This is a genomic window from Falsiroseomonas frigidaquae, assembly GCF_012163145.1.
GTDB classification, from domain to species: Bacteria; Pseudomonadota; Alphaproteobacteria; order Acetobacterales; family Acetobacteraceae; genus Falsiroseomonas; species Falsiroseomonas frigidaquae.
The window spans coordinates 167,807-277,291 of the sequence record NZ_JAAVTX010000005.1; the positions used below are offsets into that span (position 1 = coordinate 167,807).

General features: G+C 71.1%; 113 protein-coding genes, 1 tRNA gene and 1 riboswitch (2 of these 115 only partly in view). Of the genes, 56 read left to right on the forward strand and 58 right to left on the reverse strand.

What is annotated here, in order from left to right:
- The 3 genes from aroC to HB662_RS17035 all read left to right on the forward strand — a co-directional run.
- Positions 1-95: the 3' end of a chorismate synthase gene (aroC, locus tag HB662_RS17025; RefSeq protein ID WP_168051025.1), read on the forward strand. Its footprint begins 1,009 nt before the window's first position; the window shows 95 of its 1,104 coding nt (coding positions 1,010-1,104); the start codon falls outside the window, past its left edge; its stop codon occupies positions 93-95.
- A gap of 111 nt (positions 96-206) precedes the next feature.
- Complete coding sequence (locus HB662_RS17030; RefSeq protein ID WP_168051026.1) at positions 207-1,409, forward strand: hypothetical protein; 1,203 nt, start codon at positions 207-209, stop codon at positions 1,407-1,409.
- Between the two features lie 216 nt (positions 1,410-1,625).
- Positions 1,626-2,312 (forward strand): GntR family transcriptional regulator, encoded by a 687-nt coding sequence (locus tag HB662_RS17035; RefSeq protein ID WP_168051027.1) that lies wholly within the window; start codon positions 1,626-1,628, stop codon positions 2,310-2,312.
- A gap of 67 nt (positions 2,313-2,379) precedes the next feature.
- On the opposite strand, the gene HB662_RS17040 is transcribed toward HB662_RS17035, so the two are convergent.
- The 4 genes from HB662_RS17040 to HB662_RS17055 form a co-directional block, all read right to left on the reverse strand.
- Positions 2,380-3,828 (reverse strand): FAD-binding oxidoreductase, encoded by a 1,449-nt coding sequence (locus tag HB662_RS17040; protein WP_168051028.1) that lies wholly within the window; start codon positions 3,826-3,828, stop codon positions 2,380-2,382.
- A gap of 232 nt (positions 3,829-4,060) precedes the next feature.
- On the reverse strand, positions 4,061-4,702 hold the full coding sequence (locus HB662_RS17045; protein WP_168051029.1) for an NrsF family protein: 642 nt from the start codon (positions 4,700-4,702) through the stop codon (positions 4,061-4,063).
- Positions 4,689-5,354, reverse strand: coding sequence for an RNA polymerase sigma factor (locus HB662_RS17050; RefSeq protein ID WP_245185704.1), 666 nt, complete (start codon positions 5,352-5,354; stop codon positions 4,689-4,691). The genes HB662_RS17045 and HB662_RS17050 overlap by 14 nt, the downstream gene beginning before the upstream one ends.
- A gap of 1 nt (position 5,355) precedes the next feature.
- On the reverse strand, positions 5,356-5,802 hold the full coding sequence (locus tag HB662_RS17055; protein ID WP_168051030.1) for a YHS domain-containing (seleno)protein: 447 nt from the start codon (positions 5,800-5,802) through the stop codon (positions 5,356-5,358).
- 178 nt (positions 5,803-5,980) lie between these two features.
- On the opposite strand from HB662_RS17055, the gene HB662_RS17060 reads away from it, so the two are divergent.
- The 10 genes from HB662_RS17060 to HB662_RS17105 all read left to right on the forward strand — a co-directional run bounded on the left by HB662_RS17060 (position 5,981) and on the right by HB662_RS17105 (position 16,266).
- Positions 5,981-6,556, forward strand: a complete 576-nt coding sequence (locus tag HB662_RS17060; RefSeq protein WP_168051031.1) for an NUDIX hydrolase — start codon at positions 5,981-5,983, stop codon at positions 6,554-6,556.
- Complete coding sequence (locus tag HB662_RS17065; protein WP_168051032.1) at positions 6,553-7,005, forward strand: GNAT family N-acetyltransferase; 453 nt, start codon at positions 6,553-6,555, stop codon at positions 7,003-7,005. Before HB662_RS17060 ends, HB662_RS17065 begins: the two co-directional genes overlap by 4 nt.
- Before the next feature lie 259 nt (positions 7,006-7,264).
- A complete protein-coding gene (fliF, locus tag HB662_RS17070; protein ID WP_168051033.1) occupies positions 7,265-8,968 on the forward strand; it encodes a flagellar basal-body MS-ring/collar protein FliF in 1,704 nt (567 codons plus the stop codon).
- Positions 8,965-9,963 carry a flagellar motor switch protein FliG gene (gene fliG / locus HB662_RS17075; protein ID WP_342449529.1) on the forward strand — a complete coding sequence of 333 codons (999 nt, stop codon included), beginning with the start codon at positions 8,965-8,967 and terminating at the stop codon, positions 9,961-9,963. The genes fliF and fliG overlap by 4 nt, the downstream gene beginning before the upstream one ends.
- Positions 9,960-10,574 carry a FliH/SctL family protein gene (locus HB662_RS17080; protein ID WP_168051034.1) on the forward strand — a complete coding sequence of 205 codons (615 nt, stop codon included), beginning with the start codon at positions 9,960-9,962 and terminating at the stop codon, positions 10,572-10,574. Before fliG ends, HB662_RS17080 begins: the two co-directional genes overlap by 4 nt.
- Positions 10,571-10,894 carry a flagellar motor switch protein FliN gene (fliN, locus tag HB662_RS17085; protein WP_245185705.1) on the forward strand — a complete coding sequence of 108 codons (324 nt, stop codon included), beginning with the start codon at positions 10,571-10,573 and terminating at the stop codon, positions 10,892-10,894. Before HB662_RS17080 ends, fliN begins: the two co-directional genes overlap by 4 nt.
- Before the next feature lie 4 nt (positions 10,895-10,898).
- Positions 10,899-12,317, forward strand: a complete 1,419-nt coding sequence (locus tag HB662_RS17090; RefSeq protein WP_168051035.1) for a sigma-54-dependent transcriptional regulator — start codon at positions 10,899-10,901, stop codon at positions 12,315-12,317.
- Between the two features lie 4 nt (positions 12,318-12,321).
- Positions 12,322-14,385 carry a flagellar biosynthesis protein FlhA gene (gene flhA, locus HB662_RS17095; protein WP_168051036.1) on the forward strand — a complete coding sequence of 688 codons (2,064 nt, stop codon included), beginning with the start codon at positions 12,322-12,324 and terminating at the stop codon, positions 14,383-14,385.
- A gap of 13 nt (positions 14,386-14,398) precedes the next feature.
- Positions 14,399-15,523, forward strand: coding sequence for a hypothetical protein (locus tag HB662_RS17100; RefSeq protein WP_168051037.1), 1,125 nt, complete (start codon positions 14,399-14,401; stop codon positions 15,521-15,523).
- Complete coding sequence (locus tag HB662_RS17105; RefSeq protein WP_168051038.1) at positions 15,520-16,266, forward strand: nucleotide-binding protein; 747 nt, start codon at positions 15,520-15,522, stop codon at positions 16,264-16,266. The genes HB662_RS17100 and HB662_RS17105 overlap by 4 nt, the downstream gene beginning before the upstream one ends.
- Here HB662_RS17105 and HB662_RS17110 read toward each other — a convergent pair.
- Positions 16,252-17,469: a methyltransferase gene (locus tag HB662_RS17110; RefSeq protein WP_245185706.1), complete on the reverse strand. Its 1,218-nt coding sequence runs from the start codon at positions 17,467-17,469 to the stop codon at positions 16,252-16,254. The genes HB662_RS17105 and HB662_RS17110 overlap by 15 nt on opposite strands.
- Before the next feature lie 29 nt (positions 17,470-17,498).
- On the opposite strand from HB662_RS17110, the gene HB662_RS17115 reads away from it, so the two are divergent.
- From HB662_RS17115 to HB662_RS17125, 3 genes are all read left to right on the forward strand, one after another.
- Positions 17,499-18,665, forward strand: coding sequence for an OpgC family protein (locus HB662_RS17115; protein WP_168051039.1), 1,167 nt, complete (start codon positions 17,499-17,501; stop codon positions 18,663-18,665).
- Between the two features lie 5 nt (positions 18,666-18,670).
- Complete coding sequence (locus HB662_RS17120) at positions 18,671-19,438, forward strand: SGNH/GDSL hydrolase family protein (RefSeq protein WP_168051040.1); 768 nt, start codon at positions 18,671-18,673, stop codon at positions 19,436-19,438.
- 174 nt (positions 19,439-19,612) lie between these two features.
- Positions 19,613-19,780, forward strand: coding sequence for a hypothetical protein (locus HB662_RS17125; protein ID WP_168050892.1), 168 nt, complete (start codon positions 19,613-19,615; stop codon positions 19,778-19,780).
- Positions 19,781-19,784: 4 nt separating this feature from the next.
- Here HB662_RS17125 and HB662_RS17130 read toward each other — a convergent pair whose 3' ends face one another.
- A complete protein-coding gene (locus tag HB662_RS17130; RefSeq protein ID WP_168051041.1) occupies positions 19,785-21,455 on the reverse strand; it encodes a formate--tetrahydrofolate ligase in 1,671 nt (556 codons plus the stop codon).
- Between the two features lie 208 nt (positions 21,456-21,663).
- The gene (locus HB662_RS17135) at positions 21,664-22,986 is read right to left on the reverse strand and encodes a ferredoxin reductase family protein (RefSeq protein ID WP_168051042.1); all 1,323 of its coding nucleotides are present in this window, start codon (positions 22,984-22,986) and stop codon (positions 21,664-21,666) included.
- 142 nt (positions 22,987-23,128) lie between these two features.
- Here HB662_RS17135 and HB662_RS17140 point away from each other — a divergent pair, with 142 nt between their 5' ends.
- From HB662_RS17140 to HB662_RS17155, 4 genes are all read left to right on the forward strand, one after another.
- Complete coding sequence (locus tag HB662_RS17140; protein ID WP_168051043.1) at positions 23,129-24,106, forward strand: Bug family tripartite tricarboxylate transporter substrate binding protein; 978 nt, start codon at positions 23,129-23,131, stop codon at positions 24,104-24,106.
- A gap of 99 nt (positions 24,107-24,205) precedes the next feature.
- Positions 24,206-24,844, forward strand: a complete 639-nt coding sequence (locus HB662_RS17145; RefSeq protein ID WP_168051044.1) for an OmpW/AlkL family protein — start codon at positions 24,206-24,208, stop codon at positions 24,842-24,844.
- A gap of 64 nt (positions 24,845-24,908) precedes the next feature.
- Positions 24,909-25,121 (forward strand): DUF1289 domain-containing protein, encoded by a 213-nt coding sequence (locus HB662_RS17150; protein ID WP_168051045.1) that lies wholly within the window; start codon positions 24,909-24,911, stop codon positions 25,119-25,121.
- 123 nt (positions 25,122-25,244) lie between these two features.
- Entirely contained in the window at positions 25,245-26,222 is a 978-nt protein-coding gene (locus HB662_RS17155; RefSeq protein ID WP_168051046.1) for a Bug family tripartite tricarboxylate transporter substrate binding protein, read from the forward strand.
- Positions 26,223-26,276: 54 nt separating this feature from the next.
- Here HB662_RS17155 and HB662_RS17160 read toward each other — a convergent pair whose 3' ends face one another.
- On the reverse strand, positions 26,277-27,395 hold the full coding sequence (locus HB662_RS17160; protein ID WP_168051047.1) for a 2-aminoethylphosphonate--pyruvate transaminase: 1,119 nt from the start codon (positions 27,393-27,395) through the stop codon (positions 26,277-26,279).
- Positions 27,396-27,424: 29 nt separating this feature from the next.
- Complete coding sequence (locus HB662_RS17165) at positions 27,425-28,048, reverse strand: DUF1194 domain-containing protein (protein WP_168051048.1); 624 nt, start codon at positions 28,046-28,048, stop codon at positions 27,425-27,427.
- An 88-nt stretch (positions 28,049-28,136) separates the two neighbouring features.
- Here HB662_RS17165 and HB662_RS17170 point away from each other — a divergent pair, with 88 nt between their 5' ends.
- The 4 genes from HB662_RS17170 (at position 28,137) to HB662_RS17185 (ending at position 33,166) form a co-directional block, all read left to right on the forward strand.
- Positions 28,137-29,114, forward strand: a complete 978-nt coding sequence (locus tag HB662_RS17170; RefSeq protein WP_168051049.1) for a Bug family tripartite tricarboxylate transporter substrate binding protein — start codon at positions 28,137-28,139, stop codon at positions 29,112-29,114.
- A gap of 338 nt (positions 29,115-29,452) precedes the next feature.
- On the forward strand, positions 29,453-30,121 hold the full coding sequence (locus HB662_RS17175) for an exopolysaccharide biosynthesis protein (RefSeq protein WP_168051050.1): 669 nt from the start codon (positions 29,453-29,455) through the stop codon (positions 30,119-30,121).
- 22 nt (positions 30,122-30,143) lie between these two features.
- Entirely contained in the window at positions 30,144-30,764 is a 621-nt protein-coding gene (locus HB662_RS17180) for an exopolysaccharide biosynthesis protein (protein ID WP_245185708.1), read from the forward strand.
- 59 nt (positions 30,765-30,823) lie between these two features.
- A riboswitch (cobalamin riboswitch) is annotated at positions 30,824-31,055 on the forward strand.
- Between the two features lie 164 nt (positions 31,056-31,219).
- On the forward strand, positions 31,220-33,166 hold the full coding sequence (locus tag HB662_RS17185) for a TonB-dependent receptor plug domain-containing protein (RefSeq protein ID WP_168051052.1): 1,947 nt from the start codon (positions 31,220-31,222) through the stop codon (positions 33,164-33,166).
- 99 nt (positions 33,167-33,265) lie between these two features.
- Here HB662_RS17185 and HB662_RS17190 read toward each other — a convergent pair whose 3' ends face one another.
- Both HB662_RS17190 and otsB read right to left on the reverse strand, forming a co-directional pair.
- Positions 33,266-34,687: an alpha,alpha-trehalose-phosphate synthase (UDP-forming) gene (locus tag HB662_RS17190; RefSeq protein ID WP_168051053.1), complete on the reverse strand. Its 1,422-nt coding sequence runs from the start codon at positions 34,685-34,687 to the stop codon at positions 33,266-33,268.
- Complete coding sequence (gene otsB / locus HB662_RS17195) at positions 34,684-35,412, reverse strand: trehalose-phosphatase (protein WP_168051054.1); 729 nt, start codon at positions 35,410-35,412, stop codon at positions 34,684-34,686. Before otsB ends, HB662_RS17190 begins: the two co-directional genes overlap by 4 nt.
- 128 nt (positions 35,413-35,540) lie before the next feature.
- Between otsB and HB662_RS17200 the strand changes: the two genes are divergently transcribed.
- Complete coding sequence (locus tag HB662_RS17200) at positions 35,541-35,936, forward strand: cupin domain-containing protein (protein WP_168051055.1); 396 nt, start codon at positions 35,541-35,543, stop codon at positions 35,934-35,936.
- A 28-nt stretch (positions 35,937-35,964) separates the two neighbouring features.
- A tRNA-Leu gene (locus HB662_RS17205) sits at positions 35,965-36,049 on the forward strand.
- Positions 36,050-36,181: 132 nt separating this feature from the next.
- Here the strand turns inward: HB662_RS17205 and HB662_RS17210 are convergent.
- The gene (locus HB662_RS17210; RefSeq protein ID WP_168051056.1) at positions 36,182-37,627 is read right to left on the reverse strand and encodes a CoA transferase; all 1,446 of its coding nucleotides are present in this window, start codon (positions 37,625-37,627) and stop codon (positions 36,182-36,184) included.
- Positions 37,627-38,604, reverse strand: a complete 978-nt coding sequence (locus HB662_RS17215; protein ID WP_168051057.1) for a Bug family tripartite tricarboxylate transporter substrate binding protein — start codon at positions 38,602-38,604, stop codon at positions 37,627-37,629. Before HB662_RS17215 ends, HB662_RS17210 begins: the two co-directional genes overlap by 1 nt.
- 93 nt (positions 38,605-38,697) lie before the next feature.
- On the opposite strand from HB662_RS17215, the gene HB662_RS17220 reads away from it, so the two are divergent.
- The 10 genes from HB662_RS17220 (at position 38,698) to HB662_RS17265 (ending at position 46,789) form a co-directional block, all read left to right on the forward strand.
- Positions 38,698-39,576: a LysR family transcriptional regulator gene (locus tag HB662_RS17220; RefSeq protein ID WP_168051058.1), complete on the forward strand. Its 879-nt coding sequence runs from the start codon at positions 38,698-38,700 to the stop codon at positions 39,574-39,576.
- A 101-nt stretch (positions 39,577-39,677) separates the two neighbouring features.
- Positions 39,678-40,097 carry a CBS domain-containing protein gene (locus HB662_RS17225; RefSeq protein ID WP_168051059.1) on the forward strand — a complete coding sequence of 140 codons (420 nt, stop codon included), beginning with the start codon at positions 39,678-39,680 and terminating at the stop codon, positions 40,095-40,097.
- Positions 40,098-40,295: 198 nt separating this feature from the next.
- Positions 40,296-40,697 (forward strand): CBS domain-containing protein, encoded by a 402-nt coding sequence (locus tag HB662_RS17230; RefSeq protein ID WP_168051060.1) that lies wholly within the window; start codon positions 40,296-40,298, stop codon positions 40,695-40,697.
- Between the two features lie 98 nt (positions 40,698-40,795).
- Entirely contained in the window at positions 40,796-41,473 is a 678-nt protein-coding gene (gene mtgA / locus HB662_RS17235) for a monofunctional biosynthetic peptidoglycan transglycosylase (RefSeq protein ID WP_168051061.1), read from the forward strand.
- A gap of 114 nt (positions 41,474-41,587) precedes the next feature.
- Positions 41,588-41,878, forward strand: coding sequence for an acyl carrier protein (locus HB662_RS17240; protein ID WP_168051062.1), 291 nt, complete (start codon positions 41,588-41,590; stop codon positions 41,876-41,878).
- 36 nt (positions 41,879-41,914) lie between these two features.
- The gene (locus HB662_RS17245; RefSeq protein WP_168051063.1) at positions 41,915-42,385 is read left to right on the forward strand and encodes a 3-hydroxyacyl-ACP dehydratase FabZ family protein; all 471 of its coding nucleotides are present in this window, start codon (positions 41,915-41,917) and stop codon (positions 42,383-42,385) included.
- A gap of 1 nt (position 42,386) precedes the next feature.
- Positions 42,387-43,583: a beta-ketoacyl-ACP synthase gene (locus HB662_RS17250; protein WP_168051064.1), complete on the forward strand. Its 1,197-nt coding sequence runs from the start codon at positions 42,387-42,389 to the stop codon at positions 43,581-43,583.
- A complete protein-coding gene (locus HB662_RS17255) occupies positions 43,580-44,848 on the forward strand; it encodes a beta-ketoacyl-ACP synthase (protein WP_168051065.1) in 1,269 nt (422 codons plus the stop codon). Before HB662_RS17250 ends, HB662_RS17255 begins: the two co-directional genes overlap by 4 nt.
- Complete coding sequence (locus tag HB662_RS17260) at positions 44,848-45,870, forward strand: zinc-binding dehydrogenase (RefSeq protein ID WP_168051066.1); 1,023 nt, start codon at positions 44,848-44,850, stop codon at positions 45,868-45,870. Before HB662_RS17255 ends, HB662_RS17260 begins: the two co-directional genes overlap by 1 nt.
- Before the next feature lie 16 nt (positions 45,871-45,886).
- Complete coding sequence (locus HB662_RS17265) at positions 45,887-46,789, forward strand: lipid A biosynthesis lauroyl acyltransferase (RefSeq protein ID WP_168051067.1); 903 nt, start codon at positions 45,887-45,889, stop codon at positions 46,787-46,789.
- An 11-nt stretch (positions 46,790-46,800) separates the two neighbouring features.
- On the opposite strand, the gene HB662_RS17270 is transcribed toward HB662_RS17265, so the two are convergent.
- The 19 genes from HB662_RS17270 to argH all read right to left on the reverse strand — a co-directional run bounded on the left by HB662_RS17270 (position 46,801) and on the right by argH (position 69,827).
- On the reverse strand, positions 46,801-47,907 hold the full coding sequence (locus HB662_RS17270; RefSeq protein WP_168051068.1) for a THUMP domain-containing class I SAM-dependent RNA methyltransferase: 1,107 nt from the start codon (positions 47,905-47,907) through the stop codon (positions 46,801-46,803).
- Between the two features lie 124 nt (positions 47,908-48,031).
- On the reverse strand, positions 48,032-49,126 hold the full coding sequence (gene ychF, locus HB662_RS17275; protein ID WP_168051069.1) for a redox-regulated ATPase YchF: 1,095 nt from the start codon (positions 49,124-49,126) through the stop codon (positions 48,032-48,034).
- Between the two features lie 93 nt (positions 49,127-49,219).
- Positions 49,220-49,717, reverse strand: a complete 498-nt coding sequence (locus HB662_RS17280; RefSeq protein WP_168051070.1) for a hypothetical protein — start codon at positions 49,715-49,717, stop codon at positions 49,220-49,222.
- 3 nt (positions 49,718-49,720) lie between these two features.
- Positions 49,721-50,290, reverse strand: coding sequence for an aminoacyl-tRNA hydrolase (pth, locus tag HB662_RS17285; RefSeq protein WP_168051806.1), 570 nt, complete (start codon positions 50,288-50,290; stop codon positions 49,721-49,723).
- A gap of 99 nt (positions 50,291-50,389) precedes the next feature.
- Complete coding sequence (locus HB662_RS17290) at positions 50,390-51,088, reverse strand: 50S ribosomal protein L25/general stress protein Ctc (protein WP_168051071.1); 699 nt, start codon at positions 51,086-51,088, stop codon at positions 50,390-50,392.
- Between the two features lie 173 nt (positions 51,089-51,261).
- A complete protein-coding gene (locus HB662_RS17295; protein ID WP_168051072.1) occupies positions 51,262-52,239 on the reverse strand; it encodes a Tim44 domain-containing protein in 978 nt (325 codons plus the stop codon).
- 100 nt (positions 52,240-52,339) lie between these two features.
- A complete protein-coding gene (locus tag HB662_RS29750; RefSeq protein WP_168051073.1) occupies positions 52,340-53,503 on the reverse strand; it encodes a sensor histidine kinase in 1,164 nt (387 codons plus the stop codon).
- Entirely contained in the window at positions 53,491-54,312 is an 822-nt protein-coding gene (locus HB662_RS17305) for an alpha/beta fold hydrolase (RefSeq protein ID WP_209443346.1), read from the reverse strand. Before HB662_RS17305 ends, HB662_RS29750 begins: the two co-directional genes overlap by 13 nt.
- Before the next feature lie 171 nt (positions 54,313-54,483).
- Complete coding sequence (locus tag HB662_RS17310; protein WP_168051075.1) at positions 54,484-55,815, reverse strand: TldD/PmbA family protein; 1,332 nt, start codon at positions 55,813-55,815, stop codon at positions 54,484-54,486.
- 143 nt (positions 55,816-55,958) lie between these two features.
- The gene (locus HB662_RS17315) at positions 55,959-59,000 is read right to left on the reverse strand and encodes a non-ribosomal peptide synthetase (protein ID WP_168051076.1); all 3,042 of its coding nucleotides are present in this window, start codon (positions 58,998-59,000) and stop codon (positions 55,959-55,961) included.
- Complete coding sequence (locus HB662_RS29755; protein WP_168051077.1) at positions 58,997-60,079, reverse strand: hypothetical protein; 1,083 nt, start codon at positions 60,077-60,079, stop codon at positions 58,997-58,999. The genes HB662_RS17315 and HB662_RS29755 overlap by 4 nt, the downstream gene beginning before the upstream one ends.
- A 59-nt stretch (positions 60,080-60,138) precedes the next feature.
- Positions 60,139-61,404, reverse strand: coding sequence for a M16 family metallopeptidase (locus HB662_RS17325; RefSeq protein WP_168051078.1), 1,266 nt, complete (start codon positions 61,402-61,404; stop codon positions 60,139-60,141).
- A gap of 18 nt (positions 61,405-61,422) precedes the next feature.
- A complete protein-coding gene (gene thrC, locus HB662_RS17330) occupies positions 61,423-62,826 on the reverse strand; it encodes a threonine synthase (protein ID WP_168051079.1) in 1,404 nt (467 codons plus the stop codon).
- A 44-nt stretch (positions 62,827-62,870) separates the two neighbouring features.
- Complete coding sequence (locus tag HB662_RS17335; RefSeq protein ID WP_168051080.1) at positions 62,871-63,716, reverse strand: alpha/beta fold hydrolase; 846 nt, start codon at positions 63,714-63,716, stop codon at positions 62,871-62,873.
- A gap of 26 nt (positions 63,717-63,742) precedes the next feature.
- Complete coding sequence (locus HB662_RS17340; protein WP_168051081.1) at positions 63,743-64,246, reverse strand: GNAT family N-acetyltransferase; 504 nt, start codon at positions 64,244-64,246, stop codon at positions 63,743-63,745.
- A 4-nt stretch (positions 64,247-64,250) separates the two neighbouring features.
- On the reverse strand, positions 64,251-66,932 hold the full coding sequence (locus tag HB662_RS17345) for a DUF4175 domain-containing protein (protein WP_168051082.1): 2,682 nt from the start codon (positions 66,930-66,932) through the stop codon (positions 64,251-64,253).
- The gene (lysA, locus tag HB662_RS17350) at positions 66,929-68,272 is read right to left on the reverse strand and encodes a diaminopimelate decarboxylase (protein WP_168051083.1); all 1,344 of its coding nucleotides are present in this window, start codon (positions 68,270-68,272) and stop codon (positions 66,929-66,931) included. The genes HB662_RS17345 and lysA overlap by 4 nt, the downstream gene beginning before the upstream one ends.
- 38 nt (positions 68,273-68,310) lie before the next feature.
- Positions 68,311-68,436 (reverse strand): hypothetical protein, encoded by a 126-nt coding sequence (locus tag HB662_RS29760; RefSeq protein WP_280864807.1) that lies wholly within the window; start codon positions 68,434-68,436, stop codon positions 68,311-68,313.
- Complete coding sequence (gene argH, locus HB662_RS17355) at positions 68,433-69,827, reverse strand: argininosuccinate lyase (protein WP_342449531.1); 1,395 nt, start codon at positions 69,825-69,827, stop codon at positions 68,433-68,435. Before argH ends, HB662_RS29760 begins: the two co-directional genes overlap by 4 nt.
- 17 nt (positions 69,828-69,844) lie before the next feature.
- On the opposite strand from argH, the gene HB662_RS17360 reads away from it, so the two are divergent.
- Together HB662_RS17360 and HB662_RS17365 are read left to right on the forward strand one after the other, a co-directional pair.
- Complete coding sequence (locus tag HB662_RS17360; RefSeq protein ID WP_342449532.1) at positions 69,845-70,432, forward strand: TlpA disulfide reductase family protein; 588 nt, start codon at positions 69,845-69,847, stop codon at positions 70,430-70,432.
- A 16-nt stretch (positions 70,433-70,448) separates the two neighbouring features.
- Positions 70,449-71,711, forward strand: coding sequence for an aminopeptidase (locus tag HB662_RS17365; protein ID WP_168051084.1), 1,263 nt, complete (start codon positions 70,449-70,451; stop codon positions 71,709-71,711).
- A 126-nt stretch (positions 71,712-71,837) separates the two neighbouring features.
- On the opposite strand, the gene HB662_RS17370 is transcribed toward HB662_RS17365, so the two are convergent.
- Both HB662_RS17370 and HB662_RS17375 read right to left on the reverse strand, forming a co-directional pair.
- Complete coding sequence (locus HB662_RS17370; protein ID WP_168051085.1) at positions 71,838-72,578, reverse strand: SDR family NAD(P)-dependent oxidoreductase; 741 nt, start codon at positions 72,576-72,578, stop codon at positions 71,838-71,840.
- Between the two features lie 13 nt (positions 72,579-72,591).
- A complete protein-coding gene (locus HB662_RS17375) occupies positions 72,592-74,184 on the reverse strand; it encodes a GMC family oxidoreductase (RefSeq protein ID WP_168051086.1) in 1,593 nt (530 codons plus the stop codon).
- Between the two features lie 171 nt (positions 74,185-74,355).
- Between HB662_RS17375 and HB662_RS17380 the strand changes: the two genes are divergently transcribed.
- Positions 74,356-75,222, forward strand: a complete 867-nt coding sequence (locus tag HB662_RS17380; protein ID WP_168051087.1) for a calcium-binding protein — start codon at positions 74,356-74,358, stop codon at positions 75,220-75,222.
- 44 nt (positions 75,223-75,266) lie between these two features.
- Here HB662_RS17380 and HB662_RS17385 read toward each other — a convergent pair whose 3' ends face one another.
- Positions 75,267-76,265 carry a Bug family tripartite tricarboxylate transporter substrate binding protein gene (locus HB662_RS17385; protein ID WP_168051088.1) on the reverse strand — a complete coding sequence of 333 codons (999 nt, stop codon included), beginning with the start codon at positions 76,263-76,265 and terminating at the stop codon, positions 75,267-75,269.
- A 156-nt stretch (positions 76,266-76,421) separates the two neighbouring features.
- Here HB662_RS17385 and HB662_RS17390 point away from each other — a divergent pair, with 156 nt between their 5' ends.
- Entirely contained in the window at positions 76,422-76,886 is a 465-nt protein-coding gene (locus tag HB662_RS17390) for a cytochrome c (RefSeq protein ID WP_168051089.1), read from the forward strand.
- A gap of 71 nt (positions 76,887-76,957) precedes the next feature.
- On the opposite strand, the gene HB662_RS17395 is transcribed toward HB662_RS17390, so the two are convergent.
- A complete protein-coding gene (locus HB662_RS17395) occupies positions 76,958-77,674 on the reverse strand; it encodes a cytochrome b/b6 domain-containing protein (protein WP_168051090.1) in 717 nt (238 codons plus the stop codon).
- A 139-nt stretch (positions 77,675-77,813) separates the two neighbouring features.
- Between HB662_RS17395 and HB662_RS17400 the strand changes: the two genes are divergently transcribed.
- Positions 77,814-78,467: a hypothetical protein gene (locus tag HB662_RS17400; RefSeq protein WP_168051091.1), complete on the forward strand. Its 654-nt coding sequence runs from the start codon at positions 77,814-77,816 to the stop codon at positions 78,465-78,467.
- A 132-nt stretch (positions 78,468-78,599) separates the two neighbouring features.
- The gene (locus tag HB662_RS17405; protein ID WP_168051092.1) at positions 78,600-80,231 is read left to right on the forward strand and encodes an ankyrin repeat domain-containing protein; all 1,632 of its coding nucleotides are present in this window, start codon (positions 78,600-78,602) and stop codon (positions 80,229-80,231) included.
- 2 nt (positions 80,232-80,233) lie between these two features.
- On the opposite strand, the gene HB662_RS17410 is transcribed toward HB662_RS17405, so the two are convergent.
- Entirely contained in the window at positions 80,234-81,031 is a 798-nt protein-coding gene (locus tag HB662_RS17410; RefSeq protein WP_168051093.1) for an alpha/beta fold hydrolase, read from the reverse strand.
- Positions 81,032-81,042: 11 nt separating this feature from the next.
- Entirely contained in the window at positions 81,043-81,831 is a 789-nt protein-coding gene (locus HB662_RS17415; protein WP_168051094.1) for an SDR family NAD(P)-dependent oxidoreductase, read from the reverse strand.
- Positions 81,832-81,940: 109 nt separating this feature from the next.
- On the opposite strand from HB662_RS17415, the gene HB662_RS17420 reads away from it, so the two are divergent.
- The 7 genes from HB662_RS17420 (at position 81,941) to HB662_RS17450 (ending at position 86,092) form a co-directional block, all read left to right on the forward strand.
- Positions 81,941-82,711 carry a DUF3750 domain-containing protein gene (locus tag HB662_RS17420; protein WP_209443348.1) on the forward strand — a complete coding sequence of 257 codons (771 nt, stop codon included), beginning with the start codon at positions 81,941-81,943 and terminating at the stop codon, positions 82,709-82,711.
- Between the two features lie 189 nt (positions 82,712-82,900).
- On the forward strand, positions 82,901-83,347 hold the full coding sequence (locus tag HB662_RS17425; protein ID WP_168051096.1) for a hypothetical protein: 447 nt from the start codon (positions 82,901-82,903) through the stop codon (positions 83,345-83,347).
- Between the two features lie 17 nt (positions 83,348-83,364).
- A complete protein-coding gene (locus tag HB662_RS17430) occupies positions 83,365-83,658 on the forward strand; it encodes a glycine zipper domain-containing protein (protein ID WP_168051097.1) in 294 nt (97 codons plus the stop codon).
- 65 nt (positions 83,659-83,723) lie between these two features.
- On the forward strand, positions 83,724-84,203 hold the full coding sequence (locus HB662_RS17435; protein ID WP_168051098.1) for a peptidoglycan DD-metalloendopeptidase family protein: 480 nt from the start codon (positions 83,724-83,726) through the stop codon (positions 84,201-84,203).
- Positions 84,204-84,332: 129 nt separating this feature from the next.
- The gene (locus HB662_RS17440; protein WP_168051099.1) at positions 84,333-85,256 is read left to right on the forward strand and encodes a LysR family transcriptional regulator; all 924 of its coding nucleotides are present in this window, start codon (positions 84,333-84,335) and stop codon (positions 85,254-85,256) included.
- 94 nt (positions 85,257-85,350) lie between these two features.
- Complete coding sequence (locus tag HB662_RS17445) at positions 85,351-85,719, forward strand: hypothetical protein (RefSeq protein ID WP_168051100.1); 369 nt, start codon at positions 85,351-85,353, stop codon at positions 85,717-85,719.
- 163 nt (positions 85,720-85,882) lie between these two features.
- Positions 85,883-86,092 (forward strand): DUF4170 domain-containing protein, encoded by a 210-nt coding sequence (locus HB662_RS17450; RefSeq protein ID WP_168051101.1) that lies wholly within the window; start codon positions 85,883-85,885, stop codon positions 86,090-86,092.
- A gap of 10 nt (positions 86,093-86,102) precedes the next feature.
- Here HB662_RS17450 and HB662_RS17455 read toward each other — a convergent pair whose 3' ends face one another.
- The 6 genes from HB662_RS17455 to HB662_RS17480 form a co-directional block, all read right to left on the reverse strand.
- Positions 86,103-87,062: a sterol desaturase family protein gene (locus HB662_RS17455; protein WP_168051102.1), complete on the reverse strand. Its 960-nt coding sequence runs from the start codon at positions 87,060-87,062 to the stop codon at positions 86,103-86,105.
- Positions 87,059-87,553, reverse strand: coding sequence for a manganese-binding transcriptional regulator MntR (gene mntR, locus HB662_RS17460; RefSeq protein WP_168051103.1), 495 nt, complete (start codon positions 87,551-87,553; stop codon positions 87,059-87,061). The genes HB662_RS17455 and mntR overlap by 4 nt, the downstream gene beginning before the upstream one ends.
- Positions 87,554-87,636: 83 nt before the next feature.
- Positions 87,637-88,476 (reverse strand): metal ABC transporter permease, encoded by an 840-nt coding sequence (locus tag HB662_RS17465; RefSeq protein ID WP_168051104.1) that lies wholly within the window; start codon positions 88,474-88,476, stop codon positions 87,637-87,639.
- Positions 88,473-89,330 (reverse strand): metal ABC transporter permease, encoded by an 858-nt coding sequence (locus HB662_RS17470; protein WP_168051105.1) that lies wholly within the window; start codon positions 89,328-89,330, stop codon positions 88,473-88,475. Before HB662_RS17470 ends, HB662_RS17465 begins: the two co-directional genes overlap by 4 nt.
- Before the next feature lie 157 nt (positions 89,331-89,487).
- Complete coding sequence (locus HB662_RS17475) at positions 89,488-90,378, reverse strand: ATP-binding cassette domain-containing protein (protein WP_168051106.1); 891 nt, start codon at positions 90,376-90,378, stop codon at positions 89,488-89,490.
- Positions 90,378-91,301 carry a metal ABC transporter substrate-binding protein gene (locus tag HB662_RS17480; RefSeq protein WP_168051107.1) on the reverse strand — a complete coding sequence of 308 codons (924 nt, stop codon included), beginning with the start codon at positions 91,299-91,301 and terminating at the stop codon, positions 90,378-90,380. The genes HB662_RS17475 and HB662_RS17480 overlap by 1 nt, the downstream gene beginning before the upstream one ends.
- Before the next feature lie 345 nt (positions 91,302-91,646).
- Between HB662_RS17480 and HB662_RS17485 the strand changes: the two genes are divergently transcribed.
- Positions 91,647-91,853 (forward strand): cold-shock protein, encoded by a 207-nt coding sequence (locus HB662_RS17485; protein WP_168051108.1) that lies wholly within the window; start codon positions 91,647-91,649, stop codon positions 91,851-91,853.
- A gap of 165 nt (positions 91,854-92,018) precedes the next feature.
- Here HB662_RS17485 and HB662_RS17490 read toward each other — a convergent pair whose 3' ends face one another.
- The 5 genes from HB662_RS17490 to HB662_RS17510 are packed head-to-tail and all read right to left on the reverse strand — an operon-like array spanning position 92,019 to position 97,650.
- Positions 92,019-93,059, reverse strand: coding sequence for an ABC transporter ATP-binding protein (locus HB662_RS17490; RefSeq protein ID WP_168051812.1), 1,041 nt, complete (start codon positions 93,057-93,059; stop codon positions 92,019-92,021).
- A gap of 11 nt (positions 93,060-93,070) precedes the next feature.
- On the reverse strand, positions 93,071-94,102 hold the full coding sequence (locus tag HB662_RS17495; RefSeq protein ID WP_168051109.1) for an ABC transporter ATP-binding protein: 1,032 nt from the start codon (positions 94,100-94,102) through the stop codon (positions 93,071-93,073).
- Positions 94,103-94,110: 8 nt separating this feature from the next.
- Complete coding sequence (locus HB662_RS17500) at positions 94,111-95,040, reverse strand: ABC transporter permease (protein ID WP_168051110.1); 930 nt, start codon at positions 95,038-95,040, stop codon at positions 94,111-94,113.
- 13 nt (positions 95,041-95,053) lie between these two features.
- Entirely contained in the window at positions 95,054-96,025 is a 972-nt protein-coding gene (locus HB662_RS17505) for an ABC transporter permease (RefSeq protein WP_168051111.1), read from the reverse strand.
- A gap of 35 nt (positions 96,026-96,060) precedes the next feature.
- The gene (locus HB662_RS17510; protein ID WP_168051112.1) at positions 96,061-97,650 is read right to left on the reverse strand and encodes an ABC transporter substrate-binding protein; all 1,590 of its coding nucleotides are present in this window, start codon (positions 97,648-97,650) and stop codon (positions 96,061-96,063) included.
- A gap of 103 nt (positions 97,651-97,753) precedes the next feature.
- On the opposite strand from HB662_RS17510, the gene HB662_RS17515 reads away from it, so the two are divergent.
- On the forward strand, positions 97,754-99,346 hold the full coding sequence (locus HB662_RS17515; RefSeq protein WP_168051113.1) for an ABC transporter substrate-binding protein: 1,593 nt from the start codon (positions 97,754-97,756) through the stop codon (positions 99,344-99,346).
- A 28-nt stretch (positions 99,347-99,374) separates the two neighbouring features.
- Here HB662_RS17515 and HB662_RS17520 read toward each other — a convergent pair whose 3' ends face one another.
- The 5 genes from HB662_RS17520 to thiS all read right to left on the reverse strand — a co-directional run bounded on the left by HB662_RS17520 (position 99,375) and on the right by thiS (position 103,010).
- Positions 99,375-99,839, reverse strand: coding sequence for an Lrp/AsnC family transcriptional regulator (locus HB662_RS17520; RefSeq protein ID WP_168051114.1), 465 nt, complete (start codon positions 99,837-99,839; stop codon positions 99,375-99,377).
- A gap of 87 nt (positions 99,840-99,926) precedes the next feature.
- Positions 99,927-101,057 (reverse strand): type III PLP-dependent enzyme, encoded by a 1,131-nt coding sequence (locus HB662_RS17525; protein WP_168051115.1) that lies wholly within the window; start codon positions 101,055-101,057, stop codon positions 99,927-99,929.
- A gap of 408 nt (positions 101,058-101,465) precedes the next feature.
- Complete coding sequence (locus tag HB662_RS17530) at positions 101,466-101,834, reverse strand: hypothetical protein (RefSeq protein WP_168051116.1); 369 nt, start codon at positions 101,832-101,834, stop codon at positions 101,466-101,468.
- Between the two features lie 101 nt (positions 101,835-101,935).
- A complete protein-coding gene (locus HB662_RS17535; RefSeq protein ID WP_280864849.1) occupies positions 101,936-102,757 on the reverse strand; it encodes a thiazole synthase in 822 nt (273 codons plus the stop codon).
- A 1-nt stretch (position 102,758) separates the two neighbouring features.
- Positions 102,759-103,010, reverse strand: coding sequence for a sulfur carrier protein ThiS (thiS, locus tag HB662_RS17540; RefSeq protein WP_168051117.1), 252 nt, complete (start codon positions 103,008-103,010; stop codon positions 102,759-102,761).
- Positions 103,011-103,210: 200 nt separating this feature from the next.
- On the opposite strand from thiS, the gene aroQ reads away from it, so the two are divergent.
- The 4 genes from aroQ to aat all read left to right on the forward strand — a co-directional run bounded on the left by aroQ (position 103,211) and on the right by aat (position 106,319).
- Positions 103,211-103,666 (forward strand): type II 3-dehydroquinate dehydratase, encoded by a 456-nt coding sequence (aroQ, locus tag HB662_RS17545; RefSeq protein ID WP_168051118.1) that lies wholly within the window; start codon positions 103,211-103,213, stop codon positions 103,664-103,666.
- Positions 103,666-104,127: an acetyl-CoA carboxylase biotin carboxyl carrier protein gene (accB, locus tag HB662_RS17550; protein WP_168051119.1), complete on the forward strand. Its 462-nt coding sequence runs from the start codon at positions 103,666-103,668 to the stop codon at positions 104,125-104,127. The genes aroQ and accB overlap by 1 nt, the downstream gene beginning before the upstream one ends.
- Before the next feature lie 100 nt (positions 104,128-104,227).
- Complete coding sequence (gene accC / locus HB662_RS17555; protein WP_168051816.1) at positions 104,228-105,571, forward strand: acetyl-CoA carboxylase biotin carboxylase subunit; 1,344 nt, start codon at positions 104,228-104,230, stop codon at positions 105,569-105,571.
- A 115-nt stretch (positions 105,572-105,686) separates the two neighbouring features.
- Entirely contained in the window at positions 105,687-106,319 is a 633-nt protein-coding gene (aat, locus tag HB662_RS17560) for a leucyl/phenylalanyl-tRNA--protein transferase (RefSeq protein WP_209443379.1), read from the forward strand.
- Positions 106,320-106,332: 13 nt separating this feature from the next.
- Here aat and HB662_RS17565 read toward each other — a convergent pair whose 3' ends face one another.
- From HB662_RS17565 to HB662_RS17580, 4 genes are read right to left on the reverse strand one after another with little or no spacing between them, the layout of a single operon-like run.
- Entirely contained in the window at positions 106,333-106,698 is a 366-nt protein-coding gene (locus HB662_RS17565) for a DUF2155 domain-containing protein (RefSeq protein ID WP_168051121.1), read from the reverse strand.
- Positions 106,695-106,910 (reverse strand): hypothetical protein, encoded by a 216-nt coding sequence (locus tag HB662_RS17570; RefSeq protein WP_168051122.1) that lies wholly within the window; start codon positions 106,908-106,910, stop codon positions 106,695-106,697. The genes HB662_RS17565 and HB662_RS17570 overlap by 4 nt, the downstream gene beginning before the upstream one ends.
- 10 nt (positions 106,911-106,920) lie before the next feature.
- Complete coding sequence (gene mlaD, locus HB662_RS17575) at positions 106,921-107,436, reverse strand: outer membrane lipid asymmetry maintenance protein MlaD (protein WP_168051123.1); 516 nt, start codon at positions 107,434-107,436, stop codon at positions 106,921-106,923.
- A gap of 28 nt (positions 107,437-107,464) precedes the next feature.
- Positions 107,465-107,821, reverse strand: a complete 357-nt coding sequence (locus HB662_RS17580; RefSeq protein WP_168051124.1) for an NADH:ubiquinone oxidoreductase subunit NDUFA12 — start codon at positions 107,819-107,821, stop codon at positions 107,465-107,467.
- A 181-nt stretch (positions 107,822-108,002) separates the two neighbouring features.
- Here HB662_RS17580 and HB662_RS17585 point away from each other — a divergent pair, with 181 nt between their 5' ends.
- A protein-coding gene (locus HB662_RS17585; protein ID WP_168051125.1) for a TSCPD domain-containing protein crosses the window boundary here: on the forward strand, positions 108,003-109,485 show its 5' portion. 50 nt of this gene lie beyond the right edge of the window; the window shows 1,483 of its 1,533 coding nt (coding positions 1-1,483); its start codon is at positions 108,003-108,005; its stop codon lies off the right edge, out of view.

A 109,485-nucleotide genomic window follows, 5' to 3' on the forward strand; every position in this document is an offset into this window, starting at 1 on the left:
AGGCGATGCTGGCCCTGGTGCTGGCCGATGCCCTGCTGCGCCACCGCGCGCAGAACCCGGATGCGCCGGAACGGGCCCGCCTGCCGCGCAACTGAGGCCAAGAAACGTATATCCGACGAATTTACTCGCCTATCACGCATCCGGAACTTGACGTTACCCCCTCGTAAGGCGTTAGGGATGACGGTCAACGTGATCGGGCCGCCGTCATGCCATTCGCCGACCATCGGCCGGACCCGGCCGATCTCGATCGTTTTCGCACCCTCTGCGGCGCCCGGCTCTGGGCGAAGCGGCTGGGCGACATCGCCCAGCGCGCCGCCGCCCCTTCCCTCTCCGGCCGTGCCATGCAGCAGCGCCATGCGCTGGAGCTGGTGCTGGCGCGCCTAGCCGATCCGAAGGCGCTGGCCCGCGCCACCCCCGCCGAGCGCCACGCCACCGCCTTCGCGCGGGAGGCGGTGAAGCTCGCCGCGCGGCTGCCGGTGCCGCAGCGCGCCCGGCTGCGCGCCGAGATCGCCGCCGGCCTGACCGGCGAGGCCACGCTGATGCCGCTGTTCCACCTGCTGCGGACCGCCGCCCTGCACCGCAGCCGTGGCTTCGAGGTGGAATTCAGCGGCCTGGCCGAGGAAGCCCCCTTCGACCTGCTGATCCGGCGCGACGGCGTCGAGGCCGAGGTGGTCTGCGAAACCGTCTCCGCCGAGGATGGGCGGGAGGTGCATCGCGGCGACTGGTGCGCCCTGGTCGACAAGGTCAACCCCGAACTGCAGACATGGCTGGCCTCGCACCCCGGCCGCTACCTGCTGAAGATGACCCTGCCCGGCGGCATGGCGACCGATGCCCAGGTGGCGGAGCTGCATGGCCGCATCGCGGCCCTGCTGGCGGCGCAGAAGCGCCAGGATGCCAGCGCCGATGCCGTGCTGAAGCTGGACCCGCTGGTATTGGCCGGCGCCCAGGCCAGCGTGCAGGGCCTGCCGGCGCAGCTTCGCGCCCAGTTCGGCGAGGAAGCGCACCTGGCCGTCACTGCCGGCCCCGGCGGCGGGTCCGTCTTCGTCATGGCGGCGCGGGCAGGACGAGAGAATTCCATCGCCACCGCGGTGACCCGGCGCTGCGCCCTGGTGGCGGAAAGCCGCCTCAGCGGCAGCCGACCCGGGCTGCTGGCGATGTTCGTGGAGGATGTGGACCGCGCCGAATGGCGCGGTTTGCGTGAGCGGCTGGAGCTGGAAGGCGCCGCCCGCCGCTGGATGACGGAACCGGCCGCGCGCCGCGTCGTCGCCGTGGCCTGCACCAGCCGGATGGAGCTGTTCGGCGTGGCCCCGCCCGATGGCGCCGCGGATGGCGAGCTGCGCTTCCGCAACCCGGGCCACCCGGCCGCGAAGAACCCGGCTTTGGCCCCCGCCATCGCCTCCTCGCTCTGATCCGGGTGCCGATCCGGGTGCCGATCCGGGTGCCGGTCTGGGTGCCGGTCTGGGCGGCGAGGACGCAGTGACATTTGCGCCAGCGGGAACGCCCGCTGCGCGGCAGGCGCCCGATCCTTCGTCCTCTCAGTTTGCCCAGGCCCGGGGGCCGGTATACATCCTGTGCAGCCGGATACGCCGCGCGCGAAGCCGGATGCACAGGAACCAGACGCGCCGATGACACCGGACAAGACCGACCCGCCCCGCAGCCTGCGGGAGCAGGCCTATGAGGCGATCAAGCGCGGCATCCTGGATTCGCGCTACGCCCCGGGTGCCCTGCTGTCCGAGAACCAGCTCGCGGAGGAGCTGCAGATCAGCCGCACCCCGATCCGGGAAGCGCTGCGCGAGCTCGCCGGCGGCGGGCTGGTGCGGATCCTGCCGCAGCGCGGCATCGTGGTGTCCGAGCTTTCGGTGCACGACATCGTCGAGGTCTACCAGCTTCGCGAACAGCTCGAGGGCTTCGCGGTGCGCGTCGCGGCGGAACGGCTGGGACCCGCGGATGCCGAGGGGCTGCTGGCGGACCATCGGGACGCGGTGGCGCATATGCAGGCCGGCGCGCTGCGCGCCGCCTATGACAGCTCCGTCCTGATGCACAGCCGCATCCTGGCGCTTGCCGGCAATTCGCGGCTGAAGCAGTTCATGGCGCAGCTCGGCGACCAGGTGCACCGCTTCGGCCTGCTGACCCTGCGGCACGGCCGGGTCGAGCGGGCGCTGGCCGAGCACGGCCAGATCATCGAGGCGCTGATCGCCAACCGGCCGGAGGACGCGGAAACCCTGATGCGCCTGCACCTGCGCGCCGATCGCGACCTTGCGCTGCGCGTGGTGCTGCCCGCCGGGGTGATGCAGCCCGAACTGACGGCCTGAGGGCGCGTCGCGGGTTCCGCAAGGCCGGGCGGGACGTCCTGGACCCCCTCAGCCAAGCTTTCGCGCCTCAGGCCTGCACACCCTCCAGCGCACCGGGGTTCATCCGGCCGCGCGGGTCCAGCATGGCCTTCACGCTGTGCAGCAACTGCGCCGCCCCCGGCTCCATGCGAGAGCCGAGCCGGTAGAAGCGGCCGAGCTGGGCGTGCACCGCGCCATGCTGGTCCATGATGCCGGACAGCACCTCCCTCGCGCGGCGCACCAGGTCGCGGGCCGCGGGGTTGGCCGGATGGTTGCCGAAGCGGGCGCGGTTGGACTCCGACAGGTGCTGCAGGTGCAGCGGGTCCAGCGCATCGCGCCAGTAGAACATCGGCTCGATCGCCACATAGGCGCCGAGCGAGGAGATGACATGGCTGGTGCTGACACCGACCGCCGCCATCTCCGCCGCCATTGCCGCGTGCTGTGCCTCCACCGCCGCCAGGCAGGCGCGGGCATTGCCCAGCGGCAGCATGCCATGCACCGGCACCCAGCGCTCGCCTTCCGGCCCGACCAGCCCGCGGATGGAATAGGGCCGGGCGCGCAGCGCCTTGGGGATGGTGGCCGCAACCTCCTGCCCGCCATGCCCGGTGGCGAGGGCGCGCGCCGCCTGCACCCCCGCCTCGGCCGCTTCCGGGGTCACGCCCTCGGCGGTCAGGTGCAGGGTCCAGGCGAATTCGGGCCGCGCCTCGCGCCGGCGGGCGGGCGCCGTTGTCGGCGTTGCACTGCGGACCGGGTCCAGCGCAAAGGCCCGGCCGACGGTGCCGGCCTGCGCCACCGCCACCATCGCCGCCATCATCGCGTCGCCGCTATCGAAGGCGAAGGACCCGAAGGCGCCGGGGCGGTCCGGCGCCAGGCGCAGCGCGACCTCCGTCTTCACCCCGAAGGCGCCGCAATCGCCGAGGAACAGGCCGGTGAGGTCCGGCCCCATGTGCCGCCAGAAGGGTGGCGCGCCGCGCAGCGCCAGCGCCCCGGTGCAGACCGCATTGCCATCCGCCAGCACCACCGTCAGGCCGAGGATGCCATCCATGCCGCCCGGCAGGTTCTGCGCCACCGTGCCGCCCACCGTGCTGACCGAGCCCGAGACCGGCGACGCCTGCGCCGCACGTAGCCCATGCGGTGCCAGCGCCGCCGCCAGCGCCTGCCAGGTGGTGCCTGCGCCGACCACCGCCGTCAGGTTCTCCGCGTCGATCGAGATGCTGTCGAGCCGCGTGGTGTCCACCACCACCGCCGGCGCCCGTGGCACCACGCCCGCGCTGTAGGACATGCCGGCCCCGCGCGGCACGATGGTACGGCCGAATTCCGCCAGCAGGCGCAGCGCCGTGGCGGTATCGGCGGTGCTGCCGGGGCGGATGACGATCTCGGCCGGGGCGGCGCCGGGCCAGTCGAACAGGTCGGAGGTAGCCAGCGCGCAGCTTGCCGCGTCGGTGGCGACATGGGCGGCGCCGATTCGTTGCGCCAATGCGGCGGCGAGGCTGCTCATCGCGGTGCGCCCGCGCGGTCAGGCATCCAGTCCATCGCAGCCTCCAGGGTGATCCTGGCCCGATTCACCAAGCCGGAAATGGATCGCACCTGGCACAGGCATCGGGCGCGGACCCGGGGCGCAGAGCGGTGCGGAGCGTGCTTATGCGCTCCGCCGCGACCGGCGGCGAACACATTCCGGTGTGGTTTGCAACCAACTGCTTCATGGCCTGCCCCGCATGGCCGGCCCCCACTCAGGCGTCCATCGCCCGCATCGCCCGCTTGCCCCAGATTCGCGAAAACAGCATCACCAGCAGCACCGACCCGCCATGCCAGATCAGCACCATGGCCGCGGCCTCCAGGTGATGCACCAGCGACAGGCCGACGGAAGCCAGCGCCGCCGCCGCCAGCCCGGCCAGCGCCGCCACCGGGCCGGGACGGATGCGGGCCGCGTGGCGGGTCATCCACAGCATGCCGAGCGTCAGCGGCACGCCGAAGCCGATGATGAAGCTCATGCAGCCGAAACTGACGCGCAGTGCCGGCCAGCCGCGCTCGATGAATTCCGCGATGCAGCCCCAGCCGAGGCCGGAGACCCAGAAGGCGGCGAAGGGCAGCGGCAGCAGTGCCCAGCGGTCGGACCGGTCGGGCAGCGCCAGGTGGAAGGCGGCCACCGCCGCGGCGGCCCCGGTGGCCAGCGCCGCCAGCAGGTTCACCTGCTCATGCATCAGCATCAGCCGCTGTTCCAGATCATGCCGGAAGCCGGACAGCAGCACGACGGCCGCCACCACGCCCAGGGCCATCGCCAGCCAACGCAGCGCGGCCTGCATCGGCGGCGTCACCCGGCGCACCGGCGGCACGTCCTGCGACAGGCGGCTGATCAGCTCATCGGTCTGCACGATCTTCTCCTTCCCCCCCAACGCCGAAGCGGCGGCGCAGGGAACGCATGGCGCGATGGGTCGCCACCTTCAGCGCACCGACGCTGAGGCCGGAGCGGGCGGAGGCCTCGGCCAGCGACAGATCCTCCAGCTTCGCCAGGCGCAGCGCCGTGCGCTGGCTTTCCGGCAGTTCCGCCACCGCATCGCGCAGGTTGCGCGCGACGATCCGGTCCTCCGCCACCGGCGCGACGGAGGCGGCGGATTCCGGCAGGTCGTCCAGGTTGGATTCGCGCCCGGCGCCACGGCCGCGGCGGCGCAGCCGGTCGATGGCGCGGCGGGTGGCGATGGTGGTCACCCAGGGGCCGAAGGGGCGCATCGGGTCGTAGGTGTGGCGCAGCGCGTGGATCGTCATCAGCGCGTCCTGCACCGCATCCTCCACCTCCGCCGCATCGCGGATGCGGGCGCGGGCCAACTGGCGCAGCCGCGGCGTCACCTCCCGCAGCAGGGTGTCGTAGGCGCGGGCATCGCCTGTCTGGGCCGCGGCCAGCAGGCCACCCCAGCGCTGCTCCTGCGCCAGGCGCGGGTCGGCCACATGCCCATCCAGCGTCATGCCGGCCGGCCGGGCCGGGCCGGCCGGTAAGGATCCGGCCCGCAGCAGCGCGGCGCAGGACATCTCAGCTGTCCGCAAGCCGCGGCCAATTGGCCTCGGCGCGGGCGATGTTGCCGGGAATGTCCCGTTGCCACTGCCTTTGCACTCCCCGATCGTAGTTCAGGTACAGCACGCCGTTGCGGATGTGCCACGCCTCGGGGTCGATATCCACCTTGTAGCCGCGCGCCACGCCAAAGGCGCAGAAGCCGCCATAGCGCGGCACATGCGCGGCCGGGTCCGCCTGGAACCGGGCCAGGTGGTCGGCGGAGGCGAAATGCCAGGCAACGCCCGCATGCTCCGCGCGGAAGGCCGCGCTGCCCCGGCGCGGCCGGCCCTCGGTGAACCAGGCGACCGTGTCCCAGCCATCCAGCGCGACACCGGCCTTGTGGTTGACGGAGCGCGGGAAGGCTTCGGCGCGGACGGAGCCGGCAAGCAGCGCCGGCGCCAGGGCCAGCAGGGTGCGGCGATGCATGGGTGCAGGGCCTTTTCGGTTGCGATGCCCAGGCTTCGCCGCCGGCCCCGCCGCGGTTACGCGGCCCTGTCACAGTCCACGGTTACGCGGCCCTGACGCAACCCCGCCGCGGTTACGCGGCCTAGTCACAGTCCGCCCCGGCTTGCCTGCCGCCACCCTGCCGCGCAAGGGTGACCGCATGGACACCGAAACCCCCCCCTGGACCACCACCCATTCCGAGATCCTGGTCGAGGATCGCTGGATCCGCCTGCGCGCCGACCGCCTGCGCACCCAGTCGGGCGCCGAGATCGCGCCCTGGTACGTGCTGGACTACCCCGACTGGTGCGCCGTGGTGGCGCTGACCGAAGATCACCGCCTGGTGCTGGTGCGGCAGTGGCGGCACGGCGCGCAGAGCTGGTCGCTGGAGCTGCCCGGCGGCGTGATGGACCGGGAGGATGCCGACCCGATCGCCGCCGCGCAGCGGGAATTGCTGGAGGAGACCGGCCATGGCGGCGGCGAATGGAGCTACCTGTATGCCGGCCACGCCAACCCCTCGATCCAGAACAACCGCCTGCACATCGTGCTGGCCACCGGCATCCGCCGCATCGCCGCCGCGACTCCGGAGCCCGGCGAGGTGATCAGCGTGGAATGTCCAACCGTAGCGGAGGTAATGGACGGGCTGCGGCGCGGGCTGATCGGCCAGGCCATGCATGTCGGCGCCATCTGCGTAGGCCTCGCCGCGGCGGGGTGCATCAAGCTGGAGGCCAAGGCATGAGCGGCTTCACCATCACCCCCCTCGCCGCCCGCCACCGTGCGGATTGGGAGCGGCTCTATGCCGCCTATGCGGCGTTCTACAAGGTCGAGCAGACGGCGGAGATGCGCGAGCGCGTCTGGGGCTGGATCATGGACCCGGCGCATGAGGTGAAGGCGCTGGTGGCGGAGGATGCGGATGGACGGGCGATCGGCCTGGCGCATTATCGCCCCTTCGCCCGCCCGCTGGCCGCCGGCACCGGCGGCTTCCTGGACGATCTGTTCGTGGACCCGGCCCAGCGCGGCCGGCGAATCGCCGATGCGCTGATCGAGGCCGTGGCCGAGATCGGCCGGCAGCGCGGCTGGGGCGTGATCCGCTGGATCACCGCGGATGACAACTACCGCGGCCGCGGCGTGTATGACCGGCTGGCGACCCGGACCATGTGGATCACTTACGACCGCAAGCTGGGATAGAATTCTTCCTGAGCCCAAGGCGCCAGCGAGGCCTGCAGCCCTTTGGCTGCGCGTCCCTGGGCGCGGCGGCAAGGTTTGATCGCCGCATTCCTGAAGGTCTCGCCACCCACCCGCACGACAAATCCGGCCGGCATTAACCGCACCGTTACCCCGCACCCGGCAGAACCTGCCGGGCCGGCTTGGTCCGGCCTGGGGATGGCAGGATGCGATCGGCGGGGCATGGCGCAATCGGCGCGGATGGGCAGTGCGGAGGCAGCGCATGGGTACGCTGACCGCGCAGCTCCGCGCCCTCGGGTCGCTGCGGCTGGCAGCGCTGCTGGGCGTCGGCCTGGCGGTGCTCGGGCTGGTCGCGATGCTGGCGATGCGCGCCTCCGACCCGCCCATGGCGCTGCTGTATGGCGACCTGGACCCGCGTGACGCCGGGCAGATGGTGGCGGTCCTGGAACGCGCACGAATCCCGCATCGCCTGGCCGCCGGCGGCGCGCAGATCATGGTGCCGGAATCGGAAGTGCCGCGCGTCCGGCTGATGCTGGCGCGCGACGGCCTGCCGAGTGGCGGCTCGGTCGGCTACGAGATATTCGACCGCGGCGAAAGCCTGACAACGACGCCCTTCCAGCAGGATGTGAACCGGCTGCGCGCGCTGGAAGGCGAATTGTCCCGCACCATCCGCGGCCTGTCCGGCGTGCGCCAGGCCCGCGTGCACTTGGTGCTGCCGCGGCGCGAGCCCTTCTCCCGCGAACGCGGCGAGGCGCAGGCCAGCGTGGTGCTGACCATGCAGGGTTCGCAGCGGCTGGACCGGGAAGGCGTGCAGGCGGTGCTGCACCTGGTCGCCGCCGCCGTGCCGGGCCTGCGCCCGCAGCAGGTCTCCATCGTCGACAGCCGGGGCGAGCTGATGGCGCGCGGCGGCCAGGCACTCAGCGGCCCCGCCGCCGCGCAGACGGCGGAGGAGCTGCGCCGTGCGGCGGAGCGGCGCCTGGCCCGCGCGGTGGAGGAATTGCTGGAACGCACGCTGGGCCCGGGACGGGTGCGCGCGGAAGCCTCGGTCGAGATGGATTTCGATCGTGTGCAGACCATGGAGGAACGCTTCGACCCGGAAAACCAGGTGCCGCGCAGCACCCAATCCGCCACCGAGAGCAACCGCAGCGGCGAAGCCGGCAACGTCTCCGTCGCCAACCAGCTGCCGGGCGCGGATGCGGCGGCCGGCGGCAGCCGCAGCGAACAGCAGCGATCCGAGGAGACGACGAATTTCGAGATCGGCCGCACCACGCGCAACGTGCTGCGCGAACAGCCGGCGCTGAAGCGCCTGTCGTTGGCCGTGCTGGTCGATGGCATCTGGGAACCGCAGCCGGATGGTGCGCCGCCGCGCTTCCGCGAACGCAACGCGGATGAGATCCAGCGCATCATGTCGCTCGCGCGGTCCGCCGTCGGCTTCAACGAGGAACGTGGCGACAAGGTGGAGGTGGTGAGCCTGCGCTTCGCCGAGCCGCCGATGGCGGATGCCACATCGGATGGCTTCTCCATCCTCGGCCAGGCGGTGCCGCCGGCGCTGATCGGGCGGTTGATCGAAAGCAGCATCCTGGCGCTGGTGGCGCTGGCGGCGATCCTGCTGATCGGCAAGCCGGTGACCAACCGCCTGCTGCTGGCGATGGCGCCGCAGCCGGTGCTGGTCGGCATCGGGCCGGATGGCACCGCCATCACCTTCACCAGCGCGGCGGAAGCGGCGGCGGCGCAGGCGAATGGCCTGATCACCGGTGCAGCCCAGGTGGCCGGGCCGGACGGCACGCCGCTGATCCAGCAGGGCGAGGCCGTGGCGGAGGAGGAGGACGCGATGGTCAAGCTCGCCCGCGTCGAGGGCCAGATGCGCGCCTCCGCCCTCGCGGCGCTGGCGGAGATGGTCGACAGCAACCCCGATGCCGCGGTGACGGTGATCCGCCGCTGGCTCGCACCGCCGGAGACATTGTGAGCAACACCCTGACTGGCCCGCAGAAGGCCGCCACGCTGATGCTCGCGCTGGGCGACGAGCACGCCGCGAAAATCTTCACCCGGCTGCATGAGGACGAGATCCGCGACCTGTCGCTGGCGATGGCCGCGCTGGGCTCCGTCGGCGCCAGCACGGTCGAGGCGGTGGTGGAGGAATTCGCCAGCCAGATCGGCCAGGCAGGGCATCTGGTGGGCTCCTATGAGAGCACGGAGCGGATGCTGCTGAAGACGCTGCCGAAGGAGCGCGTCGCCCAGATCATGGAGGAAATCCGCGGCCCAGCCGGCCGCACCATGTGGGACAAGCTGGGCAATGTGAATGAGGCGGTGCTGGCGAACTACCTGAAGAACGAATACCCGCAGACCGTCTCCGTGGTGCTTTCCAAGGTGCGGCCGGACCATGCCGCGCGCGTGCTGTCCCTGCTGCCCGAAGGCTTCGCCATGGAAGTGGTGATGCGCATGCTGCGGATGGAGACGGTGCAGAAGGAAGCGCTGGAGGGCGTGGAGCGCACGCTGCGGATGGAGTTCATGTCGAACCTCGCCCGCGGCTCGCGCCGCGATGCGCATGAGGTGATGGCGGAAATCTTCAACAACCTGGACCGCGCCGCGGAAGGCCGCATCCTGTCCGCGCTGGAGGAACGTTCGCGCGAGAGTGCGGAGAAGATCCGCGCGCTGATGTTCACCTTCGACGACCTGCAGCGGCTGGACCAGGCGGGCGTGCAGGCGCTGCTGCGCGCGGTGCCGAAGGACAAGCTCACCCTGGCGCTGAAGGGCGCGTCGGAGGCGCTGCGCGACATCTTCTTCCGCAACCTGTCCGACCGCGCGTCGAAGCTGCTGAAGGACGATCTGGCCGGCATGGGCCCGGTTAAGCTGCGCGACGTGGACGACGCACAGGCGCAGATCGTCGGCATCGCCAAGGACCTGGCGGCGCAGGGCCAGATCCAGATCGCCGACGGGCGCGACGACGAGATGCTGGCATGATGAATGCGCTGCGACTGCCCGATCTCGGCGCCCCGCCGCCCGCGCCGCCGCCACCACCGCCGGACCCGGAGGTGCTGCTGGCCGAGGCCCGCGCCGCCGGCTTCGCCGAGGGCCGCGCTGCCGGCCACGCGGCCGGGCTGAAGGAAGGCCGCGCCGATCAGGCCCGCGCGCAGGAGGCCGCGATCCAGCGCGCGCTGGAACGCATGGCCGCGCTGCTGGCCGATGCCGCGGAAGCGGGCCGCGCGGTCGCCACCGAATCCGCCCAGGCGCTGGCCGAGCTGGTGATGGAGGCGGTGGATTTCGGCCTGCCTGGCGCCGCCGAAAGGCTCGGCGCGGATCTGGTGCCGCGGCTGGTCGTGCCGCTGCTGCCGGCCATCGCCGACAGGCCGGAGGCGGTGCTGCATGTGGCGCCCGAGCTGGCGGCGGCGACGGCCGCGCGGATGCCGCATGGCGGGCCGGAAGTGCGCGGCGATGCGGCGGTCAAGCCGGGTGACGCGCGGCTTGAATGGCGCGACGGCGCGCTGGTGATCTCGCTCGATGCGCGCCGCCAGGCCCTGGCGGAGGTGCTGCGGAATGCTGGGCTCGGAACGGACAAGGAAATCACGGCATGAGCGCGCAGGATGGCTTCGAGGCGGTTCCGGCGACGGAGGCGCAGCACAGTTCCGGCGGCGCCAGCGGGCCGCGCGACCTCGATGCGGTCTACGACATCCCGGTGCAGGTCAGCGCCGTGCTCGGCCGCGCCACCATGCAGGTCTCGCAGCTTCTCAAGCTGGGCCGCGGCGCGGTGGTGGAGCTGGATCGCAAGCTGGGCGAGGCGGTGGACATCTACGTCAACAACCGCCTGGTGGCGCGCGGCGAGGTGGTGATGGTGGATGACAACCGGCTCGGCGTGACGATGACGGAAATCGTCAAGTCCGACCGGGGCGGCTGAGGCCATGGCGCGGCTGCTGATCATCGGTTCCCTGGAAGGGGAGCTGGGCGCCGCCGCCCGCGTCGCCATCGCGCGCGGTGCCAGGCTGGGCCATGCGGAAGGCGTCGGCGCCGGACTGGAACGGCTGCGCGTGGAAGGCGCCGACCTCGCGCTGGTCGATCTGCGGCATGATGTGGTGTGGCTGGTGCAGGCGCTGGCGGCCGAGCGCATTGCCTGCCCCGTGGTCGCCTGCGGCCGCGCCGAGGATGCCGAGGCGGCGGTGCGCGCGATCGAGGGTGGGGCGCGGGATTTCCTGCCGCTGCCGCCGGATGCCGACCTCATCATCGCCATGCTGGAGGCCGCCGGTGCCGCGCCACGCGCCGATGCGCCGCTGGCGCGCGACCCGGCGATGGCGACGCTGCTGGCGCGCGTGGCGCAGGTGGCGCGGGCCGAGGCCTCCGTCCTGCTTACCGGCGAAAGCGGCACCGGCAAGGAAGTGATGGCGCGCCACCTGCACGCGCTGTCGAAGCGCGCGCGCGGCCCCTTCGTCGCGCTGAACTGCGCGGCGCTGCCGGAGACGCTGCTGGAATCGGAATTGTTCGGCCACGAGAAAGGCGCCTTCTCCGGCGCCGTCGCCGCGCGCAAGGGCAAGTTCGAGCAGGCCGATGGCGGCACGCTGCTGCTGGATGAGATCGGCGAGATGGACCCGCGGCTGCAGGCAAAGATTCTCCGGGTTCTCCAGGAACGGGAAGTGGACCGGCTGGGTGGCGGCGCGCCCTGCAAGGTGGATGTGCGCATCATCGCCGCGACGCATCGCGACCTGCTGACGGAAGTCGGCGCGGGACGGTTCCGGGAGGATCTGTACTTCCGGCTCAACGTGGTGGCGCTGCGGATTCCGCCGCTGCGCGAACGCCCCTCGGACATCCTGCCGCTGGCCGACCATTTCGCCGCCCGCTACGCGCAGGTGAACGGCCTGCCGGAACGCGCGCTTGCGCCGCTGGCGCGCCACCGGCTGATGGCGCATCCCTGGCCGGGCAATGTGCGGGAGCTGGAGAACGCCATCCACCGCGCCGTGCTGCTGGCGGAAGGCCATGAGATCGGGCCGGATGCGATCGAGCTGTCGCAGCCCGCCACGCCGCGCGCCACGATGACGACCGCCCCCGCCGCACCTGCCGCCGTACCGCCCTCATCCCCGCCGGGCCAGGTCGCCGCCCTGGTCGGCCGCAAGGTGGAGGAGGTGGAGCGGGAGCTGATCCTGGAGACGCTGTCGCATTGCCTCGGCAACCGCACGCGCGCGGCCGAGATCCTCGGCATCTCGATCCGCACGCTGCGCAACAAGCTCGGCGAATACCGCACCGCCGGCATCGTCGTGACCCCGGCACCGGGCCAGCCACCATCACCGCCACAATCATCCCCGCAATCGACGCTGCAGATCGCCGTCTGATCGCATGGGAAGCCTGGTGATTCCGGCCTGGCTGATCCGCGCCCGGCCAACGGGCGACGTGGCGCTTGGTCTCGGCGTGGTGATGCTGGTGGCGGTGCTGGTGGTGCCGCTGCCATCCTGGCTGATGGATGCCGGGCTGGCGCTGTCCATCACCGCATCCGTGCTGGTGCTGATGGTGTCGCTGTTCATGCGGCGGCCGCTGGATTTCACATCCTTCCCCACGGTGCTGCTGCTGACCACGCTGCTGCGCCTGGCGCTGAACGTTGCCACCACGCGCGCCATCCTGACCAATGGGCATGAGGGGCCGAACGCCGCTGGGCATGTGATCTCTGCCTTCGGCGGCTTCCTGATGGGTGGCGATGTCCTTGTCGGCATCATCGTCTTCGCCATCTTGCTGCTGGTGAATTTCGTCGTCGTCTCCAAGGGCTCCGGCCGCATCGCGGAAGTGGCGGCGCGGTTCAGCCTGGATGCGATGCCGGGCAAGCAGATGGCAATCGATGCCGACCTGTCCGCCGGCCTGCTGACGGAAGACCAGGCACGGTTGCGGCGGCGGGAGCTGGAGGAAGAAAGCGGCTTCTACGGTGCCATGGACGGTGCCGCGAAGTTCGTCCGCGGCGATGCGATCGCCGGCCTCGTCACCACGCTGATCAACCTGCTGGCCGGCATCGCCATCGGCACCATCCGCCAGGGCCTGCCCTTCGGCGAGGCGGTCACCACCTATTCGATGCTGACGGTGGGCGATGGGCTGGTCGGGCAGATCCCGGCGCTGCTGGTCTCGCTCGCCGCCGGCATCGTGGTGACCAAGGGCGGCGTCGAGGGTCGGGCGGACCAGGCGCTGGTGCTGCAGCTCGGCGGTGCTAAGCCGCTGCGGCTGGCCGCAGGTGCGGCGGTGGTGATGGGGCTGCTGCCGGGCATGCCGATCATCCCCTTCCTGGCGCTGGCCGGCGCCGCCGCCTATGGCGCGCATCTGCAGGACCTGGCCGCCCGCACCCGCCGCGCGGTGGCGGAGGCGCCGCCGCCACCACCCGGCGAACCGCCGGCCAGCGATTCGCTGAAGATGGACCTGCTGCGGCTGGAACTCGGCTATGGCCTTCTCAGCCTGGCCGCCGGCGATGCGCCTCGCCTGTCCGAGCAGATCCGCACATTGCGGAAAACCACGGCGCAGGAGCTGGGCTTCGTGCTGCCCAGCGTGCGCATCCAGGACAATCTGCAGCTGCCGGCCGATACCTATGTGATCCGGGTGAAGGAGATCGAGGCCGGGCGCGGATCGCTGAAGCCGCCGCTGCACCTGGCGATCGACCCTTCCGGCAACCCGCCCGCCTTGCCGGGGGAGCGCGTGCAGGAACCCACCTTCGGCCTGCCCGCCGCCTGGATCGAGGAATTCCGGCGGGAGGAGGCGCTGGCGCTGGGCTGCACCGTGGTGGACGCCGCCGGCGTGCTGGCGACCCACCTGACGGAGGTCACCCGGGAAAACATGCCGGAGATGCTGTCTTTCGCGGAAACACAGAAGCTGCTGGATGAGATGACGCCGGAGCACAAGCGCCTGGTCTCCGACCTCGTCCCGGCGCAGGCCAGCATCGGCACGGTGCAGCGGCTGTTGCAGGCGCTGCTGGCGGAGCGTGTCTCCATCCGCGACCTGCCGACCATCCTGGAAGGCATGCAGGAGGCGGCGGCCAGCGGCGCGCGCTCGCTCAGTCCGATCCTGGCGATGGTGCGGATGCGGCTCGCCCGGCAGATCAGCGACGCGGCGCGCGGGCCGCAGGGCTATGTGCCCATCATCGCGCTGTCCGGCGAATGGGAGCAGGCCTTCGCCGAGGCGCTGGTCGGCCCCGGGGAGGAAAAGCAGCTCGCCATGGCGCCGTCGAAGCTGTCTTCCTTCATGACGGCGCTGCGCGCCGCCTTCGATGCGGCGAGCAGCCAGGGGGAGCCTGCGGTTCTCGTCTGTTCCGGCAGCATCCGCGCGCATGTGCGCGCCGTGGTCGAACGTTTCCGGCCGGCGACCAGCGTGCTGGCGCATAACGAGATCCATGCGCGCGCGCGCATCCGTACGATCGGCACGGTGCTATGAAAGCATCGGGGCAGTGAAACTACGCGTCATCCGCGCGGCGAAGATGTCGGACGCCATGGCGCAGCTGCGCGCCGAGCTGGGCGAGGATGCGGTGCTGCTCTCCACCCGCCGCATCGCCGGCGGCGTGGAGGTGACGGCGGCGCAGGACCAGGACGACGAGCCGCTGATGATCGCGCCGGATGCGGTGCCGAACCATCGCGCCATCCCGCCCGACCTGGCGCGCCACAACGTACCGGCGGCGCTGGCGCACCGGCTGGCGGAGGGCCGGCTGGCGGCGGCGCTGGACAACGTGCTCGGCTTCGCCCGCCTGCCGCTCGGCCCGGCGCCGCTGCTGCTGGCCGGGCCGCCGGGTGCGGGCAAGACACTGACGGCGGCCAAGCTCGCCACGAGGCTGGTGCTGGCCGGCAAGCCGCCGCTGCTGATCAGCGCCGATGGCCGCAAGGCGGGCGCGGCCGAACAGCTCGCCGCCTTCGCCCGGGTGTTGGATCTGCCGCTGGCGATCGCGGGTGGGCCCGCCGCGCTGGGCAAGGCGCTGGCGCGGCGTGGCGCGGGGCAGCCGGTGCTGGTGGACCTGCCGGGCTGCGATCCCTTCGACCCGGCGGGCGCCCGCACCCTCGCCGCGATGCTGGAAGTGGCGAAGGGCGCCTGCGTGCTGGTGCTGCCGGCGGGGCTGGACCCGGAGGAAGCGGCGGAGACGGCGGGCGCCTTCCGCCTGCTCGGCTGCCGGCACCTGCTGCCGACGCGGCTGGATTGCGCGCGGCGGCTCGGCAGCGTGCTGGCGGCCGCCGCGGTCGGCCTGCCGCTGACCGAGGCCGGCACCGGGCCGGATGCCTCGGGCGGGCTGGAACCCTTGACGCCGGAAGGCCTGGCGCGGCGCCTCGCCGCGCCGGCCGCGCACGCATCCGGCGCATCGGGCTCGGCGCGGGCGGGGCCATCGGGCACCGCACGGGCCGAGCCACCAGGCGCCGTTCGAGCTGGCGCATCGGGCGCCCTTCGGGATGCTGTATCGGGCGCCCTTCGGGATGCTGCATCGGGCGCCCTTCGGGCTGAACCATCGGGCGCCCTTCGGGCTGAGCCACCGGGCGCCCTTCGGGCTGAACCATCGGGCGCCCTTCGGGCGACGCAGGAGAAAGCATGACGGGACGGATCATCGCCGTCGCATCCGGCAAGGGCGGCGTCGGCAAGACCTGGCTGTCCATCACCCTGGCGCATGCGCTGGCCGAACAGGGTCGCCGCGTGGTGCTGATGGACGCGGATCTCGGGCTGGCCAATGCGGATGTGCAACTCGGCCTGAATCCCGGCCGGGACCTTGGCGCGGTGCTGGGTGGCGCGGCGGTGGAGGACGCGGCGCAGGCACTGCCTGCCGGCTTTCATCTGCTGGCCGGGCGGTCGGGCAGCGGGGCGCTGGCGGGCCTGGCAGGCGCCGGGCTGGAGGCGGCGCTGGACCTGCCGCGGCGCCTGGCCGCGCGGTTCCAGGATGTGGTGGTGGATCTCGGCGCGGGGGTGGAGGCGCCGCAGCGCCGTCTCGCCGCGCTGGCCGACCTGCTGCTGGTGCTGGCGACGGAGGAACCGACCAGCCTGACGGACGCCTATGCCGTTCTGAAGCTGCATGCGCGGGATGCTCCGCAGGGCGATGCGCGGCTGGTGGTGAACCTGGCCGGCACCGCCGCCACCGGCCAGCGCACCCATGCGACGCTGGCCGCCGCGGTGCGCCGCTTCCTGGCGCGCGGGCTGCCCCTGGCCGGCGTGGTGCGTCGCGATGCCAAGGTGCCGGATGCCATCCGCCACCAGACCCCGCTGCTGACCCGGCACCCGGGCTGCGTTGCCGCGCAGGATGTCCGCGCGCTGGCGCGCGGGCTGCTGGCTTCAGCCGCGGCGTAGCACCAGCAGGACGCCGGCGACGGGGGCGCCCTTTTCCTCCCGCAACGGCGCATCCTGCCGGGCCAGCAGGGCCAGGCCCGCCTCGGCGGCCAGCGCCAGCACATGCGCGGGATCGTGGCGGTAGCGCAGACCCTCCCCCAGTGCGAAGGGCGCGCCCTCGCCGGCCTCGATGCTGAAGGCCGCCACCCCGCCCGGCGCCAGCGCGCCGGCGATGCCCGCCAGTGCGGGGGCGAGGTCGCCCAGGTAGTTCAGCACATCCACCGCTGCCACCAGGTCGAAGCCGGCCCGCCGCGTGGCGAGGAAATCCACCAGCTCGGCCTCATGCAGCGCATCGTACAGCCCGCGGCGGCGCGCTTCGGCCAGCATCCGCGGCGACAGGTCCAGCCCCTCCAGCCGCTGCGCCCAGGGCTTCAGCGCCAGGCCGGAAAGCCCGGTGCCGCAGCCGAGGTCCAGCACCCGGCGCCCGCCATCCGCCGCGATGCCCGCCTGCGCCAGCAGCGCCGCCAGCAATTCGGGGGTGCGGTAGTGCAGCCGGTCCTGCAGATCGGCGTCGAAGCGTGGCGCGTACTGGTCGAACAGGTCGCGCACATAGGCGGCCGGGGCGCGATCCGGCGCTGCCTCCGCACCCAGCGCCGCCAGCAGGAAGCGCGCCTGGGCGGCGAGGTCGGCCGCCAGCCCCGGCAGCGCCAGCACGCGCCGCGCCGCGGCTTCCGCCGCCTCCCGCGCCCCGGGCTGCCCGGCCTCCCGCAGCGCATGGGCCAAGGCGAGCCAGGGCTCGGGCGCCTGCGGGGCGATCTGCGCCGCCTGGCGCAGCGGCGCCAGCGCGGCCGCCGCCTGGCCCAGCGCACACAGCGCCTGGCCGAGGTTGCGCAGCGCCGTCGCATCGCCCGGGCGGCGGGCCAGCGCGGCGCGCAGGGCGCCCACGGCCGGCTCAAGCTGGCCAGCCTCCGCCAGCGTGGCGCCGCGATTGGCCAGGAAGATCGCGCTGTCCGGCTGGGCGGCCAGCGCCTGCGCGGACAGCGCCAGCGCCGCCTCCAGGTCACCGCGCTGGCGGGCGGCGACGCCCAGCAGGTTCAGCGCATTGCCATCCCCCGGGCGCAGCTTCAGTACGCGGTGGTACAGCCGCTCCGCCATTGCCAGGTCGCCACGGCCGTGCCGGGACGCGGCCTCGCGCAGCAGGTCGTCAGCCGATGGTTGCGCCAAGCCCTGCCCTTCCGCGATGCTGTACGTGCATGAAATCCCCCTCCGTCGCCGCCGGCCCCTCCACGCGTGACATCCGGGTGGATTTCCTGCGTGGCCTGGCGCTGTGGTTCATCTTCATCACCCACACGCCGGGCAATCTGCTGGCTCACGCCACCTTGCGCAACGTGGCGCTCTGCGATGCGACGGAGGTGTTCGTGCTGCTGGCGGGCTATGCCGCAGGCATCGCCTATGGCCGCATGCTGGAACGCGATGGCTGGCTGACGGCGGCGGCGCGGATCGTTGGCCGGATGGGCACGCTTTATGTGGCGCACATCTTCCTGTTCGTGGTGTTCGCCGCGCAGGTGGGCTTCTCCGCCGCCGCGCTGAACCAGGCGGCCTATCTGGACGAGTTGCACCTGGACCCCTTCGGGCAGGAGCCCTACCGCGCGCTGCTGGAGGCGCTGCTGCTGCGCTACCAGCCGCATTTCCTGGACATCCTGCCGTTATATATCGTGGTGCTCGGGTTGTTCGCGCTGGCGCTGCCGCTGATCCGGCGGCCGGCTTGGCTGCTCGGCATGTCGGTCGCGCTCTATGCGCTGACGCGGGCGCTGGGCATCGGCCTGCCGTCCTGGACCGGCGGCGGCTGGTTCTTCAATCCCTTCGCCTGGCAGCTTCTGTTCGCCATCGGCGTGGTGCTGGGCCGCGCCGATCCGGCGATGCTGGCGCGGCGGCTGCCCTGGAACCGGGGCCTGGCAGTGCTGGCGGGGCTGCTGCTGCTGGCGATCGCGCTGGCGCTGAACCTGGTTTGGCACGGGCCGGTCCTCGGCACCTATGCGCCGGAATGGATGGCGGCGGCCATCGCCACGGTGGACAAGGCCGGGCTGCACCCGGCGCGGCTGGCTTCCGTGCTGCTGCTGGGCTGGCTGGTGGCGCATCTGATCCCGCGTGACGCGGCCTGGCTTTCGCATCCCCTGCCGGCGGTATTCGTGATGATGGGGCAGCAGGGGCTGGCGGTGTTCTGCGCCGGCATCTTCCTGTCCTTCCTCGGCAGGCTGGCGCTGGAAATGGCCTATGGCCCGGCAGCGCAGGCGCTGGTGAACCTGGTGGGGCTGCTGGCGCTGATCGGCGTGGCGGTGGTTTCCGCCTGGTATGGCGGCGAGGGAAAGCGGGCGCGGAAACCATCCTTGCCGGCCGCACCGGGGACCGTTACGCCATGAAAGCCATGTCCCTCGCGCCCGCATCCTGGCTGCCCCTGCTCGTCCTGGCCGGCGCCCTCGCCTGGACCCCGGCGCGGGCCACCGATGTGGCCTGCGGCGCGCCGGTGGAGGCGATGGAGGCGGCGCCGATGGCGGGCGTCTTCGCCGCCCTGTCGCATACCGATCTCCGCATCCTGGTGGTCGGCAGCGCCTCCACCCAGGGCGGCGGCACCTCCGGCCGCGCCGCGACCTGGCCGGAGCGGCTGCAATCCGTGCTGGCGGAACGGGTCGCCCCGGTGACGGTGGCGGTGGAGGTGTTCGGCCGGCGCGGTACCACCGCTTCCGACCATGCCCGTATCCTGGCCGAGCAGGCGCCCCGCCTGCGGCCGCACCTCATCATCTGGCAGCTCGGCACGGTGGAGGCCGCGCGCGGCCTGCCGGTGGAGGAGATGGCGGAGACTGTGCAGGAAGCCGTGGCGCGGCTGCACGCGGTGCGCGGCGAACGCACCGACGTGGTGCTGATGGACCCGCAATTCTCCCGCTTCCTGCGCGGCAATGCGGATGTCGACAGCTACCGCGACTGGCTGCGGATTGCCGCCGCCGCGAGTGGCGCGCAGCTTTTCAGCCGCTGGGCGATCATGCGCCATTGGGTGGAGACGGACCGGCTGGACCTGGAGCGGGCGCCGACAGCGCAGCGGGTGGCGGTGGCCGACCGGCTGCATGATTGCCTGGCGCAGGCGATGGCCGAATTCATCATGAGCGGCGCCCAGCGCGGGCGCCTGCCGCGAAACTAGAACATTTCAGCCCGGGCGGAATCGCCCGGCAGCCCCCCAATAATGCGGCGGAACGGCAGGCGGGAGGCGATTCGCCGTGCCAGGGCACGGGAAATCCTCTCCAAGCGCAACATGCCGAAACCAGCCGCAACGCAACATGCGGGAACCGTCGGGGCTGCCAAGCGCTTTGTCGGCATGAACTGTCACCTGCAACCCCTTGCCAAGCCTGCCCCGCCGCCGCCAGGCCCGACGCCGCGCGCTTTCGACCGCTGGCTGCAGGATGAATTGGCGCGCCGCTACGACAGCGCGCTGGCCGAGCCGGTGCCGGAGGAATTGCTGCGCCTGCTGCGCGAGACGCACTGAAGGGTCAGAACAGCCCCTCGATCAGCCCCTCCGCATCCAGCCCGATCGTCTCCGCCGCCGGCCGTCGCGGCAGGCCGGGCATGGTCATGATCTCGCCGCACATCGCCACCACGAAGCCGGCGCCCGCCGAAAGCCGTACGTCCCGCACCGGCAGGATGTGATCCACCGGCGCGCCGAGCGCGGTGGGATCGGCGCTGAAGGAATACTGCGTCTTGGCGACGCAGACCGGCAGGTGGCCGAAGCCCTCCGCCTCCCACCGCGCCAGCTTCTGCGCGGCCGGTGCCGGAATCGCCACGTCACGGGCGCGGTAGACCTGCTGCGCGATGGTCCGCAGCTTCTCGGCCAGCGGCATCGCATCCGGATATAGCGGCTGGAAGCGCGCGGCGCCGGCGGCGATACGGGCCTGCACCGCCTGGGCCAGTTCGGTGGCCCCCGCTGCACCGTCAGACCAATGGGTGCAGAGGATCGCCTGCGTATCCAGCCGCGCCATCGCCTGCTGCACGGCGGTGATCTCGGCCGGGGTGTCGCTGTTGAAGCGGTTCAGCGCGACCACCACCGGCAGGCCGAATTTGTGCATGTTCTCGACATGGCGGGCGAGGTTGGCCACGCCGCGCTCCACCGCCGCCACATCCTCCCGCCCCAGATCCGCCTTGGCGACGCCGCCATGCATCTTCAGCGCGCGCACCGTGGCGACGATGACGCAGGCGGCCGGGTTCAGCCCGGCCAGCCGGCACTTGATATCGAGGAACTTCTCGGCGCCGAGGTCCGCACCGAAGCCGGCCTCCGTCACCACCACATCGGCCAGCCCCAGGCCGAGCCGCGTGGCGACCACGCTGTTGCAGCCATGCGCGATGTTGGCGAAGGGCCCGCCATGCACCAGGGCCGGGCTGCCGGCGATCGACTGCACCAGGTTGGGCGACAGCGCGTCCCGCAGCAGCGCCGCCATGGCGCCATCCGCCTTGATGTCCCGGGCCGTCACCGCCGTGCCGTCGCGCCGGCGGCCGACGATCATGCGGCCGAGGCGGTCCTGCAGATCGGCCAGATCCTTCGCCAGGCAGAACACCGCCATGACCTCGCTGGCCACCGTGATGTCGAAGCCATCCTCCCGCACCACGCCCTGCGAGGCACCGCCGAGGCCCACCACGCAGTCGCGCAGGTTGCGGTCGTTCATGTCCATGGCGCGGCGCCAGGAGATGCGGCGCGGGTCCAGGTTCAGCTCGTTGCCCCAGTACAGGTGGTTGTCCACCATGGAGGAGAGCAGGTTGTTGGCGCTGGTGATGGCGTGGAAATCGCCGGTGAAGTGGAGGTTGATGTCCTCCATCGGCAGCACCTGGACATAGCCGCCGCCCGTAGCTCCGCCCTTCACGCCGAAGCAGGGGCCGAGCGAGGGCTCGCGCAGGCAGATCATGGTCTTGGTGCCGAGCGCGTTCAGCGCATCGCCGAGGCCGATGGTCGTGGTGGTCTTGCCCTCCCCGGCCGGGGTCGGGCTGATGCCGGTGACCAGGACCAGGGCTCCCGGCGGACGGGCGGAGGCTTCCGCAACGAAGGCGGTGCCGATCTTCGCCTTGTACTTGCCGTAGGGCTCCAGCGCAGCGTCGGGGATGCCGGCGCGCGTCGCGATATCCGCGATCGGGCGCAGCGTCGCCGCGCGGGCGATGTCGAGGTCGGTGGCCATGCTGGTGATTGCTCCCTGCGATGCCCCGCGCTTATCGGGACATGAAGTTGGGGGCAAGCCATGCCGGCCACCGGCCCGGCTGCCTCCAATCCATTTCGGGCCGCCGGCCTTAGCGCAGCAGGGCGAAGCCGAGCGCCATCAGCAGCACCAGCAGCCCGGTCAGCAGGGCGAGGAGAAGGGCGATCCTGCGGCGCATCGGTACCTCCCCTCAGGCCAGCTCGAAGATTTCGGTCTGGATGCTCCGTGTCGGCACGCCCATCCCGCGCAGCGCCCGTTCCGCCGCGGCGGTCATCGGTGTCGGCCCACACAGGAAGCAGTGCAGCCGCGGGCGCGGCGCCGGCGGCAGGTGCCGCTCCAGCAATTCCTGCGTCACGAAGCCGGTTTCGCCGGTCCAGCCCTCCGGCGGCTCCTCCAGTATGTGCACCAGCCGCAGGTCGAGCCGCCCCTGCAGCGCCTCCAGCTCCTCCCGGTAGGCGACGTCGTCCCAGCCCTTGTTGCCATAGAACAACCAGACCGGCCGCCGGTCGCCGCGCGCGGCCAGGCTGCGGAGCATGCTCATCACCGGCGTGATGCCGACGCCGCCGACGATCGCGACCAGCCCCTCCGCCTCCGGCTGCCGGTCGATGGAGAAGACGCCGTAGGGCGCATCGATCCAGGCCGGGTCGCCCGGGCGCACCTCGCCGATGCGGCTGGTGAAGTCGCCGAGCTCCTTGATGCCGAATTCCAACCGCGGCAGCGCCTCCGGCGCCGAGGCGATGGAGAAGGGATGCTCGCGCAGGCCGAAGGGGGAATTGCGCAGCGTCAGCCAGGCGAATTGGCCAGGCAGGAAGCGGCGCAGGCCGGCATGGCCATCGGGCTCGATGGCGATGGTCCAGACATCGTTGCGGCCGGGCCGCACCTCCACCACCCGCCACGGCTCGCGGGTCTGCTTCAGCGGCTTCAGCAGGCGGACCCAGACCAGCAGCAGCAGCCAGGACAGCGTCGCCAGCAGCCACAGCGTCCGGTTCAACGGCGAGGCGGTGAAGTAGCCGATGCCGATGATATGCGCGACCGCGGCGCCGAAGCCGAAGATCGCGAGCACGACATGGGCGTAGCGCCACAGCCCGTATTCCAGCCGCAGCAGCTTGCGCCATTCGGCGGTGACGACGGCCAGCCCGAACAGCACCAGCGCGGCACGTCCCGCCGTCAGTTCCCAATCCGCCTCGAAGGGATTGATGGTCGGACCCAGGCGGTCCTCGTACCACAGCCACAGGATGCCGAAATGCGCCGCCACGATGGCGAGCGCGATCCAGGCGAGGTAGCGGTGGAACAGGTAGATGATGTCGACGCCGAACGGCGCGGTCATCGGGCGGATGCGTGCGGTCAGCGCGAATTGCACGCCGATCATCGCCATGCCGGCGAATCCGAGGGCCATGGAGAAGTTCCACCAGAAATCGCGCCCCGGCGGCACCTCGCCTAGGAACAGCAGCGCCTGGGGCGTCAGCACCAGAACCAGATACAGCGTCACCCAGGCCACCTGTCGCAGCGCCATCCCCTTCCCCCCGTCACCTGCCCTTCGAACGCCGCGCTGCCGCGAACGTTCGCATGGCGGCTACCTCGCCGGCTGCCGGCGACCTTCCCCGGCACCGCAACGCACGGCATCCTCCCGCAAAACACCACCCGGAGGGACATCCATGCTGCGCCGAACCCTGCTTTCCACGCTTGCCGCCACGCCGCTGCTGCCGGGCCTCGCCCGCGCGCAGGAGGCCGCTTGGCCGACGCGGCCCGTCACCGTCATGGTGCCCTTCGTCGCCGGCGGCCCGTCCGACATCATCGCCCGCACCATCGCCAACCGGATGAGCCAGACACTCGGCCAGCCGGTGGTGGCGGAGAACCGCGCCGGCGCGAATGGCGAGGTCGCGGCGCGGCTGGTGATGCGGGCGCCGGCGGACGGGCACATGCTGTTCGTCGGCTCGATCGGCGTCTTCGCCATCAACGCCGCGCTGCGGCCCAATCTCGGCTACGATCCGATTCGCGACTTCGCGCCGATCACCATGGCCGTCACCACGCCCAATGTGCTGGTGGTGAATGCGGAGAAGGTGCCGGCGCGCACGCTGGATGAAGTGGTGGCCTGGCTGAAGGCGCAGGGCGGTCGCGCCAGCTACTCCACCTCCGGCGTCGGATCCTCGGACCATCTGACGATGGAGTTGTTCAAGCAGCGCACGGGCACGGATGTGACGCATGTGCCCTACCAGGGCGGCGCCGCGGCGGCGACGGATCTGATCGCCGGCAACGTGCAGCTTTCCTTCCAGAACCTCGGCACCGTCGCCGCGCATATCCAGGGCGGGCGGCTGCGCGCCATCATGCTGACCAGCGCGACCCGCAGCCCCGTATTGCCGGATGTGCCGACGGCGGCGGAAGCGGGCCTCGACAATTTCGTCGTGACGTCCTGGCAGGCAGTGATGGCGCCCGCCGGCCTGCCGCAGCCGGTACTGACGAAGGTGCATGCGGCGACGGTGGCGGCGCTGCGGCATCCCGAATCGGTGCAGCGGCTGAACGCGATCGGCTTCGATGTCGTGGCCAATTCGCCGGACGACTACCGCAGCTTCCAACAGGCGGAGATCGCGCGCTGGCGCGAGGTGGTGCGCAGCGCCAACATCCGCGCCGAATAACGTTCCACGCATGACCTGCATCAAGGATCGGTGACGAGGTCGGGACCAGAACGTCTCCGCGGCCGCGCACAGGGCGCGCCGCGGAGAAAGGCTTTGGCTATGAATCGGAAGATCTGCGCAGCGGCCCTGGCGGGTGTGGTCGCGGCGATGCCGGCGATGGCGCAGGATGTGCGCGGCAAGCTTGCGGGCGACATCGTGCTCGGCGTCGGGCTGATCGGCGTGCTGCCCTCCAACGGTGGCAACACCACCATCGGCGGCGAACCGCATGCGAGCGCGACGGCAACCCCGCAGCTCGACCTCACCTACTTCATGACGCCGAACTTCGCGGTGAACGTGATCGCCGCGACCTCGCGCCATGATGTTTCCGTGCGCGGCCTGGCAGGCGGCAACATCGATCTCGGCCGCGTCTGGGCGCTGCCGCCGACGGTGACGCTGCAATACCACCCGCTGCCGGCCAGCCACTTCAGCCCCTATCTCGGCGTCGGGCTGAACTACACGGTGTTCTACGGCGAAGGCGGCGGCCGCAGCGCCGGCATCACCAGCGTGGATGTCGAGAATGCCTGGGGCGTCGCGGTGAATGCCGGCGTGGACTACGAATTGTCGCCGAACCTGCTGGCGAATTTCGACGTGAAGCGGCTGTGGCTGCGCCCGGATGTCAGCGTGAACCAGGGCGCCGTGCGGGCCGAGGCGAATCTCGACCCGTGGATCATCGGCACCAGCATCCGCTACCGCTTCTGACCCGTGCCTGGGGAGGGGCAGCCATGCCCTTCCCCCTTTCCCTGGCGCGCCCCATCTGCGCGCCATGGCCAGTCCCTGCATCGATATCTGCCGCTATGACGAAGACACCGGATGGTGCTTCGGCTGCGGCATGCTGAAGCCCGAGAAGAAGCGCTGGAAGAAGGACAGGGAGGAGCGCCCTGCGATCCGCGCCGCGCTGCCGCAGCGCCTGTCGGAACTCGCCACTGCGGGACATGCGATCGGCGAGGCAGCCGCGAAGAAAAAGAAGAAGCACTAGGCATCTGTGGCACGCCGGCCCGGCCGAGGATGCGCCCGGAAAGCTGAAGCGGGGCGGGGTGGTTTCACCATCAAGGTGAATCATGGCATAATGGCCACAATCACTCAGCCTGGGAAGAAACGCATGACCACAACCCCCTTCAGTCGCCGTGCCCTGCTGGGCGCCGCCGCGCTGCCACTCGCCGCGCCCGCCCTGGCGCAGGAGGGTTTTCCAAACCGTCCGCTGCGCCTGGTCGTCGGCTACACGCCGGGCGGCGCGACCGACACCTCTGCCCGCGCCATCGCGCCCAAGCTGGGCGAGGTGCTGGGCCAGCCCGTGATCGTCGAGAACCGTCCCGGCGCGGGCAGTAATATCGCATCCGAGGTGGTGGCCCGCAGCCCGGCCGATGGCCACACGCTGCTGCTGGCGACGCTGGGTGCCCTCGTGGTCAGCCCGATGGTGATGCGCCTGCCGGTGGATCCGGCGCGCGACCTGGTTCCGGTCTCCGTCGCGGTCGATCTGTTCAACATCCTGGTGCTGCCGACCGACCGGCCCTGGCGTAGCGTGGCGGAGCTGGTTGCCGCGGCAAAGGCCGCGCCCGGCACCCTTTCCTATGGCACCAGCGGCATCGCCGGCGGGCCGCATCTCGCGGGGCTGCTGTTCGACCGCATCGCCGGGACCGAAACCACGGCGGTGCACTACCGCGGCGGCGGACTGGTGGTGAACGACCTGCTGGCCGGACGGGTCGACTTCTCCTTCGCCACCGCCGCCTCGGTGCTGACGCAGGTGCGGGCCGACAAGCTGCGCGCGCTGGCTGTGCCGCATCTCGAACGCTCGCGCCTGATGCCGGACATCCCGACGGTCGCCGAATCCGGCCTGCCGGGCTTCGATGTGCCGTCCTGGTATGCCGTGGTGGCGCCGCGTGGCACGCCGGAAACCGCGATCGCCAAGCTGAACGCCGCGATGCGCGTGGCGCTGACCGACCCGGAGACGACCGCGGTGCTGAACCGCAACGGGCTGGAGCCGCGCTGGACGACGCCGGAGCAGATGAGCCAGGCGCTTGAGGCGGAGCGGACGAAGTGGACGCCGATCATCCGCGCCAGCGGGCTCCGCATCGAATAGGCCGGAAGCGCCCGGAATCGCCGCCGCGCGAGGCGCGGCGGCACGCGATCCGATTCAGGCGGCGACGGCGCGCTGGCCGACGCCCATCTCCTGCAGCACCGCCTCCGCCTGCTTCAGCGCGAAGCGGATATCCTCCTCCCCGATCGCGCCGATGCAGCCGAAGCGCATCGAAGGCTTCTTCGTCGAGGAGAAGTCGGACAGGATCACGCCGCGTGCCTTCATCATCCGTTGGAATGTCTCGAGATTCCAGTTCGGGTCCACCGGCTGGTAGACGTTGACGATGATCGGGCCCTGGTGTTCCGGCGCGACATAGGGCGTGAAGCCCAAAGCCTGCAGCCCGGCATACATCACGTCCCGGTTGCGGCTGTAGCGCGCGAAGCGGGCCGGCTGCCCGCCCTCCGCCTCATAGATCTCCATGGCCTTGCCGAAGGCCCGCAAGGCCTGCACGGCCGGCGTGAAGCGGAAACTGCCCCAGCCGTTCTTCAGCGCGTGGTCGTAGACATCGACCAAATCCATCACCCAGGACCCGGCCTGGCCGCGGCAGGCCTCCAGCCGCGCGATCGGTGCCACCGCGAAGCCGAAGCCCGGCAGCCCCTCCAGGCATTTGTTGGAGGTGAAGACCACCACGTCGCATTCCGGATGCGCGTCGATGCTGAAGGGCAGCGCGCCGAAGCCGGAGACCGCGTCGCAGATCATCCGCCGCCCCGCGGCCGCGATCACCGGGCCCAGGATGTTCGGGTCGTTGACGATGCCGGTGCCGGTCTCGCTGACCACCAGCGCGACATGGCCGCAATCGGGGTTCTCCGCCAGCGCGCGCGCCAGGCGTTCCGGCGCCATCGGCTCATGGTCCGGCCCGTCGAGGGCCACCACCACCCGCCCGGCGGTCTCCGCCAGCCGTGCCAGGCGCTCGGCATAACCGCCATTGCGCACCACCAGCAGCTTCGCCCCGGCGGGCACGAAGGTGCGGATGGCGGATTCGATGATCATGTGGCCGCAGCCGGGCAGCGGCAGGGACACATGCCTGCCCTCCACGCCACCCGCGATCTTCACGATGCGCGGCCGCATGGCGGCGTATTCGGCGCGGAAATCCTCGTCCCAGGGGGCGATGTCCTCGGCCATGCAGGCACGGACCTCGGGGCGGGTCTGCACGGGGCCGGGAATCAGCAGCAGCATGGGTTTCACCGTCTGGGTTGCACCCCTGGCTATACCACCAGCATGTTGCCCAGCAATTCCCGCCGCAGCTTGCGCAGGATGGCATCGCCGAAATCGACATAGTCGGCGCAGGGCATGGCGAAGGAACCGGGGCCGCCGACCACCTCGGCCAGGTAATGCTCCAGCAGGTCCGGCTCTTCGTTCAGCAGGGCCAGGCCGTTCACCGTCAGCCCCGCCGCCACCGCCAGGTCCCGCACCGGCCCCGGCGCCCGACCGGCATTGTGGCGGCCATCGCCCGAGACATCGAGCACCAGCCGGTTGGGATCGCCCGGCGCGCGGGCCAGCACGGCCAGCCCCGCCGCCATCCCCTCCCCCAGCGCCGTCGCGCCGGCCGCCGGCAGCCGCGGGGTGTTCTCGATGGCATCGGCCAGTGCGGCGGCGGAGGCCGCATCGGCAATGCGTGTCCAGCCCACCGCCAGATCCTGTGCGCCGGGGCCGGACCACAGCAGCAGCGCCACCGCCGCCGCGCCGCGTGGCCCGGCCGTGGCGGCGGCCAGGATCTCAGGGTCGCGGAAGGCCGCGGCGGTGCCACCCGCCATCAGGCCGAACTCCGCGTAGTCGACGCTGGCGGAGACATCCATGGCCAGGCAGAGGGCTATATCCACATTCTCCATTCGTATAATTTTCCCTATTCACGAACAGGATTGCGTCCAACCCGGACCAATGCCAGCATGCCGGAACGACAGGCGACAGGAGCGCAGGATGATCGGCAGGCGTGGCATTCTGGCGGCAGGCGGCGGGCTGCTGGCCGCACCGCTCGCGGCCCCTTCGGTCCTGGCGCAGGCCTGGCCGGCGCGGCCGATCCGCATGATCGTGCCCTACACCCCTGGCGCCGCCACCGACGCCATGGCCCGGCTTTCCGCGCAGAAGCTGCAGGAGAAGCTGGGCGTCACCGTGGTGGTGGAAAACCGCGCCGGCGCCAATGGCGCCATCGGCAGCCAGGCGGTTCTGCAGGCGGCGCCGGATGGCTACACCATCCTGGCCTCGGCCTCGATCCACCCGATGGCGCGCCACGTGATGAAGGCCGCGCCCTATGATCCCGTCGCGGATTTCATCCCGCTGGCCCGCACCGCGCGCGGCCCGCTGGTGCTGGTGATGAGCCCCGCCCTGCCGCAGCGTACGATCCCGGAGGTGGTGGCCGCCGCCAAGGCCGATCCGCGGAAATGGACCTTCGCCACCAGCAGCCTCGGCGCCGCCGGCCACCTGGCGACCATCGAGTTCAACCGGCTGACTGGCGCCAATATCGAGATCGTCGGCTATCGCGGCAGCGCCCCGGCGCTGACCGATGTGGCGGCCGGCAATGCGCAGCTGATGTTCGACCCGGTGCTGTCCACCCTGCCCATGGTGCGTGGCGGGCAGCTGCGCGGCCTGGCAATTGCCACCACCGCGCGCACGCCGCTGGCGCCGGAGCTGCCGACCGCGGCGGAAGCCGGGCTGCCGAATTTCGAGTTCTATTCCTGGTACGGCGTCTGGGGACCCCGTGCCATGCCGCGGGAGATCGCGGACCGCATCAACGCCGCCCTGGTCGAGGGGCTGCGGGAGCCGGAGGTGGTGCAGCGGCTGACCGGGCTGGGCTTCGAGCCGGTGGCCGAGACGGTGGCGGAGGCCGAGGCCTTCATCGCCGCCGATGTCGCGCGCAACGCCGAATTGTTGCGGATCGCGAATTTTCAGCCGCAATAGAACCCACGCGTAGCTGTCACGGCGCGGCGGCTGGCATCCGGCCCGTCGCGGCCCTATCTCTGGCCTGCGCCGGGCGGTTCAGCCCGAGGCGCGCGGAGACGGCTGCATGGATGGGTTGAAGCGTCACGGGGTCTCGGCACAGCGCAAGCCCTGCTTCACCCCGCCGGCCGCCGGCAGCCCGGGTCAGCACCGGCCCGCATGAGGCGCATCGCCGCGCGCGGCACCGCAATCGTTCTCACGGCGGCGTGACATGCCCCCTGTGAAGTGCCCCGCGCACGTGCTACCGCTTGCGCCAGGGAATGGCTGCCTGGCCAGAATGGCCGGTCCGGGAAGGGAGAATGCGCGTCATCGACGGGCTTCAGCACATGTCGCATGCCGATGCGCCCGCCGCGCATCCGGTACCTGTCTCGGAACTGGTCACCGGCATTGCGCGCGACTGGCCGACGGAGCGGCTGACCCTCGGCGACTTGATGGAAGCTCTCGGCGCGCGCGGCTACGGCGTTCTGATCGTGCTGTTCGCCCTGCCCAACCTGCTGCCGGTCTACATCCCCGGTCTCAGCCCGATCTTCGGCGTGCCGCTGATGATCATCTGCGCACAGCTCGCCTGCGGCCTGCCGACACCGAAGCTGCCGGCGCTGCTCACCCGCCGCTCGATGCGCCGTGCAGACCTGCGGCTCATCGCCTTGAAGGCGTTGCCCTGGCTGCAGCGGGTCGAACGCTACGTGAAGCCGCGCCCCTCCTGGCTCACCACCCGGACCGGGGAGCGGATGATGGGCGCCTATGGCGTGGTGCTCGCCGCCATCGTCTGCGTGCCGCTGCCCTTCACCAATGGTCCGCCCTCCCTGGCCTGCCTGATCATGGCAATCGGGCTGATGGAGGAGGATACCCGCACCATCCTGGGCGGTGCATTATTCGGCGTTTTCAGCATCTTCGTCGGGCTGTCGATCATCGGCAGCGTTGGCTGGATGCTGGCGGCCGGCTTCGCCTGGCTCTTCGGCCTCGGGTGACCTTATACCGCAAATGCACGCCATGAGCCCGGAACACATGCCGGGCGAGGACAGCGCCCCGATCTCCCGCATCGTGGCGGAGGTGGCGGCTGCCTTCCCGGGCGAACGCATCAGCCTGGGCGAGATGGCGGAGGCCTTCGGCGACCGCGCCTTCGGCCTGCTGCTGCTGCTGTTGCTGCTGCCCGGCCTGCTGCCCGGCATGGCCAGCGTCTTCGGCACGCCACTGCTGATCCTCGGCGTGCAGATGGGGCTCGGCCTGCGCGTGCCGAAGCTGCCCGGCATCCTGGCGCGGCAGACCATCAAGCGGTCCGACCTGCTGCGCCTCGCTTCCGCCTCCTCCAAGGGCCTGGGGCGGATCGAACGCTATGTGAGGCCGCGGCCGGGCTTCTTCACCTCGCCCCTCGGCGAACGGATCATTGGCTGGCTGACGGCCTACGTCGCGTTGATGCTGATCCTGCCGGGGCCGGGCACCAACGGGCCGCCGGCCTTCGGCAACATCGTCATGGCGCTCGGCCTGATCGAGCATGACAGCACCGTCACCTTCTGGGGCGTGGTGCTGACCATCGCGGGCTGCATCTTCGCCACCGTCGTGCTGTGCGTGCTCGGCTGGCTGGGCATGCAGGCGCTGGGCTGGATGTTCTAGAAGGCCCGATTGTGCGGCTCCGCCGCGGGCCCGATTGTGCGGCTCCGCCGCGGGGTGGTAACACATCTTCATGCGCCGGTGGCCCGCAAGGGCTGAAACGGGAACGCGCGAAGGCCAGGCGGCGCAATCCGCCGGGCCACGTCCGCGGCTGCCCCCGCAACTGTAGGTGGAGAGACTGTCTCCCTGACGCCATTGGGTCCATCGGGCCCGAGAAGGCGGGGACAGGATTTCGGGAGGCTTCCTCCCGGACCCTCCACGAGCCAGGAGACCGGCCGGCGCAGAGACGTCACGCGCGTGCCGGGCGGGGTGCACCGGCGCAACGGAACGACAGGCCACCGGCGGGCATGCCCCGCCGGCGTCCGCTCGTCTCCGCCTGCGGCGACGACGCCAGCCGCCGCGCTGCCTGCAAGGGTGGCGTGGCTTGTCGTCTGATCGCACGGAGGAAACCGATGCGAATGAATTCCACCTTCCGGGCTGCGCCCCTCGCGCTCGCCCTGCCCCTGCTGCTGTCCACCACGGCCCTGGCCCAGCCGACCCTGCCCGAGACCATCGTCACCGCGACGCGAATCCCGACGGAGGCGGAGCGCGTGCCCGCCGCCATCACCGTGCTGACCCGCGCGGATATCGAGGAACGCGGCTACCAGTCCCTCGCCGAAGCCCTGGCCACGGTGCCGGGCATGAACATGGTGCAGGGCGGCGGCCTCGGCCAGCAGGCCAGCGTCTTCATCCGCGGCACCGCCTCCCGCCACGTTCTGGTGCTGCTGGATGGCGTGCCGGTGAACGATGCCTCCGAACCGAACGGCGCCTTCAACTTCGGCAATGAACTGCTCGCCGATATCGAGCGGATCGAGGTGGTGCGCGGGCCGGGGTCTTCGTTGTATGGCTCCGGCGCCATCGGCGGCGTCATCAACCTGGTGACGCGCCGCGCGCCGGCCGGCGTGCCGGTGCAGGTCTTCGGCGACCTCGCCGGCGGCAGCCAGGGCACCGCCCGCGGCGCGCTCGGCGCGGCCGGCAGCCTGGGCGGCTGGAACTACCTGGTGGTCGGCCAGGGCCTGACCACCCAGGGCAGCGACGCCACCCCGCGCCGCATCACCGGCGACACGAAGGAAACCGAGTCGCTGCGCGCCGGCGCCGGGACCGCCCGCTTCGGCTGGGCCGGCGGCACCACCAGCATCGAGGGTATGCTGCGCTGGCGCGAGAACCGGCTGGAACTGGACAACGTCCCGAATGACGACCCGAACTACGACGGCAATGACCGCCGCTGGTTCGGCCAGCTCCGCGCCGAGACGGGCCTGTTCGACGGCGCCTGGACCACGGGGCTCCGCGCCGCCGTCACCGAGGACCGGCGCCGCTACCTGAACCTGCCGGATGGTCGCAGCAGCGGCTCGACGGACGACCTGTATCGCGGCACGCGGCAGACGCTGGACTGGGGCAATCGCGTGCGGCTCGGCGATGCCGGCCCCTTCTCCGCCGTCGGCCTCGCCTTCGGCATGACGCATGAGCATGAGAGCGTGGAGGCCAATTCCGGCTCCCCCGGCTTCCGCACCACCACCGATGCCTCCGCCAGCACCACGGCGGTACATGCCGGCATCCAGGGCCGGCTCGGGCCGCGCCTCGATCTGTCCGCCGGGCTGCGGCAGGATGTGGCGGATGACTATGACGGCTTCCTGTCCTGGCGCGCCGGAGCGGTGCTGGCGCTGCCGGAGGTTTCCTCCCGCGTTCGGGCCTCGGCCGGCACCGCCTTCAAGGCACCGTCGCTGTACCAGCGCTTCGGCCGCATCGGCAGCTTCTTCCAGGGCAATCCGAATCTGGAAGCGGAGGACAGCTTCGCCTGGGAAGTCGGCGCCGAAACCGACCTGCCGTTGTTCGGCCGCAGCGATGGCGTGACGGCCAGCGCCACCTACTTCAACACGCGCACCAACAACCTGATCAACTTCAACCGCAGCTTCTCCAGCCTCGAGAACATCGAGGAAGCCAGCAGCCAGGGTGTCGAGCTCGGCCTGGTGGTGCGGCCGGTGCGCTGGCTGGATGCGCGGCTGGGCTGGACCATCACGGAAGCGCGGGACGAGGTGGCGGATGCGCCGCTGGCCCGCCGCCCACGCAACGTGATCAGCGCCGGCGCCCGCATCGCGCCGACGGACCGGCTGGTGATCAGCCCGGAGGTGCTGTTCACCGGCCCCTCCCCGGACACCGCCAGCTATGCCGACAGCGGCGCCTTCGTCTCGGGCGTGAACTACAACAAGTCGGGTACGGTGCTGAACCTGACGGCGTCCTACCGCGTGACCAGCGCCATCACCGCCTATGCCGAGGGCCGCAACCTGGGCAACAGCCGCTGGGAACCGGCGAACGGCTTCGTCACGCCGGGCCGCAGTCTGCTGGTGGGGACGCGCTTCGTGTTCTGAGGGGTTCGGCTTCGCGACCTGCGGCTGGCTTAGCCAGCCGAGGCCGCGAATGCGGCCCGCCGCCGATGCGGCGCGCCAGGCTGAGCGCGTGCGGCAGGGTTACGCCGCGCGTTTGCGGCGTGGCTTCTTCTCCGGCTGATCCGATGCCGGCTGGGCCTCCGCCTGGCCAGCATCGGCGACGTCCGTCGTGCCTTCCAGCGCCGACAGGAAGCGGCGGCACCAGATGCTCGCGGAACCGGCACGCACGCTGGTCCACATGCGGTTCCAGCGGTCCAGCCGCTCATCCGCCGGCATGTCCATCGCCGCATCCAGCGCCTCGGCGATGTCGTCCGGATCGAGCGGATTGACGATCAAGGCGCCATCCAGCTCCACCGCCGCGCCGGCGAAGCGCGACAGCACCAGCACGCCGGGGTCGGCCGGGTCCTGTGCCGCGACGAATTCCTTCGCCACCAGGTTCATGCCATCCCGCAGCGGCGTCACCAGGCCGATGCGCGCCATCCGCATGAAGCCGGCCAGCGTCGGCCGGGCCACGGCGCGGGTGATGTAGCGGATCGGCGCCCAGTCCGGCTCCGCCATCTGGCCGTTGATGCGGCCGACGCCCTCATCCAGTTCGCGCCGCAGCGCGCGGTACATCGCGACATCGCCGCGGCTGACAGGCGCCACCTGCAGGAAGGTGATCTTGCCGCGATGCCGCGGGAAGCGCTCCAGCATGGCGCCGAAGCCGGCGATGCGCTGCGGCAGGCCCTTGGTATAGTCCAGGCGATCAACACCGATGGCCAGCGAGCGGCCGCCGAGCGAATCGCGCAGCCGCACCACCTCCTTCGCATTGGCGCGCTGCGCCGCCAGCTTGGCGAAGCCGGTGGCATCGATGCCGATGGCGAAGGCGCCGACGCGCATCGCGACGTCGCCCTTGCCGATGGCGATCAGCGCGGCGCGCAGGTTCTCGGCATCGTCCTCGGTCTGCGTGCCGATGGTGTCCACCGCCTCCAGCGCCTCCAGCAGCTTCTCGGCATGCGGCAGGCCGTTGAAGACGGAGCGTGGCGGGAAGGGCACGTGCAGGAAGAAGCCGATGCGCTGCTTGCAGCCCAGCGCCCGCAGATCCGCCGCCATCAGGAACAGGTGGAAATCGTGGATCCAGACCGTGTCATCCGGCTGCAGCAGCGGCGCCAGCGCCTGGGCGAAGGCCAGGTTCGTGCGCTGGTAGCCGGCGAAGTCGCGCCGGTCGAAGCGCGCGATGCCCAGGCGGTAATGCAGTACCGGCCACAGCGCGGCGTTGGAGAAGCCCTGGTAGAAATGCTTGTAGTCGTCATGGCCGAGATCGAGCGTCGCGAAGGTGGTGCGGCCATGCCTGGCCAGCGCCGCCTCGGTGCCCGTCTCCGCCGCGGTCTTGCCGGACCAGCCGAACCAGACCGCCTCGCGGTTGGCCAGCGCGTCCTTCATGGCGACCGCGAGGCCACCCGCCGTGGCGCCACCCTCCTTCGGGTCGGGCACGCGGTTGGCGACGATGACAAGCCGGCTCATGCCGCCGCACCGCGCGCGTAATGCCGGTCCATCTCCGCCAGCCAGTCGCGGAACACCGGCGGCGTGCCGAACACGTCCTGCAGCCGCAGCCCCATGCCGCCGGCGGCGCGCGCTACCGCCATGCCGGCCTCGTCCGTCACGTCGTCGCCGACGAAGACCGGCAGGCGCCCGGCGAAGGGGCGCCGCGCCATCAGGCTGGTCACCGCCGTGCCCTTGGAGACGCCGCGCGGCGTCACCTCCCACGCCATGCGGGCGGGCAGCAGCGCGAAGGCGTCCGGCGCCTCCGCCACCAGCGATTCGAGCAGCGTGCGGGCGACCGGGCCGGCCTCGGGGGACTGGCGGTAATGCAGCACGAAGCCATGCGCCTTGTCCTCGATGAAGGCGCCCGGGAAGCTCTCGACCAGCGTGGCGAGCCTTACGCGCCAGGCGGCGGGCGGCGAGGGTAGCGCGGGTTCCTCGAGCGGCCCCTGCGGCTGCGGGCGCAGCACGGCGCCGTGGCTGCCGACCTTCGCGATGGCGACCGGAAGGAAATGGTCCAGTTCCGCCAGCGGACGGCCGGAGATGACGGCGAGCGCGCCATCCAGGCGGCCGGACAGCCGCTCCAGCAATTCCGGCAGATCCGGGGGAACGATGATGGCGTCAGGCCGCTCCGCGATCTCCACGAGGGTGCCGTCGAAGTCGAGGAAAAGCGCCGCGCGTTCGGGCGGGTTGGGTAAATCCTGCATGCCTCAGCTTAACACGATGAAGGCGTATCGGTTGCCACCGCGTCACGCGATCGTGAGCCCAATCTCGGGGGGCTGCGTCATGGTGTTGCCATGTTAGCCTCGATGCGGAAAACGACAGGAACCGCCAGATGCCGGACGCACCGCGCACCACCATCAGCCGGGCGGAGGATGCCAGCTTCGAAACCGGGCTGCGCAGCTTCTTCGCCTATCGCGACCTCGGTGTGCGGGCGGCGACGGGCGGGGCCTTCGGCGCGCATGTGATCCGCGCCGTGCCCGGCAGCGGCGCCGCGCCGCAGTGGCACACACATGAAGTGGGCTTTCAGCTTGTCTATGTGCTGCGCGGCTGGGTGACCTTCACCTATGAGGATATCGGCGAGGTCACCTTCCGCCCCGGCGATAGCGTGCTGCAGCCGCCCCTGGTGCGGCATGTGGAGGTGGCGCATTCCGAGGATCTGGAGCTGCTGGAGATCACCAGCCCGGCCGAATTCCCGACCCGCACGGTCGAGGCCCCCAGTTCCCCCTGATCCGGTTCTGCGCTATCCTGCGCGCCGCGCGGGCGTGGTGGAACTGGTAGACGCGCCGGACTCAAAATCCGGTTCCGAGAGGAGTGTCGGTTCGATTCCGACCGCCCGCACCACTTTTTCCGGCGCGATGGCGCCCGCCCACCCATCGCGGGTGCGTTTCCGCCCCGCGCCAGCGCGCCACTTTTCCCGGACGCGACGCCGTCCGCCGATCCACCACTTGGCCGTGCTCGCCCGATCCCGGACGATCAGGCCTGGCGCGGCAGCCAGCTCGGCGCGTCGCCGCCCAGCAGCGGGGTCGGCCGGTCCCAGCGAGGCTGCGTCCCGGACATCCGCAGCACGGGGCCGAGCGTCAGCAGATCCCCATGCACCCCCTCCTCCCGCACCTGCAACGGCGCCAGCTCGGCTTCGCTGAGGGCTTCCGGCGCTGCGGCGAAGTCCTGCAGCTGGCCCTGGCGCTGCACCAGCATGGCCGATTGGCAGAGCGAGACATGCACCTGCCAGCTGCCGCCCTGCCGCGCCCGCCGCGCCAGGGCCAGCAGCGCGCCATAGGTGGCGAGGTAGCCGGTGGTGTAGTCGCAGACCGGCGCGAAGACGAGCTTCGGCTGCCCGGCGCCGATCGCCGCGCCCTGCGTCGCGCAGATGCCGGTCACCGCCTGTGCCACCTGTTCCCACCCTGCCCGGTCGGCGAAGGGGCCGCCGGCGCCGAAGCAGCTGACCGAGACCTGGATGATGCCGGGTCGCAGCCGCGCCAGCTCCTCCATCCCGAAGCCAAGCCGCGCGAGCGCACCGGGCCGGTAGCCATTGACCACCACATCCGCCTCGCGCACCAGCTTGGCGAAGCGCGCCGCGCCCGCCGCGGTCTTCAGGTCGAGGAAGCAGCTCCGCTTGCCATGGCTGGTGTCGCGCACATGCTCAGGGGTCTGCGGCAGCTCGCGCGTCGTCACCATCAGCACGTCGGCGCCGTGCTCGGCCAGGCCGCGGCTGCCAACCGGGCCGGCGAGGATGCGCGTGAGGTCCAGCACACGCACGCCGGACAGCGGCCGGTCGCCCGGGTGGAAATCCTCCGGCGGCGCCGGGCCGACCTGGGCCAGCTCCACCACCGGCCGCCCGGCCAGCCAGGCCCCCTGCGGATGGGCCAGCCATTCCTCGCGCGTCCGGATCACGCCGCCGCAGGCCTGGGCGGCGGCGATCGCATCCTCCAGTTCCTCGGCATCCCGGGCGGCCACGGCGGCGCTGACCGCCTCGGGCGTGCTCGCGCAGCCGAGCACGCCGAGCACCCGGGCGGAAAGCTCCGGCAGGTTGAGATGCGGCAGGAACCAGCGGCCATCCCGCGTGCGCCAGGGCTGCGTCACCTGCAGCATGTGCGACATCGCCTGCGGGATCGGCACGTGGCGGTACTGGCCGTCGGCCCCGCGGGCACGGGTGTAGTCAACCGTACGCAGCGTGGCGGCGGCTTCCGGCAGGTGCACGGAAATGGCCTGCCGCGCATGGCCGCGCATCTGCCAGATGTCGTTCGCCGCGACGCCGGTCGCCGCCAGCGCCCCGGAAACCGCCTGGCCGATCCGGAAGGGGGTGCGGAAGAAGGGATCCGCCCCGGTGATGCAGACCTCGCCCGCCGCCGGCTCCGGGGCATCGCGAAGGGCGAGGAGTTCCTGCAAGGCCGGGACCTTGGCGCCGGGCGAGCCGTCCATCAATCCACCTGCATGCCGGCTTCCCGGACCACCGGTGCCCACATCGCGATCTCCTGCCGGATGAAGTCCGCAAGGTAGCCAGGGCTGGTATCGGGCGGCACCAGGATGCCGAGGTCGCGGTAGCGCGCCTTCAGCTCCGGCTTGGCGAGCCAGGCGGTGGCCATCGCGGAAAGCCGCTGCACGACCGCGGGCGGCAGGTTGGCCGGGCCGGCCATGCCGTTCCAGGAATTCACCAGGTAGCCCGGCAGGGTGCGCGCGATCGGCGCGACATCGGGCAGCACCTCCAGCTTCTCGGCGGAGGAAATGCCCAGGATCCGCACGCGGCCACCGGCATGGTGCGGCAGGCCGGCCTGGACATTGTCGATCACCGCATCCACCCGGCCGCCGAGCACATCGGCCCAGGCCGGGCCGCTGCCGCGATAGGGCACGTGCAGCATCTTCATGCCGGCCTTCATGCGCAGCAATTCCCCCGCCATGTGGCCGGAGGTGCCGTTGCCGGCGGAGGCATAGGTCAGGTCGTCACCCTTGCGCGCGACGAACTCCTCCATGGTGCGGATCGGGCTTTCGGTCCGCACGGCGACCACCACGGGCTGCAGCGACAGCAGCGCGATGGGGGTGAAGTCGGCCAGCGGGTCGAAGGGCAGCCGGCGATACAGCGTGGGGTTCACGCCATGCGTGCTGATCGCGATGGTGCCGATGGTGTGGCCATCCGGCGTGGCGCGAGCCAGGGTCTGCGCGCCGATATTGCCGCCCGCGCCGGGGCGGTTCTCGATCACGAAGCCCGGGCCGTCCTCGCTGCCCGCCTGCGCGAAGACGATGCGGGCCACCACGTCGGCGCCGCCACTCGGCGCGAAGGGCACGATCACCGAGACAGGACGGGACGGGTAGCTGCTCTGGGCGCCCGCCGGCGCCGCGCGCCCGATGGCAAGCCCGGCCATGGGCAGGAGCAGCGCGCTGCGCCGCGAAAGCTGGACCATGGTTTCTCTCCCTCATCTTCCTGCCGCCGATCTTCCCCCGGGCGGCTTCATGTCTTCAAATACCGATTGAGACTGACATCATGAGGTAGGATTATGATCCTGACGCCGCGGGAGATGGACCTGTTCCGCCACGTGATGGAGCTGGGCACGGTCACGGCAGCGGCGGAGACTGCCCATGTCAGCCAGCCCGCCGTCAGCAAGACGCTGCAGCAGGCGGAGGCCCGGCTCGGCTTCCGGCTGTTCCTGCGGCAGCGCAAGCGCCTGCTGCCGACGGCGGAGGCGCAGGCACTGTTCCCCGAGGTCATGGGCGCGCTGGCCGCCATCGACCTGGTGCAGCGCCTGGGCCGGGACCTGCGGGAGGGCCGCTCCGGCCTGCTGACCCTCGCCGTCACGCCGACCCTGGCGCATGGCCTGGTCCCGGCCAGCATCCACCGCTTCCGGCAGGCGCATCCCCAGGTTTCCGTCTCGATGCGCGCGGGCACGGCGACGGAGGTGATCCGGCTGGTGGTGGACCACCGTGTCGATCTTGGCCTGGTGATGGGGCCGGTGGGCGATTCCCGCGTGCTGGTGCGCGACCTGCAGCAGGCGGAGCTCGGCTGCGTGCTGCCGCCGGGCCATCCGCTGGCCGCCAAGGCGGCGCTGACGGCGGCGGATCTGGCGGAGCAGACGCTGATCTCGGTGGCGCCGCACCAGCCCGTGCGGGTGTTGCTGCAGCGCGCCTTCGAGGAGGCGGGCATGCCGCTGACGGTGGCGCTGGAGGCCTCCCAATCCTCCATCGCCTGCGCCCTGGCCCAGGCGGGCGCCGGCATCGCCGTGCTGGACGGCTTCGCGCTGATGGGTGCCCGCGAGCAGGGGCTGGAGACGCGGCCGTTCCGGCCTGCGGTGCCCATGCAGGCCCGGCTGCTGCAATCCCGCCGCCGCGCGCTTTCGCGCCAGGCGCAATCCTATGCGCGCATGCTGTCGGCGGGCTGAGCCGGCAGGCGGCCGTGACTTGACCTGCAGCAAGGCGGCGCGGCGCCCAAGGCACCATATTTCCCGGCTTTCAGGACCAAGGCCGAAGGGAGGAACAGGCCATGCTCGACCGTCCGATCGCCGAGATCATCCAGGACCAGCAACCCCTGACCCTGCCGCCGGATGCCAGCCTGGCGGATGCCTGCCGGGCGATGCACCGGCGCCGGGTCGGTGCCGTGCTGGTGGTGCGGGACCAGGACCTGCTGGAGGGCATCTTCACCGGCCGCGATGCCGTGCGCTGCCTGGCGGAGGGGCGTGACCCCGCAACCAGGCTGGCGGCGGTGATGACCCGCGGGCCGGCGACGCTGACGCCCGAACACAGCGCCAGCGACGCGCTGCGGCTGATGCATGATGGCGGCTTCCGACATGTTCCGGTGTGCGAGAACGGGCATCTGCGCGGGATCCTCGCCCGCTCCGATTTCCGCGCCAAGGAATATGCGCGGCAGGAGGAGGAGGACCGCTTCTTCGAGAGTCTGCGCTGAAAGACCTGTCTGGCAAGACCGGTGGATGAGGGTTTGCGAGGGACTCTTCGCCCTCGCAACGCCCCGAACCGACCTGCCGGCCTTCTCAAACGGTCTCCGACGCGAGCCGCGATCACGAGCGCGTCACCACCTGCGCCATATCAAGGCTCGCGCCCGCCCGCTGCGACCATATGTCGTGCAGCAGATGGAGGATGCGCCATGATCGACGCGATAGCCTTGCGTCAGGCGGAGCCCGTGCGCCAGGCGGAACCGGTTCGCCAGCTGGAGCCTGTGACGCTCGCCCCGCATGATAGTGTTGCGGAGGCCTGCCGCGTCATGCAGCGCAGCAACGCCACCGCGGTCCTGATCGTCGGCGCAGGGGAACGCCTGCTCGGCATCTTCACCGGGCGCGACGCGGTACGCTGCATGGCCGAGGGCTGCGATCCGCAACAGACCCGGCTGGAGTGGGAGATGACGCGGGGCCCCGTCACCGTGCCGCCCGGCCTGCCGATGCCGGAGGTGCTCCGGATCTTCCAGCAGGCCGGAATCCGCCACCTTCCGGTCTGCACGGACGGCCAGCTGCGCGGGGTTCTGCGGCGGGAGGATGACGCCGCGGGCTGACCCGGAGGGGCGATTTCGCCCCGGCGGGAAAGGCACTAGCCTGGGCGCATGATCAGGATCGCCCCGCGCGGCTGCCCGTCCGCCACCCCCCGCAGCGCATGAGACGCCTCGGCCGGTGGTTGCGCCAGGGTCTGCTGCTCGCGCTGCTGGCGCCGCCGCTGCTGATCCTGGCCTACCGCTTCATCCCGCCACCGGTGACGCCGCTGATGCTGATCCGCGCCGTGCAGGGCCACGCGATGCAGCGCGACTGGGTACCCTATGCGGCGATGGCGCCCGCCCTGGCGCGATCCGTGATCGCATCCGAGGACAACCTGTTCTGCCGCCAGGCGCTGGGCTTCGATTTCGGCGCGCTGCGCGAACAGGCGCAGGCCTGGTGGGACGGCGACCGGCCGCGCGGCGCCAGCACCATCACCATGCAGACGGCGAAGAACCTGCTGCTGTGGCCGGGGCGCGATCCGCTGCGCAAGGCGGTTGAGGCCTGGCTGACACCGCAGGTCGCGCTGCTGTGGCCGCGGCAGCGGGTGCTGGAAGTCTACCTCAACATCGTCGAATTCGGCCCCGGCGTTTATGGCGCCGAAGCTGCGGCACAGGCCTTCTTCGACAAGCCGGCGGCGCGGCTGACGCAGCGCGAGGCGGCGCTGCTCGCGGCCGTGCTGCCAAGCCCGCTGAACTGGTCCGCCGCGGCGCCGACGGCGAATTTGCGCCAGCGCGCAGCCAACATCGAACGCCGCGTGGCGCAGCTTGGTCCGCTGCTGGATTGCGCGGCCCCTAGTTGAGAATCGATCGCAATTCCAACACGCTGTCGCGACCGCCGCGCTGGACAAGCAGGCCGGTTCGGGCGATGAGGCGCGCTTGCCTGATCGCCCCCCTCCGCCCGGAGCCTGTTCCTCATGACGTCCCCGGTTTTCGACCGAATCGCCGAGATCATCGCCGAGAATAGCGAAGTGGCGCATGAAGACATCACGCCGGGCGCGCATGTCATCAACGATCTGGGAATCGACAGCCTGGATTTCCTCGACATCGTCTTCGCCATCGACAAGGCCTTTGGCATCAAGGTGCCGGTCGAGACCTGGACGCAGGAAGTCAACGCCGGCACCGCCCCGGCCGAGCAGTACTTCGTCATGGGCAATCTGGCCCAGCGGATCGAGGAACTGGTGGCGGCCAAGCAGGCCAAGGGCTGAACCGGGGTTCACGGGCAGGGTCGCGGGACAGACGCCATGCGGCTGGAATATTTCCAGATGGTCGATCGCGTGGTGACGCTGGGCGCCGACCACATCTCGGTTGAAAGCCAGGTGCCGGAGACCAGCCCGGTCTTCGAAGGGCATTTCCCCGGCTATCCCATCGTCCCCGGCGTGCTGCTGGTGGAGACCATGGCGCAGACCGCCGGCTGGCTGCTGCTGGCGCTGGAACGGATGGAACGGATGCCCTTCCTGCTGAAGGTCAACGGCGCCAATTTCCGCGGCTTCGTCGGCCCCGGCGCAAAGCTGGTGGTGGAGGCGAAACGTACCCATGACGGCTCCGGCTACGCGGTGGCCGAAGCCCGCATCCTGTCCGAGGGCAAGCGCGTGGCCGATGCCGAGATCACCTTCCGCATCATGCCCTTCCCCGCCGAGGCGCTGCGCGAGGCGATGACCGCCACCGCCAGCCGTATCGGCCTCCCGGGTCATTCCGGCGCGGGTCAGGCCTGAGATGAGCGGCGCCGACATCTGGATCACCGGCATCGGCCTGGTCTCCGCCCATGGCGAGGGCCGCGCGGCACATCTGGCGGCGCTGGCGGGCGACACCCCCACACCGCTGGATGCGGACAGCCACGCCCCCTTCCCGCTGCACCCCGCGCCCGCGCTGGAGCTCGACCGGCAGATCCCGAAGAAGGGCGACCAGCGGCAGATGGAGCCCTGGCAGCGCCTCGGCACCTATGCCGCCGGGCTGGCGCTGGACGATGCCGGGGCGCGGTCCCTGGTGGCCGAGATGGACCTGATCGTCGCCGCCGGCGGCGGTGAACGCGACCTGGCGCTGGATGAAAGCGTGCTGGCGGCACTCGCCGGGCTGCCGCCGGCGGAGGCCGCGACGCAGTTGAACGCGCTGCTGGCCGGCGGGCTGCGGCCGACGCTGTTCCTGGCGCAGCTTTCGAACCTGCTGGCCGGCAACATCTCCATCGTCCACGGCGTCACCGGCGCCTCCCGCACCTTCATGGGCGAGGAACAGGCCGGCGCGGATGCGGTGCGGATCGCCACCGCCCGGCTCGCGGAAGGCCGCGGCCAGGCGGCGCTGGTCGGCGGCGGCTTCGTCGCCGCACGCTGGGACCTGATGGTGCTGTACCATTCGGCCGGGCTGCTGCGGCAGGGCGGCTTTGCGCCGGTCTTCACCCGCGATGATGCGCCGGGTGCCATTCCCGGCACGCTCGCCGCCTTCCTGGTGCTGGAGAATGCCGCCAGCGCCCGCGCCCGCGGCGCCCGTGGCCTGGCGCGCATCACGGGCGTAGCTTGTGAGCAGGCGCGGCGCGATGGGCAGGATGGCAGCGCCGCCGCCGCGGCGCGCGCCTTCGCCCGCCTGGCACTGCCGGACGGGCCGCTGACGGTGCTGTCGGGCGCCACCGGCGTCGCCGGCCCCACCGCGGTGGAACGCGACTTTCTCGCCGGCCTCGGCCGCGACATCACGCTGCGCTCTGCCGGCAGCCGCCTCGGCTGGGGGGTGGAAGCGACCTTCCCGGCGAGCCTGGCGCTCGGCGCGCTGATGCTGGCGGAGGGCGTGCAGCCGCCGTCGCTGGAGCCCGCCGAAGCGCCGATGGCCGCGCCGGCGCAGGATCTTCTGGTGACCGGCTTCGGCGCCTGGCGCGGCGAGGCGCTGGCCCATCTGCGCGCGATCCCGGCGGAGGAGCAGCCGTGAAGCACGTTGATTCCCGCGGCCGCCCGATCGTCGCCGTCACCGGTATCGGCCTGGTCACGCCGCTCGGCTTCGGCGTCGCGGCAAACTGGGCGGCGCTGCTGGCCGGCACCTCCGGCATCCGCCGCATCACCCGCTTCCCGACCGACCACCTGCGCACCACCATCGCCGGCACCGTGGACCTGCCGGAGGAGGCAGAGGGCCAGGTGCTGACCGCCACGCCCCGCGTCGCCCGCATGGCGGCAATGGCGGCGGAGGAGGCGCTGTCGGAAGCCGGCCTCGGCGGCGGCGCCTTCCCCGGCCCGCTGATGCTCGGCATGCCGCCGGTCGAGCTGGAATGGCCGCACCGTTTCGAACTCGCCCGCCGCGCGGCGCCGGAGCCCGCCACCTACAAGGCGCTGACGCTGGCGGCCACCGGCTGGCCGGAGCTTTATGAAACGGCCGCCTTCCAGACGGTCGGCGAGACGCTGGCCGCCCGCTTCGGCACGCGCGGATCGCCCGTCGCCGTCACCACCGCCTGCGCCACCGGCGCGTCGGCCATCCAGCTCGGCGTCGAGGCGATCCAGCGCGGGGAGACGGAGGCCGCACTCGCCATCGGCGCCGATGGCACGGTGCAGCCGGAAGCGCTGATCCGCTTCTCCCTGCTCTCCGCGCTGTCCACCCGCAACGACGACCCGACCGGCGCCTCCCGCCCCTTCGAGAAGAACCGCGGCGGCTTCGTGATGAGCGAGGGCGCCGCCTGCCTGGTGCTGGAAAGCCTGGCCCATGCGCGCGCCCGCGGCGCCCGCATCCTCGGCGTGGTGCGCGGCGCCGGCGAGAAATCGGACAGTTTCCACCGCACCCGCTCCAACCCGAATGGCAGCGCGGTGATCCAGGCCATGCGCAACGCCATCGAGGATGCGGGGCTGGTGCCGGGCGACATCTCCTACGTCAACGCCCATGGCACCGGCACGCCGGAGAACGACAAGATGGAGAACCTGGCGATGCGCGCCGTGTTCGGAGAGGATGCGCCGCCGATTTCCTCCAACAAGTCGATGATCGGCCACACGCTTTCGGCCTCCGGCGCCATCGAGGCGGCGTTCAGCCTGCTGGCGATCCGCGACCAGATGCTGCCGCCCACCATCAACCATGTGGAGCCGGACCCGGCGATCACGCTGGATGTGGTGCCGAATACCTGCCGGGCGGCGAAGGTCGAGCATGTGCTGTCGAACAGCTTCGGCTTCGGCGGCCAGAATGTGTGTCTCGTGCTGAGTGGGGAGCCTTCCTGATGCGCGCGCTGCGCCTGCATGGCGACCGCGACCTGCGGCTTGAAGACATCGACGCGCCACCGCCGCCGGCGGAGGGCGAGGTGCAGCTGCGCATCCGCGCCATCTCGCTCAACCATATCGATGTCTGGGGCTGGCGCGGCATGGCCTTCGCGCAGCGCACGCTGCCGCTGGCCGTGGGCGCGGAGGCCTCGGGTGAGGTCGTGGCCGTCGGCGCCGGCGTCGAGGGTTGGAAGCCCGGCGATCGCGCGGTTCCCTATGGCGCCCGCACCTGCGGCCATTGCGCCGCCTGCCGCGAGGGCCGCGACAATTTCTGCGAGAACGTCTCGGGCGTCGCCGGCTTCCATGTGGACGGGTTCGCCCGGGAGCTCGCCAATGTGCACGCGCGGCTGCTGGTGCGCGTGCCGGATAAGGTGCCCTTCGAGGAAGCCGCCTGCGCCACCGTCACCTTCGGCACGGTCGAGCACATGCTGTTCGACAACGCGCAGCTCAAGCCGGGCGAGACCATCCTGATCCAGGCCGCGGGCTCGGGCATCGGCTCCATCGCCATCCGCGTCGCCAAAGCCCTGGGCTGCACCGTGATCGCGACGGCGGGCGATGACGAGAAATGCGCCAAGGCGCAGGCGCTCGGCGCCGATCATGTGGTGAACTACACGGACAAGAACTTCTCCACGGTTGCCCGCCGCGTGACGGGCAAGCGCGGCGTGGATGTGGTGTTCGAGCATGTCGGCGCCAGCACCTGGGCCGGTTCGCTGCTGTCGCTGCGCACGGGCGGGCGGCTGGTGACCTGCGGCAGCACCTCCGGCGTCTCGGCCGAGACCAACCTGATGATGATCTTCCAGCGCCAGCTCCGCATCTTCGGCAGCTTCGGCTGCGCCATCCGCAATGTGGGCGACGCGCTGGGCAAGATGTCGCAGGGCATCCTGCCGGTGCTGGATACGGTGGTGCCGCTGGAGCGTTTTACCGAGGGGCTGGAACGGCTGGAATCGCGCCGGGTCTTCGGCAAGATCGTGGTGAAGTTCTGAGTTTTCCCGAAAGGCGATGAAGGCAGCCCTGAAACGCGCCGGGGATGAAACGCTGGCCGCCCTGATCCGCGGTGGCTTCGCCATGGTGCGCGCGCTGGGGCCGGACCGCGCCGGGCGCATCGGCGCCGCGGTAGCGCGGACCCTGGGCCCACTGACTTCCGCCAACCGCATCGCGCGCGAGAACATCGACGCGGCCTTCCCGGAAAAGCCCGCCGCCGAACGCGCCGCGATCCTGCGCGAAAGCTGGGAAAACCTCGGCCGCACCGCCAGCGAATACGTCCATCTTGGCGATCTCTGGGATTTCGATCCGGAGAACCCGAACACCGGCCGCATCCTGCTTGATGCCGAAAGCATGGCGCGCTTCGAACGGCTGCGGGATGACGGCAAGCCCGCCATCATCTTCGCCGCGCATCTGGCGAATTGGGAACTGCCCGCCGTCGCCGCGCTACGCCACGGCCTGCCGGCCGCCGCCCTGTACCGCACGCCGAACAACGCCGCCGTGGCGCGCGACATCCTGGCGCTGCGGAAGGGGGTGATGGGCTCGCTGATCCCCGCCGGCCCCGCCGCGCCGATCCGCATGATGGAGGCGCTGGATGAGGGCCTGCATCTCGGCATGCTGGTGGACCAGCGCTTCGGCCGCGGCCCGAAGATCCGCTTCTTCGGGCGGGAGGCGACGGCCATCCCGATCCTGGCCCGCCTCGCGCGGCGCTTCGACTGCCCGATCCATGGCGCGCGCGCCATCCGCCTGCCCGGCGGTCGCTTCCGGCTGGAACTGACGGAGGCGGTGGACCTCGTGCGGGATGCCAAGGGCCAGATCGACATCCAGGCCGCGACGCAGCAGGTCAACGACATCGTCGAGGGCTGGGTGCGGGAGCATCCCGGCCAGTGGCTGTGGCAGCACCGCCGCTGGCGGATGTAGCCTGCGGCTGATCAAGCCAGCGGCAGCGTCCGGTACAGCGCGACCCGCAGCCCGCCATGCGGCACCGGCGCGGTGTTCGGCAGGAAGGGCAGCCGCGTCGCCTGCGCCAGCTTCGGCTCGCTGGTCACCATCCCCACCCGCCAGCCCGCGAAACGCCGCAGCATCGCCTGGCCGAAGGCGGCATAGAGCGGTGCGAGGTCCGTCCCCTCCCCCATCCGGCTGCCATAGGGCGGGTTGACGATGACCAGGCCCGGCGGGCCTTCCGGCGGTGTCAGCTCGCTGATCGGCGCCTGGGCGAAATCCGTGATCTCCGCGACGCCGGCACGTTCCGCATTGGCGCGGCTCATCGCGATGGCGCCCGCATCCCGGTCCCGGCCGTAGCAGCGCGCCGCGGGCACGCGCTGGCTGCGCACCGCGCGCATTGCCGCCCAGGCCTCCGCATCGAAGCTGGCGAGGTGTTCGAAGGCGAAGGTGCGGGACCGGCCGGGGTTCAGCCTCGCGGCGATCTCGGCCGCCTCGATGACGAAGGTGCCGGCGCCGCACATCGGGTCGACCACCGGCTCCGTGCCCTCATAGCCGCATTGGCGCAGGAACAGCGCGGCCATCGTCTCCCGCAACGGGGCCGGGTTCAGCGCCTGCTTGTAGCCGCGCTTGTGCAACGGCTCGCCGGAAGTATCGACGCTGATGGTGCACTGGTCGTTTTCCAGCCGCACCATCACCAGCACGCCGTCCTCGGCCTGCTTCGCTCCCAGCGTCTCCCGGATCGCGGTCTCGATTCGCTGCGCCGCGGCGCCGGAGTGATAGATGCGCGACCCGGCGCAGCTTGCCTCCACCCGGAACGGCACATCGGCGCGCAGCACCCCGGCCCAGTCCACGCGCCGCGCCTTGGCGTCCAGCTGCGCCAGGTGCACCGCCCGGAAGCTGTCGATGCGCGCCAGCACCCGGCCCGCGCCGCGCACCCACAGATTGGCGCGCCACACCTCGGGCCAGCCGCCCTCGATCGTCACGCCGCCCGGCACCGCCTTAGGGCGGCGGAAACCCTTGGTGCGCACCTCCTCGAACAGCAGGGGCTCCAGCCCCGGCGCGGTGGCGAGGAAGATCTCGAAGGCCTCGGTCATGCCATATCCCAGGGGTCGCGACCCGCGCCCGAACGGGCGTCGCGCCATCTGGCGCGGCGCCAAGCGCGCGCCGGCCTGTGCCGGCGCGTAGTGGCGGATCGGTCACGATCCGCGGGATCTCAATTCAGACGTTGAAGCGGAACAGCAGCACGTCGCCGTCCTTCACCACGTATTCCTTGCCCTCGACCCGCATCTTGCCGGCCTCCTTGGCACCCTGCTCGCCGCCGAGCGCCACGTAGTCGTCGAAGGCGGTGGTCTCGCAGGCAATGAAGCCGCGCTCGAAATCGCCATGGATCACGCCGGCGGCCGCCGGCGCCTTGGTGCCGCGGGTGATCGTCCAGGCCCGCGTTTCCTTCGGACCCACGGTGAAATAGGTGATCAGGCCGAGCAATTCGTAGCCGGCGCGGATGATGCGATCCAACCCGCTATCGGCCAGGCCCAGGCTCTCCAGGAAATCGGCCCGGTCGGCTTCCGGCATCTGGCTGATCTCGGCCTCGATGGCGGCGGAGACGATCACCGCCTTGGCGCCCTGCGCCTTCGCCATGGCGAAGACCTTCTCCGCATGCGCGTTGCCGGTTGCGGCGGAGCCTTCCTCCACGTTGCAGACGTACAGCACCGGCTTGCTGGTCATCAGCTGCAGCCGGCGCACCGCCTCCTCCTCCCCCTTCGGGATGGCGGTGCGGGCGGCGCGGCCCTCGGTCAGCGCGGCCAGGATCGGCTCGATCAGGCTGAGCTGCGCGCTGGCTTCCTTGTCGCCGCCGCGGGCGCGCTTGTTCAGGCCGTAGGCGCGCTTCTCCAGGCTGTCGAGGTCGGCGAGCATCAGCTCCGTCTCGACCGTCTCGGCGTCCCGCACCGGGTCCACGTTGCCCTCGACATGGGTGACGTCGTCATCCTCGAAGCAGCGCAGGACATGGACGATGGCGTCCACCTCCCGGATATTCGCCAGGAACTGGTTGCCCAGCCCCTCCCCCTTCGAGGCGCCGCGCACCAGGCCGGCGATGTCGACGAATTCCAGGCCGGTCGGCATGATCTTCTGGGATTTGCCAATCTTCGCCAGCACGCCGAGGCGCGGGTCAGGCACGGCGACCCGGCCGACATTCGGCTCGATCGTGCAGAACGGGTAATTCGCCGCCTGGGCCGCCGCGGTCTGCGTCAGCGCGTTGAACAGGGTGGATTTGCCGACATTGGGCAGGCCGACGATGCCGCAGTTGAAACCCATGGGGAGTATCCGTTCAGGAGGAGGCGGCGTCTGGCGCAATATTCGGTCTGACCAGGTTCGTCAGACCGGATTTCCTGCGCCAGTTTTTCTTTTCTAGGCAGGATTCGTCCGTCCGGACGAATCCTGGGCGAGCAGTGCGCAGAGATCGGTAGCGAGGGTGGAGGCGGCAATCCGCGCGGCCGCGTCATCCGTGCGGAAATCGAGCGCCGCGCTGCGCAGGAAGGGCGCCAGGGTGGCGGGCGGCAGGCCGACCTTCCTGGCCGCTTCCGCGATGCGCGCCGCCTGTTCCGCGGGTGCGCGGGATTCGGCCAGCAGGGCGGCGGCATCCAGCGCCAGCGCGGCGCGCAGCGCGGCCTCGCCCGCCGTGTGCAGCACCATGCGCTGGCGTCGGATGTCAGAGACCGGCTCGCCACCCGCCACGCCGGGCGGGTTGGGCGCGGCGGTGGCGCGCAGCGCGGCGGCGGCCTGCGCCAGGCCCTGCGCTTCGCGGATCAGCCCGGCAGCGAGGGCAGCGGCGCCATTGGCGAAATCCTCGGGACCCGGGCCGCCGAAACCGCCATCGAACACGCTGTCATCTTCCATGCCGCTCATCGGTCATCCTTCCTGCGTCAGCAGCGCCACGCGCGTCATGAAGGCCTCGTGCTGGCCCTCCGCCAGCAGCGGCGCGGCATCCGCCACCGCGTCCAGCAGCGGCTCCACCCAGGTGTCCACCTTGGCGAAATTGCCCAGCACATGGCCGGTGACCCGGTCCTTGTGGCCGGGATGGCCGATGCCGAGACGCACCCGCCAGAAATCCGCGTTGCCGAAGGCGCGCTGCATATCCCGCAGCCCGTTGTGGCCGGCGGTGCCGCCGCCCTTCTTCACCCGCAGCTTGCCGGGCGCCAGGTCCAGCTCGTCGTGGAAGGCGCAGATATCGGCGGTGCCGAGCTTCAGGAAGGCGGCGGCCTGCTGCACGGATTCGCCGCTGGCATTCATGTAGGTCTCTGGCTTGAGGGCCAGGATCTTCTGGCCGCCGAGGTTGCCCTCCGCGACCAGGCCCTTGAAGCGCTTGCGCCAGGCGGTGAAGCCGTGGCGCCGGGCGATGGCATCCATCGCCATGAAGCCGATGTTGTGGCGCTGCCGCGCATGTTCCTGCCCCGGATTCCCAAGGCCGACCCAAAGCAGCGCCACCGCAGCGGACCCCTTTCAGATTGCGCGACTGATCGTCGCGCCCCCCCAACCAACCCTCTCCCCCGTCGGGGGAGAGGGCTTTGTCCCGGAAGACTACTTCTTCTTGGCGGGCGCGGCCGGGGCGGCGGCGGCGGCCGGCTTGGCAGCAGCCTTGGCCGGCGCCTTGCCCTTGCCCTTGACCGGCTCCGGCGCGGCAACCACGACCGGTGCCAGTTCCTCATCCACCGTCGGCGCGGCGATGGAGGCGATCATGAAGTCGCGGCCGGCGATGCCGGGGCGCGCACCCTGATGATCCTTGATGGAGGACCAGCGCAGGCCGTCACCGATCTTGGCCTCGGCCAGGTCGATCTCGAAGTGGTCCGGCACCTTGTCGGTCTCGGCCAGCACTTCAACCTCGCGGCGGACCACGTTCAGCACGCCACCGGCCTTGATGCCGACCGAGGTTTCCTCGTTCTGGAACACCACCGGCACGCGGACGCGGATACGCGCACCGGGGGCCACGCGCTGGAAGTCGATGTGGATGGGGCGATCCGTCACCGGGTGGAACTGCACCTCGCGCATGATGGTGCGCTCGGTCGGGCCGTCCTTCACGACGACCTCGTACAGGTGCGACTGCCAGCCGCCCTTGGTGAGTTCCTTCATGATGTCGCGCGGGTCGAAGGCCACCAGCGTCGCCGCCTGCTTCGCACCATACACCACACCGGGGACCAGCCCCTCCCGCCGGGTCGCACGCGCTGCCCCCTTACCTGCATCTGCGCGCGCCACGGCTTCGATCCGCACTGTCTGGACCATTGCCAGGCTCCTTCAAGAATGATGCGCCCACTTCCCTTGCCGAACGAACCGGCGGGGCGGGCGCAAAGAAAATGCGCCGGCCTCCAGGGGTGCCGACGCAGCAGGGACGCCTAGCCGATGCGGGGGGGCGAAGCAAGGGCGAAGGGGGTTTTCGCCCCCTCCGCCCGCGAGCCTCAACCGGTCTGCTGGATCGCCGACAGGCGCCAGGACTCACCCGGGAAGCGGGTATAGGTGAGGATCTCGGTGACCACCTGCGGCTCCGTCGGATGGCCCTCGACCACCTTGCCGGAGGCGTCGGTGGTGACGTCCACGATGGAGTAGCGCATCGCCACCGTCGCGTAGTGCTGGCCGTTCTCCTGCCAGGCCTCGGACAGGTCGCCGGCTTCAAGCTTCGTGCCGCTGGTGGTGTTGGTCCAGCCGCGGGCGCGCAGGTCCTTGAGGTCCTGGGCGAAGTAGTTGGTCATCTCCGAGGTGGACAGGCGGCGCAGCGCCTCCAGGTCCTGGCGCGACCAGGCATCGTTCACCGCCTGCAGGTTCTGCTCGAATTCCTGATAGTCGGATTCGACGATCTGCAGCGGCGCGGTGGCCACCTCCGGCGCGGCCGGCGCCGGCATCGGGCCAGCCGCGGCGGCCCTGCCGCCCATCATCGGCCGCGGGTTCGCATCACCCTGCATGTCACGCGCATGGACATTGGGCGGGCCACCGGCCGTGGCTTCCCGGCGGCTGCGGAACATCCGCATCACCAGCCAGATCACGCCGCCGATCAGCGCCACCTGCAGCAGCAGGCCGAGGATGGAGGCGAAGCCGCCCAGGCCGCCGAACAGGCCGGCGCCGAGGAACATGCCGATCAGCCCGGCGCCCAGAAGGCCGCCCATCAGGCCGGAGCGCATGCCGCCGCGCGCCGCCGTGGCGCCGGCCGCGGCCGTGCCAGCGGTGGCCGCGCCGGTGGTGGCGGCAGCCGGACCGGTCTGGGTGCGCTGGAACTGCGTCGCCCCGCCCGGGGAGGTGCTGGTCGAAGGCGGCGCCTGGTAGGTGCGGGTGCCACGGCTGCCGGAGGAGAAGCCCCCGCCGCGGCGCGCTTCGGCCAGGGCTGGGGCGAGCGCCAGGGCCACGACGGCGATGGCGGCCATGAAGGATGCTTTGCGGCGCATTGGGGCTCCGTGACTCCGGTCTGGGTTTCCTCGCTGTAATATAGGGCTTCGCCGGCGAATTGCGATGCCCCCCGCTTGAGCCACCTCCTGGTCCGGCCGATCAGGCTTCCAGGGGCAGTTCCAGCGCCAGCAGCAACCCGCCCTGCGGCGCCGTCTCGATGCGCAGCCGGCCGCAATGCAGCTCCGCGATGCGCTGCGCGGCGGCGATGCCCAGCCCCGAGCCCTCCAGCCCCCGGCCGAGCCAGGCGGTCGGCGCCAGGGGCGCACGCAGGTCGGCCAGCGCCGCCTCGGTCATCTCGAGCCCCGGGCAGATGAGGCGGATGCTGTACAGCCCGTCCTCCGCCACGCATTCGATCTGGATGCTCATGCCGGGCGTGGCGCGGCGAGCGATCTCCCGCAATCCGCAGGCCAGCGCCTCCGCCACCAGCGCCGGATCGGCGCGCAGGCTGGGCGCATGGTCCACCTCCGGCGCGAAGGCCCGGACCCGCTGCCGCTCCATCACCGGCCCGGCCAGGGCGATGGCCGCCTGTGCCATGCGGCCCAGCGCCATCGGCCGTACCGGCAGGCTATGGGTGCCGCCATCCAGCCGGGCGAACAGCGTCGCATCCTCCAGCAAGGAGAGCAGATGCTCCGCCGCCTCATCCATGTCGCGCAGCCAGTCGAGCCTGGCGGACCCTCCGCCGCCGGCTTCCGCATCACGCCGCAGCAGGCCGGCGAAGCCGGAGACGATGCCGATCGGCGTGCGGAACTCATGGTTCATCGCCGCCAGGAACCCGGCCTTGGCCTGCGCCGCCGCCTCGGCCCGCGCCTGGGCCCGGCGGGCCTCGGCCTCGGCCTGCTCCGCCCGCTGCCGCGCCGTCACCAACCCCTGCTCGTAGCGGCGATAGACGGTGGCATCGAACAGCGAGGTCCGCACCAGGGCGTCGCCGCCTTCCGCCAGAAGCTGCGAATGGGCCAGCACGGGCAGACGCTGGCCGGCGGCGCAGGCCAGTTCCAGCGCCACCGCCTCCACCGCCCCGCCGGCCCGCAGCCGCGGCGCGTGCCGCGTCTCGTGCATGATCCGGCCGGGCGGGGTCAGCAGGTCACGGAAGCGCCCGGCGAGCAGGCCGGTACGGGGCTTGCCGATCCAGCGTTGCAGGGTGCGGTTGGCGCGGACCATGGCGCCGTCCTGGATGCGCCAGGAGACGTAGCCGCAGGGTGCGTCCTCGTAGAAATCCTCGATGCTCTCGGCCAGGGCCGCCTGCGGCATGTTCAGATCAGGCATGGCTGGCCCGGATCGGCCAGGAAGCTGCGGATCGCTGCCACGGTTTCCTCCGGCGCCGAAAGATGCGGGCAATGGCCCGAGACCTCCAGCGTCACCAGCACCGCATCGGGCAGTTGCGCGCTGACGAAGGCGCCGACGCTGGGCGGGGCGATGGAATCATCCCGGCATTGCAGCACCAGGGTCCGCGTCGGTACCCGCGCCAGATCGGCGCGATTGTCGGAGGTGAAGGTGGTGCGGGCGAAGCCGACCGCCACAGCGGGGTCCATCCGGCAGAACCGCCCGGCCATCTCCTCGGCCAGTTCCGGCCGGTCCGGATTGCCCGCGACGGCCGGTGCCATGGCGGCCGCCCAGCCATCCTGGTCCGCCTGCAGCAGGCCGAGCAGGGCCTCGATGTCCTCCGCCGAGAAGCCGCCGACATAGTCGCCATCGTCGATGTAGCGGGGGGACGGGTTCAGCAGCACCAGCTTCGCGAAATGCGCCGGCGCCTTGGCCGCGGCCAGCACGCCGATGCTGGCGCTGACGGAATGGCCGACATAAACCAGTTGCTCCGGCCCCAGCGCCTGGCAGATCCCGAGGACATCCTCGGCATAGCCGTCCAGCCTGCCATGGCGGCGCGCATCATAGGGCGCGGTGGCATCGCCGGCGCCGACATGGTCGAACAGGATCACCTCATGGTCCCGCGCCAGCAGCGGCGCGACCAGTCGCCAGATCGTCTGGTCGCAGCCGAAGCCGTGCGCAAAAAGCAGGCGCGTGGGTCCGCCACCCAGGCGTCGAACATTGTGCAGCGTGAGGGTGTCAGGGTTGGGCAAGAAGCAGGCTCCGGTAGAGACGGCCACCCGGCCGCCTCGGCGCGTTTCCATCAATCATGTTGTGGAAAGCTTAATGATGGGCCCGTCGCCACTGCACGAAGGCTTGTGCTCGGCCACCGCCGCGTCTGCCTCGCCTTCGCCGCGACCTCCGGCCCCATCAGTTCCGCCGCTTCAAGCCCCCGCCAGGGTCAACCCCTCGATCCGGATGGTCGGCGCATCCATGCCGCGGCGGAAGGTCAGGTCATTCGCCGCCGTCAGGTTCAGGAAGATGTCGCGCAGGTTGCCGGCGATGGTGATCTCGCTCACCGCCTCCGCCAGCGCGCCGTTGCGGATCATGAAGCCGGCGGCGCCGCGGCTGTAGTCGCCGGTCACGCCATTCACCCCCATGCCGATCAGGTCGGTCACATAGAGGCCTTCCCGGATATCCGCCATCAGCTCGGTGGGCGTCATGCTGCCCGGCTCCAGCCACAGGTTGGAGGCCGCCGGGCCGGGCGGGCCGCCGGTGCCGCGGCTGGCATGGCCGGTGCTGGCCAGGCCGAGCTGCCGGGCACTGCGCCAATCCAGGATCCAGCTCATCAGCACCCCATCCTCCACGATGGCGCGCGGCTGGCCGGCCATGCCCTCGCCATCGAAGGGGCGGGACCGCAGGCCGCGCGGGCGGGTCGGGTCGTCGCGCACCGTCAGGCCCTTGGCCAGCACCTGCGTGCCGATCCGGTCCGCCAGGAAGGAGGTGCCACGCGCGACGGAAGCGCCGTTGATCGCCCCCAGCAGATGCCCGAGCAGGGAGGAGGCGACCCGCGGATCGAACACCACGGGAATCCGCGCCGTCTTCGCCCGCACCGGGTTCAGCCGGGCGATCGCCTTCTCCGCCGCCCGCCGCCCGATCGCGGCCGGGTCCTCGAGGTCGGCCCGATGGACGACGGAGGACCATTCATAATCCCGCTCCATCCCCGTGCCCTGCCCGGCCAGCGCGGTGCAGGACAGGCTGTGCGAGGTGCGGACATACTGCCCCGCGAAGCCGGCGGAGGTGGCGAGCGCGATGCGGATGCGGCCCCAGCTGGCATCGGCGCCCTCGCTGTTGGTCACGCCGGCCACCGCCAGCGCCGCATCCTCCGCCGCCGCGGCGCGGGCGATCAGGTGCTCCGCCGTGGGTTCGGTGGCATCCGCCAGGTCCAGCGGCCCGGCGTCGCGCGGCGCGTCGAAATGGTCCGCCAGCCCGCCGAACGGGTCCTCCGGCACCACCTTCGCCATCGCCACCGCGCGTTCCGCCAGCGCGGCGAAGCCGGCGGGGTCGGCGACGGTGGTGGAGACGATGGCCTGGCGCTGGCCGAGGAACACGCGCAGCCCGATGTCGAAGCCTTCGGACCGCTCCAGCTGCTCGACCCGGCCGAGGCGGCGCGAGACGGAGAGGGATTCATTGCTCACCTGCAGCGCATCCGCCGCATCCGCACCGGCCCGGCGGGCGGCGGCGACGAGGTCGGAAAGGTGGTTCAGGTCGCTCATGCTCGCTCCGCATCCTGGTCATTCGGGGCCGCTTCGGGGCGTGTCGAGGTCGTTTCGCGGCTGGCCGGCCGTGCCCGTTGCCGCGCAGGCTCAACAACCACGATCCGCGCGGGCAAGCCAGCCCGGCCCGGGTGATTGCCGGATCAGCCCGGCGCCACACCCTCCCGCGCCGCCATCCAGTCCAGCGCCAGGTCGAACAGCGCGGCGCCGCCGATCCGGTGGCGGGCCAGCGCCGCCCAGGGCTGCGGCGGCCGCCAGTGGGGCGGGACGCGCCGGCGCATCACCGCATCCTCGCCGCGCTCCCGGCACCAGGCTTCCGCCACCGCGGCAGCCTCCGCCGCCCGGCCCTTCAGCCCGAGCAGCCCGACCAGCGCATAGGTGGTACCCCGCCGATAGGACCGGCCGCCGGCCAATTGCCGCGCCAGGTCCAGCGCCGGCTGATACTCGCCCACCGCGATGGCCAGGAACAGCAGCGCCAATTGGCAATGCGGGTCGGTGGGCGGATCCGAGGGCGGGTTCGCGGGTGAGTCCGGGGGTGAGTCCGGGGGCAGGCCGAAATCCGCCATCACCTGCCGCAGCTCCGCGGCCGTGGGCGGCGCGCCGGCCGCCAGCAGGCGGTACAGCCGGCCGCCGGGCGTCGCGAAATCCTGCGCGCCGGCCAGCGTCATGACGGGGGCTGCGCCGGTTTCGGCGAAGGCGGCCAGGGCCGGCGCCGCCATGCGGATCGCCTCCGCCCGGTTCAGGTCGGCATGGTCCAGCGTCGGCAGCCCCAGCGCCTCGAAGGGCACGCCGAGGGCCTGCCAGCGCTCCGCCGAATCATTCAGCACGGCGAAGGGAAGCGGCGGCCGGCGGCAGACCAGCAGCATCCGCCCGGGCCGGCCCGCGCTGCCGGCGATCAGCGCCTGCATCTCGGCCTCCGCCGCCCCCTGCCCCGGATGCACCGGATAGGCGTCGAGCGCGATCACCCGGCCGGGCCGCCAGGGGCCATCGGCCAGGATGCGGTCCACCAGCCAGGCCAGGTAGCCGGCGACGGAATAGCCGACCAGGATGTCGGGCCGCAGCCAGTCCATCGCCGCCACCTGCCGGGCGATCTCCTGCGCGCAGCCCAGCCAGGCCGCATCATCCAGCAGGGTGCGCCCGTCCAGCTCCGCGCTGAAGCCCCAGACCTCGTGGTCCGGCAGGGCATTGGCGGCGAACATGGCGACGGGCGCCAGGTGCCCGAGGAAGCTCGGCATGCCGAGCACCATGCCCTTCGACAGGCCCCGCGCATGGCGCAGCCGCTGCAACGTGATCCGGCTGCGGAAATCGAAGCGGCCCAACGGGGTGGGGCCCAACGGGGTGGGGCCCAGCGGGGTGGGCGGCGCCGTCGCCTGCTGTCGCGCCAGCAGCCGGGCCAGGCCCCGCGGCGTGGGATCGCCGAGGAAGGCGGCCGGGCTCAGCGGCCGGCCGGTGTGGCGCTCCACCGCCAGCGTCAGCTCCAGCAGCTTCAGCGAATCGCCGCCGAGCGCGAAGAAATCCCCCGCCGGGTCCACCGCCGGAAGGCCCAGCACCCGCGCCCAGGCCGCCCGCAGGGCGCCCGGCAGGCCATCCGCCCCCTCCCCCGGCATCCCGGCCGGTTCAGGCTGCGGCAGCAGCAGCGCCAGCAGCGCCCGGCCATCCACCTTGCCGCCGGGCAGCAGGGGCAGTTCCGCGACGCGCCGGAAGCGGGCCGGCACCATGTAGCGGGGCAGCCGGGCCGCCAGCCAGGCGCCAGGGTCGGCCGGCAGGTCGTGATCCGCCACCAGGAAGGCGATCAGCTGCGTCGCGCCATCCTGGTCACGCGGCTGCACGGAAACCTGCGCGCAGCCGGGCATGGCGCGCAGCGTCGCCTCGATCTCCAGCAGGGAGACACGCTGGCCGTTCACCTTCAGCAGCCGGTCCCGCCGCCCCTGCACCACCATGCAGCCATCCGGCAGCAGCCGGACAACGTCGCCGGTATGATACAGCCGGCGCCCACCGCCACGCGGGTCCGGCGGGAACCGCGCAGGGTCCACCCGCCCCTCCACCCAATCGCCCAGCGCATGCAGGCAGGAGCTGATGACCAGCTCCCCCGCCTCGCCTTCCGCCGCCGGCCGGCCGGCCTCGTCCAGCAGCAGGAACTCCGCCACCGGGTAGATCCGGCCATTCGGCACCAGGGCGCCGGGGGGCAGCGCCTCGGTCCGGTCGGACCAGAAGAAGATCATGCTCTCCGTGCTGCCATACAGGTTCTGCACCTCGCAGCCCGGCGGCAGATGGGCGCGGGCCAGGGCGATGTCGTCGCGCAGCAGCGGTTCGCCGGCGAAGCGTATACAAGCCGCCTGGCGCAGTGCCGCCGCCGCCTCCGGCATCGCCGCGATGGTGCGGAACAGGGAGGGGGTGAACCGCAGGTGGTTCACGCCGAAACGGGTGATGGCGCCGAACATGCCGGACAGCCCATCCCCCCGCATGTCGTGCAGGCACAGCGTGCCGCCGCGGAACAGGAAGACCAGCGCATGGTGCAGCACGCCGAAATTGGCATGCGAGCCGGCGATCATCACCGTGTCGCCCGGCCCCACCCCCATCACCATGGCGGAGCATTGCACCTTCGCCTGCACCGTCTCCTGCGCATAGACCACCAGCTTCGGCTGGCCGGAGGAGCCGGAGGTGGCGAAGAGGAAGGCCGGCACCGCCGCATCCAGCCCGCCCGGCACCAGTGGCTGGGGCGCCAGCGGAAAGGACAGGCGCAGGGCCGGCCGGTCGCCCGCGGCCTGCACCGCCGCCGCATCGCCATCATGCAGCACCAGCGCCGCCCCCGCCGCCTCCAGCAGCGCGGCGTTGCGGGCGGGCGGGTTGGCGAGTTCCACCATCAGCATCGGCCGGCCCGCCGCGGCGCAGGCGAACCAGGCGGCGATGTAGCCCATGCCGGCGGGCAGCAGCAGCGCCACCGGCCCCGGCGGCGCCGCGGCCGCCCGGATCGCCGCCGCCAGCGCGCCGACCTGGCCGAGCAGCTCCGCGAAGCTCACCCGCCCGGCGGCGGAGACGATGGCCGGCCGGTCCGCATGGCGCGCGGCGACCTCGGCCAGGCTCTCGCAGAGCGTCATCGCCAGCGCCCCGGCCGGCGGCGACGGCAGGGTGGACCGGCGCCAGGGGGCGTCAGACGCCAGCGGATCGGCCCCCGCCACGCTCATCCCGCCGCGGCCTCCGGCAGCGCGAGCCCCGCGGGCCAGCGTACCGGCACCGGCACCACCGCCGCCCGGGCGAAGCTGGCGGTGGTGATCAGCACCGGCACCGGCCGGCCGCCCTGCAGGCGGAAGCCCACCTGCCCGGTCTGCGCCCGGGTCGCGGCGCCCGGGAAGGGGCGGAAGGACAGGAAATCCTGGCTCGCCACCTGCAGCAGCCGGATGCCCCCGGCCGCATCGACCAGGCCGCGCAGCTCCTGCCACCAGGCGGCCTCGGCCGGGGCGTAGCGGGCGAGGCGCAGCCCGGCCTCCGCCGCCGAGCAGGGACGGCCGAGGAAGCGCTCGATGTTGTGGTGGGTGGCGGCATCGACCGCCGCAGCCGGCGGGGCCGGCACCTCGCGCATGCGGGCGGCGAAATCGCCGAGATGCGACTGCACCAGCAGGCGCACCTGCCCTGCCGCCCCCAGCGCCGCCGCCATCGCCTCCAGCGCCCGCGCATAGGCCTCGGTGCGGGCCGTGGGAATGTCGTTCACCCACTGCGCCACGCCGTTGTTCAGGACGATGTGATAGACCATGCCGGGCGGGTAGACCGCGCCCAGCCGCCGCTTCAGCCGCGCGATCATGTGCAGGAACAGCAGCTCCGCGATCCCTGCCTCGAAGCCCAGCGGGCGAGAGAAATCGGGCCGCGTGGTGGCGTGGTAGCCGCCATTGTAGCTCATGAAGAAGGGGATCGGCGCGGCGCGGGCGACATGTGCCGCCAGGCGCTGGCGCAGGCCGGGCCGCAGATGCGCGAGGCGGCCCTTGGACTGGTGGTTGAACTCGTGCCCCAGCAGCACGCCGAGGATCGCCTCCACCGGGTCCGATGTGCCACCGGTCGCCGCGACGGGCGCCTCGGCGAAGGCGGCGCGGGCGAAATCGGTGCAATCCGCCAGATAGGCCGCGATGCGGGCGCCCGCCTCGGCAGATTCCATATCGCCGGGCGGGCCGGTCCCATCCTGCGGGATCGGCTCGTAGACGGTGTCCGGGACAGGCGGCACGACCTTGGCGTCGGGCGGCCTGTCGCCCGCAATCTGTGGCGCACCGGTCATGTCTTCAAACTACCGAGCGGGTTGCGCCTGCGTCAAATCCGCCGGCGCACCCGAGATGGTCAAGCGGCCAGGCGCTCGATGATCGAAGGCAGCCCCGGCACCTTGCCCGCCGGACCCAGCGCCGCCAGCGTCGGCGCGCCCCGGAAGGCCATCGCGGCGGCTTCCTGCACCTCGGCCACCGTCACCGCGGCGATCTTCGCCTTGGTTTCCTCGGTCGGGATGATGCGGCCATGCACCTGCAGCTGGCGGGCGAGCTGCTCGCAGCGGCTGCCGGTGGATTCCAGGCTCATCAGCAGGCTGGCGCGCAGCTGCGCCTTGGCGCGGGCCAGCTCATCCTCCGAGACGTCGTGCTGCACGCGGCGCAGCTCCTCCAGCGTCACCGGGACCAGCTCCTCCGCCTGGTCCTCGCCGGTACCGGCATACACGGCGAAAAGCCCGCCATCGGCGAAGGGGGAGGCGAAGGAATAGATGGAATAGACCAGCCCGCGCTTCTCCCGGATCTCCTGGAACAGGCGGGAGGACATGCCGCCGCCGAGCAGGGTGGAGAGCAGCTGCGTCGCCATGTGCAGCTTGTGGTTGGCGGCGACGGAGGGGAAGCCCAGGCACAGATGCACCTGGTCCAGATCCCGCTCCTCGCGGAACTCGCCGCCGGTGTAGCGCGCCGGTTCCGGCACCGCGGCGATGGCGGCCGGCAGCTCGCCAAAATGGCGCTGCGCGAGGTCGAGCAGATCCTCATGCTCCAGCGCGCCGGCGGCCGCGACCACCATGCGCGACGGGCCGTAATGGCGGCGCATATAGCCGGTCAGCGCCTCCCGGCTCATCGCCTTGATGGTGTCCTCGGTGCCGAGCACCGGGCGGCCCATCGCCTGGGATCCGTAGGCGGTGGCCTGGAAATGGTCGAAGACGATGTCGTCCGGCGTGTCGTTCGCCTGGCCAATCTCCTGCAGGATCACGCCGCGCTCACGCTCCAGCTCCTCCGGCACGAAGGTGCTGTGGGACAGGATGTCGCCCAGGATGTCGGCGGCAAGGCCCACATCCTCCTTCAGGATCTTGGCGTAGAAGGCGGTGTTTTCGCGGGAGGTATAGGCGTTCAGGTGGCCGCCGACATTCTCAATCTCGCGCGCGATGGCCGCCGCGTCGCGGCGCTCCGTGCCCTTGAAGGCCATGTGTTCCAGGAAGTGGGAGACGCCATTTTCTGGCGCATCCTCATGCCGCGTGCCAGCATCGACATAGGCGCCGATCGAGACGGTCTCGACCCGCGGCATCTTCTCGGACACGACCGTCAGGCCGCTCGGCAGCCGGGTCAGGCGAATGGCGTCGTTCATGTGTGTCCTTCGCCGCGGTCAGGCGACGTTGCGGAGGGTATGGCGCCGCACGAAGGCCTCGATGGCGCCGAGGTCGGCGGGCAGGCGGGAAAAGCGCTCAGGACGTTCATATAGGTCGGCCAGGCGCGAAGGCAGGGGGGCCTCGATGCCGGTGGCCTGGCGCACCGCATCCGGGAATTTCGCGGGATGCGCGGTGGCGGCCACCACGATCGGGATGGCGGGGTCCGATGGCGGGCTGGCCATGGCGGCGGCGGTGCCGATGGCGGTGTGCGGATCGGCCAGATACCCCTGCCCATGCAGCCGGCGGATTTCCGCCAGTGTCCCGGCATCGTCCAGCGCGAAACCGCGGAACACCTGGGTGGCGCTGCGCCAGGCGGCGTCCGGCACCGGCATGCGGCCCTCCGCCCGGAAGCGCCGCATGGTGTCCGCGGTCGCGGTGGCATCGCGACCCAGCAATTCGAACAGCAGGCGCTCGAAGTTCGAGGAAACCTGGATGTCCATGGAAGGCGAGAAGGAAGGCTCCACCGCCCGCATGGTCATGTCGTTGCCCGACAGGAAGCGGGTCAGGATGTCGTTGCGGTTGGAGCCGATGAGAAGCTGCGCGATCGGCAGCCCCATCCGCCGCGCCGCCCAGGCGGCCAGCACATTGCCGAAATTGCCGGTGGGCACGGAGAACGCCACTTCCCGATCCGGCGCGCCGAGTGCCAGGGCGGAGGCGACGTAGTACGGGATCTGCAGGGCGATCCGCGCCCAGTTGATGGAGTTCACCGCGGATAGCCGCATCTCGTCGCGGAACGGCGCATCGGCGAACATCGCCTTCACCAGGTCCTGGCAGTCGTCGAAGGACCCCTCGATGGCGAGGTTGGCGACATTCGGCGCCAGCACCGTGGTCATCTGCCGGCGCTGCACCAGGCTGGTGCGGCCCTCCGGATGCAGGATGACGATGTCGATGGCCGCGCGGTCGCGGCAGGCCTCGATGGCGGCGGAGCCGGTGTCGCCGGAGGTGGCGCCGACGATGGTCAGCCTTTCGCCACGCCGCGCCAGCACATGGTCGAAGAGCGGGCCGAGGGCCTGCATCGCCATGTCCTTGAAGGCCAGCGTCGGGCCGTGGAACAGTTCCAGCGCGAACATCCGCGTATCCAGCTGCACCAGCGGCGCCACGGCGGGGTGGCCGAAGCCGGCATAGGCCTGGCGCAGCATCGGCAGCAGCGCGGCGTGGTCCGGCTGCCCGCCGGTGAACAGCGCCAGGATATGCGCGGCCAGGTCCGGATAGGGCAGGCCGCGCAGCTTGCGCCACTCGGCGCTGGTCAGCACCGGCCAGGTCTCGGGTACGAACAACCCGCCATCCTCGGCCAGCCCGGCCAGCAGGACGCCTTCGAAGTCGCGCGACGGGGCTTCGCCGCGGGTGGAGATGTAGCGCATCCGCGTTGAATAGCCCGGCCTGCGCCGGGCCGCGAGGGGGTGGCCTATGCGGGCGCGAAACCGACCTCCGACAGGAACGCCTCCACCAGCGCATTGAAGGCGGCGGGGTGCTCGAAATAGGCGGAATGGGCGGCATCCGGCACCGGCGCCACGCGCGCGCCCGGAATCTCCGGCGCCATGGCGTGCAGGGCGAAGGGCGGGATCACCTGGTCCTGGCCGCCGGGCATGAACAGCACCGGGCAGTTGCCGGCCGCAAGATCGGCGGGCGGGCGGCGGCGCATCTCGCCCATGCGGGCGCGCAGCGCTTCCTTGTCCAGCCCGGCGCTCAGCTTGTCCAACTGGCCGTACAAATGGTGCATGGCCGGCTGGCTTGCCGCCATGGCGGGGCCGGCGGCGGGGTGGATGCCTCGGGCCGCCATCGCGGCGCGCGCCTCGGCCGACTCCTTCAGCCAGCCCTCCAGCCGCCCCCGCGCCGGTTCCGCCATCTGCCGCGGGTCGAGTGAGCCGGTGGTGGCCGCCAGCACCAGGGCGCGCAGCCGCCCCGGCCTGGCCAGCGCGTATTCCACGCCGGTCCAGCCGCCCATGGATTGGCAGACCAGCGCAATGTCGCCGAGGCCCAGATGATCCACCAGCGCCGCCAGGTCACCGGCATATTCGCGCGGGTCCGGCCCGGATTCCGGCGCGGTGGAGGGGTAGAAGCCGCGGTGGGAGAAGCTGACGCAAGCATAGCGCGGCGCGAAATGCGCCACCTGCTGGAACCAGGACAGGTAGCAACCGCCCAGCCCATGCGCGAAGACGATCGGCGGGCCGCTGCCCGTCACCTCATAGGCGATGCGGCAATCAGGCCGGTCGAGCGTGCCGAGGCGGCGGGCGGGGGCGGTGAAGGTCATGGCAGGGCTGCCTCTACAGGGACGCCTCAGCCTACAGGGCGATGCGTGCCGGGAAAGGGGCGTTCGAAGCGCTGGCCCAGGACCTGCACGCCCCAACCGGTCTCGGGCGCTTCCTCCACCAGCCGGAAGCCGGCTGATTCATAAAGCCGCCGGGCAGCGTCGAGGCCGGCGAAGGTGGTCAGCCAAACCGCTTCGAAGCCGCGCTGGTCCGCGAAATCCAGTGCCGCGCCCAGCAGCCGCCGGCCGAGGCCGCCGCGCGCTTCCTCCGCCAGGATGAACCAGCGGATGCGGGCGCGCGCGCCCTCCCGCCCATCCAGCGCGATGCCGCCCAGCACCTCCCCGGCCTCGCCGAGCGCCAAGAACAGCCGGGAATCGTCGCGCGGCAGGCTGCAGGCGAAGGCGCCGAGCTCGGCGGCGACCTTGGCCTCGAAGGGCAGGCCGAAGCCCCAGTGGCGGGCATACCACGCCGCATGCAGGCCGATGATCCGCCCCAGGCTGCCGGGGTCGGGTGCGTCCGTGATGCGCGGCACGCCCTCAGAACCGCTTCAGCAGCCGGTCGATGTAGTCCAATTCCTCCTGCGGCCGCGTCCGCTCGGCACCGCGCTTGCGCAGTTCCTCCTGGATGCGGCGGGTGCGGAGCAGCTCGGCCTCATCCGGCACGCGGGTGTCGCTGCCATTGTCCTGCGCGCCCGGTGCCTCCCGGCTCCGGCGGCCGAGCGGGTCGCGGCCGGGGCCCTGGCCCTGCGCGTTCTCCTGGCCGCCATCCTGGCCGTTCTCACCCTGGCCCTGGCCGAACATCTCGCCCTCGCCCTCGCCCTCCCCTTCCTCGCCCGGCTGGCCCTGGCCGAACTGGCGCTGCATCTGCTGCGCCATCTGGCGGCCGCCTTCCTGCAATTCGCGGATCGCGGTCTGCTGCGGGGTGCGGGCATCGCCACCCTGGGCCAGCGCCTCCTGCGCCTCCCGCATCGCCTGGTCGGCGCGGCCGAGGGGGGCCGGGATTTCGCCGGTCAGGTCGCCGAATTGCTGCATCACCTCACCCAGCGCCCGGCGCAGCGCGCGTTGGGTCAGCGCCTCCCGCGCCGCTTCGGCACGGGCTTCCGAACCGGCCGGATCGGGGACGGCGGATGGCGGCTCGGGTTGCGGCGGGCGGGACCAGGGGGCGCGGTTCTGCAGCATCCGGGCGCGGCGCTCGGCTTCCTGGCGCTGCGCCTCGGCCTCGGCGCGGCGATGGCCGCTGTCGAGCATGCCGGTCTGGCGGCGCACCATGTCCTGCACCACGCCCATCTGCTGCTGGCCGCGCTGGCGCTGCTGGCGGTTGCGCTCCGCCGCCTCGTTCTGCGGGGTGCGGCCTTCCTCCAGCGCGCGCAGCATCTCCTCCAGCTCCGCCAGCTCGCGCTCGGCATCCTGCGGGCGCTGCTCCCGGTTGGCGTCGCGCATGCGGTCGGTGCGACGGTCCAGGTCGCGGCGGTCCATCAGGCGGTTCTGCGGGTCGGTGGTCATCGACTCCGCATTCTCCTGCTGCAGCCGCTCGGCCAGCGCCTCCAGATGGCGGCGGATGGCGTCGCGCAGTTCCTGGATGCGGCGATCCGTCTCGGCGCGCTGTTCATCCGCCTCGCGCTGCTGTTCCGGTGTCTGTTCCTGGGCCTGGTCCTGGGCCTGGTTCTGGCGCTCCGCCTCCTCGCGCTGCTGCTGTTCGCGAAGCTGCTGTTCCAGCGCCTCCCGCAGCTCGGCGCGGGCCTGTTCCAGGGCGCGGGCGGTGCGGTCGGCGCGGCCTTCCTCCAGTGCCAGGGCGGTTTCCCAAATCAGCTCCTGCGCCTCATCCACCGCCTGCGGCCGATGGTCGCGGACCAGGCGGTGGCGGGCGCTGCGCAGCGCCAGGAAGGTGGTGGTGTCGTGCTCGAAGGCCTCGGGCGCGGCGGAAAGCCGGTCCAGCTCGGCACGCGCCTGCAGCCGCGCCGTCGGGTCCAGCGACAGCGCCTTGCGGAGCGCGATCAGCGCCACCGCCACCGGATGGGTGAAGCCGCGTTCGGGCAGGGTGATCCGGGCGGTTTCGGAACGGCCTTCCTGCGCCGCGCCGTCGCGCGCCAGAAGCTGCACCTCCACCTCCAGCCCGGCCCAGGGATGCGCGGAGAGGTCCGGCCCGGCGATGCCATCGGCCTCGCGCGGCTGTACGCCGGGCAGGTTGATGTCCAGCACATGCGCCGGCGCCTGCGGCCGCGCCACCAGGCGGAACTCCGCCACCAGCGAGGCCAGGCCCCAATCATCCGAAGCCTGCCAGGGCAGGCGCACCGCCAGGCCGCGCTGGGCGCGGGCGGGCGGCTCGGCGAAATCGGCGCTGGGCGGCTGGTCCGCCTGCACGGTCAGGGTCCAGCCGGCGACCTCGAACCCGTCGCGCCGGATCACCAGCCGGGCGCCCTGGTCCAGCAGCGCCTCCGCCGCCCAGGATTGCGCATCGAGCGCGCGGAACGGCGTCGCCTCCGCGCCGAGCTGCAATTCCGGGGCGCCGCCGCTGCCGCCCGAGAGCGCCACCTGAAGCCGGCTGCCCTGCGGCACCGTCACGGCGCCACCGGCTGAGTCCAGAAAGATCGGCGCGGCGCCGGTATAGGCCGGCGGCGTCACCCAGGCTTCCAGCCGCAGCGCCGGCGCCGCCACCGCCAGGCCGAATTCCGGCAGCAAGGCGCGGCGCAGCCGTTCGGGGGCCTCGCCCCCCGCCACCACCAGCGCGGCGCCGAGGGCCAGGCCGAGCCCGGCCCGCAACGCGATCGGGTCCCGCCGCGCCAGGCCGGGCCGCGGCAGGCCGACGCGCAGGTTGCCGATGGAGGTGGCGGCGCGGCGGCGGTGCGCTTCCCACACCGCCAGGGCGACCGGGTCGTTCCCCGCCGGCCGGTCTGCCAATGCGGCGAGCGGCCGGTGGGCGAGGCCGGAGGCCGTTTCCAGCCGCCGGTCGGCCTCCGCCGGCTTCGGCACGGAAAGGCCACGGAAGCCGCGCAGGGCGGCGTAGCCGATGCCGAGGGCGAAGGCGAAGGTCAGGAAGGGCCGCAGCCATGGCGGCAGCAGCAGCGGCAGGCCGAGCAGCGCCACCAGCAGGAAGGCGCCGAGCACGCCGAGCGGCGGCCACAGCGCCGGCCAGAGCCGTTCCCAGCCGAGCGCCAGCCGCGCCAGCCGCCGGCGCCGCGGCAAGGCGCGAAGCGGGGAGGCCTCGCGCCGGCCGATCATGCGGCGAACCAATCCGGCAGTCGCTGGCCTGCCAGCAGGGCGTCCTGGGTCTGGCGTTCCCGCACCACGGCGAAACGGTCGCCATCGACCAGCACTTCGGCGGCCAGGGGACGGTTGTTGTAGGTGCTGCTCATCGCCGCGCCGTAGGCTCCCGCATCCAGGAAGGCCACGAGGCTACCCGGTTCGAGGGGCGGAAGGCCACGATTTCGCGCGAAGGTGTCCCCGCTTTCGCAGATCGGCCCGACCACGTCGGCGGGTGCCACCGCCGCCACGAAATCGGCCGGGGTGACCGGAACGATGCCGTGCCAGGCCTCATACATGGCCGGCCGCACCAGGTCGTTCATCGCCGCGTCCAGCACCACGAAGCGCCGTTCCGCGCCCTGCTTCTGCAGGATGACGGAGGCCAGCAGCACGCCGGCCGGCCCCGCGATCCAGCGGCCGGGCTCCACCATCAGCTCGACGCCGAGATTGCCCAGCGTCGCCTGGATGGCACCGGCCAGCGCGGCGGGGTGCGGCGCCGGCTCGTCCCGGTAGGGGATGCCGAGGCCGCCGCCACAATCGACGCGCTCCACCGGCAGGCCCTGGGCGCGCAGCGCGCGGACCAGATCCGCCAGATGGCCATAGGCGGTGCGATAGGCGGAGACGCCGGCGGTGATCTGGCTGCCGATATGCACGGCGACGCCGATCGGCTGGATGCCGGGGAGCGTCGCCATGCGGGCGTACAGCGCCGGCGCGTCGCCGATGGCGATGCCGAACTTGTTCTCCGACTTGCCGGTGGTGATCTTGGCGTGGGTCTTGGCGTCCACATCCGGGTTCACCCGCAGCGCAACCCGGGCGGTACGGCCCATGGCGGTGGCGACGGCGGAGATCATCTCCACCTCCTCCGCGCTTTCGGCGTTGATCTGCTGGATGTCCTCGGCCAGCGCCAGGCGGATCTCCGCCAGGGTCTTGCCGACGCCGGAGAAAACGATGTGGCTGGCCGGGATGCCGGCGGCGCGGGCGGCGCGCAGTTCACCTTCCGACACCACATCGGCCCCGGCCCCGGCCTCGCCCAGCGTCCGCAGCACGGCCAGGTTCGGGTTGGCCTTGACCGCGAAATGCACCTGCGCGCCCAGCCGCGCGTCATCCAGCGCAGATTGCAGCGTGGCCAGGCGGCGCCGCAGCGTGTTGGCGGAATAGACCCAGGTCGGCGTGCCGACGGCGGCGGCGATGCGCGCCAGCGGCACCTCCTCCATCATCAGCCCGGCCAGCGGGTCCATGCGGAGTTGCGGGCGGAGGGCGAGCAGCTCGGCGAAGCTGGGGTCGGAATCCGGGTGGAGCAGGGGAGCGGGTGCGGCCATGTCCCTATTCTGGGGGCGCGGGCGCGGCGCGCCAAGCGTCAGCGGCTGGGATAGGCCCTCGGATAGGTCACCTGGTCCGGCGGGCCCGGCGGGCGGATGCCGCCGGCGCGGCCGCAGGCGGCCAGGGTCCCGGCCACCAGCAACAGGGCGATGAACAGCCTCATCCGAGCTTCTCCTGCCATTCCGCCGCCATCCGCGCCACATTCGCCGGCGCCGTGCCGCCGAAGGAGGTGCGGGACCGGACCGAGGCATCGACCGTCAGCACGTCGAAGACGCCCTGGCTGATGCGCGGTTCCACCTGCTGCATCTGGGCGAGGCTCAGCCCTGCCAGATCCACCCCCGCCGCCTCCGCCATCGCAACCAGACGGCCGGTGACATGGTGGGCGTCGCGGAAGGGGAATTTCAGCTCCCGCACCAGCCAGTCGGCCAGGTCGGTCGCGGTTGAGAAGCCGGCGCCGGCCGCCACCTGCATCCGCTCCGGCTGCGGCTGCATGTCCCGGATCATCCCGCCAGTCGCCGCCAGGCAGAGGGCGAGGGTTTCGGCACTGTCAAAAATGCCCTCCTTGTCCTCCTGCATGTCCTTGCCATAGGTCAGCGCCAGGCCCTTCAGCACGGTCAGCATGCCCACCAGCGCGCCGAACACGCGGCCGGTCTTGCCGCGCACCAGCTCCGCCGCATCCGGATTGCGCTTCTGCGGCATGATGGAGCTGCCGGTGGTGAAGGCATCCGACAGTTTCACGAAGCCGAAATAGGGGTTGGTCCAGATCACCACCTCCTCCGCCAGGCGGGACAGGTGGGTGACGCACATGGCGCAGGCGAACAGGAACTCGGCGGCGAAATCGCGGGAAGCGACGGCATCCAGGCTGTTGCGCATCGGCCCGTCGAAGCCCAGCGCCGCGGCGGTCATGTGCCGGTCGATCGGGAAGCCGGTGCCGCAGAGCGCGGCGGAACCGAGCGGGCTTTCGTTCAGGCGCTTGCGGCAGTCGGCGAGCCTGCCGCGATCGCGCGAAAGCATCTCTACATAGGCCAGCAGGTGGTGGCCGAAGGTGGTGGGCTGGGCTGGCTGCAGGTGGGTGAAGCCGGGCATCACCGTGCCGGCATGTTCCGCGGCGCGCGCCACCAGGGCGCGCATGACGTCCGCGATCTGCCGGTCCAGCCCATCGATCGCGTCCCGCGTCCACAGCCGCACATCCAGCGCCACCTGGTCGTTGCGGCTGCGCGCGGTGTGCAGGCGCTTGCCGGCCTCCCCGATGCGTTCCGTCAGCCGCGCCTCGATGTTCATGTGGATGTCTTCCAGCGCATCGCTGAAGACAAACCTTCCCGAATCAATCTCCTCGGCGATATCCGCGAGGCCCTGGCGGATCGAAGCCTCGTCCTCGGCGCTGATGATCCCTACATGCTTCAGCATCGCCGCATGGGCGAGACTGCCAGAGATGTCCTGGCGCCACATCTTGCGGTCGAAGCCGATGCTGGCATTGATCTCCCGCATGATGGCGGAGGGGCCTTCGGCATAGCGCCCGCCCCAGAGGTCATGGCTCGCACGCGGTTCGGTCACGGAGGAGGTCTTTCGAGGTGATTTGGAAATCCGGCAGTCGCCGCGCCCTTCTGGGGGCCGCGACCGGCGCGACCCTACTCGCCGGGATGGGGGGCCGCCAAGCCGCGGCGGCGAATGGCCTGCAAAGGCTGGTGGAACACCCGGAGCCGCGCCCGCTGCCCGAGGGGCTGTCCTTCACCGATGCCGAGGGTCGGCCCTTCATGTTCGAGGCCTTTCGCGGCAAGGCGCTGGTGGTGAATTTCTGGGCCACCTGGTGCCCACCCTGCGTGGCCGAAATGCCGTCGCTGGACCGGCTGCACGCCCAGGTCGCCCGCGACGGGATCGAGGTGCTGGCGCTGTCGAACGACCGTGGCGGCCGCGCCCAGGTGGAGCCCTTCTACCAGCGCACCAACCTGCGCCACCTGGGCATCTGGCTGGACCCCCGCGGCGCCACCGGCCGCGCCCTGGCCGTGCGCGTGCTGCCCACGACCATCCTGATCGACCGGCGCGGCCTGGAAGTGGCGCGCCTGACCGGCGACGCCGAGTGGGACGAGCCGCAGGTGGTGGCCGCCATCCGCCGGTTGACCCGCACCCCGGCCGCCGCCGAAACCACCACCCGTACCTGAAGACAGGATGGATCCCATGCCCGATGACGCAACGGCCGCCGCGGCGACTGCCTTTGAGACGCGGCTCGACAAGCTGGCGGCGCTCGCCGTGCGGGTGGGGCTGAACTTGCAGAAGGGCCAGGAGCTGGTGATGACCAGCCCGGTCGAGGCGCTGCCCCTGGTCCGCCGCATCGCGGTACATGCCTACCAGGCCGGTGCGACGCTGGTGACACCGCTGATCGGCGATGATGAGGTGGCGCTGGCCCGCTACCGCCACGCGGCGCCGGAGGCTTTCGATGTCGCCCCCGGCTGGCTGTTCGAGGGCATGGCCCAGGCCTTCCGGGGCAATGCCGCCCGCCTGGCGGTTGTCGGCGACAGCCCCACCCTGCTGGCCGGGCAGGACCCGGAGAAGGTGGCGCGGTCCAACCGCGCGCGTTCCATCGCCTATCGCCCGGCGCTGGAACTGATCACCAGCTTCGCCATCAACTGGAACCTGGTCCCCGCCTCCACCCCCGGCTGGGCGCGGGAGGTGTTTCCGGGGCTGCCGGAGGATGAGGCGGTGGCGAAGCTGTGGGACGCCATCTTCGCCGCCTGCCGGGTGGATGTGGCGGATCCGGTGGCCGAATGGGCGGCCCACAATGCCCGGCTGCACGCGCGTACCAGCTACCTCAACGAAAAGGACTATTTCGAGCTGCGTTACCGTGGCCCCGGCACCGACCTGACGCTCGGCCTGGCCGATGGTCACCTCTGGGCCGGCGGGGCGGAGCCCGCCAAGAACGGCATCACCTGCAACCCGAACATCCCGACGGAGGAGGTGTTCACCACGCCGCACCGCCTGCGCGTGCATGGCACCGTCCGCTCCACCAAGCCGCTGGCCTATGCCGGCACGCTGATCGAGGACATCGTGGTGCGCTTCGAGGAAGGCCGCATCGTCGAGGCCCATGCCTCCAAGGGCGAGGAAGTGCTGAGCAAAGTGCTGGAGACGGATGAGGGCGCGGCGCGGCTGGGCGAGGTGGCGCTGGTGCCGCATTCCTCCCCGATCAGCGCCAGCGGGCTACTGTTCCGCAACACGCTGTTCGACGAGAACGCCGCCAGCCACATCGCCCTCGGCCAGGCCTATACCACCTGCCTGCGGGATGCCGCCGACGTGCCGATGGAGCGGCTGGCGGAACGCGGCGCCAATGCCTCCCTCATCCACATCGACTGGATGATCGGCAGCGGGCAGTTGGATGTGGATGGCGTGACGAAGGATGGCGCGGTGGAGCCGCTGATGCGGGCGGGGGAATTCGTGGCTGTCTGAGCGGGGGTGGTGATGCAGTCGGCGGCCCGGTCCACCGCTCCGGGCTGCCGCTCCATCACCTCATCAGGGCCGCCGCGCGCCGGATCCGGCGCGCGGCGGCGTTGATTCAGGTTGTCGGCGCTCGGCTCAGGTCTCCGCCCCGCCATTCACCTGCAGCATCTGCCCGTTGATGAAGCCACCATCCGCCGAGACCAGCAGCCGCACCGCCGCCGCCACTTCCCGCGGCTGCCCCATGCGGCCCACCGGCACGCGGGCGACCATCTTCTGGCGGTATTCGGTCGGGTTCTCATCCTCGTCATCCGCCTTGATCGGCCCCGGCGAGATGGCGTTCACGGTGATGCCCTTCGGCCCGAACTCCTTGCCCAGCGACTTGGTCAGGCCCCACAGCCCGTGCTTGGAAACGGAGACCGGCGCGCGGCCGGCATAGCCATGGATGGCGTTCATCCCGGTGAAGTTGACGATCCGCCCCCAGCCGCGCTCCAGCATGCCCGGCAGGCAGGCCTGGGACAGCCAGATCGCCGCTTCCAGATCCACCGACATCACCCGCCGCCAATCCTCGGCGGTGGTTTCCAGGAAGGCCTTGGCCGGGCGAAGGGCCGCGTTGTTCACCAGCACATCCACCGCGCCGAATTCACCCAGCGCCGCGGCGGCGATGCGGCCGCAGGCGGCGGGGTCGCCGACATCGCCCATCGCAACCAGGGACTTCACGCCCAGCGCCTTCGCCTCGGCCGCCACGCTCTCCGCCGCCGCCTTGTCGGAGGAGCCGTTGATGATGACGTTGAAGCCATCCCCGGCCAGGGCGAGCGCCACGGCGCGGCCGATATTGCGGCCGGCGCCGGTGATCAGGGCGGTCTTGCGGTCAGTCATGCGTCTCGTTTCCTTAAGCGGCCCGCCGGATGAAATCGGCGCAGCGTTCGCCCACCATCAAGGCGGCGGGCTGAATATTGGGGGACGGGATCAGCGGGAACACGCTGGCATCGGCCACGCGCAGCCCCGTGACGCCGCGCACCCTGAGTTCCGGGTCGAGCACGGCGCGGCTGTCCGTGCCCATGCGCGCGGTGCCGCAGGGGTGGAACACGGTGCCGGCGGTGGCGCGGATATTCGCCTCAAGCGCCGCATCGCTATCGCCTTGCGGGCCCGGACGAAGTTCCTCCTCGATCAGTCCGGCGAAGGGCGGGCTCGCGGCGATGCGCTGGGACAGGCGGGCGGCGCCGAGCATGATCCGCAGGTCGTTCGGATGATCCAGGTAGTTCGGCCGGATCACCGGGCGGTCCGCCGGGTCGGGCGAGGCCAGGGTCAGCCAGCCGCGGCTGTCCGGCCGGCAGGGGCCGTAGTTCCACATCACGCCCGGGAAGGGATGCAGCCCCTTGCTGTAGTCGAAGGTGGAGAAGTTGACGAACAGAAGCTGCGCCTCCGCCTCCTCCGCCCCCGGGGTGATGCGGGCGAAGGCCGTTGCCTCCCCGGCGCCGATCGCCAGCGGCCCGGCGCGGCGCAGCAGCCACTCCAGCCCCATGGCGCCCTTGCGGAAGGGGCTGCCCAGGACCTCGTTCAGCGTGCCGCAGGGCTTGGTGCGGTAGATGAATTTCGAGATCAGATGGTCCTGCAGGTTGCGGCCGACATCCGGGCTGTGCGCCACGCTGGCGATGCCGAATTCGGCCAGCGCAGCCGCATCGCCGATGCCCGACAGCATCAGCAGTTTCGGCGATTCGATCGCACCGGCACTGAGCACGATTTCCCGTGCTGCCCGGAACACGCCCTGCCCGGTCTGCACGCCCACCGCCCGGCCTTCCTCGAACAGGATGCGCTGCACGGTGATGCCCGTCTCCACCCGCAGATTGGGCCGGCGCATCGCCGGGCGCAGGTAGGTGCGGGCGGAAGATGAACGAAACCCGCCGCCGACATTGAGCTGGATCGGCCCGGCACCCTCGATCGGCCCGCCGCCATTCACATCGCCGAAGCGCGGCAGGCCGGCGGCGACGCAGCTATCGACGAAGGCCTGCGCCGCCGGGGCCAGGCGCCGCGGCTCGCTGACGCGAATCGGGCCATCCGTGCCGCGGGTGTCGGAAGGCGCGCCCTCCCAGGTCTCCAGCTTGCGGAAGAAGGGCTGCACATCGGCATGCGCCCAGCCGCGCGCGCCGGATTGCGCCCAACGGTCATAGTCGTTCGGGCTGCCGCGCAGGAAGACCAGGCCATTGACGGAGCCCGAACCGCCCAGCACGCGGCCGCGTGGCCAGTGGATGGCGCGGCCGGAAAGCGCCGCTTCCGGCTCCGTCATGAAGCGCGGATCGTAGCGGCCGCTGCCGAATAGCTTGGCATAGCCGATCGGCAGGCGGATCCAGGGGTCACGATCCGGCGGCCCGGCCTCCAGCAGCAGCACGCGGCAGGACGGGTCCTCCGACAGCCGCGCGGCGATGACGCAGCCGGCGGAACCGCCGCCGATGACGATGATGTCGGCCACGCCGGTCGGCCCCATGGAACGCTCCCCTACCCGGCAGCAGCCTCGCCCCGACGGCGGCTGACCGCAAGTCCATGTGAGCCACCGCCGCAGCCGCCCGAGATGGCTGATTCGTGAACGTGATGTCATTAAGACGCCGCCATCCATCGGCACAACCCTGCCGGGCATTCATGCCCATGGAGAGGTCGAATGGTTGTGCGCATTGGGACGGAGGACGGGGATACCCTGCTCGGGGGCTCCTCGGCGGACCAACTCTACGGGCGTTCGGGCGATGACCGCCTGGATGGCCGCGGCGGCAATGACAGCCTGTTCGGAGAGACCGGCAACGACACGCTGATCGGCGGGGCCGGCAACGACACCGCCGATGGCGGCGACGGCAATGACGAGGTCTTCGGCGATGACGGCAATGACAGCCTCGTCGGCAACCTCGGCAACGACCTGCTGGCGGGCGGCAACGGCAACGACACGCTGCGCGACGATGTCGGCAACGACACGCTCGATGGCGGGGCCGGCAATGATTCGATCCGCAGCGGCCAGGGCAATGACTCGATCCTGGGCGGCAGCGGCAATGACCGCGCCTATGGCGGCGTCGACAACGACACGCTGGATGGCGGCAGCGGCCAGGACCTGCTGTATGGCGAGAATGGCGACGACCTGATCCAGGGCGGCACGGGCAACGACACGGCCTATGGCGGCGCCGATGACGACACGCTGTTCGGGGGCGACGGCAACGACCGGCTGGATGGCGGCAGCAGCGCGGATGAGCTGACCGGCGGTGCCGGCAACGACATCATGTATGGCGGCGAGGGCGACGACACCTTCTATTTCGGCCGGCGCTCCGGCCAGGACCAGATCCGCGACTTCGAGGTGGACGACGACAAGTTCAAGTTCGAGGGCATCCCGGGCGTGGACGAATTCTCCGACCTCCGCATCCGCGACAATGCGGCCGGCACCGCGGCCATCATCAGCTGGGGCAGCGGCGCCGATGCGGCCTCGGTTTCGCTGTCGGGCGTCCGGGCCTCCAGCCTGTCGAGCGACGATTTCTCCTTCGGCTGAAGGTGCCGGCTGGGGAAGGGGCGCAGGCCCCTTCCCTTTCCAACTCACGGCTCCAGCTTCACCCCGGTGCGCGCCACCACGTCCCGGAACTTCGCCAGCTCGGCGCGGAAGAAGGCGGTGGCGTCGGATGGGCTGTTCGGGCGCGTCCACGGTGCCACGCCCGCGGTCAGCAGCCTTTCGCGCAGCTGCGCCTGGCCCAGCGCCTCCCGGATCGCAGCGTTGAGCTGCGTCACCACGGGCTGCGGCATGTCCTTCGGCCCGATCACCGCGAACCAGTTCTCCAGGTCGAAGCCGGGCAGCGCCGTCTCGTTCAGCGTCGGGATGTCGGGGAAGGAGGGAAAGCGCTCCATCCCGGTCACCGCGATGCCACGCACCCGGCCATCCCGCACCTGGCCGGCGGCGGAGGCGAGCACGGCGACACCCCACTGCGTCTCCGCCTTGGCGATGCTCTCCACCATCTGCCCGCCGGAACGGTAGGCGACATGCGGGAAGCGCCCGCCCATGCCCATGACGTTGACGAACATCTCGGCCGAGAGATGCGGCATGGAGGCGACGCCGGAGGAGGCGAAGGGCAGTTCATCCGGCTGCCCCGAACGCATCCGCGCGACGACTTCCTGCGGCGAGCTGGCGGGCATGCCGGGCTGCGCCACCAGGATCATCGGGGCGGTGCCGACAACGGCGATATGCGTGTAGTCCGCCAGCGGATCGTAGCGCGTGCCGCCGACGATGGCCGCCGGCGCCAAGGCGTGGGACGACGCCTCCACCAGCATCAGCGTGTAGCCATCCGGCGCCTGGCGGCGCAGCCAGTCGGCGGCGATGATGCCGGCCGCCCCCGGGCGATTCTCCACCACCACGCGGCCGTTCGGCCCGAGTGCCGGCCCCAGCCGGTCCGCCAGCAGGCGGGAGGTGATGTCGGTCGACCCGCCGGGGGAGTAGCCGACGGCAAGGTTGATGGTCCGGTCCGGCCAGGCCCAGGCCGGGCCGGCCAGGCCGGCAGCCAGCACTGCCGCCCCGATGCCGAGTGCGCCGCGTCGCAGAAGCATGTGTTTCCTCCGTGATTTATTGCTTGTCCCGAAGCCTCGCCCCGCCAGCGTGCCAGGGCAAGGGTATCGTTTCCGAATGCAACCGCGTTGCCGCGCTCGTTGCGGTGCCGGCTGCTTGCTGTCACGCTGACCCGACCCGATCGAGAGGATCAAGGCATGCGTGGTTGGATGATGGCGGCGGGCGGCCTGGTGCTGCTGGGGGCGGCGCTGGGGATTGCGGGTGCTGCGGTGGCGCAGGATGTGGTGGCGGACCGGCGCGCCGGGCTGCGCGGCCTGGGCCAGACGATGGAGGCGGTGGCGCAGACCGTGCAGTCCCGCGGCGATACGCGGGCATTGGTGCCGCGGATCGAGGCGATGTCCGCCTTCGTGCAGACGCTGCCCAACCTGGTGCCGGCTGCCAGCCTGACTCCGCCACAGCCGCAGGGCACCCAGCCGGGCCAGACCCGCGCGCTGACGGCCATCGAGGCCGACCGGGCCGGCTTCCAGACCCGCGCCACCAACATGGTCGCGGCACTGGCCACGCTGAAGACGGCGGCCGAATCGGGCACCATCTCGCCCGACCTGCTGCGCGCCACCGGCGGCACCTGCGGCGCCTGCCACCAGCAGTTCCGCGCGAGATAAGGGCAGCGTCCCTCAAGCGCCGGGGCGCCGGCTGGGCTCGCCGCACAAGCTGCGGCGGCCCGTCCGGCCGCTCAGCCGAAGGCGCTGGCGCTGCCCTGTGCGGAACCCCACTGCACCAGCGCCCAGACCGCCGCCGCCGCCGCCGCCAGCAACGCGGCGGCCAGCCAGTTGCTGCCCATGCGCGGCACCGGCCCGCGATAGACCACCGGCAGGCGCAGCGCGCCGGTGATCATCGGCGTCACCAGGTTCTGCTTCCGCACCAGGCGATAGGCCAGGATGGCCAGGATATGCAGCACCGCCGCGCCGAGGATCCCCCAGAACACCCGCAGATGGATCGAGGTGGCGAGCGCGCTGGTCGCCGGGTCCACGGCGCGCGCCAGTGGGCCGCGGGTGAAGATCTCATCATCCGCGAACAGCCCGCTGCCAGCCTGCGCCAGCAACAGGCCGAGCAGCACCAGCACCATCCAGCCGCCGGCCGCGTTGTGGCCGATCTCCACCGCCGCCTGCCGCCGCCGGAAATGGCCGAGATGGCGCACCGCCTCCAGCGGCGAGGCGAGGAAGTTGCGGAAGCGCGCGGTATGGCTGCCGACGAAGCCCCAGGCGATGCGGAACAGCAGCAGCGTCAGCATGGTGTAGCCGGACAGCACATGCAGGTCGAAGCGATGCGTCTCCGCCGACCACCAGGATAGCGGTATCAGCAGCACGATCAGCCAGTGCACCAGGCGGATCCAGGGGTCCCAGACCTTCAGGCGGCGGGTCCCGGGCAAGGGCGTCGTCTCGCGGGCCATCGGAAATCCTCGGCGGTGCAACGAAACCGGTGTGGCGCGGCGCGGGGCGCGCGGCAAGTTTCGGAAGGTGACGCTTGCGCGCGGCGGCGTGGCGCGGCCTGTTGCGGGCATGTCCCTGGCCGCCCCGATCCCTCCCTGGATGTTGCCCGCCCTCCTGGCGCTGGCGGTTGCGCTGGTGCTTGCCCTGTGGGGCCGCCGCTCAGGCGCGGCTGGTGCCCTTGCGGTGGCGGCCGGCGTGCTGGCCGGGTGGTGGTGGCTGTTCGGATCGCTGCCGGCCTCCCCCCGGCAATTGCCCGAACGGCTGCCGCTGCTGGCGCTGGCGATGCTGGCGCTGGTGGCGACGGGCCTGGCGTGGCGGCGGGCCCCTGGCTGGCTGCTGCCGGGGCTTGGCGTGCTCGGCGCCGGCTGGTGGATGGCGGGCGCGCCGCGCAACCTGGCGGATCTGGCGCAGGCGGCGCCGGTGCTGGCCGGCGTCGCGCTGTATGCGCTGCTGGCGCTGCGCCTCGTCGGCTGGCGCGCCGTGCTGGCGGCGGCGGTGATCGCGTCCGGGCTCGCGCTGGCCGGGCCGCCGGGCCCGGCGCTGCCGCTGGCCCTGGTACTGCTGGGCGCCAGCTTGGGCGCACAGGCCGGGCCGGTATCCCCTGCCCTGCCCTTCGCCACGGCGCTCGCCGCGCTGGCCGCCCTGCCGGTGCTGGCGCGCGGCACGACGCTGGATTGGGGCCTGGCGCTGCTGCCGCTGGCGGCGCTGCTGCCCTGGCCGCGCCGCTTGACCTTCCGCAGCCGCAGCCGATAGCCTCGCCCCGCGGAGCAAGCCGCATCCGGGCCCGCGGGCAGGGTTCAACCCACTTGCCGCGTCATCCTCGCGCCAGACCTTTGTGCCGCCGGCTTTGCGGGCCTTCGGCGATCCTGTGCACGGAGGTTTCGCATGCCCATCCTGCCCGAGCGGGTGAATCTCGACCATTTGCGGAAACAGGCGAAGGCGTTGCTGCGCGCGTTTCGCGCCGGAGAGCCCGAGGCCATCGCCCGCTTCCAGCACGCCCTGCCCGCCGCAGCCGGCCTCTCGCCCGCCGCCACCGCCGGCCTCGGCCTGCGGCTGCACGACGCGCAATCCTGCCTCGCCCGAGACCATGGCTTTGCCAGCTGGGCCGAGCTGCGCAGCTATGCCGAGGCGCAGGGCGACGCGCAGATGCAGCGCCGCCTGTGGCTGGAACGCGTCTATGCCGGGGACGTCACCGGCAGCCGCAGCCCGGCGCGGCCACAGGCCGCCGCCCGGATGCTGGCGGAGACGCCCGGGCTGGCGGCGGGGGACCCTTGGCTCGCCTGCGCCATCGGTGATGTTGCGGCGCTGCGCCGGGCGATCGCGGCGGATGTGGGCTGGGTGAACCGGCCCGGAGGCCCGTTGCGCCTGCCGCCGCTGGTCGCCGTTACCCATTCCAGCCTGCTGCGGCTGCCGGCCTTCGCCGATGCGCTGCGCGATGCCGCCCGGCTGCTGCTGGCCGAGGGCGCCGATCCAAACCAGCGCATCGGCAACCGCTTTCCGCCGGCCTCCCCCACCGCGCCGGACGATTCGCAGCCCCTTTCGGCCCTTTATGGCGCCGCCGGGCAGCAGCGGGATGCGGCGATGACCCGGCTGCTGCTGGAGGCTGGCGCCAATCCGGATGATGGCGAGTCGCTCCATCACGCGCTGGAGAGCCCGGATTGCACCCGGCTGCTGCTGGCACGTGGCGCGCGGATTGCCGGCACCAATGCGATATTCCGTGCGCTGGACCTGGACGATCCGGCGCCGCTGGAGCTTCTGCTGGAGGCCGGCGGCAATGCGCGGGAGCCGGCCCGAAACCCGCCGCTATCCGACTACGGCACGCCGCTGCTCTGGGCGATCCGCCGCCGCCGCTCGCCGCGCCATGTCGCGGCCCTGCTGGCGGCCGGCGCCGATCCGCGGGACCGCACGCCGTCCGGCCTCAGCGCCTACCGCCTGGCCCGGCAATTCGGCCTGGTGGAGGTGGCGGCGCTGCTCGCCGGGCATGGCGCGGTGGAGCCGTTGTCAGAGGAGGAGAGCTTCCTCGCGGCCTGCGCCAGCGCCGATGCGGACGCGGCACGCGCCATCGCGGCGCGCCGTCCGGATCTGCCGGCTTCGCTGACGCCGCGGCAGCTGCGCCTGCTGCCCGATCTGGCGGCGGAGGGGGCGGATCAGGCGGTGCGGCTGATGGTGGCGCTGGGCTGGCCGATCGCGGTGCCGGGCGGCGACTGGCACGCCTCGGCCCTCAACCTCGCCGTGTTCCGCGGCGATGCGGCGCTGGCGCGCTTCCTGCTGGCACAGGGCGCGCATTGGACGGAGCAGCACGGCCATGGCGACGATGTCCGCGGCACCCTGGCCTGGGCCTCGGTGCACGAACCGGTCGAAGGTGGAGACTGGATCGGCTGCGCTCAGGCGCTGCGCGACCACGGCCTGCCGCCGGGCCGGCGAGACGCCGCAGCGCCCGGCGTCGTGATCATCGAGGGCCACCGCCGCCTCTTCTCGGAGGAGGTGGCCGACGGTCTTGCGGGGGAGGAAGACTGAACTCAGTCGGCGAGAAAATCCCGCACCAGCGCCGCCGTCGCATCCGGGTCGGAGGCGGCGACGTGGTAGCTGTCATTGTCCAGCACGACGAGGCGGGAGCCGGCGATACGCTCCTGCCAGGCCCTCACCTCATCCACCGAGCCGAGGCCGCTGCCCGTGGTGGTGACCACCAGCGTCGGAGCCCGGATGGCCCCCACTTCCGCCGTAACATCGACGCTGGGCACCATCTGGAGAAAACCCTCCAGTGTGGAGGCGGCCGTGCGGCCCATCATCTGCGTCCACCAGGCCAGCGCCGGCGCACTCATCCGCGTCCCCATGCGGCCGGCATTCGATGCCGCGACCCAGGCCGGCACACCCTCCGCCGCGATTTGCGCGCGCCAGCCCGGCGTGCGCCCGGCCATGTTGGTGAGGGACGCCGGGCCGCCGAGCACCGCCAGCTTCTCCACAAGTTCGGGATGCCGCGCGGCCACGGCCAGGGCGATGGTCCCGCCGATCTTGCCGCCGACCAGATGCACGCGCGGCACGCCGAGGTGCCGGATCAGCGCCACCACGTCGTCCACCAGCCGGTCGAAGCGCCAGGGATGATCCGCCGGCATCGGAGTCGATCCGCCATAGCCACGCAGGTCGAGCCGTACCACGCGCGCCTGGCGCGACAGAGCGGGGACGAAGGCCCGGAACGCCTCGCCGCTCTCGGCCAGGCCGTGCAGCAGCAGCACGGTGGGCGCCGGCGCCCAGGGATCGGTGAAGTCGTCCACCGCATAGGCGAGCGTAACGCCCGGGGAAACCTCGAAATGGGGCATGGGCCAGAACCTCAGATGCAGCGGGTGCCGCCGCCGTCGATGTCGATGTTGGTGCCGGTGATGAAGCCGGCGCGGTCGGAGCACAGGAAGGCCACCAGGCCGGAGACCTCCTCCGCCGTGCCCAGCCGGCCCATGGCGACGGAGCCGATGGCCGCGGCATTCTCCGCCTCCGGATCCCGCCCGCTGCCGGCCGCGCCCTGGGCGACCAGCGCATCCCAGCGCGGGGTCGCGATCGGGCCGGGATTCACCCCCACCACCAGCACGTTGTCCGGCGCGCAATCCTGCGCCAGCGCATGGGTGAAGCTGAGCAGCGAGGCGTTCACGCTGGAGCCGACGATATAGGTGGCGCGCGGCTGGTGGCCGGACCGGCCGATGATGTTGATCACCCGCCCCCAGCGCCGCATCCGCATCGGCGGCACCAGCAGCCGGGCGCAGCGCATGTAGCCCATCAGCTTGAGGTCCAGCGACTTGCGCCAGGTGGCGTCGTCGCTGTCTGCGATGCGGCCCATCGGCGTGGCGCCGGCATTGTTCACCAGGATGTCGATCACCCCGAGCGCCGCTTCCGCCTGCGCCACGGCCGCTTCCAGCGCCGCGCCATCCACCAGGTCCACCGCGATCGGCACGGTGCGGCTGCCGGTTTCCGCGGCGATGGCGGCGGCGGCCTCGGCCAGGCGTTCCGCGCCGCGCGCCAGCATGGCAACGGCGACGCCCTCCGCCGCCAATTCGCGGGCGATGGCCCGGCCGATGCCCATGGAGGCGCCGGTCACCAGCGCCGTCCTGCCCTTCAGGCCGAGTTCCATGGCCACGCCCTTCCCCGCATTCGCCACCCGCACAGGCCGCGCCCTGGCGCCGCTGTCAACCGGGGGGCGCTTGCGGAAGCGCGGGTCGCACCTCAGATGGCGCGTGAAGATGCAGATCCTCAAGACCACCCTGACCCTGTTCGCCCTGTTCTTCCTGCTGCCGCTCGGCGTTTCCGCGGCGATCTACCAATGGGACGGCATCGGCCCGGCCTGGCGGCTGGCGGACCGCAGCAGCGCCGGCCTGCTGCCCCCGGCGGCCGCGAAGCAGGAGGCGGTGGTGCGGGTCTTCGCCGCCCCCACGGTGCGCTGGCGCGGCATCTTCGCGGTGCATAGCTGGGTGGTGCTGAAGCCCGAGGGGGCGGATGCCTATACGCGCTACGACTACACCGCCTGGGGCGACCCGATCCGGGTGAACGGCTTCGAGGCGGATGGCCGCTGGTTCGGCCGCCTGCCGCAACTGGTCTTCGCCGCGGATGGGCCGGAGGCGGCGGCGATGATCCCGCGCATGCAGGCCGCCATCGCGGACTATGCCTGGCGCAACCGCGGTGACTACCGGGTCTGGCCTGGCCCCAACTCCAACACCTTCGTCGCCGCCGTGCTGGATGCGGTGCCGGGGGTGCAGGCGGCGCTGCCGCCCAACGCCATCGGCAAGGACTTCCCGCATGATGGCCGCTGGCTGCGCTGGACCGGGTCCGGCACCGGCTTCCGGCTGACGCTTGGCGGCTATGCCGGGCTGACCCTGGGCTGGGTGGAGGGGCTGGAGGTGAACATCCTCGGCGCCGTCGCCGGGCTGGACCTGCGCCGCCCGGCGATCAAGCTGCCCGGTCTCGGGCGGCTCGGGCTGGACCCGGTACCAGAGGCTGCGGCGGCCCAACCGTAGGACAGGCCCGGGCTGCGCGGCGCAGCCGCAGGGGCGGGGCGCAGCCGAAACGCAGCCGGTTCAAGCAATTTGAGATGCGGGATGAACGAACCGCGCCGGGCGGCGTTGTCACCAGGATGCTTGCGCGCCCGGCACATCGGGCCGGGCGCCTGGCAGGAATGTTCGATCCACTTCCCAAGGAAGGAAACGATGATGCGCCTTGTGGCAACTGCCGCCGTGCTGGGCCTGTTGGGGGCCTCCGCCGCCTTCGCCCAGGGGCCGCGCGGTCCGGACCGGGAGCCCAGCGTCACCGACCATGTGCAGACTGTGCGCGATCTCGCTGGCGTCTGCGACCCGGATGTCCGCGGGATGCGCCGGCTTGAGGCGATCGCCTATTGCCAGGGCTTCCTGACCGGTGCGGGCCAGTTCCACGCGCTGCTCTACCCGGAGGGTGGTCCCGTGCGGCCGCTGTTCTGCGTGACCAGCCCCGGACCTTCCGTCGCGCAGACCGGCCTCGGCTTCGCGGCCTGGGCGCGGGCCAATCCGCGCTATGCCAATGAGCCCGCGCTGGACGGCTTCCTGCGCTACGCCCAGGCGGAGTTCCCCTGCGCGACGGCGCCGACCCGGCCCTCGCGTCCGACCCGCCCGAACCGCTGAGCGAAAGGAGACCCATCATGCGCGCCTTGCGCCTCGTTCTTCCCCTGGTCGCGGCCCTCGGCCTGTCGGCCTGCGGCGACCTCAACCCAACCCAGCAGCGCGTCGCGACCGGCGCGCTGGGTGGCGGCGCGGCTGGTGGCCTGATTGGCTCCTTCAGCGGCAATACCGGGCTGGGGGCCCTGCTCGGCGCCGGCGTCGGTGGGGCCGGCGGCTTCCTGTATGACCAGTCGCAGTCCCGCTACGATGATCGCCGCGCTCCGCCGCGCTACGACAACCGGCGTCGCGGCGACGACAGGCGCTACCGGCGCTGAGCCTTGCCAGCTTCCCGGAATGGCCGCTACGGCCGCCCGGGAAGCTGGAGTTTCGCATGCGGGCGGTGGCGCTGACGATCTTGCTGCTGTCGGCGCCTGCCCTGGCCGAACCCCGGATGTCCGGGCCGGCACCAGGCGCGCTGGCTGCTCCCCTGCGCCCCGCCTGCATCTCCTCGCCCTTCGGCCCCCGGGCGGAAGCCGGCCCTCGTGCCTCACGCGAGCATCGCGGCATCGACATTCCCGCCCCGGCCGGCGCCTGGGTGGTGGCGGCCGAGGCCGGCCAGGTGGTGGCCGTACGCCGGCGCGGCGCGGCGGGGCTTGAGGTGGAGATCCGCCATGCCGGCGGCCATGCCACCCGCTACGCCCATCTCGGCAGCATCGCCCCGGCGCTCGCCTCCGGCCGGCGCCGGGTGGCGCAGGGCGAAAGGCTGGGCCGCATCGGCCGCAGCGGCATCACCTACGGAACCCACCTGCATTTCGAGGTTGTGGTGCGTGGCCAACCGGTGGACCCGGCGCGCTTCCTGACACTGCCGCCCTGCGGCTGACCCTGGCATTGCCGCTCGCGGATGGTCGCCGCTCCGCGGCTGGCCGGCCGTCGCCGCTCCGCGGCTGGTGCCGCGGAACCAAACGCCCCATCGCGGCGAAGCCAGGCCAGCACAGGGTTGGGCACGCCAATGGAACTCCGCGAGATGGGCTACTTCCTGGCGGCGAGCCAGACGCTGCACTTCACCCGCGCCGCCGCGCTCTGCGGTGTGACGCAGCCCACCCTCACCCGCGGCATCCAGAAGCTGGAGAAGGAACTCGGCGCGCCGCTTTTCGCCCGCGAGGGCGGGACGACGCATCTGACGGCGCTCGGCCGCCTGATGCAGCCGCGCATCGAGGATATCGTCGCCCGCAGCCAGTCGGCGCGAAAGCAGGCCTCGCTGCATCTGCGGCGGCAGGGCTGCGACCTGCGGCTCGGCGTGATGTGCTCGCTCGGGCCGTCGCGCTTCGGGGCGCTGCTCGGGCGGTTCCGGCTGGCGGAGCCGGGCATCGACATCAGCCTGTCCGATGCAACGCCCGACCGCTTGGCGGAACAGCTGCTGCAGGGCGATCTCGACGCCGCGCTGATGGTGCAGCCGGAAGCCTACCATGAGCGGTTGAAGCCGGAGCCGCTCTATGCCGAGCGCTTCCTGGTGGCCTGCGCCCCGAGCCACCCCTTCGCCGCGCGAAGGTCCATCGCCATGCGGGACATGGATGGCCAGGCCTATCTGTCGCGGATCAATTGCGAGCATCGCGACGTGCTGCGCGAACATCTGGCCGCCGCCGGCGCCCGGCTGGTCAGCGCCTGCCGCAGCGAGCGGGAGGACTGGATCCAGTGCCTGGTCGCCGCCGGCATGGGCGTATGCTTCCTGCCCGAATTCAGCGCGGTGCAGAACGGGCTGGTGCTGCGCCCGGTGGAGGATGCGCCGCTGGCGCGCCAGGTGTGCCTGGTGACGGTGGTCGGCCGCCGCTGGTCCGGCCCCCTGGCGCGCTTCGTGGATGTGCTGCGGCGAACACGCTTCGCAGCGCCCGTGGCGAATGACCAGCCCCATGCGCCGCGTGCATTGTTCCGATAGCCGCGACGTATCAGGGCTGCGCTGGCGCGGCGTCATCCTGAATCCTGGGGTGGACCGTGGCGCCCTGCCGCGGCGCCCTATCGGAGACGCCGACATGACGACGACCCGCAAGACAATCCTGGCCACCGCCGCGCTGCTGCTGGCCGCCCCGATCATCACCGCCGGCGCCCTCACCACCAGCGCCGTGGCGCAGAGCTACCCGCGTGTCACCGGCACGGGCGAGAACATGATGGTGGATTACGGCCCGATGGGCCAGGGAACCCTGGTCGGCGGCGGCCGCGTGATGGTGTCGGACCCGACCGGCATGGATGTGCGGGTCGTGCATTTCGACGCCGTCTTCGCGCAGGCGCCGCGCCCCGGCTATGTGCCGCTGACCATCGGCTCCGGTGAATCGCAGCAGACGGTGTATGTTCCCGAAGCGATGGTGGACATGATGCGCCGCGCGCGCGGCAGCCAGCGCTGATCTGCGCCCATCCGGCCGCACCGCGCGGGCCGCTCATTCCAGTCGCGGTGTGGCCGTTCACTGCGGGTAAAGGGGTTCACCCGCAACCTGTTTCCTCCGCCAGGCGTTCCGGACCAGCCGGCTTCGGGCTATGCTGCGATGCGGCATGAGGAGTGGAACAGCAATGACCGAACGGCAGATCTGGGTGGTCTGGGGTGGCGTCTTCACCGATACCAACTTCACGGTACTGGAGAAGGGGACGGAGGAGCTGCACGGCCCCTACCACGACGAGGCCACCGCCAACCGTGCCTGGCAGGACCATATGCGGCGCAAGGTGGATATCGCCACGCACCGGCTGTTCGTGATGCTGGCGACCCCGACCAAAGCCGCCTGAGGCACCGGGTCTACGGCTTCGGCACCTGCGAGGATTTCGGCACCTGCCGGCGCCGCCCGAAGGCGGCGCGCAGCCCGGCCACCTGCTGCGCCAGGAAGCCGCCGGTGACGATCGCCGGGTCCGCCCCCGGAACCCCGGTGGCGGGAAAATGGCGCCGGTTCCAGTCGGCGGTGCCGAACATCCAGTCCCAGACCGGCAGTAGCACGCCGTAATTCACCCCCTGCACATCGGTTGCCTGTTCGCCGTGATGCGCGCGGTGGAAGCGGGGCGAGACCAACAGGCGCTCGCCCAGACTCCCGAAATGCACCCGCGCATTGGCATGCGACAGCGATTCAACGATCCGCGTGACCAGCACGATCACCGGGAACTGCGCCGGCGGCACGCCGATCACCAGCGCCAGCAAGCCGAGCCACACCGCGGCAATCACGTCGTCCAGCAGGTGGTTCCGGTCATCGGTCCAGAAGGTCATCTGCTTCTGCGCATGGTGCACCGCATGCAGTTCCCACCACCAGGGAATGGCGTGCTGCAGCCGGTGGCGCCAGTACTCGCCGAAATCGAGCACCACGATATAGACCGCCAGCGCCACCAGCGGCGCCTGCCGCAGTGCCGGGAACAGCGATTCCAGCGTCGGCGGCACCGCGCCGAAATCCACGATGGTGCCGTGCAGCCAGACCTGCAGCGGCCGGAACAGCACGAACACCGCCAGTGGCAGGATGCCGAGGCGGATCAGCAGCGTGTAGAGGATGTCGGTCCGCACCGGCGCATGGTCGTCCCACCGCTCCACCGGTCGCCACTTCTCCAGTGTGCCGCACAGGACGATGCAGACGCCGATCTGCACCAGGCCGAGCAGCGCGAAGCCCAGCCAGTCGAAGGCCTCCTCCTCCCACGCCATCAGCCCCAGATCGTAGAGCGCCGGGATCAGCCAGGCCTCATGGATCGTGGCGCGGATGGCGTCGAGAAGGTCGATCATCCGGGTGCCTTGCCCCCTTCGGCCAGGAAACGCTCGAAGGCGGCGAGCGTGGCGTCGCTGACATGGTGCTCGATGCCCTCGGCATCCGCCTCCGCGATGTCGGCCGGCACGCCGAGGGCGGCGAGGAAGGCGACCACCGTCTGGTGCCGGGCGCGGACGCGGCGGGCCAGTTCGTGCCCCGCCTCGGTCAGGAAGACGCCGCGATAGGGCTTGGAATGGGCCAGCCCGTCACGCTTCAGCCGGCCGATGGTCTTGATGGCGGTGGCATGGGTGACGCCGAGGCGGCGGGCAATATCGGTCGGTCGCGCCTCCGCATCCCGCTCCAGCAGATCCGCGATGATCTCGACATAATCCTCCGCCAACGCGGCGGCGCGGGCGGTGCGGGCGGAGGCGTGGCGCGCGGCCTCATCCGCCCCTTCCGGCCCCCCATGGTCGGAAAGCTCAGGCAGCTCGGGCGGGTCGGGGTCCGGGCAGGAATCGGCCGTGGTCATGCGGCGGGTTTAGCACCCGGGAATGGCCGGTGCCAATTTGTGGCACCGGCTTCACATTATGCCAGGCCGGCCCGTCCGAACCGTCAGGCCGCGACCCGCCGCCGCCGCAGCAGCCCATGGCGGGGGGAGGCCACCAGCGCCGCCAGGAAGATCGCCGTCAGCGCCAAAACGATGGACCCGGCGGTGGAGGCATCGAGCATGAAGCTGATCTGGATGCCGACGATGGTCGCAGTGCAGGCACTCGCCACCGCCACCCAGACCATGCGGCCGAAGCGGTCTGTCATCAGGATGCCAATGGCGCCCGGTGTGATCAGCAGCGCCACCACCAGGATGACGCCCACCGCCTGCACCCCGGCGACGATGCTGGCCGCCAGCACCGTCAGCAACAGCAGCCGCAGCCGGCCGACATGCAGGCCGACGATCCGCGCCTGACCGGGGTCGAAGCAGAAGAGCACCAGGTCCCGCCCCCGCAATGCCAGCACCAGCAGGGCGGCGGAGGCGATGCCGAGCGTGGTCCAGAAATCCTCCGTCTCGATGCCGAGGATGCTGCCGAACAGCACATGGGAGAGATGGACGTTGGAGCGCACCTGCGACAGCAGGATCAGCCCGACGGCGAACATGCCGCTGAACACCACGCCCATCGCCGCATCCTCCTTGACCCGGGAGGTGGCACGGATGGCGCCGGAGGCGATGGCACAGGCCAGCCCGGCGGCGAAGGCGCCGATCACCAGCGGAATGCCGATCAGCCAGGCGCCGACCACGCCGGGCAGGATGGCGTGGCTGACCGCATCGCCCATCAGCGACCAGCCCTTCAGCACCACGAAGCAGGACAGGATGGCGGACAGGGTCGCGACCATCAGCCCCACCGCCAGCGCCTGCTGCATGAAGCCGTATTGCCAGGGCTGGATCAGCGCCTCGATCATGCGGGGGTCCCAACAGCCTTGGCCGCGGCGCGGCGGGTGGCGCGGATGCCGTGCTTCGGCGCGAAGACCAGCACGGCCACGAAGATCGCCGCCTGCAGCGCCACGATGCTGCCGCCGGTCGAGCCATCCAGGAAGTAGCTGGCATAGGCGCCCACCAGGCCGGTGGAGGCGCCGATGAAGGTGGCGATGGCCGCCATCCGCCCGAAGCGGTCGGCCAGCAGATAGGCGGTGGCGCCCGGCGTCACCAGCATGCCGATGACCAGCACCGCGCCCACCGCCTGCAGCCCCGCCACCGCGGTCGCCGCCAGCAGCATCAGCAGCAGGATGCGCATGTGGCCGGGGTTGCCGCCGGCTGCGACGAGCTGCACCGGGTCGAACAGCGACAGCATCAGGTCCCGCCCCCAGATGCCGAGCGCCAGCGCCACCACGCAGGCGATGATCGCCATCTGGATGATGTCCGCATCGGCGATGCCGAGCACATTGCCGAAGATGATGGTCTGCAGCCGGACATTCGACGGGAACAGCGACAGCAGGAACAGGCCGAGGCCGAAGAAGCCGGTGAATACCACGCCGATCACCGCATCCTCCCGGATCGGGGTGCGGCCGCGCAGGCCGGCCATGGCGAGTGCCGCCAGCATGCCGGAGGCGAAGGCGCCGATCGCGAAGGGGATGCCGCCGAGCCAGGCCAGCACCACGCCAGGCACGATGGCATGGCTCAGCGCATCACCCATCAGCGACCAGCCCTTCAGCACCACGTAGCAGGATAGCAGCCCGGCGACGGCGCCGACCAGGCCGGCGATGCCCATGGCGCGCAGCATGTAGTCGTATTCGAAGGGGATCAGGAGCTCGCTCATGGGCGGAGCGTTCCGGTCGCGATGGCCCCCACCCCAACCCTCCCCCGCAAGCGCGGGGGAGGGAGCAGCCATGGTCCTCCCCCGCGCTTGCCGGGGGTTGCGGCACTGCCGCGACGCTGAAGGCTGGTCGGGGTGGGGAAATCCGTCACGCGCACCCTCACAGATCCTGCGTCAGGCGGCCGAGCACCCGGCCATCGGGCGCCATCACCAGCGGCCGTTCGTCATCGGACAGCACCACCACGTGGCCTGCTTCCAGCGGCGCATGCGCCTTGGCCTGTTCCGGCAGGCTGTGCTGGCGCAGCGCGCCGCCGAAGGCGCGCAGCAGGTTGGGGCCGGTGAAGACCTCCGGCGTCGGCCCGGCGGCCAGCACGGTGCGGTTCACCAGCACCACATGGTCGCAGAAGGTCGGCACCGAGCCGAGGTTGTGGGTGGAGACCAGGATGATCCGGCCCTCGTCCCGCAACTGGGTCAGCAGTTCGACGATCGCATCCTCCGTGGTCACGTCCACGCCGGTGAAGGGCTCGTCCAGCAGCAGCAATTCGCCGCCCTGCGCCAGGGCGCGGGCCAGGAAGACGCGCTTGCGCTGGCCACCGGACAGCTCGCCGATCTGGCGCTCCGCCAGGTCCAGCATGCCGACGCGCGCCAGCGCCGCATCCACCGCCTGCCGGTCCGCCGCGCGCGGGATGCGGAGCATGTTCATGTGGCCGTAGCGGCCCATCATCACCACGTCGCGCACGCCGACGGGGAAGGACCAGTCCACCTCCTCCGCCTGCGGCACATAGGCGACGAGGTTGCGCTTCAGCGCCGCCTGCACCTTCTCCCCACCGATGCGCACCTGCCCGGCCGAGGGCCGCACCAGGCCCATGATCGCCTTGAACAGCGTGGATTTGCCGCTGCCATTCACGCCCACCAGCCCGCAGACCGTGCCGGGCTGCAGGCTGAAGCTGGCGTCGCGCAGTGCCAGGTGGCCGTTCGGATAGGCGACGGAGACGCCTTCCACGGATAGCCCGGCGCGCGTGCCGGGGGGACGCACCAGTGCGCCGTCCATCAACGGGGCGCCTGGTTGCCGAAGAAGCCACGCAGGATGATGTCCGCGTTGACCTCCAGCAGCTTCAGGTAGGTCGGCGCCGGGCCGTCCTCCGCGGTCAGGCTGTCCACGAACAGCGCACCGCCGTAGCGGGCCCCCGCCTCCCGCGCCACCTGGCGCATCGGGCGGTCATTCACCGTGCTTTCGCAGAACACGGCGGGCACGCGGGTGCGGCGCACCGCGTCGATCATCGCGCGGACCTGGCGCGGCGTGCCCTCATCCTCCGCGTTGATCGGCCAGAGATAGGCCTCGCGCAGGTCGTAGTCGCGCGTCAGGTAGCTGAAGGCGCCCTCGCAGGTGGCGAGCACGCGGCGATCGGCCGGCAGGCGGGCCAGGCTTTCGCGCAGCCTGGCATCTACGGCGCGGATCTGCGCGGCGTAGCGTTCAGCATTGGCTGCGTAGGTGGCGGCATTGGCGGGGTCGATGCCGGCCAGCGCCTTGCGGATGTTCTCGACATAGACCAGCGCCAGGGTGGGCGACATCCAGGCATGCGGGTTGGGCTGGTTCTCATAGGGCCCCTGGCCGATGCCGATCGGCGTGATCCCTTCCGTCAGGACCGCCTGCCGGGTGCTGCCGGCGCGGCTGAAGAAGCGTTCGAACCAGCGCTCCAGCCCCATGCCGTTCCACAGCACCAGGTCCGCGGACCGTGCCCGCACCACGTCGAGCGGCGTCGGCTCGTAGTCGTGGATCTCGGCGCCCGGGCGGGTCAGGCTTTCGACCAGCGCCGCCTCGCCCGCCACGTTCTGCGCCATGTCGGCGAGCACGGTGAAGGTGGCGACGATGCGCTTGGGCGCCTGGGCTGCGCTTGGCGTGGCCACCGCGCCCAGGGCGGCAAGTCCGAGCGTGGTGGCCAGCAGGTGGCGGCGGGTTGCGGCTTCGGTCATGCGAATCCCTTGATCGAGGATGGGCGAAGGAGCCTTGGGCGTGTCTCGGCTACAGATAAATGTCGTCTCTGGTTGATGATCTTGCTCGGCCGTCAGTATGTAGCCAAGGCTACAGGTGTCGCAAGGCCCTTGCAGATCGCAGAAGCGCGAGCGACGCACCAACTGGCTCGAAGAGCTTGCAATCCCGCCCCGCAGCCGTCATATCAGTCGGGTCATCGTCGTTTGGTTCGGCCTGCTCCTCCTGCTCAACCCCTTGAGTGCCGAGCCTGGTGTCCGTTTCCCCTCAGCGTGATCCGCAGCGCGATGTCGCGATGCGGCCTCCCTCATGAACGGAACACCTCCATCATGGCTATCGGCACTGTTAAGTGGTTCAACGCGACCAAGGGCTACGGCTTCATCCAGCCGGAAGACGGCTCCAAGGACGTCTTCCTGCACATCTCCGATGTGCAGCGCGCCGGTCTGCAGGACCCGCGCGAGGGCGACAAGATCGAGTACGAGATCCAGCGCGGCCAGCAGGGCAAGGAATCTGCCGGCAACCTGAAGCGCGTCTGATGCGCCGGGCCGGTTGATCCGGCCCGCGTTTCAAGCCTTCCAGCGGCCCCGTTGCCTTGTGCGACGGGGCCGTTTTGCTGTCCGCAGCCTTGCTGTCTGTGTTCGGCCTGTTGGATCTGCCGCGGGGGGGCGACGGGATCGCCCCCCTCCGGCCCGCCCGATGGATCAGGCGGCGTCGTTCAGATGGCAGGCGCTGCGCTGGCCGGGCGCGATCTCCCGCAGCTTCGGCACCTCCACCCGGCAGCGGTCGAAGGCGTGCGGGCAGCGCGGATGGAAGTGGCAGCCGGGCGGCGGGTTCAGCGGCGACGGGATTTCCCCCTTCACCGTGGCGAAGGCCCGCTTGCGATTGCCGATGCGCGGCACGCTGGCCAACAGCGACTGCGTATAGGGGTGGTTGGCGGCGGCGAAGACGCGCTCGGTCGGCGCTTCCTCGACCACCCGGCCGAGATACATGATCACCACCCGGTCGCTCAGATGTTCCACCACGCCGAGATCGTGGCTGATGAACAGGTAGGTGAGGTCCAGGTCCTTCCGCAACTGCATGAACAGGTTGAGGATCTGCGCCTGGATCGACACGTCCAGCGCCGCCACCGCCTCGTCGCAGACGATGAATTCCGGCGCTACCGCCAGCGCCCGGGCGATGCCGATTCGCTGGCGCTGGCCGCCGGAGAACTGGTGCGGGTAGCGCCGCTTGAAGGCCGGGTCGAGGCCGGCGCGGCGCATCTGCTCATCGACATAGGCATCGAAATTGGCGCGCGTCGCCAGCCCATGCACCAGCGGCGCCTCGCCGACGATGTCCGCCACCCGCATGCGTGGGTTGAGGCTGGCATAGGGGTCCTGGAAGATCATCTGCCGGCGCAGCTTGCCGATCTTCGCGGCCTCGCCCTGCATCGCGGCGACGTTCTGGCCGTTCCAGAACACCTCGCCCTCGGATTGCGGCAGGATGCCCGCGACGATCCGGCCGAGCGTCGACTTGCCGCAGCCGGATTCACCGACCAGGCCGACCACCTCGCCCTTGCGGACGCGGAGATCCACATGGTCCACCGCGTGGACGATCTCCTCCTTCACCGAGGCGCCGAGGCGACGCGCCAGCTTAGCGGCGATGTCGAGCTTCTTCGAGAAGCGGCGGGAGACCTGCCGCAGTTCGATCATCGGCGTCTCGCTATCCGCGAAGACGCGCGGTGCATCCGGCACCTGGGTCTGCATCTGGCTCTGGCTCATGCCGACTCCACCTCCTCGAGATGCGGGTGGTGGCAGCGTGCCAGGCGGTTCGGCAGCCAGGGATGCAGGGTGGGCATGACGATGCAATCCTCCGCCGCGCGCGGGCAGCGGGCACGGAAGGAACAGCCTTCCGGCAGGTTGAGCAACGACGGCGTCATGCCCGGAATCTGCCGCAGCGGCACGCCGCGCTTGTTGCGCGACGGCACGCTGCCGATCAGGCCATGCGTGTAGGGGTGCAGCGGCGCGTCCAGCACCTCCCCCACATCGCCGTATTCGACGACCCGGCCGGCGTACATGACGGCGATGTCGTCGGCGAGGCCGGCAACCACGGACAGGTCATGGGTGATCCACAGCATCGCCGTGCCGGTGGTGGCGCAAAGCTTCTGCACCTCCGCCAGGATCTGGCCCTGGATGGTCACGTCCAGCGCCGTGGTAGGCTCGTCCGCCACGATCAGGTCGGGCCGGTGAAGCAGGGCAATGGCGATGGCGACGCGCTGGCGCATGCCGCCGGAGAATTGGTGCGGATAGGATTTCAGGCGTTCATCCGGGGACGGGATGCCAACCATGCCGAGCGCATCGCGCGCCCGGGCGCGGGCATCGGCATCCGAAACCTTCTCATGCGCCTGCACCGTCTCGATCATCTGCGTGTCGATGCGCAGGACCGGGTTCAGCGTCATCATCGGATCCTGGAAGATCATGGCGATGCGGTTGCCTCGCAGGGTCCGCATCTCCTCCTCAGACAGGGTCGCGAGGTCGCGCCCCTGGAACAGGATGGACCCGCCGACAATGCGGCCGGGCGGATCTATCAGCTTCATGATGGAGAAGCCGGTCACCGTCTTGCCGGAGCCGCTTTCGCCGACCAGCCCCAGCACCTTGCCGCGGCCGATGGTGAAGGACACGTCGTTCACCGCCTTCACCACCCCGGCGCGGGTGAAGAAGTGGGTCTGGAGGTTCCGGACCTCCAGCGTCGGCGCCGCAGCCTGTGCGGCGACCAGCGTCGGCGCCGAGGTGTTCGTGGTATCAGCCATGGGCACCCTTACTTCTGCAGCCGCGGGTTCAACACGTCGCGCAACTGGTCACCGACCAGGTTGATGGCGACGATGGTCACCAGCAGCGCGATGCCTGGATAGAACGAGATCCAGTACTTGCCCGACAGCATGTATTCATAGCCGTTTGCGATCAGCAGGCCGAGCGAGGGCTCGGTGATCGGCACGCCAAGGCCGAGGAAGGACAGCGTCGCCTCCAGCGCGATGGCGCGTGCCACCTGCATGGTGCCGATGACGATCAGCGGCGGCAGGCAGTTCGGCAGCAGGTGGCGGAACAGGATGCGGTAGCGCGGCAGCGCCAGGCATTCCGCCGCCTCGATGTATTCGCGCCGACGTTCGACCAGCGCGGTGCCGCGCACCGTTCGGGCATAATACGCCCATTCCACAACCACGATCGCAATCACCACATTGGTGACCGACTTGCCGAGAAACGCCAAAATCATCAGCGCGACGAGGATCGACGGGAAGGACAGCTGCAGGTCGACGATGCGCATGATGATGCTGTCGGTCTTGCCGCCGGCATAGGCCGCGGCGAGGCCGAGCGAAGCACCGACCATGCAGGCGATGAAGGCGGAGCCGGCGCCGACGGTCAGCGAGATCCGCAGCCCGTACATGATGCCGGAAAGCATGTCCCGCCCCTGGTCATCGGTGCCGAGCCAGTAGGTGATGGCGCCGTCGCCGGATTGGGCGCCGGGTTCCAGCCGCCCATCCATGATGTCCAGCACCGCAAGGTCGTAGGGGTCCTGCGGCGAGATGAAGGGCGCCAGGATCGCCACCACGATGATGATGGAGATCACGATCAAGCCGCCCAGGGCGAGCTTCGATTCGGCGAATTCCGAGCAGAAGCGCCGGAACGGCGTTTCCACCTTGACCTTGGCGGGATCCTCGATGGGAGCTCCCTGGCCGACGACCGCGCTCATGCCGCGCTCCCCTTCACTTGCTGTCCAGCCGCACGCGCGGGTCGAGCACCGAATACATCAGGTCCACCACCAGGTTGATGGTGATGAACATCAGCACGACGATCATCAGGTAGGCGACGATGACCGGGCGATCGAGCACGTTGATGCTGTCGATGATGAGCTTGCCCATGCCGGGCCAGGCGAAAATGCTCTCCGTCACGACGGAGAAGGCGATGGTGCTGCCGAACTCCAGCCCAGTGACGGTGACGACCGGGATCAGGATGTTCTTGAAGACGTGCACGAAGGTCACGCGGAACGGGCTCAGCCCCTTGGCGCGGGCGAACTTCACGTAGTCCATCAGCATGGTCTCCCGCACCCCCGCGCGGGTCAGGCGGATGACCAGGCTGATCTTGAACAGCGCGAGGTTCAGCGCCGGCATCGCCAGATGCGTCAGCCCGTCCCAGGTCAGGAAGGACCAGCGCGTGCCGAGGATCTCCACCGTCTCGCCACGCCCCGTCGAGGGCAGCCAGCCGAGCTGGACGGCGAACACCATGATGAGCATCAGCCCGACCCAGAAGGTGGGCAGCGAGAAGCCGAGGATCGACCCCGCCATGATGCCCTTGCTGGCGAGGCTGTTCGGCTTCAGCCCGGCATAGAGGCCGAGCGGCAGGCCGATCAGGATCGCGCCGAAGGTGGCCGCGAAGGCCAGCTCCAGCGTCGCCGGCATGCGCTGCAGGATCAGTTCCAGCGCCGGCTCGTTGAACACGAAGGACCGGCCCAGATCGCCCTGCACCGCCTTGCCCAGGAAGATCAGGTATTGCTGCCAGAGCGGCAGATCGAGGCCGAGCGCCGCGATCGCGCGCTCACGCTCCATCTGGTCGGCATCCGGGCTGATCAGGATCTCGACCGGGTCGCCGATGGCGAAGACGCCAACGAAGACGATGATCGACATCGCCAGCACCACGCCGGCGGCCTGGATCAGCCGCCGCAGCAAATAGACGCTCATCCCGGTCCCCTTACTCTACCCGCTTGCCGCCCGCCTCAGCGGGCCGCGGCCGGGCGCGTGTCCTGCGCCCTGGTCAGTTCATCGACGCGCGCCTGGTGCGTAAAGCCGCGACGCGTCGCCCAGATGTTGGTCTGGATGTGCAGCGGGATCACCGCAACTTCCTCCGCCGCGATGCGCTGCGCACGGATCAGCAGCTGCTCGCGCTTCTCATTGTCCAGTTCGGACAGGGACTGCGTCAGCAGCGCATCGACCTCGGCGTTGGAGAAGCGCCCGCGGTTCGAGGCACCCCAGCCACGCTCCCGGCTATAGGTCGCCAGGATGTTGCGCAGCGGGTGGCTGCCATCCGGGTTTGAGCCCCAGCCGATCAGGAAGGAGGAGAATTCCTGGCGGCCGGCGCGGCCGACGAAGGTGGACCAGGTCTGCGCCTCCACCGCGGTGCGGACGCCGATGCGCGTCCACATCTGGCCGACCGCCTGGATGATGCGGCTGTCGTTGATGTAGCGGTCGTTCGGGCCGGACAGCGTGATGCGGAAGCCGTTCGGATAGCCGGCCTCGGCCAGCAGGCGGCGCGCCGCATCGGCGTCGTATTCCGGCGCCTCCAGGCCCGGCACGTGGCTATAGGTGCCCGGCGGCAGGAACTGGCCGGACGGCGTCGCGGCCCCTTCCATCACCCGCTCCGCGATCGCCTTGCGGTCGATCGCGATCGACAGCGCGCGACGCACGCGCACGTCGCGCAGCGGATTGCGGCCCAGCGGGCGGCCTTCATTGTCGGTGATCTGCGGCGAATTCTCATCCGGCGCGCGCAGGTGATCCAGGCCGAGGAAGACCAGGCGCAGGCCGACCGTCTCGGCCAGGCTGATGTTGGGGTCGCGGCGCAGGCGGGTCAGGTCGCTGGTCGGCACCTGGTCGATGACGTCAAGGTCGCCCGACAGCAGCGACGCGGTGCGCGTCGCGTCGTTGGTGACCATGCGGTAGTTCACCCGCTCGAAGGCCGGCTTGTCGCCCCAGTAGTTGTCGTTGCGCGCGAATTCGATCCGGTCGCCGTTGCGGTGGTTGACCACGCGCCACGGGCCGGTGCCGATGGCGGCGCGACCGCTGTTGAAATCCTCGGTCGCCGCATTCGCATGCGTCTCGGAATCGAGGATGCGGACATTCGTCATGTCCAGCGGCATCAGCGGATAGGGCTCCCGGGTGTGGAAGCGGATCGTCAGTGGATCGACGATCTCCATCCGCACGATCGGCCGCGCATAGGCGGCGTAGGAGGACGGGCTGTTCGGCACATTGGGCAGGCGCTGGATGGTGAAGACGACGTCTTCCGCCGTGAACGCATTGCCGTTGTGGAAGGTCACGTTCGGCCGCAGCTTGAATTCCCAGACGGTCGGGGCGACGGCACGCCACTCGGTCGCAAGGCCGGGGATGTTGCGCGCCGCGGAATCGGTGCCGACGAGCTTGTCGAAGATCATGTCGCTGACGGCGTTGTTCGGCGACAGCTGGTGGTAATGCGGATCGAGCGAGGTGACCGGCGAACCAACACCCATGTTCAGCGTCTGGGCCTGTGCCGCGGGCAACCCCACGGCCATCACGGACACCGCCGCCATGGCGGTCTTGCGGATGCTGTTTCGCATCACTCTCTCCTCAACAAAGCTTCCCCGAAGCGGCTTGTATAGCAGCCTGATACGTGAGCGGCTAGGCTGGCAGCCCGTTCATGTCGTCCCGAAGAGGTTCTCAATGAGTTTCGTTCGCCAGCGTACCGGCCGGGTGCTGCTTTCCGCTGCCCTGCTGGCCATGGCCGCGCCGGCCCTGGCGCAGGACCGCAACCTGACCATCGGCATCGGCGGGTCGCCCACCTCGCTGGACCCGCATTTCTACAATGCCTCGCCCAACATCAGCCTGACCATGCACCTGTTCGACCGCCTGACGGAGCAGGACGCGCAGGCGCGCATCCAGCCGGCGCTGGCGGAAAGCTGGCGCGCGGTGTCGGCGACGGTGTGGGAATTCAAGCTGCGCCCCGGCGTGAAGTGGCATGACGGGCGGGACTTCACCGCCGACGACGTCGCCTTCACCATCGGCCGAGCGCCCAACGTGCCGAACAGCCCGGGCGGCTTCGGCGGCTTCGTCCGCGCCATCACCCGCGTCGAGGTGGTGGACCCGCTGACCATCCGCTTCCACACCGCCGCGGCGCATCCGCTGCTGCCGACGGAACTGGCCTCGATCCAGATCATCTCCCGCCATGTCGGCGAGGGTGCGGCGACGGAGGACTACAATGCCGGCCGCGCCGCCATCGGCACCGGCCCCTATCGCCTGGTCTCCTATCGCCCCGGCGACCGCACCGAATTCGCCCGCAACGACGCCTATTGGAAGGGCGCGGAGCCGTGGTCGCGCGTGTCCTACCGCTTCGTCGCCAATGACGCGGCGCGCACCGCGGGCATCCTGGCCGGCGACCTCGACGTGATCGACCAGGTGCCGTCGACCGACATCGCGCGCCTGCGCCGCGACAACCGCCTCAGCATCGCGGAGATCCAGGGCCTGCGCCTGATCTACCTGATGACCGACTTCTCCCGCACTGACACGGCGCCGGTGCTGGTCAGCGACAATGAAGGCCGGCCGCTGGCGCGCAACCCGATGCTGGATTCCCGCGTGCGCCGCGCGCTGTCCATCGCCATCGACCGTGAGGCGCTGGCCGACCGGATCATGGAAGGCACGGCGAAGCCCACCGGCCAGTGGCTGCCGCCCGGCTCCTTCTCTTACAACCCGGCTGTGCAGACGCCGCGCCACGATCCGGAGGGTGCCCGCCGCCTGCTGGCCGAGGCCGGCTTCCCGCAGGGCTTCCGGCTGACCCTGACGACGCCGAACGACCGCTACCCGAATGATGCCCGCACCGCGCAGGCCGTGGCGCAGATGTGGAGCCGCGTCGGCGTGCGGACCGCCGTCGATGCGCTGCCCTGGACCAGCTATGCGGCGCGCAATTCCCGCCAGGAATTCAATGCCCGCCTCGCCGGCTGGGGCAGCGTGACTGGCGAGGCCAGCTACATGCTGGTGAACATCTTCGGCACCTACAACCGCGAACGCCGCACCGGCGCCTCCAACAATTCCCGCTATTCGAATGCGGAGCTCGATGCGCTGACGGCGCGCGCCGCCGGTACGCTGGACGATGCGGAGCGGGAGAAGCTGCTGCAGGAGGCGGTGGCGATGGTGGACCGCGAGACGGCGATGATCCCGCTGTTCCAGCTGGTGAATTTCTGGGCCACCCGCCGCGGCATCACCTATGAGCCGCGCATGGATGAGCGCACCGTCGCCATGGGCGCGCGCCCGGCGAACTGAGCGGGCGGGAGGGGCGCAGGCCCCTCCCCTACTCTTCCTCGGCCTCGGCGACCGGCAGGATGGCGGTTTCCTTGGGCGAGGCCAGCGCCAGGATGGTCTCCGTCCGCGCCACGCCGGCCTGGCCGCGCACCACCTCGGAAACGAAACTTTCCAGCGTGGCGATGTCAGGCAGCCGCAGCTTCAGCAGATAGCACCAGGCGCCGGTGACGGTGTGGCACTCGAGCACCGCCTCGCGCTGCTTCATCGTGGCCACGAAGCCGGCATCGCCATCACTTGGGTGCATGGCGACGAAGACGAAGGCGAGCAGCGGGCAGCCGGCGGCGACGGGGTCGAGGTCGATCCGCCAGCCGCGGATCACATGCCGCTCCTCCAGCCGCTTCACCCGCTCCGCGGTGGCGGAGACGGACAGGCCGGCAACCTTGGAGAGTTCCGCGAGGCCGGCCGCCCCGTTTTCCTGAAGGGCGACGACGAGGTTGCGGTCAATTTCATCCATGACGGCAACCTAGCCCAGTCACGCCAAAAAAAGAAACGGCGGGCTCGCGCCCGCCGCATATTTTCCGGCCAATCCGGGGAAGCTGCCTCAGATGTAGTGCTCGGCCAGCGGGCGGAAGCCGTTGAAGGCCTGGCTCGCATAGGTCGTCACATAGGCACCGGTGGACAGCAGCTGCACCTGGTCGCCGGCGTCGAGCGCCATCGGCAGGCGGTAGTTGGACTTCTCATACAGCGTGTCCGTGCTGTCGCAGGTCGGGCCGGCGATGGTCACGGGGCCTTCCGCGGCGCCGTCATACGGCGTGCGGAACTCGTAGCGGATGGACTCGCCCTCCGTCTCGGCCAGGCCGCCGAAGCGGCCGATGTCGAGATAGACCCAGCGCACGGGGTCATCCTCGGCCTTGCGGGAGACCAGCACGACCTCGGAAGACACCACGCCGGCATCGCCCACCATGAAGCGGCCCGGCTCGATCACCATCTCCGGCAGCGCATTGCCGAAATGCTCGGTCATGGCGCCCATGATGGCGTCGCCGAAGGCGTCGATCTCCGGCACTTCCGCCCGGTAGCGCACCGGGTAGCCGCCGCCTAGATTGACCATCCGCAGGTTGATGCCGGCGTCCTTCAGGTCCGTGAAGATCATCGCCACGCGGGCGATCGCCGCCTCATAGGCGCCGGTCTGGGTCTGCTGGCTGCCGACATGGAAGGAGATGCCATAGGGGTCGAGACCCCATGCGGCCGCCTTCACCATCAGCTCCTTCGCCATCGCGGCCTCGCAGCCGAACTTGCGCGAGAGCGGCCATTCGGCACCCTTGTTCTCGACGAGAATCCGGCAGTAGACGCGCGCCCCGGGAGCGGAACGGGCGAGCTTCCGCAACTCCGGCTCGCTGTCGAAGGCGAACATGGTCACGCCGGCGGCGAAGGCGGCCTTGATGGCGGATTCCTTCTTCACCGTGTTGCCGAAGGAGATGTCGGCCGCACGCGCGCCGGCCTCCAGGCAGGCCTGGATCTCTTCCCACGACGCGGCATCAAAGGACGAGCCGAGCCCGGACAGCCGATCCAGGATCGGCGCGGCCGGGTTGGCCTTCACGGCGTAGTAGACGCGCGCCAGCGGCATCGCGGCCTTCAGCCGGCTGTAATTCTGCTCAACGCGATCCACGTCCAGCACCAGACACGGCGTGGCGGGCGCATGGTCGCGCAGATACGAAGCGATTTTCGGGTTCATCGCGCCCGTACTCCCCTGCAAACAGTGGAGACTGCCCCTGTGGGGACTGCCCCTAGATTGACGAAACGGTCGAACGAACCAGCGACCAAGTGAGGCCGGCGGGGTGAGCCGCCGGGGTTGCCAGAACGCTGACGTCGTTGCGTTAACCTTGCGCCGCGGTGACCCTGTTCATGAGCAGATCATGATCGGGTTCCGTGGGCCTGGGGCCTTCGGCACGTGCGTACTGCGTCTGCGGCGCATATAGGCGCCGCGTGCCGGGGGGGAAAGCGGAAAATCGCCCCCCGGCCGTTTTTTTTCCGCGGCCGGCGATGAATGGCCGGAAACCGCCATGGTGCCCCCGGGGGGCAGGCCGGGAAGCCTCCGGAGAATCGCGCTGTTGTCGCGCGAATCCGCCGGAACGGGTTTTCCTCAGTTCGCCCGCAGCCCGCTGTTGGTCACCGTGATCCGGCTGGCGACGCAGACATTGATCCGCCGCAGTTCCGCCGCCTGGCCGTTGTTCCAGATCACCCGGAAATCGTAGTTGCCGGTGTTGGCGGCGCGGTAGCTCACCTGCCGCCCCGGCAGCAGGACGGAGGAGCCGAGCTGGTCGTTGCCCCAGCCATTCATGCTGGAATGGCTGAAATACAGCCGCTCCACGGTGCGGGAGGAGGCGTTGACCACGCGGAAAGCCGTGTTGCAGCTCTGCGACGGCACCACGACCACGCTGCGCTGCGGTTCCTGGACGCAGCCGCTCAGCGCCAGGGCCGCGGCACCCAGCGCTCCAATCCGGCGATTCATCTCATGCTCCCGTCATGTGACATCGTTGTAACGGGAGACAAATTAGAACGCTGAAAGTTCGATCCACAAGCCGCGGCGCGGCCCATTTGTATCCAACTGTTTCAGCGGATCAGGCCGGAGGTGGGGGAAGATGGGTCGGCCGCGGTGCTGCGCGGCATGCGCCCGGCCAGGAAGGCATCCCGCCCCGCCTCCACCGCCGCCTTCATCGCACGCGCCATACGAACAGGGTCGCGGGCATGGGCGATGGCGGAGTTCAGCAGCACCGCGTCGCAGCCCAGCTCCATGGCCAGCGCGGCGTCGGATGCGGTGCCGATGCCCGCATCGACCAGCACCGGCACGCGGGCCTGGGCGATGATCGCCTTGATCATGAAGGGGTTGGCGACGCCGAGGCCGCTGCCGATCGGCGCACCAAGCGGCATGATGGCGACGCAGCCCATCTCCTCCAGCCGCTTCGCCGCAACCGGGTCGTCGGCGCAGTAGACCATCACCTCGAAGCCATCGGCCAGCAGCGCCGCTGCCGCCTCGAAGGTGGCGGCCATGTCCGGGTACAGGAAGGGCGGCGGGCCGAGCACCTCCAGCTTCACCAGGTTCCAGCCCCCGGCCTCCCGCGCCAGGCGCAGGGTGCGGACGGCGTCCTGGGCGGTGAAGCAGCCGGCGGTATTGGGCAGGTAGGTGAAGCGGTCCGGCGAGACGAAATCCTGCAGCATCGGCTGCGAGGCATCGGACAGGTTCACCCGCCGCACGGCGACCGTGACAATCTCGGCGCCGGAGGCCTCGATCGCCGCCTTGGTCTCCGGCAGGTCCTTGTAGCGGCCGGTGCCGACGATGAGGCGGGAGCGGAAATGGCGACCGGCGACGGTCCAACCTTCCTCCACCCGGCCTTCCTCCACCCGGCCTTCATCGGCCTGCATGATCTGGTCCATCTCAGCCACCCCCGATGAAGTGCACGATCTCCAGCCGGTCGCCCTCGGCGAGCGGCGTCGTGGCCCAGGCGGAACGCGGCACGATCTCCAGGTTGCGCTCCACCGCCACCTTGGGCGCGGCCAGGCCGATCAGCCCGAGCAGCTCCGCGACCGAGGCGCCCTGCGGCACCTGCCGGCGCTCGCCATTCACCTCGACCGCGATCTGCCCGGCGTCGATCTGTGCGTTGATCTGTTGGGCCTCGGTCTGCGTCATCTGATGTCCCGCCATGCTCGAAAGATGGCGGGCGCGGCGGCCGCGAACAAGACGCGACGGGTGCAGGGCAGGCATCCCGCCGGCTCGCGCCCCGGCCCGCGCCCCGGCCCGCCTTCCGGCACGCGGCTTGCCCCTGCGGATCGGAGCGTGCTAGCCCGGCGCCCTGCCAGATATGGCCCTGCAAAACCTGGGACTCCCCCGTGAACCCGCCGCTGATCGTTGTCCTGAACGGCCCCAACCTGAATCTGCTCGGCACCCGCCAGCCGGAGATCTACGGCGCCGCGACGCTGGACGATGTGGAGGCGCTGTGCGCCGAGACGGCGGACCAGCTCGGGCTGGCGATCGATTTCCGCCAGACCAATGGCGAGGGCGAGCTGATCACCTGGGTGCAGGAATGCCGCGGCCGCGCCGCCGGCATCATCATCAACCCGGCCGGCTACAGCCACACCTCCATCGCCCTGATGGATGCGCTGAAGGCGACCGACCTGCCGATCATCGAGGTCCATATTTCCAACATCCATCGCCGGGAGGAATTCCGGCACCTCAGCTATGTGTCCAAGGCGGCCACGGGCGTCATCGCGGGTCTCGGCATCGGCGGCTATGCGCTGGCGCTGCAGGCGATCGCGGACCTGGTTGCCGAAGAAGGAGAGCCCTGATGTCGGGCGTGCATTTCGACGCGGCGGCGATCCGTGAACTCGCCAAGATCCTGCGGGAAACCGACCTCACCGAAATCGAGCTGGTGGAGAAGGACAGCCGCATCCGCGTGGCGCGGCAGATCACCGTGACGCAGGTGGCGCATATTCCAGCAGCCGGCGCGCCGGCCACCGCGGCGCCGGCCGTTGCCGCAGCCGCGGTGGCGGAGCCGGTCTCGGATGCCACGCATCCGGGGCTGATCGCCTCCCCCATGGTGGGCGTCGCCTATCTGTCGCCGGAACCCGGCGCGGCGGCCTTCGTGACGGTCGGTGCCAAGGTCAGCCAGGGCCAGACCCTGATGCTGATCGAGGCGATGAAGACCTTCAACCAGATCCGCGCCCCCCGCGCCGGCACCGTCACCCGCATCCTGGTCGAGGGCGGGTCGCCGGTGGAATACGGCGAACCGCTGATGATCATTGAATGACGGCGGCAGCCGTCAGCCGCCTGATGATGGAAGGGCCGCGGGCCCCGACATCTGAGACAGCGGATTTCCGCACGCCGCGCAGCGGCGGAAGGACAGCATGATGTTCAAGAAGGTCCTCATCGCGAATCGCGGCGAGATCGCGCTGCGGGTGCATCGCGCCTGCCAGGAAATGGGCATCCGCACCGTCGCCGTGCACTCCACGGCCGACAACACCGCGATGCATGTGCGGCTGGCGGATGAAAGCGTCTGCATCGGCCCGCCCTCCGCCCGCGACAGCTACCTGAACATGGCGGCGATCCTGTCCGCCGCCGCGATCACGGGGGCGGAGGCGATCCACCCCGGCTACGGCTTCCTGTCCGAGAACGCGAACTTCGCCGAGATGGTGGAAGCGCACGGCCTGGCCTTCATTGGCCCGACCGCGGCGCATATCCGCATGATGGGTGACAAGATCGCGGCCAAGGATGCCATGCGCTCGCTCGGCGTGCCGCTGGTGCCGGGCTCGCTCGGTGCGCTCGACAGCCTCGAGGAAGCCCGCGCCGTCGCGGAAGAAATCAAGTACCCGGTGCTGATCAAGGCCGCCGCCGGTGGCGGTGGCCGCGGCATGAAGGTGGCGCGTTCGGCGGATGAGCTGGAGGAAGCCTGGCGCGTCGCGCGCACGGAGTCCAAGGCCGCCTTCGGCGATGACAGCGTCTACATGGAAAAGTACCTGGACCGCCCGCGGCACATCGAGCTGCAGGTGATGGCCGACATGCACGGCAACGTCGTGCATTTCGGCGAGCGGGACTGTTCCCTGCAGCGCCGCCACCAGAAGCTGGTGGAGGAAGCCGGCAGCCCGGTGCTGACGGCCGATGAGCGGGATGCACTCGGCGCCCAGGTCACCAAGGGCCTGCGCCAGCTCGGCTACCGCAACGCCGGCACGCTGGAATTCCTCTGGCAGGACGGCCAGTTCGCCTTCATCGAGATGAACACCCGCCTGCAGGTCGAACACCCGGTGACGGAGATGGTCTGCAACGTCGACCTGGTGAAGGAACAGCTGCGCGTCGCGGCCGGGGAGAAGCTGGGCTACACCCAGGACGAGATCCGCTTCTCCGGCCACGCCATCGAATGCCGAATCACGGCGGAAGATCCCGAGACCTTCGTGCCGAACCCCGGCCGGGTGGATATGTACCACGCCCCGGGCGGCCTCGGCGTGCGCGTCGATAGCGCGCTGTATTCCGGCTACACCGTGCCATCCAACTACGACAGCCTGGTTGCCAAGCTGGTGGTGCACGGCCAGACCCGGGCCGAGGCGATCGCCCGGCTGAAGCGGGCGCTGGCGGAGATGGTGATCTCCGGCATCAAGACCACGCTGCCGCTGCACCAGCGGATCGTCGCGGACCCGGAATTCCAGGCCGGCGACTACACGATCCACTGGCTGGAGAACTTCGTCGCCCGCCAGGGCTGATCCTGGCGGCGACCTTTCCTGACACCGAGTGAAACAGGCTGCCCTCGCGATGCCGCGTTGATTGCCGCATAGTGGGCGCGTGAGCAGGCGCCAGTTCGAGATCACCCCTGACCTGATGCTCCGCGCCTATCGAGCGGGGTTGTTTCCCATGGCCGAGACCCGGCGGGGAGACCGGCTGTACTGGCTGGACCCGGAGCTTCGCGGCGTATTGCCGCTGGACCGCTTCCACCTGCCCCGCCGGCTGCGCCGTACCGTGCTGTCCGGCCCCTTCACCGTCACCACCAACCGGGATTTCCACGGTGTCATCGCCGCCTGTGCCGCCCCCGGCGAGGGACGCGAGGACACCTGGATCAACCCGGAGATCGAGCGCCTGTTCGGCGCCCTGCACCGCATGGGCCACGCGCATTCGGTGGAGGCCTGGCTGCCCGGCGAGGGCGGGCCGCAACTGGCCGGTGGGCTGTATGGCGTGGCCCTCGGCGGCGCCTTCTTCGGGGAGAGCATGTTCAGCCGGGCGCGCGATGCCTCGAAGGTCGCGCTGGTGCATCTGGTTGCGCGGCTGCGGCTGTTCGGCTTCACCCTGCTGGACGCGCAGTTCCAGACCGCTCACCTGGCGCAGTTCGGCTGCCAGGAAGTGCCGCGCCAGGCCTATAAGCGCCTGCTGTCGGAGGCGGTGGAGGAACAGGCGCGCTGGCAGGATGCGGTGGCGGCCGAGTCGGTGGCCGAGGAAATCCGTCGCCTCGGCGCTTGACCAGGGCGTGCGGCTACGGCTGCGCCCGGCATTCCAGGATGCGGATGTCATAGACCGGGTGCAGCAGCATGTTCACGCCCGGCGCCTCGGCGAACATCCAGCCGCGGAATACCGGGTTCTGCTCGGCCGGCAGCCGGCTGTCGCTGATCTCCATCCAGGCTGCCGCGTCCGGCACCTCATCCGGCGGGCGGGCATGGCAGGCGCGCACGGTGATGGTCAGGCTGCCGAAGCGCTCCGGCTGGTTCAGCGCGGCGCGCAGCACGGTGATCCGCGCCGTCACCTTGTCCAGCGCCTGCAGCACGGCGAGGCGCCGCGGCTGCCATTCCTGGGCGTAGACCGGGGTCGCGAGCAGCAGGAACGCAAGGGCCCAGCGCATCATGGCCGCTTCGGGCTCGGCAGCGCGGCAACCAGGTCAGCCAGCACCTTGCGCATCGCGGTCTCATCCACGCCCATCAGCACGGCATCCTCGAAGGCGTCACGCAGCACCTGGGCGGCCTCCCGGTGGTTCTCGGCCAGCACCTTCAGCTTCTCCCGGCAGGATAGCGGCGCACCATCCGCGCCGGGCCAGGTGGCCGGCGGGTCGAGGCTCATGGCGGGGGGCTCATGGCTGGGCCGGGGTGCCGAGGCTCGGCGCGGCGGGGGCGGCCTCGCCCCGGCTGGGCTGGCCCTCGGTCATCGAGAAGATGAAGCGGCCGAGCAGGCTTTCCAGGCTGATGGCGGATTGCGTGATGGTGATCTCCGCGCCATCGGCCAGGATGCGCTCCGACCCGCCCGGCACGAGGGAGACGAAGCGCCCGCCTAGCAGGCCCTCGCTGGCGATCTCGGCGGAGCTGTCGGAGGGCATGCGGAGGCTTGCATCGATGCGCATGGTCAGCACGGCGAGGAAGGTCTGCGGGTCGATCCGCTGGTCCACCACGCTGCCGACCTTCACGCCCGCGACGCGCACATCGGCGCCGGGCGCCAGCCCGTCGATCCGGTCGAACTTGGCGGAAAGCGTCAGCGCCGGGCCGGAGAAGCCGCCGCGGCCACTATTCGTCACGGCATAGGCGAGGAAGCTGCCGGCCACGAGCAGCACCAGCGCGCCGGCCAGGATCTCGGCGTAGGAACGGCCCTTCATATCTGTCGATCCCGGTTGGGGCGGTTCATCAGGAGCCGGGCGTCCAGGCCTCGTAGTCGCCGGTCGTCACCTGCCGGCGGCCACCGGAATAATCATGGCCGGCAGGGTGCCAGGCGAGCGCGGTGCCGGTCGGGTTCGGGCGATGCTCGGCCATCCAGGGATAGCGCTTTTGCTCCGGCATCGGCACGGCAGCGGTGTGATGTAGCCAGCCATGCCATTCCGGCGGGACGGAGGTCGGGTCGGGGGCGCCGGCAAACAGCACCCAGCGGCGCTTGCGGCCGTATTGCAGATAGTCCCGGCGGGACTCGTAATAGGCGTTGCCGAAGCGGTCCGTGCCGACCTTGCGGCCGGACAGGGCGGTGGTCAGGCGCATCATCAGCGACATGTGCGGTCCTTGGTCACGGCGCGGGAGGGGGCCGTCCTGGCATCTGCCGGGCCCCGCAGTTTCGCACAACCGGCCGGGCCACGCAAAACCATGTGTTGTCCACAGGATGTTGGGGATGCGGCGCGTTTTGCCCACCAGATACGGCTTCCGCCCTGCCGCCAGGGCCTTTAGGCTTCACGCCATGACAACACTCGCCGGAACGCTGTGGGACCAGGTAGGGCTGTGGCGGGTGCGCGCCGCGCCCGATCCCGACGCCACCCCCCGCCCGATTGCGCTGCCCGTTTCCTGGGATGAACAGGCGGCGGAGGCACTGGCCGCCCTGGCCCCGGGCAGCGGCCCGGTGGTGTTCCCGAAGCTGGCCGAGGGCTGGATCAGCCGGTTGGCGTTGCGCGGGCGGGAACTCGGCTTGCTCGCCGATGCCGCCGCGCAGGATGGCTTCGCCCACGCGCTGCGCGCCCTGTTGCTGTCCCGCCGGGGTGCGCCCGGCGTGGCGATCTGGCGCGCGGAAGCGCGCGGCGCATCCCGCTTCGTGCTGAACCTGCCGGCCTTCCTGGAGGCCGATGGCGGCTTCGACACCGCGCGCTACGCGGCCGCCGTGGCGCTGGCGGTGCGCGCGCTGGATATCTGGACCGGCGCCAAGGCGCCGCGGCTGTGTGTCGGCTATGCCGATCTTGCCGGCATGCTGGCCAGCCTCGGCCTGCGCTATGGCAGTGCGGAGGCGCGCGCCGTCGGTGCCGCCGTCGCCGCCCTGACCCGTGGCGCGGCGGAAGCCGAATCGGGAAGGCTCGCCGACATCCTGGGCGCGAAGGAGCCGCTGGCGCTGTTCGCCCCCGCCCCGCCGGGTGCCACGGTGGTGCCGGGCCTGGCGGAAGCCGCGCGCGCGGCGCTGGAGGCCGCGGCCGGCAGCCTCGGCCTGCGGCACCAGGCGCTGGTGGCGCTGGCCGCGCCGGATTGCGTTGAGGCGCTGCTGGGTGCCGAGACCGGCGGCCTCGCCCCCGCCCCCGGCGCCACCCGCCTGGCGCTGGACCAGCACGGATGGGTGGCGGAGGTGCCGAGTCGCGCCGCGCTGCGCATCGGCCGCGCGCAGGCGGAGGCGCTGCTGGCGCCCGTGCCGGATGCCGATTGGATCGCGATGGCGCAGGCCGCCGCGCCCTTCCTGCACCTGCCGCCGCCGATGCCGGTGGCCGAGGCCGCCCCGGCCCGCGCCGCCCCGCCGCTGCCGGAACGCGCGGCGACGCAGCCGCTGCGGCCCTCGGGGTCCGTCTGGCGGGTCTCGGTCGGCGGCCACAAGGTGGTGCTGCGGACGGCAGAGGACCAGCAGGGCCGGCTTTCCGAGGTCACCATCGCGCTGACCAAGGAGTCCGCCGCCTATCGCAGCCTGATGGACGCGATGCTGCAGGCGGTCTCGATCGGGCTGGCCTCCGGCGTGAAGCTGGACAGCTTCATCGAGGCCTATGCCTATACCCGCTTCGGTCCGGCCGGCACGGTGGAGGGCGACCCGGCGATCCGCCGCGCCACCTCGGTGCTGGACTGGGCCTTCCGGCGGCTGGCGCTGGATTATCTCGGGCGGCGCGACCTGGCGGACCCGTCGGAGGAGGATTGCGCGCCGGATGCCACGGGGCATGCGGCGGAACAGCTGCCCCTGCTGCCGATGGACCTGCCGG

Coding starts and splice junctions, on each gene's coding strand:
- HB662_RS17160 (WP_168051047.1), bottom strand. CDS start 27,395: ATGCTGCTGCTGATTCCCGGCCCCGTGCAGACCCGCCCCGAGGTCCGT.
- HB662_RS17250 (WP_168051064.1), top strand. CDS start 42,387: ATGAGCGGCGCCGACATCTGGATCACCGGCATCGGCCTGGTCTCCGCC.
- HB662_RS17140 (WP_168051043.1), top strand. CDS start 23,129: ATGCTGCGCCGAACCCTGCTTTCCACGCTTGCCGCCACGCCGCTGCTG.
- thrC (WP_168051079.1), bottom strand. CDS start 62,826: ATGCGCTACATCTCCACCCGCGGCGAAGCCCCGTCGCGCGACTTCGAA.
- HB662_RS17165 (WP_168051048.1), bottom strand. CDS start 28,048: ATGGAGAATGTGGATATAGCCCTCTGCCTGGCCATGGATGTCTCCGCC.
- HB662_RS17395 (WP_168051090.1), bottom strand. CDS start 77,674: ATGGCCCGCGAGACGACGCCCTTGCCCGGGACCCGCCGCCTGAAGGTC.
- HB662_RS29760 (WP_280864807.1), bottom strand. CDS start 68,436: ATGAGGCTGTTCATCGCCCTGTTGCTGGTGGCCGGGACCCTGGCCGCC.
- aat (WP_209443379.1), top strand. CDS start 105,687: ATGCTCCGCGCCTATCGAGCGGGGTTGTTTCCCATGGCCGAGACCCGG.
- HB662_RS17410 (WP_168051093.1), bottom strand. CDS start 81,031: ATGCCCCATTTCGAGGTTTCCCCGGGCGTTACGCTCGCCTATGCGGTG.
- HB662_RS29750 (WP_168051073.1), bottom strand. CDS start 53,503: ATGCCTGATCTGAACATGCCGCAGGCGGCCCTGGCCGAGAGCATCGAG.
- HB662_RS17385 (WP_168051088.1), bottom strand. CDS start 76,265: ATGCTTCTGCGACGCGGCGCACTCGGCATCGGGGCGGCAGTGCTGGCT.
- HB662_RS17335 (WP_168051080.1), bottom strand. CDS start 63,716: ATGACCTTCACCGCCCCCGCCCGCCGCCTCGGCACGCTCGACCGGCCT.
- HB662_RS17175 (WP_168051050.1), top strand. CDS start 29,453: ATGCGCGTCATCGACGGGCTTCAGCACATGTCGCATGCCGATGCGCCC.
- HB662_RS17495 (WP_168051109.1), bottom strand. CDS start 94,102: ATGGCTGATACCACGAACACCTCGGCGCCGACGCTGGTCGCCGCACAG.
- HB662_RS17055 (WP_168051030.1), bottom strand. CDS start 5,802: ATGCATCGCCGCACCCTGCTGGCCCTGGCGCCGGCGCTGCTTGCCGGC.
- HB662_RS17265 (WP_168051067.1), top strand. CDS start 45,887: ATGAAGGCAGCCCTGAAACGCGCCGGGGATGAAACGCTGGCCGCCCTG.
- accB (WP_168051119.1), top strand. CDS start 103,666: ATGTCGGGCGTGCATTTCGACGCGGCGGCGATCCGTGAACTCGCCAAG.
- HB662_RS17310 (WP_168051075.1), bottom strand. CDS start 55,815: ATGAGCGACCTGAACCACCTTTCCGACCTCGTCGCCGCCGCCCGCCGG.
- HB662_RS17180 (WP_245185708.1), top strand. CDS start 30,144: ATGAGCCCGGAACACATGCCGGGCGAGGACAGCGCCCCGATCTCCCGC.
- HB662_RS17405 (WP_168051092.1), top strand. CDS start 78,600: ATGCCCATCCTGCCCGAGCGGGTGAATCTCGACCATTTGCGGAAACAG.
- HB662_RS17185 (WP_168051052.1), top strand. CDS start 31,220: ATGAATTCCACCTTCCGGGCTGCGCCCCTCGCGCTCGCCCTGCCCCTG.
- HB662_RS17505 (WP_168051111.1), bottom strand. CDS start 96,025: ATGAGCGTCTATTTGCTGCGGCGGCTGATCCAGGCCGCCGGCGTGGTG.
- HB662_RS17570 (WP_168051122.1), bottom strand. CDS start 106,910: ATGAGCCTCGACCCGCCGGCCACCTGGCCCGGCGCGGATGGTGCGCCG.
- HB662_RS17315 (WP_168051076.1), bottom strand. CDS start 59,000: ATGAGCGTGGCGGGGGCCGATCCGCTGGCGTCTGACGCCCCCTGGCGC.
- HB662_RS17240 (WP_168051062.1), top strand. CDS start 41,588: ATGACGTCCCCGGTTTTCGACCGAATCGCCGAGATCATCGCCGAGAAT.
- ychF (WP_168051069.1), bottom strand. CDS start 49,126: ATGGGTTTCAACTGCGGCATCGTCGGCCTGCCCAATGTCGGCAAATCC.
- mlaD (WP_168051123.1), bottom strand. CDS start 107,436: ATGAAGGGCCGTTCCTACGCCGAGATCCTGGCCGGCGCGCTGGTGCTG.
- HB662_RS17260 (WP_168051066.1), top strand. CDS start 44,848: ATGCGCGCGCTGCGCCTGCATGGCGACCGCGACCTGCGGCTTGAAGAC.
- fliF (WP_168051033.1), top strand. CDS start 7,265: ATGGGTACGCTGACCGCGCAGCTCCGCGCCCTCGGGTCGCTGCGGCTG.
- HB662_RS17525 (WP_168051115.1), bottom strand. CDS start 101,057: ATGAACCCGAAAATCGCTTCGTATCTGCGCGACCATGCGCCCGCCACG.
- HB662_RS17115 (WP_168051039.1), top strand. CDS start 17,499: ATGAAATCCCCCTCCGTCGCCGCCGGCCCCTCCACGCGTGACATCCGG.
- HB662_RS17445 (WP_168051100.1), top strand. CDS start 85,351: ATGACGACGACCCGCAAGACAATCCTGGCCACCGCCGCGCTGCTGCTG.
- HB662_RS17325 (WP_168051078.1), bottom strand. CDS start 61,404: ATGAACGACGCCATTCGCCTGACCCGGCTGCCGAGCGGCCTGACGGTC.
- HB662_RS17580 (WP_168051124.1), bottom strand. CDS start 107,821: ATGTCGCTGATGATGCGCCTGACCACCGCCCTGTCCGGCCGCAAGGTC.
- HB662_RS17170 (WP_168051049.1), top strand. CDS start 28,137: ATGATCGGCAGGCGTGGCATTCTGGCGGCAGGCGGCGGGCTGCTGGCC.
- mtgA (WP_168051061.1), top strand. CDS start 40,796: ATGAGACGCCTCGGCCGGTGGTTGCGCCAGGGTCTGCTGCTCGCGCTG.
- HB662_RS17390 (WP_168051089.1), top strand. CDS start 76,422: ATGCGTGGTTGGATGATGGCGGCGGGCGGCCTGGTGCTGCTGGGGGCG.
- HB662_RS17270 (WP_168051068.1), bottom strand. CDS start 47,907: ATGACCGAGGCCTTCGAGATCTTCCTCGCCACCGCGCCGGGGCTGGAG.
- HB662_RS17190 (WP_168051053.1), bottom strand. CDS start 34,687: ATGAGCCGGCTTGTCATCGTCGCCAACCGCGTGCCCGACCCGAAGGAG.
- HB662_RS17515 (WP_168051113.1), top strand. CDS start 97,754: ATGAGTTTCGTTCGCCAGCGTACCGGCCGGGTGCTGCTTTCCGCTGCC.
- HB662_RS17130 (WP_168051041.1), bottom strand. CDS start 21,455: ATGGCCACCGACCTCGACATCGCCCGCGCGGCGACGCTGCGCCCGATC.
- HB662_RS17060 (WP_168051031.1), top strand. CDS start 5,981: ATGGACACCGAAACCCCCCCCTGGACCACCACCCATTCCGAGATCCTG.
- HB662_RS17440 (WP_168051099.1), top strand. CDS start 84,333: ATGGAACTCCGCGAGATGGGCTACTTCCTGGCGGCGAGCCAGACGCTG.
- fliN (WP_245185705.1), top strand. CDS start 10,571: ATGAGCGCGCAGGATGGCTTCGAGGCGGTTCCGGCGACGGAGGCGCAG.
- flhA (WP_168051036.1), top strand. CDS start 12,322: ATGGGAAGCCTGGTGATTCCGGCCTGGCTGATCCGCGCCCGGCCAACG.
- HB662_RS17565 (WP_168051121.1), bottom strand. CDS start 106,698: ATGATGCGCTGGGCCCTTGCGTTCCTGCTGCTCGCGACCCCGGTCTAC.
- HB662_RS17520 (WP_168051114.1), bottom strand. CDS start 99,839: ATGGATGAAATTGACCGCAACCTCGTCGTCGCCCTTCAGGAAAACGGG.
- HB662_RS17295 (WP_168051072.1), bottom strand. CDS start 52,239: ATGCGCCGCAAAGCATCCTTCATGGCCGCCATCGCCGTCGTGGCCCTG.
- HB662_RS17230 (WP_168051060.1), top strand. CDS start 40,296: ATGATCGACGCGATAGCCTTGCGTCAGGCGGAGCCCGTGCGCCAGGCG.
- HB662_RS17450 (WP_168051101.1), top strand. CDS start 85,883: ATGACCGAACGGCAGATCTGGGTGGTCTGGGGTGGCGTCTTCACCGAT.
- HB662_RS17380 (WP_168051087.1), top strand. CDS start 74,356: ATGGTTGTGCGCATTGGGACGGAGGACGGGGATACCCTGCTCGGGGGC.
- HB662_RS17485 (WP_168051108.1), top strand. CDS start 91,647: ATGGCTATCGGCACTGTTAAGTGGTTCAACGCGACCAAGGGCTACGGC.
- HB662_RS17200 (WP_168051055.1), top strand. CDS start 35,541: ATGCCGGACGCACCGCGCACCACCATCAGCCGGGCGGAGGATGCCAGC.
- HB662_RS17500 (WP_168051110.1), bottom strand. CDS start 95,040: ATGAGCGCGGTCGTCGGCCAGGGAGCTCCCATCGAGGATCCCGCCAAG.
- otsB (WP_168051054.1), bottom strand. CDS start 35,412: ATGCAGGATTTACCCAACCCGCCCGAACGCGCGGCGCTTTTCCTCGAC.
- HB662_RS17155 (WP_168051046.1), top strand. CDS start 25,245: ATGACCACAACCCCCTTCAGTCGCCGTGCCCTGCTGGGCGCCGCCGCG.
- HB662_RS17225 (WP_168051059.1), top strand. CDS start 39,678: ATGCTCGACCGTCCGATCGCCGAGATCATCCAGGACCAGCAACCCCTG.
- HB662_RS17490 (WP_168051812.1), bottom strand. CDS start 93,059: ATGCAGACCCAGGTGCCGGATGCACCGCGCGTCTTCGCGGATAGCGAG.
- HB662_RS17245 (WP_168051063.1), top strand. CDS start 41,915: ATGCGGCTGGAATATTTCCAGATGGTCGATCGCGTGGTGACGCTGGGC.
- HB662_RS17510 (WP_168051112.1), bottom strand. CDS start 97,650: ATGCGAAACAGCATCCGCAAGACCGCCATGGCGGCGGTGTCCGTGATG.
- HB662_RS17370 (WP_168051085.1), bottom strand. CDS start 72,578: ATGACTGACCGCAAGACCGCCCTGATCACCGGCGCCGGCCGCAATATC.
- HB662_RS17345 (WP_168051082.1), bottom strand. CDS start 66,932: ATGATCGGCCGGCGCGAGGCCTCCCCGCTTCGCGCCTTGCCGCGGCGC.
- HB662_RS17530 (WP_168051116.1), bottom strand. CDS start 101,834: ATGAATCGCCGGATTGGAGCGCTGGGTGCCGCGGCCCTGGCGCTGAGC.
- HB662_RS17050 (WP_245185704.1), bottom strand. CDS start 5,354: ATGTCCTGCGCCGCGCTGCTGCGGGCCGGATCCTTACCGGCCGGCCCG.
- HB662_RS17480 (WP_168051107.1), bottom strand. CDS start 91,301: ATGACCGAAGCCGCAACCCGCCGCCACCTGCTGGCCACCACGCTCGGA.
- HB662_RS29755 (WP_168051077.1), bottom strand. CDS start 60,079: ATGACCGGTGCGCCACAGATTGCGGGCGACAGGCCGCCCGACGCCAAG.
- HB662_RS17030 (WP_168051026.1), top strand. CDS start 207: ATGCCATTCGCCGACCATCGGCCGGACCCGGCCGATCTCGATCGTTTT.
- HB662_RS17145 (WP_168051044.1), top strand. CDS start 24,206: ATGAATCGGAAGATCTGCGCAGCGGCCCTGGCGGGTGTGGTCGCGGCG.
- lysA (WP_168051083.1), bottom strand. CDS start 68,272: ATGGCCGCACCCGCTCCCCTGCTCCACCCGGATTCCGACCCCAGCTTC.
- HB662_RS17280 (WP_168051070.1), bottom strand. CDS start 49,717: ATGAGCGGCATGGAAGATGACAGCGTGTTCGATGGCGGTTTCGGCGGC.
- thiS (WP_168051117.1), bottom strand. CDS start 103,010: ATGACGCAGACCGAGGCCCAACAGATCAACGCACAGATCGACGCCGGG.
- HB662_RS17475 (WP_168051106.1), bottom strand. CDS start 90,378: ATGGACGGCGCACTGGTGCGTCCCCCCGGCACGCGCGCCGGGCTATCC.
- HB662_RS17455 (WP_168051102.1), bottom strand. CDS start 87,062: ATGATCGACCTTCTCGACGCCATCCGCGCCACGATCCATGAGGCCTGG.
- mntR (WP_168051103.1), bottom strand. CDS start 87,553: ATGACCACGGCCGATTCCTGCCCGGACCCCGACCCGCCCGAGCTGCCT.
- HB662_RS17065 (WP_168051032.1), top strand. CDS start 6,553: ATGAGCGGCTTCACCATCACCCCCCTCGCCGCCCGCCACCGTGCGGAT.
- HB662_RS17215 (WP_168051057.1), bottom strand. CDS start 38,604: ATGGTCCAGCTTTCGCGGCGCAGCGCGCTGCTCCTGCCCATGGCCGGG.
- HB662_RS17135 (WP_168051042.1), bottom strand. CDS start 22,986: ATGGCGCTGCGACAGGTGGCCTGGGTGACGCTGTATCTGGTTCTGGTG.
- HB662_RS17365 (WP_168051084.1), top strand. CDS start 70,449: ATGCCCGATGACGCAACGGCCGCCGCGGCGACTGCCTTTGAGACGCGG.
- HB662_RS17415 (WP_168051094.1), bottom strand. CDS start 81,831: ATGGAACTCGGCCTGAAGGGCAGGACGGCGCTGGTGACCGGCGCCTCC.
- HB662_RS17465 (WP_168051104.1), bottom strand. CDS start 88,476: ATGATCGAGGCGCTGATCCAGCCCTGGCAATACGGCTTCATGCAGCAG.
- HB662_RS17080 (WP_168051034.1), top strand. CDS start 9,960: ATGATGAATGCGCTGCGACTGCCCGATCTCGGCGCCCCGCCGCCCGCG.
- HB662_RS17210 (WP_168051056.1), bottom strand. CDS start 37,627: ATGGACGGCTCGCCCGGCGCCAAGGTCCCGGCCTTGCAGGAACTCCTC.
- HB662_RS17535 (WP_280864849.1), bottom strand. CDS start 102,757: ATGGACCAGATCATGCAGGCCGATGAAGGCCGGGTGGAGGAAGGCCGG.
- HB662_RS17420 (WP_209443348.1), top strand. CDS start 81,941: ATGCAGATCCTCAAGACCACCCTGACCCTGTTCGCCCTGTTCTTCCTG.
- HB662_RS17125 (WP_168050892.1), top strand. CDS start 19,613: ATGAACTGTCACCTGCAACCCCTTGCCAAGCCTGCCCCGCCGCCGCCA.
- HB662_RS17035 (WP_168051027.1), top strand. CDS start 1,626: ATGACACCGGACAAGACCGACCCGCCCCGCAGCCTGCGGGAGCAGGCC.
- HB662_RS17090 (WP_168051035.1), top strand. CDS start 10,899: ATGGCGCGGCTGCTGATCATCGGTTCCCTGGAAGGGGAGCTGGGCGCC.
- HB662_RS17470 (WP_168051105.1), bottom strand. CDS start 89,330: ATGAGCGAGCTCCTGATCCCCTTCGAATACGACTACATGCTGCGCGCC.
- HB662_RS17425 (WP_168051096.1), top strand. CDS start 82,901: ATGATGCGCCTTGTGGCAACTGCCGCCGTGCTGGGCCTGTTGGGGGCC.
- HB662_RS17120 (WP_168051040.1), top strand. CDS start 18,671: ATGTCCCTCGCGCCCGCATCCTGGCTGCCCCTGCTCGTCCTGGCCGGC.
- HB662_RS17220 (WP_168051058.1), top strand. CDS start 38,698: ATGATCCTGACGCCGCGGGAGATGGACCTGTTCCGCCACGTGATGGAG.
- accC (WP_168051816.1), top strand. CDS start 104,228: ATGTTCAAGAAGGTCCTCATCGCGAATCGCGGCGAGATCGCGCTGCGG.
- HB662_RS17400 (WP_168051091.1), top strand. CDS start 77,814: ATGTTGCCCGCCCTCCTGGCGCTGGCGGTTGCGCTGGTGCTTGCCCTG.
- HB662_RS17290 (WP_168051071.1), bottom strand. CDS start 51,088: ATGGTCCAGACAGTGCGGATCGAAGCCGTGGCGCGCGCAGATGCAGGT.
- HB662_RS17040 (WP_168051028.1), bottom strand. CDS start 3,828: ATGAGCAGCCTCGCCGCCGCATTGGCGCAACGAATCGGCGCCGCCCAT.
- HB662_RS17430 (WP_168051097.1), top strand. CDS start 83,365: ATGCGCGCCTTGCGCCTCGTTCTTCCCCTGGTCGCGGCCCTCGGCCTG.
- HB662_RS17105 (WP_168051038.1), top strand. CDS start 15,520: ATGACGGGACGGATCATCGCCGTCGCATCCGGCAAGGGCGGCGTCGGC.
- HB662_RS17375 (WP_168051086.1), bottom strand. CDS start 74,184: ATGGGGCCGACCGGCGTGGCCGACATCATCGTCATCGGCGGCGGTTCC.
- HB662_RS17150 (WP_168051045.1), top strand. CDS start 24,909: ATGGCCAGTCCCTGCATCGATATCTGCCGCTATGACGAAGACACCGGA.